Source organism: Nitrospira sp. (genome assembly GCA_037045225.1).
GTDB lineage: Bacteria > Nitrospirota > Nitrospiria > Nitrospirales > Nitrospiraceae > Nitrospira_A.
Genome location: JBAOHZ010000009.1, coordinates 1,211,104 through 1,326,446, shown reverse-complemented (window position 1 = coordinate 1,326,446; position 115,343 = coordinate 1,211,104). Strand labels below are relative to the sequence as shown.

Sequence of the window (115,343 nt, the reverse complement as noted above, 5' to 3'; positions counted from 1 at the left end):
TGCGCCGGCATAGAGCAGCAGCTTTTCAGTCAGTGTGGTTTTTCCGGCGTCCGGATGGGAAATGATGGCGAATGTGCGTCGTCGCGATACTTCGCGCCGCAGTTCATCGGCTGCGGAATTCTCAACCGGCAGAGACATGGTTTTTCTCGTCGTGGTTAGGAGGCTGCCAGCGGGGCAGGGATAAGGCCCCGCCTGGTGTCGCTGGATGGTACCGCTTCCTTTTATCAGTCGGAGCGGGGTGGGGGCAAGGAGGGGAAGTCGGGATGGGGGGCTAGGTGATCTCCTGTGCTCGCGCAACGCGCGGCCTGGGAAGGCCCTCGTTGGACGGCGCGCAGTAGGAGATCACCCAGCCCCCATCCCTAGGGAGAATGGAAACTGAGAAGATGGGGAACGCGCACGATCGGAATGTGCTCGTCCTATGCGCGCAGTGAGAGCCGCTCACCTCCCTCCCCTTGGATTTGAATGAACGAGGGGGCGTTGGACGCGCGCAGTTTGGGGACCACTAGGCTGCCCGCCCTGGGTGATGGGGGCCCAGAGGGAAGCCCAATGGGGTACTGGTCACGTTTTGCGAGACAGGGGGATCTCGACAAGGGAGCGCAAGGTTTGGCCGGCGAGTGCCTGTTCGATGGCCGTATCGCGTCGACATAGCATCTCCTGGACGCCGTCGTCCGTACCCAGCGAGATCGTCGCATCGGCGGCACGTCCTTTGTGGATGGCATCCAGGACCTCTTTGATGGAAACCAACTCGGGCGGCTTGGTGAGACTGATCCCTTCGGGCTTGGCCATGAGGCCGAGCAGTTCAGTGTCCACCAGATGCCGTACCTGTTCTGCCACGAGCGAGACGGGGAGGTGTAACTCGACGGCCAGGTCGTCTGTAGGCATCGGTCCCTCGCCCTTCAGATACTGTCGAGTCAGGACTACCAGCAGGCTCAGAGCCAACCGCTCCCGAAATGCCTGGGTGCCTTGCTGCCAGAGCAAACGCGACACATAGGCGGTGGGATATTGATGAAAAAACGAGAATTGCGCGCCGATCAGCACGATCAGCCATCCCACATAGAGCCAGAGCAAAAATAGAACCAGCACCGCAAAGCCGGAATAGATGGCGCTGTATTGGGCCGACTGAGCCACGAACATTGCGAATGCTTCTCCTGCAAGGCCCCATAAGACGGCTGCGGTGATCCCGCCGACCAGCGCGGAGTCGAATCGCACCTGTGTGTGGGGGATGAACTTATACAGAAAGGTGAAGAGTCCGCTCAAAATGACAAAGGGCAACAATTGGCCGGCCAGGAGCATCAGATACCCGAATGGTTGGATGTCCAACACACGCTGCACAAGGGTATTACTATGAACGGAGGCGAGCAGGCCGAACGCGGTCACCACCAGCAACGGACCGACCAGTACGGCGCTCAAATAATCGGCAAACTTCCGTCCCCACGATCGTCCTTCCCGTACCAGCCAAATGGCATTGAGCGCCTCCTCGATTTTGTCGATGAGCGAATAGGTCGTGTAGAACAGCCCCGCGACGCCGACGATGCCCAACACGCCAATCTTGAGGTTGTCCACAAAGCCGATGATCGTGCGCGTGATTTCCTGGCCGTTCGGGCCCAGCGGTTCCAGTGCCTGGGCCAGGACCGGTTCAATCTGCTGATGGACCCCGAAGGCTTTTAAGACCGAAAACATGACGGCAAGAAAGGGAACCAGGGAGAGGAGCGTGGTGTACACCAATCCGGTGGCCCGGGCATCAAGCAGTCGATGGCGAAATTCCAGTGCCACGGCGATCGCCAGCCGTAATGCATGAATGCCGATGCGCTGGAGCGTGGGCACAGACGCGGAATCAATGGTCCACAGGTCCTGCTTGAAGAACTGTGAGATGTGAGCCAGTTTCGTCATGGGGTATCAGGTACCTCGAGAAGCACACTGTACCGCGAATCACCGTGACTGTGCACCATTCACTGCCCAGGGACACTGCACAGGGATTAGTAACGTGTGCACCTGGTCGACTGGGTTGGGTCAATGCCACTGTGCCGCGCGGGCATTATGGCGGGACGCCCCCAATATCGTTTTACGATTTTCCCCGTGGACTCATCACTTATGCACAGGTGGCAATCCCATGGAGCCAGGGGCGTAGCTTGGCATATAATCTTGCTGCGCATCTCGCTGAGTAAGTAGAGTTTGCCGCCTGATGGTATTTTCATGGGGCCTATATGAATGTAGATGACATCATTAGTTATGGAGAACTGGTCGGCGCTGAGAAATTGATGCTTCAGAAGGGAATGAATTTTGGAGCGGGAAAGGACTATTCCATCTTACTCATGTCTCAACGCGCGAATGCTCCGTATCGAGATGTAGTTGATGAAGCTACAGGAATACTTGTGTATGAGGGCCATGATCAGCCACGGACAAAAGATTGTCCTAATCCCAAAGAGGTTGATCAACCGATCACAACACCAAAGGGGACTTGGACGGAAAATGGCCGATTCTTTAAGGCAGCCATGGATTTTCAGCGCGGGCTGAAAGAAAAGGCAGAGCTGGTGAAAGTATACGAAAAAATTGCCGTCGGGGTATGGTGCTACAAGGGTTTCTTTGAGCTGTTCGACGCACACTTTACGTTGCGGGAGGAAAAGAGAAAAGTGTTCCAGTTCTTCCTCAAGCCTGTCGAAAAGAAATCTTTTGGCCGAATCATGGAACTTCCACCCAAACGGCTGATTCCGACCCATGTGAAAGTTGAAGTCTGGAAACGAGATCAAGGTAAGTGTGTCCAATGTGGTTTCCAAAAGAATCTCCATTACGATCACGACATCCCCTATTCAAAGGGCGGAAGCAGCCTATCTGCGCAGAACGTTCGAATCCTGTGCGCCAAATGCAACCTTGAAAAATCTGACAAGATTATGAGTGTCTTGCCGTGGCTCTATGCATTAACAAGTTCCATTGTGGAGATTGGGCAGCATCCATAGTTTTGTGAGAGGCGTGCCTCGGACACAAGTAGAGCTGACTCCTGGGAGGCCGCAATTCGCTATTACCGATTTTGGGGGTGAATGTTTCTCTCAGGTCGGATATCGTTCGCAGTCGGTTGGTTGTTTCGGATCTTCAGGGGGTAGCCCATTCGTGCTATTTTCACCCTCCATGTTATACACCATCACATCATGACGACCTCCCATCCCCGCGATCCATTGCACGGCGTGACGCTGGAGACCATCGTGACCACCCTGGTCGAACGGCATGGGTGGGCGGAGCTCGGCCGTCGTCTGCCGGTGCGTTGTTTCCTCAACAATCCAAGCGTCAAATCGAGTCTCACGTTTCTGCGCAAGACGCCGTGGGCGCGCGAGCGGGTGGAGGGGATGTATATCGCGGAGTTGCCCTGACCTTGAGCGGTCCGCTTCCCGTGGCTGCAGAACCTGGTTGCTTCAATCCAAACGTCCCGCGAACAAGGACATCACATCCACATGGCTCCGAATGCGACGATTTTCAAGGCCGTCCTCCACATCGCCGATGTGGACCGTCACTATTACGAGGACCATACGGTCACCCTCGCGCAGCATCCGTCGGAAACCGACGAACGGATGATGGTGCGTCTGCTGGCGTTTGTCCTGCACGCGCATGAGGCGCTGCAGTTCGGCCGCGGGTTGAGTACTGACGATGAACCTGCGCTCTGGCGCAAGGATCTGACGGGGCTCATCGAACTCTGGATCGAGGTAGGTCTGCCGGATGACAAGGCGCTCCGCCAGGCCTGCGGCCGCGCCAAGCAGGTGTGCGTCTATACCTATGGTGGTCGTCAAGCAGACCAGTGGTGGAAGGAAAATCTGGCTGCGCTTGGTCGGTTGAAAAATCTTACCGTGATGAACCTCTCGCAGGAGGGCAGCCGGGCATTGGCCGGGCTTGCGCAACGCAACATGGATTTGCATTGCACCGTTCAGGATGGGCAGTTGTTGATCGGTGACGGGACAAATGCCGTGCAGATTGAGCTGACGACCTTACAAGAATCCTCACTCGCCATGAAGCGTGAATCGTGAAGCGTATCTCGTTGTGGACAAGAGCGTATGGCGCATGGCGTGGGGGAGTATAAGCGTATAGCTGATGATGGGAGGATGAGGTCTGGGGCCCTGGCTCCACGCTCTCAGCAATCCACCATTCGTTCTTCGCTTCCGGCTCCTGCTATGAGCTATACGCCATAGGCTCTTTTCTTCGAACGAACGACGAGTTGTGGAGCATGACGGCATGAAGGAAAAGAAACGCATCTCCACCGACGGTGAGCCGGTTCAGTGGAACAGTCCGTTTGCGGCGTTGAAGAATCTTGAACTGCCGCCGACTCAACCGCGAGACAAGGCCGACCAATCCACTCCGGTTCCGCCAAGCCACGCGAAGAATCGCGGGCGGGTGGACATTATTCGGCAGACGGCGCATCGGGGTGGCAAGACAGTGACGGTCGTGACAGGATTTACCGGCATCGGCCAGGCCGAGAAGGAACAATTGGCTAGGGAGATGCAGAAGGCCTGTGGTGTCGGGGGGACGGTGAAGGAAGGGCGGATCGAAATTCAAGGTGATCAGCGCGAGGAGGTGTCGCGCATTCTGAAGAACGCCGGATTCCGGCCTGTGTTTGCCGGAGGGTGAGATCCCATGGCTGAGCCGCTCAAAAATAGTTTCGGGGCCGATGTGCCGCGCACCATCGGGCGCATGATTGCCGCCGTCTTTCCGCGATTCGATCAGCAGGGGTTTGTCAGGTCGTCACTGGACGGGTATGACGCGCTGGAGTTGATGCCACGCGCGTGGAAAATCGCCCATCAACTTCGCCGGTTCTTGCCGGACGACTATGAGCAGGCCGTCGAGATTCTTCTGGCGTCGCTCGATCAGAAGCCGGAGCGAACGGTTGCCCAGGGGATGGGCGGGTTCCTATTTCTCCCGCACGTGTTCTTTGTGGCGGAATACGGGCTGGAGCATTTTGAACTGTCTATGCGGGCGCAATATGTGCTGACGCAACGCTTCACCGCCGAATTCAGCATCCGCCGTTATCTCGAACGGCACCAGGCGGCGACGTTGGCCCGTCTCACGGAATGGTCGGCTGATGCCAGTGAGGACGTGCGCCGCCTCGTCTCGGAAGGCACGCGTCCCCGGTTGCCTTGGGCGCCGCGTTTGCGCGCGTTTCAGGCTGATCCTCGTCCGGTGCTCGCGTTGCTGGAGCGGCTCAAGGATGACCCGTCGCTGTACGTCCGTCGAAGCGTGGCCAATAACCTGAACGACATCGGCAAGGACCATCCCGTCCTGCTGGTGGAGACAGCGACGCGATGGATGGAGAACGCGACGGAGGAGCGCCGGTGGATCATCCGGCATGCGTTACGTTCGGCGGTGAAGCGAGGTGAATCAGGGGCGCTTGGACTGTTGGGATTCGGAGAGGCCGCACGTGTGTCGGTGGAGAAGGTGCACATTGCCCCGCAGCGGCCCACCATCGGATCCTCTGTGGCCATTGCCTGTGAGATTGCCAATCGTGCGTCGCTGGCGCAACGCCTCTTGGTGGATTTGCGGGTGCACTACGTCAAGGCCAACGGCGCGCAACGGCCAAAGGTATTCAAGTTGAAGCAGCTTCAATTGGCGCCGCGAGAAACGGCTCAGGTGGGGAAGACATTACTCCTCGCCCAATTGACGACGAGAACGCATTATCCCGGGCAGCATGCGGTAGACGTGTTGATCAATGGCCAGGCCTATCGGCTGGGGACATTTGAGCTGACGGAACACTAGGAGGTCTGGTCGCGCTTACCCGCTCGCGTGTTTCCGCGGATCAATCACCTGCCCCGTCATCGTGCCTTCCACACTGGCGAGATAACTGTGCGCGACCGTGTCGGCAGGCAGGCCGATCGACGGGTCCATGCCTCTGGCGATGAGTGTTTCCGTGACCCAGGGCGGGCTGACGACATTCACGCGCAGGCTTCGCGGCAGGTCGATGGCGGCGGCGCGAACAAATCCTTCCAGTCCGGCGTTGGCCATGCTGATCGCGCAGCTGCCTTTTATGGGTTCCTGGCTGAGCACGCCGCTGGTGAGGGTGAAGGATCCGTGGTTCGTCACAAATGGTCGACCGATGCGCACCAGATTCGACTGGCCCATCAATTTATTCTTCAGGCCGACGAAGTAATCGTCATACGTCAGATCATCCAGGCTCGCAAATTTGGCGATGCCGGCAGTACTCACGACGGCATCGCAGGTTCCGACTGCTTTGAAGAGGCTAGTGATGGAGTCCGGCGAAGCCAGATCAACCTGGAACGCCCCCCGCTTGTGCCCGACTACCACCACATCGTGTCGTGTGGACAGTCGCTTCACGACGGCGGATCCGATGGTGCCCGTTCCTCCGATGACAATCACTCGCATGCCGAACCTCCCTTGTTCACCTGTCGGCAGTGTAGCCATGGCGTTGTGCGCGGTGCAAGCGCTGCCGTTCACTCGGGACTATCGATGATGTATTGCGCTCTGGCCGAGGGGTCTGTCGCGGGTTGAATGTGTCGGCAGGGAGGAATATCCGCCTGCAGCCGTCGTAAGAGCACGGTAATTTTCATGTTGGACGGCACCTCGCAGAGCCACACGTGCATACCCGATTCGAGATCGTCGAAATGCCGCTGGACGGCAAACCCCGGCTTCTCCATGAAATAGGCGGAGAGAAATCCGTTGATGGCTTGTACGGTCCAGGGATGGTCTTTGATGTATCGATAGGTAAGTCGAAGCTCTACGAGCTGATTAACCGGTTCTGCATCCATGTGGGCGTCGCTCCTTACGGGTGATGGGGAGGCACTCTAGCAACTTCCCGGGCCATTTGGAACATTGAGACTGGTCTGAGGATCTGTGTATGGTACGGCTTGGAGGATTTCACGTCATGTTGACTGCCTACAATCAGGTCCCTGTTCCTTCGTTCATGTACGGGACCGCATGGAAAAAAGAGGCGACGGCGCCGTTGGTACGGCAGGCCGTGTCTGCGGGGTTTACGGCGATCGATACCGCCAATCAGTTGATCCATTACCAGGAGGCATTGGTCGGAGAGGCATTGCTGGAATTGGCGAAGCAGGGCACCTCGCGCGAGCGGCTGTTTATACAAACCAAGTTCACGCCGGTGAACGGCCAAGACCATCGCACGCCCTATGATGCGCAGGCCGATCTGACGACGCAGGTGAAGCAATCGTTCGACAGCTCGCTGACGCATCTTCATACCGATTATCTTGACTCCTATGTCTTGCACGGCCCCTATGGTCGACGCGGGCTGAGCGATGCGGATTGGGAGGTCTGGGCCGCCATCGAGGCCTTGTACGATGCGGGGAAGACGAAGCTGATCGGCATCAGCAATGTGACGGCGGATCAGCTCACGTTGCTCTGCGCGCGGGCGACGCATAAGCCGATGGTGGTGCAGAATCGCTGTTATGCGGCGCTGGGGTGGGACCGGGATGTGCGGGCGATCTGCCGGACTCACGGCATCATCTACCAGGGGTTCTCGTTGCTGACTGCCAATCAGGGGTTGTTCACCGATCCCGAGGTGCGGGCCATGGCCGCCAAGTATGGTATGGGGCTCGCGCAACTGGTGTTTCGATTCGCCATGCAGATCGGCATGTTGCCGCTGACCGGCACGACCGATCGGCAACATATGCAGGAGGATCTGCGTTCCGACCAGTTCACGATCGCGCCCGACGATCTCCAGCGATTGGAAGTCATCGGGATATAACGGAGTGCCTGTAGCGGCGGCGATCAGCCCGGCTCACGCGATCGCCGCAGAAACGGTGTTGTGCAACGATGGAAGGCCTGCATCAACTCGAAGTTATCATCATCTTGTTCGCGGTGGTGCTCGCGCTGACGACCCTCGCGCAGAAGGTCCATATTCCGTATCCGATCTTTCTGGTGTTGGGTGGTCTGACGCTGGGACTGGTGCCAGGGTTGCCCGCAGTGACATTCCATCCGGACCTCGTGTTCCTGGTCTTCCTGCCGCCGATCTTGTGGTCCGCCGCGTATTTCACGTCGTGGCGCGAGTTTCGCCAGAATCTCCGGCCGATTTCGCTTCTGGCGGTGGGATTGGTCCTGGCGACTTCCGCCGGGGTTGCGTTCGCGGCCCACACTCTCTTGCCTGGTATTGGATGGGCGGAGGCCATTGCGTTGGGCGCGATCGTCTCGCCGCCCGATGCGGTGTCCGCGACAGCCATTGGGAAGCGGCTGAGGATCCCGCGCCGGATCGTGAGTATCCTGGAGGGCGAAAGCCTCGTCAACGATGCCACGGCGTTAGTATTGTATCGGGCGGCCGTGGGCGCCGCGATGAGCGGTTCGTTTGCGCTCGGACATACGCTGTTCGAGTTTGTCTTTGCCGGGCTGGCTGGAGTGGTCATCGGCATTGGTGTCGCCTGGATCGTCAGGTGGGCACTCTCCGCCACGGAAGACGGGTTTACGCAGATCGGCGTGACCCTGTTGGCGCCGTATATCGCCTGGGTGTGCGGGGAGTTGGTGCATGCCTCTGCCGTGTTGGCTTGTGTGGCAGGGGGACTGTATATTCGTCAGTCGTTCAGCGGCGCGGTCTCCCCGGCCACCAGATTGCAGGCGCGCGCGGTGTGGGATCTCCTGATCTTTATCTTGAATGGAGTTATTTTTATCCTGATCGGCCTGCAACTGGACACGCTTCGCGACTCCATGTCGCCGGGCCAGTTTGGGCCGGTGCTCATCGCCGGGGCCTGGGTGAGCGCGACTGTTATTCTGGTGCGACTCCTGTGGGTGCCCGTGGCCGCTCTCATTCCCAGATGGTTGAGCGCGACCTTGCGGGAGCGTGATCCGATGCCTTCATGGTCGAGCTTGTTCCTGGTTTCCTGGACCGGCATGCGCGGCATCGTGACCCTTGCGGCTGCGTTAGCGCTTCCGGTGGCAACCAGCGCTGGTGCGCCGTTTCCATTTCGCGCTGAGATTATTTTGATCAGCTTCACCGTGATTCTCGCGACCTTGGTTGTGCAGGGCCTCTCGTTGCCGCCGATCATTCGGTTGTTGCAGCTCAGAGAAGACGGTGGGCTGGAACAGGAAGAAGCGCTGGCACGGGCACATGCGGCGACTGCGGCCCTGAATCGACTGGATCAAGTAGTCACAGAAAACTGGGTGTCGCTGGAGCAGGTGGAGCACCTGCGGCTGCAATATCTCCAACGGCTGGAGCGTCTCACCAAAGCCACTTTGGCAGAGGAGCCGCCTTCCAATTCAACCAGCGAATCCGTCCAGCGGCTGCAATTTGAAACCTTAGCGGCCGAGCGCATGACCCTGATCGGGCTTCGGGACAACGGCACGATCAGCGACGAAGTCCTTCATCGCTTAGAGCATGAACTCGATGTGGCGGCGCTCCACCTGGGTGTCGGCGAGTGCCGAATCGGAAAAGTCCACGCGTGAGTGGTGCCCCATTCATCGCATTCCCGTCCGGTACTCTCCGCTGTCGGTGAATCGTAATATCCCGACAGCGGACGCTCCACGGCTTGACGCGTGGGCCTGCTGCGGGTAGGTTCGCACGATGTCGATTCGTCTTGCCCAGGCACAACCGGCTGATGCCCCGCTCGTAGCCGATTTGGTCGGCGAGTTGTTGCGGGAGATTATGACAGCCATCGGAATGAAGGCCTTCGAATTCTCTCAGGTCGAGACCGAGGCGCGGGCACGGCGCTGGCTGGTAGACGAGACCTATACGGTGTTGTTGGCGTATCACGACGAGCAGGTTGCTGGTTTGCTGACCCTGTCGGAAAGTCGTGCGCTTTACGCGGAAGGCGTATTCGGGATCATTCCGGAATTGTATGTGCGTCCGGCGTTCCGTTCTCGCAGGGTGGGCGCAACACTCCTGGCAGACGCAAAAAATCTGGCTCACACAAAACAATGGACTAGGCTGGAGGTCACGACGCCTCCGCTTCCGCAGTTCGACCGGGCCCTGGCGTTTTATGAACGACAGGGATTCAGTATTACCGGTGGACGGAAGATGAAACTGTTCCTGTGATCCGGCCCGTTGTTCAGGACGAACGAACCGGTTTCGGCATCGGTGCGGCGGCTGCTGACGCAGTTCGGTCTGCGTGCCTCGCGGGCACCAAACCGTTTCGCTCATCGACCGGTTTGCCGGATTGCGCGTTGCTGGCCATCAAGTGGCATCTGGAGCAGGGACGACCGTTCTGGCACTGGGTGGTGTTCGGGCGAGAGAACGACCGGTCGTACGTGGTAGATTCCACCCCGACATTGAAGGCTCCCCTTCGGACCGACTTCGGGCGTATGAGGCCGGTATGGTTTCTTTCTGTGACGATGAAGAGGTAACGGGTGAAGATCGCGATTATCGGTGGAGGACCGGCGGGACTCATGGCGGCGGAGGCGGCGCTGGCGGGAGGCGCGCAAGTCGATCTCTACGATGCCATGGCCTCGGTCGGCCGTAAATTTCTGTTGGCCGGAAAGGGCGGGCTGAACTTGACCCATTCCGATCCACCCGAGGTGTTTCTCTCGCGTTATGGAGAGCGGGCGGCCAAGGTCGCCCCCTGGCTCAATGCGTTCGGTCCGGACGCGCTTCGCGCATGGACAAAGGAGTTGGGTGTCGAGACGTTTGTGGGCTCCTCCGGGCGGATCTTTCCCGCCGATATGAAAGCTGCGCCGCTACTGCGAGCCTGGCTTCGCCGGCTGCGTCAGGCCGGATTGACCATTCATGTCAGACATCGCTGGTGCGGCTGGGATGCACAAAAATCCCTTTGCTTTGAGACGCCGCAGGGAACCCAGTCCGTGGAGGCGGATGCGGTTATTCTGGCGCTGGGCGGCGGCAGTTGGCCCAAGCTCGGTTCGGATGGCGCCTGGGTGCCCCTGCTTGCCGGGCGTGACGTCCCGATTGCGCCGTTACAGCCGGCCAACTGCGGGTTCGACGTGGGATGGACGGAACATTTTCGGAGTAAGTTCGCCGGGCATCCGGTCAAGACCGTGGGGGTAGTGGCGAAATCGCCGACCGGCGCGGTGATGCGTCGCATGGGGGAGTTTGTGATTACAGAGACCGGTGTGGAAGGCGGCGTCATTTATGCCGTGGCACCCTATCTGCGCGATGAGATTCAGGCTACCGGCCGGGGCACGCTCCGGCTGGACCTCGCGCCCGATCGTGAGCTGCCGCGCCTCATCAAGGATCTTTCTCAGCCGCGCGGCAAAAAGACGATGGCCACACATTTGCAGCGGCGGGCGCACATTGATGGAGTGAAATCTGGCCTGCTACGAGAGCTCGTGTCGAAGGAAGATTTTGCGGACCCGACACGCCTGGCCGCGGCGATCAAATCCTTGCAGCTCACGCTGGCTGCCTCGCGTCCCTTGGAGGAGGCGATCAGCACTGCCGGTGGCGTGGAGTTTAAGGCCCTCGACAAGCGGCTGATGGTGCGTGCTCTGCCGGGGTTGTTTTGCGCGGGAGAGATGTTGGATTGGGAAGCGCCGACGGGCGGGTATCTGCTCACGGCCTGTTTCGCCAGCGGGCGGACAGCCGGTGCCGGGGCGGTTGCCTGGTTCAAGGAGCGTGCAGGGCGTGCCAAGGCATAACTCGACAAGCGGCGAGGGCCTCGCCCTGGTGGTTCCGGGCATCGGCAATTCCGGACCTGGTCATTGGCAAACCTTGTGGGAGCAGCGGCACCCCGGATGGCAGCGCGTGCAGCAGCGTGACTGGGATCGTCCGGTGTGTGCGGAATGGCTACACGGGCTGGATGCCGCTATGGCTCGTCTCTCCGCACCCCCTGTGTTAATCGCCCATAGCATGGGCTGCCTGCTCGTCGCACACTGGGCTCAATGGGCCTCGCGTCCGGTGCGTGCCGCCTTGCTGGTGGCGGTGCCTGATCCGGATGGGCCCATGTTTCCACCGGCGGCACAAGGCTTCCAGCCGGTTCCAGCAGAACCACTTCGCTTTCCCAGTCTGGTGGTGGCGAGCAGCGACGATCCGTTCGGGTCCGTTGCCTATGCGCGGCGTTGCGCGGCCGATTGGGGGAGTGACTTTGTTGAAGCCGGTACAATCGGTCACATTAATGCCGACAGTGGGCTTGGTGACTGGCCTGCAGGGCTTGTGTTGTTGGAGCGGCTGCTCAAGTTGTAGCGCGTGGTTCGACGGGTGTTTTCGTATCTCGTGAAACGTGAAGCGTATCTCGTCAGGACGAGGTACGAGAGACGAGATACGGAGGCTCGGGACGCTTCAGCCCGCATGTCGCTAGAGCAGGATCTGTCGATATTCCGGCGAGGCGAGGGTTCCTGCCTGCAGGTCCCAGTCGACGAGGAAGATAGCGGACCGTTCTGACGACAATGAGAGGAGCCGCTGCCCACCCTGCGCCACTACGCTCTCGGCTTTTCTGAAATCGAGCGTGCGATCGGCCCCGGTGCGGTTGCACACGAAGAGGGGCAGGCCGGTGTCTGTTGTGCACCGTTCCCACTCGCCGTTCGGTCCATGCAGTCCCGGTGCCCAGGCCGCGGACGAGACCAGCACCTGTGCACCCTTGGCCTTCAAACTATTGGCAATTCCCGGTGAGAATGCGTCGGCGCAGATGAGCATCCCGACGTTTCCAAGCGGCGTCATCGGGAAGACCGTCGTCTCTGTGCCGGGAGTCGACCAGGCCTCGGACCCGACGCGCAGCGCGTTGATTTTGCGATGTGAGCCTGCCAGGCGCCCGTCGGGGGTGATGGCGAAGACCGAGTTGTAGAGTCGGTTGGATTGCGGGTCACGCTCGGGATGTGACAGGAAGATCGCGACGCGTTTCCTGGCGGCGAACAGGCGGACCGTCTCCATCCAGGGGTCGGGTTGCGGGGCGATCCAATCCGTGCCGAGTGTATCGGCGAAGGTATAGCCGCTGACCGCAAGTTCAGGCGTGATGATCCAGCCGGCTCCGAGACACGCGGCTCGCGTGATCGCGTGCGTGAGCAGGTGGCGATTCTTCGCCAGCGCGCCTGGTATCGGAGCCAGATGTAAAAACGCGATGCGTAGAGAGGGTTTGGCCATCGGTCACTATGCAAGGCATAACAAGGCGAAAATGTGCCTGATGGTTCTGATGAGGCCGGACTGTAGCATACAGAGTCGCTGAGATCGACTCAGCACGACCGGCTCATCTCCGCAGCTTGTACCTGCCGGGCTGGTTGCGTACAGTGAGCAGATGGATAACCGTAGGCAATGGGCCAACCCTCAGCCACTCCATCCATGAGGAAGATCACAGGCCTCATCGCGTCGGGTCTGTTCCTGGTGGCGCTGGTGCTCATCGGCAGCCTCCTGGTCTTGCCCTGGCTACTCAATCGTTCGGCGATTGGGGAGGCACTGCTTCAAGAGTTTCAACAGCGCACGGGCCATGAGTTGTCGGTCGAGGCCTGGCATGTCCGGCTCTTTCCCTCCATCGGAGTGGAATTGCTGCAGGCGCAGCTGCACGCACCCGGTTCCACCACGCCGTTGTTGAGTGCCGACCGCCTGGAGATTGCGCTTCAATGGCTGCCGTTGCTGGAAGGGCGGGTTGTCGGCAAGGATCTGGTGATCAATCGGCCGCGGGTGACTGTCAGCCGGGAGGCCAACGGAACCTGGTCTCTCGATGGCTCTGCGCGGACGACTTCTCAAGGTGATTCGGCCCAACTCGTTCCGTTTTTACAGGTTGTGCAAAATCTGCTGTTGCTTGATGGAGTGATCACGGTCAGCGATGAGGCAGGTCTCAGTCCCACGGTCCCTCTTCAAATCATGGTGGCCCGAGGCACTCTGTCGACTGAGGTGATGGGCCGCTACGCGAAGCTGCAGGTGTCCGGTGAGATGCCGCAGGAGCGGGATCGGGCGGCCTTCACCTTCGACGGCTCGCTGACGCAGAATCACGAGGGCGGCGGGACACAAGCGGAGGGGGATGTTCGATTCCACCACATCAATGTCCGGCATGCCATTTCAGCGTGGGCAGGTCCGGGAGCGATTGCCGACGGCTTAGTGGGATCTGCGCAACTCAACGCGCACCTGCGATTGATCATCAGTGGCAGCGGCTATGAGTTGACCGCAGACGACTGGAGAGCCGAGCTGTCTGACCTGTCGATGCAGGGGACCGCAACCGTGGCCGGACAGAGAGGGGATCGGCCGCGTTATTCGGCCACGCTGTCCGCCGCGCCCTTCATGTTGACGCGCTTGTTCAGTCAGCTCCCCTCCGGCTGGATTTCGCCTCAGGTTCGCGCCCGGCTCGGGGAGTACGGCATCGATGGGCTGGTGACGATGCAGCGGTTGTCTGTCTCCGGCGAAGTTGGATCCGGCGCGCGTCCGAGTCTGAGTGGAAGCATTGGTCTGCGTGATGGCCGCGTGACGCTCAATCCTCAGTATCCTGTCGTTGAAGCCCTTTCAGGCAGTCTCTCCTTCGATGACGCACAGGTTCGTGTCACGGCGCTTCGCGCCGCCTGGGGTCCGTTTCGACTGGCGGGCGATGATCTGCTCATCACGCAATGGCTCAGCGATCCGCATGTCGACGTCAAGATTTCCGGAACCGGGCCCCTGACAGGATTGGTCGACGTCGCACGGCGAATCGAGGACGCCCCGCTTCTGCGCGAGGTGTTTTCCCGGATGCAGGAGGCGACTGGTGATGTCGAGACGGTCGCCCATGTGGTCGGGACGCCGGGTGGAAAGAACGGACTTTCACTGGTCGACGTCGATGTCAGACTCCACCACGCCGGTTTTCGCACGACCGTGCTTCCGCTCGATGTCCGGGAGGTGGAGGCGCACATCCATGCGTCGCCGACTCTGGTGAGCATTGAACAGCTGGGGGGGCAGGTCGGTCCTGCCGCGCTGGATGCCCGAGGGAACTTGACCTGGAGGAAAGGCAAGGTCTATTCCGATGTGAACGTGACCATGACCGCTGACGCCGATCACGTCTGGTCATGGATGGCGGAGGCTGTCGATCTCGGTTCCAGATCGGAAGTGGAGGGGACCGTCAGCATGCAGGCCGCCGTGACCGGGATGGTCGAGGAACCGCGCTTCGCGGGAACAATTCAACTCCAGTCGGCCGGGCTGCGCATACCGAGGATCTTCACCAAGCCGCTGCACGCACCCGCTTCCATCGAGTTTGATGGTCGTTTGTCAGGCGGCAGTCTCTTGATGATCCGGCAAGTCGGTCTTGTCTTGCCCCCTGTGAGAATTGTCGGTGACGGAACCCTCACGTTCTCGGAGGGCATGGTCTTTACCGCGAACGTCTCGTCCGGCGCGATATCCTTGAAGGAATTGCCGGTCGGGATCGCACTTGGATCGCTGAGGGCAGGAACGTTCAGCGCGAAATTGCATATGGAGGGTAAGGTACGAGAACGGGCTTCATGGCGGACATCCGGAGAAGTTCGATTCGAGCGCGGCGCGATTATGCTGGAGGCCTTGCAGGATCCGATTCGAGAAGCCTTCGTGACCCTGCGGTTCGATCAAGACAAGATTCAAATCTCGCGCATGACGTTTCATGTGGGTGCGAGCGACCTCCGGATCTCGGGATCCATCGCGCAGTGGGCGGAATCGCCGAAGGTACGTCTGGTCATTGAATCATCTCAAATCGACGTAGCCTCCTTCATTCCATCCCGCCAGACATCGTCCGCACCCGGCACGGATGGGTCCGGCGGAAAATCCTGGTGGTCGAATGGCAGACTCGACATGTTTCTTTTTGCCGATCATGTCTACTACAAGAAGTTCTTAGTCACGGGTCTTTCCAGCCGGGTCGTCTGGGATCATGGTCTGTTGACGGTTGAGCGGATCAGCGGCGATACGACTGAGGGGCATGTCGGCGGCCAAGTCAAGGTTCGGGCGAACGGACGGCGGGTGGAGCAGATCAGAGGCACGTTTCGTGCGAACGGGATCCCGGTTGATCACGTCCTGTCTCTGGTCCAAGAAGAACCCACGATATCGGGCTGGCTCACGACGTCGGGCAAGCTACAGACAGAATTTGAGGGCACGGGCCTCGCGCTGGACTCCATCACCAGTCCTCAACCGATCCAGGTGCTAGTCGAGGATGGACGAGTGTCTCACATGCCAGTGATCTCCACCTTGCTGTCAGTCATGAATCTGCCGGCGGTGCTTCAGGGGCAGGTAGATCTCGAGAAGGACGGTTTCCCGCTCGACCGGCTCAAGGTGGTATTTTCCATCAGTCACGGTGTGATCCTTGCCAAAGAACTCTTGCTCGACAGTCCCATCTTGAAGATCAGTGGGACGGGTCGTTACGACATCGTGGCGGATCGATTTGACATGGTGCTGGCGACCAGCCCTCTCGGGTCTTATTCCGCGGCGCTGAAACGCATTCCATTATTCGGCCAGCTGCTGGCCGGGGATCGGCAGGGATTCGATACCGCCATCTTTGAGCTGAAGGGCTCGGCGAACAATCCGGAACTACGGTATTTGCCCATGGAGTCTCTGATGACGGGCATGAAAGGCACCGCTCAGTTAGCCTTCGATGTGCTGGTCAATGCCATTACCCTGCCGCAGAAAGCCTACTCGATGGTCGAAGAAGAGATCACGAGGGGAGGGGACGAGGAGTTCTAAGCGGACGGAATGGAGTTGGGGACGCTCACTGAGAGACGTCGGCGTGAATCTGGAGATTGTTCTTCACTCGTTTCACCCCTTTCACCTGTCGAGCCAATTCGGCCGCTCTCGCCTTCCGTTCGGCCTTTTGAACCGTTCCTGTTAGGGTGACAGTTCCACCGTCGGTGGCCACAAGGATATCGCCGAGACCGCCTAGATGATCTTCCGCGAGCGTTGCGGCCACATTTGCGGAAATCACAGAGTTGCTCGGGGAATCCGAGAGGGCTGTACTGGCGGACGACGAACAGCCGGCCGAGAAGCACGACACAAGCAGCAGCGGGAGGAGTCGGTGAAATCGGGGCATGAAGTTCTCGGAGGTCTGGTTACGAGTGCGGGATGCGCAGCGATTGTTGCACAGCCACAAGGCCATTTTCCATGCAAGAGTGTATGATTGCGCGCGGCGCGCCGCGACGGGCATCTTGCGGCGGCGAGCCGGTTGGCGTGATGTGAGGGGATATGGCAGTGGCATCGGTCGATCTCTGTATTGTCGGGGCCGGAGCAGCCGGACTGGCGGCCGGTATCTTTGCGGCCGAGAACAACCCGCACCTGACCATTGAATTGTTGGACGGCGCGAAGACCATCGGCGCCAAGATCCTGGTGTCCGGCGGCGGCCGGTGCAATGTCACCCATGATGTGGTGACGCCGGATGATTTTTTCGGCACCCGCCATCTCGTCCGCAATGTGCTTGCCGCCTTCTCCGTCGAGGATACGATCAAGTGGTTTGCCTCACTCGGTGTCCCGCTCAAACGCGAGGAGACCGGCAAACTGTTTCCGGTGACCGACAAGGCACGCACAGTGCTCGATGCGCTGCTCGCCCGTAATCGGGCGCTCGGGGCGGTGCTTCGCTCTGGTCAGCGAGTCACCGATATCGTCCGTTTGGACAGTGGCGCGGCGCTGGAGAAGACCGATTCTGCCCGGTTCGTGATTCGTCACCAAGAAGGCGAAACGCTCGCCCGGCGCGTCATCCTGGCCACAGGTGGGCGGTCGCTGCCACGCACGGGGAGTGATGGATCGGGCTACGGACTTGCGCGACGCTTGGGACATCAGGTGACGCCGACCGTTCCAGCATTGGTGGCCTTAGTCCTCGACGAGCACTGTTTTCACCAGGGACTGTCTGGACTCTCGCAGGAGGTCGAGCTCCACACGTTGGTGCAGGGGAGACCGGTCGATCGGCGGACCGGCAGTCTGCTATGGACCCATTTCGGGATCAGCGGGCCGGTGGTGATGGATGCCAGTCGCTTCTGGTGTGCGGGTCGCGAACGAGGTGAGGCGGTCGAACTCTACGGAAACTTTTGGCCTGGGCACACGACGGAACAGGCGCGTGAGTGGATTCTGCATCATGCGGCGAAGCATCCACGGCGGTCGCTGCTGAAGCTGTTGGTGGAGTTGATCCCCGAGCGATGCGCCGAAGCCCTGTGCCGTCATGTCGACGGTGATCCACAACAGGCCTGCGCGCAGGTCTCACGCACCACTCGTGATCGTCTCCTGTCGGCCCTCACCCGATTCCGGTTTCCTGTCGTGCGCGATCGTGGGTGGAATTTTGCCGAGGTCACGGCGGGTGGGATTCCGTTGGAGGAGGTCAACTTCCGCACGATGGAGTCGAAGCTTGTTCCCGGCTTGCATCTGGTCGGCGAGGTGCTCGACTGCGACGGGCGGATCGGTGGATTCAATTTTCAGTGGGCTTGGGCGACCGGCCGGCTGGCCGGTCGAGCGGCGGCCGTGTCTCTCGGCGCCGGCAGCAGCGAGGCGAGACGGAACGGCGAGCAGGGTGAGTAGTCAGCGGGCCAGTCGGACCGCTGCGACGTATCGCTTTCGCCCTCACTTGATTTCATAACCCACGCCAAAAATGAGGGACTCGTCGAGTTTCACCCGTCCAGGCGCCGGTTGCGTGTTCAACCGAATGTCGTATTCCACATTGAAGAACAGATTCTTGTAGACCGTGATCCGAACCCCCTGGTCGGCATTGATACGGAATGCGTTGCCGGCATTGATGTCGTAGAAGCCTTCATGACGGTGGAAGAGTTTTACACGGTCCGGCCACAGTGCGTGTTCCCAACGCAGGCTCCATCGGCCTGACGGAGTTTGCGTGTTCGGACTGTTGGTGAAGTGCTCGCTGACATAGGCCAGACCGAGGGAGAGGGCGAGGGTGGTCCTGGCGCTTTCGTAAAATTGATAGCCCAAGCCGCTACCGATCGTGGACCGGAGTTGGAGGTTCTGCAGCGTGTCTTTTTCAAGCATGCCGAAGGATTCGATGAAGATCTGCTTGCTCAGGAAATAGTCGTGTTTCACGCTGGCTAACGAGTTTCTGGCCGTCAGTTGATCGCCGGCTTGCCCATAATTGTATTTGCCCTCGAGTAACAGTCGTTGTCGGTATGCCTGGATCGTGAAGCGCGCGGCGCTGTTGAAAGCTTTGGTGTTGGTGTTGCCGGAGGTGTGGTTACCGCCGACGGTGATGGTTCCGGTCAGTCGGAGTGGTTCGACATTGATGGCGGAGATATCGGCTAGGGGCACAGAACCCTCCGGCCCCAGTTCCCGGGCTTCACGCTGAGTTTGGGTGCCGTAGAGAAAATCGCGAAGCTCATGATGGGACTCGCCCGGCACCAGGATCTTCAACGGACCGTCGGATTTCAGGCGCTCGATTTTCCCCCAATCGATTTTTATCTCACCCCCGTAGTCCGTCTGCAGGGTGAGGACTCGCTCCTCCATTTTGACGATGGTGCCGGTCAGCCGATCTCCATTCTGGAGGTGTACTTCGTCGGCCCAGGAGGGCAGAGCGAGACAGAGCCCGATGCAGAATGCTGTCCACGGCCACAGCAGGGAGCGACTGATGATAATGCGGTGCATGGGGGTGAATCAGTAGGCGGACGGGTACGTCACTCGTGGCGAGAGTCGGATGGCCCGCTGTCTATCAATGGTCCAACCCTACTGGAGAGGTTGGTGGACTTGCAAGAGATAGGAAGACAAAAGAGCAGCCAAGGCCGGCCTACGGATGTCAGGAAGACTGTTGTGGCGCGTCTCTCGCGAACATCCCGCAGCTGGTTCTACAACGAGTGACGAACGAGGAAGACGGCCCTTTTGCGCATCCTCCGGCCGATTCTAGCGTCAACAGGGCACGCGAGTCGCTTGCGACCGCTTGTGCAAACACCGAGTGTCTCCGCCGCCTGTTAGAGGGGACGGAACTGCTAGTGGCCTCCGATGGGAAGGAATGAGATGGCGATGGAAATCGTGATGAGCACAATGATGATCCATTCCAGCACCTCCATTCGTTGAGTCGTCGCTCGGTCCGTCATTTTCCCGTAGATGCTTTCAAGGGTCTGGAGCTTTCTGATGATGCTGGCATCCCAGGCCTCCAGGTGAAAACGCTGCGAGGCCAATCGATAGACCCGGGCCAGATATTGATCGCCGAGTAGCTTTAAGGTGTTCGCCACGCGTTCGAAGAGCACGGCGCTGTCGACCTGCAATTGCCCGATGTGGGTGAGCGCCGCCTCGTGCGAGCCTGGCAGCCATGATTTCAAGCCGGTCTTCCGTGTGAGCGCGTCATACCCCTGGTCGAGTGCCGTATCCAGTTGCTCATCCAGGGCCCGCATTTCGAGCAGCTCGACATTCACAAACTCCAGTACCGCTCGCACATCATCCATGTCCTGTCCGAAGACGAGGGCCGCATTCCAGTCGATCACGGCGGTGTCGTCCCGACTGAAAGAAATTCGACAGGAGGTCGCTTCATGGATTTCCTGGTCCGAGAGCCGCGTGCGTTCGCTGCGAAGCACATGCGCAAACAACGGATCGTAGGGAACGCCGAGGGCTTGAATGGCCGAGGGCGTGCAGCGCTCAATGGAAAAGATCAGGTAGTCCTCGACCTCCTTCGATGTGGAGGGCCGCTCGACGGCCGGAAGGATGTCGCGCACCAGCTGATCCAGGCGGTGGCGTGATTCCGCCAGCAGCGTTTCATTTTCATAGAGCGATTCGCTCAAGCTCAGTAGTCCTTCAAATGGACCATCGATCGGAATGCGGTACATGACGGTGACCGCGCCGAAGTCGTACAGCATCACCTCCACGGTTTTGCTCGACCGGTAGTTGCCGAATGTCAGGGAGACGGTCTCCTGTGTCAGTCGAAGCGGCGCCGGGCGATATTCAAAATAGTGCGGGGCTCGAGCTTTGTGGCGGATGCGTCCTCGTTCTTTGATGGCCGTCACGTGCCGTTCCGCTTCATCGAGATTAATGGCTAGTCCAATGTCGTAGGCGAACAGGGCATAACAGGTTCCCTGTTCGATCGAGAGCGGAGGCGCATCGAGGGGGGCCATGAGGATTCTCCCGGAGGATTCTTATAATGATGGTCGATGTGTGCGCAGACTGCAAGCGGGCTGCGAGGCCGGCCAGGCGGCGGCTTGTCAGGAGCCAGGTTGGACGATCGCGACCATCGTACAGGCAAGGGATTACGGGAGGGTAAGGAGATGATCAAGTTCTCGTAAATCATGCACCGGTCGGTTGTGTCGATCAGTCGGAACCAGATAGGAGTGAAAAGACATGGCCACGATCAGAGCCGTCATCTTCGATTTCGACGGGGTGTTGTTCGACACCGAGCCGCTGCATTTCGAGATGTTTCGACAGGTGCTTCGAATGGAAGGGGTGACCCTTGCTCCGGACCGTTACCAGGCGCGCTATGTAGGCTTGACGGATCAGGCTTGCTTCCGCGCCGTGTTGACCGATTCCGGTTGGTCTGTCGTATCGGCCGAGACTCTCGATCGACTCGTGGCGTGCAAAACTAATCTCATGCAAGCAGCGCTGCGCAAGGCGTTGCCTGTTCTCCCCGGCGTGAGGGAATTTGTCGGAGCCGTGAGGGAGACCTGCCGTACCGCCATTGCGTCCGGCGCGGTGCGAGAGGAAATTGCCTTGTGTTTGGAGCTGGCCGGGATGACGTCGATGTTCGAGCATATCTCAGCCGCACAGGATGTTCGTCATGGCAAACCTGCCCCAGCGCTGTATCTGCATGCGCTCGACGGGTTGAACCGGCGCTCGCCGCTGAGGGCTCACGAATGCGTGGCGTTCGAAGATACGCCGCATGGAATCGAGGCGGCCCGCAAGGCCGGGATCCGCTGCGTCGGAGTGGCGACGACGCTGCCTGAGAGTCGACTTGAACAGGCCGATCTCGTCGTTCCGTCGCTGGACACGTTGTCCTTGAGCCAGGTGCTCGCTCAGCTCCCTCGCTGAATAGCACGAATGTCTTCACGGCGACGACATTGTTACACAACATTTCTCTTGGAATGAGGCGCTCGTAACAGACCGGCGGTAGGCTCAGCTTGTATCAGCTACGGATGCTGCAGGTGATCACCGGGAGGTTTCGCATGAGCCGAACGATGACGATCTCCTCAAACTGCCCCCTCCGCCCGGCCGAGCCTCGCCATGTGATCGAAAAAGAGGCGGTACAATTCCTCGCCAGTCTCCCAACCCCGCCGTTCTCCCATGCTGACATCACGGCTGGTTCAGAGAGTGAATTGCAAGCGGCCGTGCTCGGCCTCTCGGAAGATGTCGACCTGGCGCGCACGATTCATAACTCCAATTATCTCCACAATATTCGAGAACGGACGGCGGCCGGGGAGAGTCCCAGGATCGTCATCAAGCAACTGCAGGAGTTCCTGACGTCGCCGGATGCAACCGTCTGGGAAAATTCGTGGGTGCGGTTTCCCCGGCGGCTGTTAAACCGGACTGCCGATCAACTCTTCGAGGGCGATCTTGCGGCCGACAAGCGAGAGGTCAAGGGGCCGCTGCGGACTGACGCCCACCGGTATCTGCTGATGGAACAGGGTGAGGAATGGGTTCGTCTTCCGATCAGTTACCTCTTGAAGCTCACGTTGGCCCAGGTGATCGAAGAGTTTGAACGGGATGCGCCGCCGCTTGCCAGTGAGGGGCGCCGCCTGTTGAATCATTTCCTGAACGACAACAGTTCGCCCGAAACCTTCTCCTTCTTTGTTGCTCCGATGGAGCGGGCGCAGGGGATGGGGAGCGGGATTGCGCGGGAGACGGCGATTCGGTTTCTGCTGACGCATCTGTTGGTGTTGTATGCCAATCGGCAATTCGGCTTGCAGGAGAGCGGACAACAGGTCCTGGTCTATGCGTCACCCCATCCGCCGTTGCGGCAGCGCCGTCTCAACGGACTGGTATCCGATGCGTTTTATCGCGAATTGTTCATGAACCCCTGCTTGTCGGGATGGGAGCGCGGCGAGGAGAAGTCTCAGTACATGGGGCTCTGCCACGAGGTGCTGTCGCGCAGCCAACTGAACGCCGTCGTCCGGTTGAAAGACGCGGGCATCATCACGCGGAACCTCGTTGTATTGCCGGTGACCTCCAACATCAGTCTTGCCAATAACGGTACGCATCTCAGTTTGGGGAGTCGCATCCTCACGCAGGCGCTGCAATCCGGCGGGAAGACGTTCTCGGCGGCGCATGAAAAAGTCGTGGGCGACTTAGTGGTCAAGATCGTGGAGCATTTTCTGCCGCTCTTTGCCGGCACGTACAGTGCCGCGCCCTACCGCATGAACTTTCGCGATTTTCATCCGGAAACGGCATTGGGATTCTTACCGCACGAACTGGACTTTGCGCATTTACGAATGTTGTGGCGCCGGTGGAAGAAGAAAGCGGGTCTTTCGATCTTCGGCCGCTCCATCACACCGGTCGGCCCGTTGTGGGTGGATCGCGCCCTGAGTGCGCTCTTTCAGTTACGCGGCGACTTTCTCCCCGATTTCAGGTTGCTCGACTACTTGGTGTCTCTGCTGTCGACCGATCGGAGTCCGGCTCTCGACGGGATCCAGGGAAACGACCTCCGGCTCAAGCGCGATCTCGGGCAACTCGGGGTGTTCGACGAACGCATGTCGCTCTACTTGTTTTATAAATTGCGCGCAGAGTCGGTGATGGGATTTTCAGGATTTGAGGGACGGCAGTACAGTCTCTTCTCGAATCATCTGGACGATTTTGCCGATGCGGCCAGCTTGCAGGCGCTGGTGACGGCGCTGGCCTTTCGATATATCGCCGACGGCGCGGTGACGCATGACGATATTCCTGACGATCCGTTCACGGAAAGTGAACGACGGCAGTGCATGTTCGCCTCGGCCATCGGCATCGGGACCGTGAATGTGCGCGAAGCCGGGCCGAATCGATTTCTGGCGCGCATCGTGGCCAGAACGCAGAAGACGAGAGTCAGTCGCCGGTATGCAGGGCATCTGCGGGTCCGCGTCGATGACTATCGTCTGGCACTGCTGCAGACGCTTGAAGAAGACGGGGCCGAATTAGTCGAGGAGTTTCAGCTGGCGGATCATCTGGGCCGCTTGCGTGAGCGACTGTTGGCACCGGAGCGCTACAGCGCCGCCGGAAAGTTGACTCGAGGGATTTTGGATTCTATCGGTGCGGACAATCCCATGCAATTGTCCGGCGAGGAGTTTGGGCAGGCGGCAGAGGGGTATTACCGCCGTCAGTTGCGCACCGCGTATGTTCGAGAGGCGCTCGGCTGTGTTCGAGAGGATTTGCAGCCGATCGACGGGGGCGGATCCGATGGCGACAGGCGGGATCGCGGGCTAGCGACGGCGGTGATCGGTCCCCGCTCAGCGGTGGAGGTCCTTGCGGAAGCTGAAGAGGCCTTAGTGTCCGAGACGGCGGATTGCACGACGCTCCGTCATTGCCTGGCCCTCTGTCTGCTCACGATCAGCCGGGGCGGGGCGTCGTCACGCCGGCAGGATGGCCGGTCGCTCGCCTCATGATCGCGCCGCATCAGTATATCGAACGCGAAACCAGCCTGATCAGGACCGAGCGGTTCTGCGGCGATCGGTGGCTCAATTGGGCCTACCGCGCACTCTGGGAGGATGCGGACTGGTTGATGAAGGCCTTGACCTCGCAACGCACGACGCAGGTGTTGGGCTTCTTCAACTACGACCGGCCGTTTACCGCGACCCGGGCGGCGGTGTCGAAGTGCGCCCGGGCGTTGGAGATCGACCTGTCGGAATGCCTGGACCCTTACGATCGGTTGAATACACGGCGACGTCTTTTTCAACGGCGGTTGCGGTACTGGCAGGTGCGGCCGATGGCCGACGATCCACGGGCCATCGTGTCTCCGGCCGATGCCCGATTGCTTCTTGGCTCCTTTGCAGACGACTCCTCGCTGTTTCTCAAAGGGAAATTTTTCGACTACGACGAACTGCTTGGCCGTGACCGATCCCGATGGCGGCGGTTGTTTCAGCAGGGGGACTGGGCGATCTTCCGGCTGACGCCTGACAAGTATCACTACAACCACAGTCCGGTGTCGGGGAGAGTGCTGGACTGCTACGAAATTTCCGGCCGCTACCATTCCTGCAATCCCGGACCGGTGGTGGTGGCGGCCACGCCGTACTCGAAGAACAAGCGTGTGGTGACGATTATCGACACGGAGGTGCCGGGTGGGTCTCGCGTGGGGGTGGTGGCCATGATCGAGATCGTGGCGCTGATGATCGGCCACATCGATCAATGCTACTCCGCCGTCGCGTATGACGATCCCAGGCCCGTTCAGATCGGGATGATGATCGAACGAGGGCGTCCGAAAAGTCTCTACCGTCCGGGTAGCTCAACCGACGTGCTGTTGTTTGAGCCAGGCCGGGTGGCCTTTTGTGACGACCTTGTCCGGAATCGGTTTCGTTCCGGTGTGCAGAGCCGGTTTTCTCAAGGGTTTGGCCGGACCCTCGTCGAGACGGATGTGCGGGTGCGTTCGACGATCGGGTGGAAGCGCGACGGAGCTCCAGATGACCGTCAATAATGCGGCTGCCATGCTGTTGACCCTGCTGTATGCGGGGCTGTTCTGGTGGGCCTTTCGGGTCTTGCCGCGCGAAGGATGGCAGTTCCTGGCGACGGTCCCTCGATCACGGCGTCCGGACGGCCAGTGGACGGGCCTTAATCTGACGTATTACGGAGCGTTCACAGCCAGTGCGGTGCTGATCGCGGTGGCGTTCGTCATCGTGCTTCTGGGGAGCGTCGCGGTGTCGTTGGAATCCATCCTCTGTCTGTCCGTGATCATGCTTGGCGCTTGCGTACCGGCGGCGAAAATCCTGGCTCGGGTCATCGAAGGCAAAGCCAATACCTTGACGATCGGCGGCGCGTCTATGTTCGGGTTGTTTCTGGCGCCCTGGATCGTGGCGGCGATGAATACCGTGTTTCACGCGATGGGGGGGGCGGTCATACCGCTGCCCGCCGTGTTGGCGACTGTCGCGATTGCGTATGCGTTCGGGGAGGGGACGGGGCGTCTGGCTTGTCTCAGCTTCGGCTGTTGTTATGGAGCGCCTCTGAATCAGAGTCATCCCTGGCTGTCCAAATTGTTTGCGCAGCATCATGCGATGTTTGTCGGCCCCACCAGGAAGGCCGCCTACGAACGCAACCTGGAGGCCGTCCCGCTGGTACCGATTCAAGCGATGACCGCCGCCGTGTCTGTCGCAGCGGGCATGGCCGGGCTCTGGCTGTTCTTCAGTGGCCGGATGGTGGCGGCATTCGTGGTGACGGTAGTGGTCACGCAGGTGTGGCGCATCGGATCGGAATATGTGCGCGCCGACTATCGGGGCGAGGGAACGGTATCGTGGTACCAACTGCTTTCGGTTGCCGGCATCGTGTACGTCGTGATACTGGCTGCCTGGCTGGCGGACGTGCCGCACGTTTCGCCGGATCTGCCGCGCGGGATCCGGCTTCTGTGGCAACCCGGTGTGATTCTGTGTTTGCAGGGTTTGTGGCTCGGCATCTTTGTGTTCACCGGCCGAAGTCGGGTCACGACGGCAACTCTGTCTCTGCATGTCGTGAAGGATCAGATTTGATCGGCCGACGACCATCTAGGTCTCGGTTGGCGTCCGTCATCGGTCTGACGTGCTGGATGTTGAATGTTTCCGCGTGGGCGGAGCATGAGTCTCTGCCGTCGGACTACCCGGCCTCGCTGGAGCGGGAGGTGGCTGTTCTGCAATCGCAGATCGCCACAAGCGGGGAAACGGTACAACGGTTGATCGCAGGCGCCGGCTTGTATCTCGATATTGCCGATGACTTGTTCGAGGACGCGCCACAGAAACGTCTCGCCTATGAATCGGCAGCGGAGATGGCGAAGCGTGCCTTGCAACTCGAAGAGCCGAACGCCCAGGCACATTTTCTCTACGCGGCGGCACTGGGAAGCGCGGAGCGAATAAAAGGCCTCGCCAATGCCGGCCTGGTGTTGGGCGAAATCAAAGAGCATGTCCGTCGGGCGATCGAACTTGATCCGGACCACGCGCAGGCGCTCCAAATGATGGGTGGCCTTTGTGCGGAGTTGCCTTGGCTGTTGGGGGGACGCGAGAAGGAAGCCGAGTCGTACCTGCGGCGCGCCATTGCGGCTGATGGCCGCTATACCAATGCCCATCTCATTCTAGCCCGACTCCTCATCAAGCAGGGCCGACCGGCGGAAGCGCGTACACATCTCGACGCGGTGCTCCATGTCGAACACCCGCATTATCCGTATGCCTGGCAACGCAGATTTCGGCCGGAAGCGGAACGATTACTTAAGACCCTATCCCCTTAGGATGTTACCTGAACGTTCCTGCCTGGGTTTCAGCGTGATCGAACAACGCTAATTTACATTCGCTTAAGGGTTTCCTGAGCCTTCTGTCTACCCTCGCGGGGTAGCATTCCCCCTCATGGAGGAGATCGATATGTCCTGCACGCGCTGTTCCGGATTGGTTGTGAGCGATCAATACACTGGCTTGGAAGGGGAACTGACCATTCGGCGCTGTATCAATTGTGGCGCAGTGAGGGAGTCACGAATGGATGTGCAGCGAACCTGGCCGCCGCCCATGAAACGTAGGGAACCCCGCCTCAGGTGCGCCAGCCGTCGTCAGAATATTGAGCTGTCTCATAAAGGAACCTGATCCTGCACCGATCCTCAGCTCCCCTCTCATGATCGGGCACGTGGGTTACCCGCGTGCCCGATCATGTGCGGCGGGCTTGTCGGATGGGACTGTGCGTGGGCCGGGCAGAGACGTATAGAGGGAGTGAGCCTTTGTTATGCTTGGCGCATTTGTCTTAGATGAGGGGCGGGTCATCCAGACCCGGATCGACAACAGGACAGACCTGACTCGAAAAGATTTGATTTGGGTGGATTTGGCCTATCCGAGCCAGCAAGAGCGCGAGCTGGTGCACTCCGTATTTCCGCTCGAACTTCCCGAAGACGAAGAATTGCAGGATTTGGAGGCCAGTGCGCGGTATTACCAGGATCAACATGGCGTGCACATTCGTTCGACGTTCGTCCAGACAGTCGAGGATACGGCGGCGATTGTCACGATGTCCTTCAGCCTGCATCAAGGACGATTGTTAACCGTCCACGATGACGACTTGAGCGTATTAACGCTGTTTCGAATGCAAGCCCGATCAGGGCGACGGATGGTCAGTGATGCAGGGGACATATTGCTCGGTTGTTATGAACTCGGCGTGGAGCGGGACGCGGATGTCTTGGAGCAGATTTATGGAGCCTTGGATGAAGTCGGAGCCGTGGTTCTCAGCAGGAAGGAACACATCACGTCTCGAGTCATGCGCGAGAACGTTGAACGGATTGCCGCGCAAGAGGATCTGAATTCGAAAGTGCGGCTGGATTTGATCGACAACAGGAGAGCCCTCTCCTTTTTACTGCGGAGTCGTGTGCTGTCACCTGAACAAACGCAACGAGTCAAAGGCGTCTTGCGCGACATCGACTCCTTGACCGGGCACACGGGATTTATTTTTGACAAGATAAATTTCTTGATGGATGCCTTATTAGGCATGATCAACCTGGAGCAAAACAAAATTATCAAGATTTTTTCCATCGCGGCGGTGGTCTTTCTTCCTCCTACCCTGGTCGCCAGTATCTATGGAATGAATTTTGAGAATATGCCGGAAATAAAATGGGTATGGGGCTATCCTGCGGCCATTTTCTTCATGCTGATCGCCGGTGCCGCCCCTTATGTGTATTTCAGAAAGAAAGGCTGGTTGGACTGACGCCGGGGGGCCACGTGATGCAAGGCCTGAGTAGAATGCACGCCGCCAACGTAACCAGCGTAAGGGATAGTCCACGCATTGACTGATGGTCAGTCGGAATACCACTGAAGCAAAGGGGGATGAAGATGAAAGTCGATAAGGCCGTTGCGACTCTGCCGACCCGCTCTGCCTCGAACTGCTTGCATCGTCGTGTGCTCGAAAATGTCAGTGATTCTCACGGCAACAAAGCCGATACCTTACGGTGCTGTGAATGTGGCGCCTTTGTGGTCGTTCACATGCAACATCCTGAGCTTTCATGACGGTTGGGTGCTAGGGACCGGATTTCTCCTCCGGCGACCAAGCCGGTCTTCTATCCCTGGAAAGTGTTTTCGTTGCTGCTTGTCTATGGAGAAAGCTCGCGACCCGTCGAGCCAGGTCATCGCGTTTCGTCAGAAATTGGATGACGAGGATGAGCATGCACGCCGATAATTTTATATGAGGGTGTCTTCGTGACCAGCAAGCGCCGTTCCGCGATAGAGCCGCCGAAGAGCCCGCTCGCCAGGAGGCTCGAGATGCTCTACTCAGAGATCCTGGACCGAGTGGGGATGGCCGACTCTGACTTCCGGTCATGCAATCCTGACAGCGCCTGCAGTCGTGACAATTTGCTCGCGTATCTCGCGCTACGCGACCAGGATGTGCAAGACCTGCAGTTTGAGCTCGCCGATCGCGGCCTCTCTTCTTTGGGACGCCTCGAAGGAAGTGTCATGGCTAGCTTGCAACACGTCATGGGTTATGTCGGGGCCATGCCGCCTGAGACAACCCTGTCCCTCCCGGACCTCAATCGGGCCTCCTCCCTCTTGGCACAGCGCAGCCGAGCGCTTCTCGGTCGCCCCCGTGCCGCCAGAAGAACCAGGATTATGGTGACTCTGGATGCCACCATCATTCACCAGGCAGATCTGCTTGACCGATTGTTGCTTGAAGGGATGGATATCGCTCGAATCAATTGTGCTCACGATACTGAGCTTGAATGGGAACAGATCATCAAATCGATCCGATCTGCCGAGGACCGGCTGACGCAGGGTGAGCGGAGCGTGGGGCGACGGTGTCGGATCTTGATGGATTTGGCGGGTCCTAAGGTGCGCACAGGATCGCTGGAGTACGAGACACGTCCGCTAAAATTGGCGGTTCCAAAGGACGCGGCAGGACGGCCCAGTCGACTGCTTGAAGGTCACCTCGATAGCGCGGCTCGGTACACGGAATGGGTTCAACGACCGGGAAAGAGCCTCCAGTTTGTGATCGCAATACAGGCGCCGGGCAATTTGGACGGATTGCGTGTTGGCGAACCACTCCAATTTAAAGACGCCAGAAACCGCCCTCGTACGCTCTACGTGCTGGAGCGCATCAGCCCGACGCACATCCGAGTCGGCCTCGAGCGAACGGCGTATCTGCAGGAAGGGATCCTCCTGCGAGGAGAGGAAGGCCTGAACTTCACCGTTGGTCCCGTGGCACCGCAGCCAGTGGATCTCCGGGTACAGGCGAGAGATCGACTGCACTTGTACCGCAATCCCGAACAACCGGGCCACCTTGCCCGTGACGGTATGCCGGCCGGCATCAGCTGTACTCTCCCGGAAGCGTTGCTATCCGTGAAGACTGGAGACCGCGTCTACATCGATGACGGCAAAATCGCAGCATCCGTCGTAGCCGTCCACGAGCAGTACGTGGCTTTAGAAATCACAGCCCCATGCGGTATCCCGGCGCGTATCAAGTCCGACAAGGGGTTGAACTTTCCGGATTCGTCGCTGAATTTGCCGGCACTCACGGCGCGGGACCGAAAGGACCTGCCATTTGTCGTCGCGCAAGCGAATGCGGTCGGCCTCTCATTCGTCCATCGTCCGGAGGATGTGTACGATCTTCGTGATGCCTTGAAAAAGCTGGGAGTCCCCGACATGGGTATCGTGCTCAAGGTGGAGACGCAAGAGGCGGTGCACCACTTAGCGCAGTTGCTGGTTGCGGGTTTGGAGTTGCCTAGCGTCGGTGTCATGATCGCGCGCGGCGACTTGGCAGTCGAGGTCGGTTTTGAGCGTCTTGCGCGTGTTCAGGAGGATATTCTCTGTCTTTGCGAGGCGGCGCACATCCCGGTGATATGGGCCACGCAAGTGCTCGAGACCTTGGCCAAGAGCGGCCTGCCTGCGCGAGCGGAAATCACAGATGCAGCCATGGGCCACCGGGCAGAGTGTGTCATGCTCAACAAGGGAGAACATGTGCTCGATGCCGTGAAAACTCTCGCCCACCTGCTGCAGGCAGAAGAGCCACACCATGTGAAAAAACGAGAAGTCTTCCGGGAGATCACTCCTCAATTTGGAATATTCACTGACCCAAGTGCGCAATCCTCATGAGCCGGTGATTCGAACCGACCATGGCCAGGAGTTGTGTGGGCGCGCCATGCTGGCAGGGGCTCACGCGCACACCGTGAATGGATCTGCACCGAACATGACTCATACGTGCAAATCGTAAAAAGCCGCAGCAACCGTCTGGCGTCCGACGTCAGACCGCACTGTGTCACTCAGAGCAAACATAAATGCCCCCTTCCGGCGAATCTTGTAGTCACAGAGAGGATATCAATGAAGAATTCGCAAGAGAACGATAAATCCAACCGCACTGGACGAAAAGTCGGAGTTACAAAATCATCCGGGAAAGAAGGTCAGGATCCGCCACGCAAGCCAAAGACAAACAGTCACAAGCGCCCCGCGCCTCCTGAGGAATCGACATCTTCTCTTCCAAAAGGAATGCTGACGCAAGAGGAATTCAGGCTGCGCGTCTCCCGAAAGGCCTTTGAGCTGTACGAAAGGCGTCGAGCGATTACTGCTGTGGAGGATTGGATAGAGGCTGAGCGCCTGGTAAGAATGCAATTATTGAGTGAAGGACAGGCGGAGGGGTCTGTCTAGATATCAGGGCGCACTTCGACCAGAGGGCAGAATGCCAGGCGCAACGCCTTTCCCGGCTCATCCTCGAGCGCCTCCGAGACATCGTCGATGTTTCCCCCCACCTCTTCCTCGTCATCCAACTCTGGTTGCGGCGGTTCAGCCTAGAAGTTCGCCGCCTTTGCCAGCCGCCGATATTACAGACGTCACCGGTTTTGGATCGGGAACGACCGCAGCCGTTGCAACAGACGCCTTGGCCTTGGGCATCCCAGGTTTGGTGCTCTTCATCTTGGGTTTTGGTGCGGGCTTCGGAACAGATTTGACCGCCGGTTTCGCCTTGGCGGGACGCTGGTCCTTCGCCGCCACCTTTTTCTTGGCTAGTTCCGGGGCCAGCTTCTTGACGGTCTTTCTTGCCGTGCCCGATCCGGGCGCAACCGCCGCTTTTTTCGCCACCACTACTTTCTTTGCCGCTTCGGCTTTCCTTGTATTCCTTACTTTGTTCGTCGCGACTTTTTTCGCCCGCCTGGTCTTCGCGACAACGTCTTTCTTTTTCACGCTCTGCGTGCCATGCATCAGCCCGTTGAGTTTTTGAATATCCTCCGCCAGTTGTTCAAGGCGCTTCTCTATGCGGTCTAACCGTTCTTTGGTTTTCTTTTTCATACAATTCCCTCCATGCATTGTGATGGGTACGTTTCGCTGTTCGTGCAATTTTTAATACGATGGTGAAACAAGGCGCTTGCCTTGGCTGCTCTTGTGTGTTGAATCGTTGATTTATGGCGGTCATGTCAGCGAACTTGGTGTCCCAACTTGAGTCTCGTCGAAGCCAGTTTTCGAAGGCAGATGTACACCAGTGGCTTGGTGAGGAGGGGCGGGGCGGCAAAAGTCACCGTACAGATTTTCTGGGACGGCTCAAGTGGAACTGTGAAGGCTTGCCCCATGGTTCGGTTAAACAACATCATCAGTTCGTCATACTCTGCGCGGGTGAGTGCCACCCTCTGTTGATGGAGACAATGCACGGTGGAGGGTTGAGCTTGGGGTCGCTGTGCCTGCGTGTCGTTTGGCTGGCGGTCGATGATTGGCCTTGAGGCCAGGATGTTGGCCATTAACGGTACGAGTATATCGGGGCACTGCATGAGAGATGATGTCGGAGGCGCCATTTAGCGGGGCATTCTGGCAGGACTCCGCCCCACAAGCAACTGAGTGCAGTCGAAACGGGATCCATCATGACATGACCGGACGGGGACTACAGTCTCCACCGCTCGAACGGTTATCGGCCTTCCGTGCGAGCCACCCCCACCTTCCAACCTGTGTCCTCCTTCTCGTAAAGGCTTTTTGAGTGCACCCAAACCTCGCCGTAACATGACGTGAGTAGACTCTCAACACCATCATCATACACGGAGTGCCAGATGGCTGAATTGATCGATTTTTCCCTCCACCTCCTGTTTGGAGGGTTTGTGTTTTTGGGCATCGTCTACCTCTTGCGCGTCGTGTTCTTCTTGTCCTCGCACGAGTAGCCGCTTGCTGCCGAAGGACATCCGACGGTCGGCGAAAGATAAGCGCAGATGACCGTTGTGGCCCACCCGATTCCCTACGTCAGGCTTGAAACCGTTCAAGAGGCTGCGGCCGCATGTCCAGGATCATGCATCGTCATTAGTGACGCCCTCCCGTCAGAAATTGAACAGCTCTGTAGACGCGCCTTCTCTATCAACGCATGACCGCGTCGCGCTCAGCGTGGAAATTTGACCTCACGATTTCGAGACGATTATGCCTTCGTGAAGAATGAGTTACAGATACCGGAGGCGCTCTGTGGCATCTCCATTGCTTTGACAGTGTGTTGTCCGGCGGCACTTGGATTGTCATCTGTATCGAATTGGAGGGCGAAATGGTCACGATGATCGGAGTGGTGACGATGACGGCGTTAGTATGGGTACTCGTTGAGAGCCTGGCACGAGAGTGCGATTCGGAAAGGCGGCGGGTGACAATGGGATCGGAGGGGCGCCCAACTGGTACCCATACCGATGTTCTTGAAACTGTCGAAGAAGCGGCATAACCAAAAGAACCTCCGGCAGTTGGCCTGTGGTGCGGTTGTATTTCATCCAACAGCGAGATCCGTCGGGGTACGCGTTCATTAAAAGCTTGAATGGCAAGTGTAGGAATGTCTCAATAAGCGCTGGATTCTGACAGTGCAGGAACTGCAGCTCGTGATTGAAGCCTGGCGACAGGAAAGCAGTTAAGCCCTGACGCTCAGAACCAGTAGGGTTGTGACACTCCAGGAGTTCATCAGCACCTATCAAATGGACCCATCTGGCAACGGAACAACTTCTTTGGCTGTGGTGTAAGAACCGGTCGCCAAACAGTGAACCTATTGCTGCGGCCAAGTCGCACTGGATTATCTATCCGTTCGACGTGGGATCACGGTTCACATGCACGACCTTGGCCGGCGGGAAACCGTTGAAGTACGTGCTGCTGGCGGCACAGTACGCGCCCATGTTCTCGGCGTAAACCAGTTCGCCCCGATCCAGGTCAGGGAGCTGCTCGGCCAGGCTGATGGTATCGAGGGCGTCGCAAGTAGGGCCAAAGACGGCGCAGATCTGCGTGGGGTCTTTCCTGAAGCTTTTCAAGCGGTACCGGCAGTGGTCGAAGATCACGCCGCTGTAGGTGTGGTAGACGCCGTCATCGAGATAGTAGCAGAGCTTGCCGCCACGGACAGCCTTGCCGATGATTTGTGCGACGGCGGTGGCAGCAGAGGCGACCAGGAAGCGCCCCGGCTCGGCCAGAATCTCAATTGGCTCGGGGAAAAGGCGGTCCAGTTCGGCATTGATTGTTTTGGCCAGGCTCTTGAAGGCAGGAACGGAGTCATCGTAGTGAGCAGGGAAACCGCCACCGATGTCGAGCAGCTTAAGATCGAAGCCGCGGTCTTTGGCCTCAGAGAAGATGCCGGCGGCCAGGTGCAAAGCCTGGATGTAGTTTTGCACGTTCGTGCATTGGCTGCCGACATGAAAACTCAGTCCCTCAACCTGGAGTTTGTTGTTGTGAGCAAAAGCGATCAGGTCCACGGCCTCGCCCGGCAAGGCGCCGAACTTGCTCGACAGCTCTACCATCGAGCCAGTGTTGGGCACGCCCAACCGTAACACGAGACCAGAGTGGGGGGCGTAGCGGGCGATCTTGAGCACCTCCTCGTGGTTGTCGTAGGTGATCAATGGTTTGTATTGATCCAACTGCGTGAGCGTCTCGACGGCTTTGATCGGATTGGCATAGATGATGCGATCCCAAATGAAGTCCTGCCGCTCCTGCGCCGGCAGGTGCTTGATCTTCTCGTGCACGATCAAGAACTCGGCCATGCTGGCGACGTCGAAGCTGGCCCCCACGTCGTAGAACGTCTGCACGATGGCCGGATCGCTGTTCGCCTTGACCGCATAATAGACCTGCACGCGCGGCAGGTGCTTACGGAACTGCTCGTAGTTCTCTCGCAGCACTTTATGGTCCACCACGACCAGCGGGGTGTTATGCATCTTGGCTAGTTGAAGCAGCGTCTTTTGGTCCACGGATCCCCCTTTAGTTTGCGATATCCTCTGACATCTGCGGCACAACATGTCTCAGATGGATCAATCTCGTACTGGCGGATTTAGTCGCCTTCCATAATCAGAAAATTTTTGAACTGCCAGGGGTCGGACCTGTCGAGTTCGGGCTGGTTGTAGCCGCGGAAGAAGTTGGAGTAGTGTTTCAGCGGGTTCCAGTCTGTGGGCGCGGAGATGAACTTCCCCAAGTAGGGCTTGCTGACTTTGAGCACATAGTCGTGGGGCAGGTTATCGGGCACGCACAACCCCCGGCGTGGGTTCTCAAGCATCCACAGGCAGGCAGCAACGACGGAGATGGCCACCTGCATGGTGGTGGCGTTCTGGTGCGGCACCAGACGACGCGCCTCTTCAATGTCGAGGTGGGAGCCGCACCACCATGATTGGTACGGGTGGCCCATCACCAGAACGCCCAGAATGTCAGCCCCGCTGATAATTTCGTCGGTCATAATACGGATACGCGGTTGCAGCCTGTAGTCGGCGCCCCGTAGCTCGTGGAGGGACGCGATAGCGCAATCGCAGGGGCAATAGGCGTAGTGGACCGTGGGTCGGTAGATGGCCTTGTCGCCTTCCCAAACGGTCAGCTTCTCGGTAATGCTGAACGCTTCTCCGTGGCGGACGACCATACCGATAATGTTGTGGTCCGGCGGCACCCAGCTCGCCACGAACGTGTTCATGCCCATCCGCGCCAGGCAGATCTGGCTCTTTGGCCCGTCTGGGTGTTCGTAGGCGAAGGGAGGCAGCTGTTTTTCATGGGTACCCCAGCCCATCTCGGCCGTGGTCGTCCCCTCTTCGCGAAAACCCTCGACGCTCCACGTATTGACGAACTCGTTCACCTGTTTTGGCTGATCAGTGATCTGCGTGTCGCGCTCGCTACAATGAATCACCTTGACGCCGAGCTGGTGGGCCAGGTGGTTGAACTCCTGCGCTTGGGCGTGGTGGGCGATCTTCTCCGCCTGTGTGTCGCTGAACTTCTTGTCCGCCAGAGCCTGCCGGGCGATGTCCAAAAGGGCCTGCTTGGTGAAATGGCTGATCAGACCCGGGTTCGCCCCGTGTTCGACCACCGCCGTCGGCCCCGGTTCGCTCCATTTGGCCATCATCTTCCGCAGATTCATGTGCCGCCAGTACAGTGTCCGCTCAGTCGGGTGCTTGTCGTCTGCCCCGCCGTAGGGGTCCCAGAGCTCCACCGATGTGTTGACATACAGCACGCCTCGGTCGTGGCACCACTGGACGATTTCACAGCAATCGATGTTCCATGCCAGGTCGATGATGAGGTCCCCCACCGAAGCGTGTTGGCCGAGTAGCGTGCCCAGATTCTCCGGCGTCACGCGATCCTTGACAAAGGTCACACCTTGCTTGATCCAAGGTTGCAAAGCCGCCTCGTTGGGCTCAAAGTCTACGATCGTTATGAGTTTGGGATTGACGCTGATGTGCTTCAGCAAAATCGGCAACGCGCATCGCGCGACAGCCCCAAAACCGACGAACAAGATGCGATTCGGAAATGCCAGCATCTGTGAACCTCCCCATCTCAGAATCTGTGGATATCGAGCACTGCGTCGGGTGCCAGCGATCATACGCTCCGACAATCATGGCCTCCCTGTTCAGGAGGGGACGTACTGTAGGGCAGTGAAGAAAATTTTTCCTTTCAATGGTGTTAATAAATGGAAAACTTATTCCTCTTTGACCGCTTCCTGGGGCGTTCAGACCACACGGCCATTCATGCCGATACCGCGCCGCGACGGCGACCCGTTACCGAGTCACGTCTATCTCCTAGTCTGGCTGGCTTCACGGTTGCAGCGCTCATTGCCATCTCTCTTCAGTGCCTCCAAGCTGCGGCAGTTTGTGGGGATTGATCTGGGCCGCGAGCCCGTATCCGATGAGACTACGATGTGCAAGTTTCGCCATCTGCCGGAAATCCACCAGCCGGGCGAACCTCTCTGTGCGCAGATCGGGGAGTATCTGGCGAAGCAGGGCCTGCAGGTGAGCCAAGGGACCATACCGCGGGCTGGCGAAATACCCACTGGCTGTTCATCAGCTGCGGATTGACGAATCTGCGCGTGGCTGGACAGCGCCGGTTGGCGTCGGTCTAGCGGGGGTGTGTGCGAACGAGGTGACGGGCGGCCAGATCGCGGGCGAATCCAGACCAAGACGCTCCCGAACCAGTGTAGTCCTTTCGGATAGCCCCTGTTGACCACCCTAGGAACTGATTGCCCGGCGCAAATGCGAATTCTAGGACCTTCCCTACGTGACTTGATGCCTGCACTGTTGTGCTGAGGATTTGGCTGGGGGCCTATGACGTGGCCGAAGGTTTGAGCCCTCTAGCGGGACAGGAGCGTTTCTATAGATGGAACTATCAACAGTTCAATGGAAGAGATCGGCATTCGACCGCAAGGAGTTCGACTGGCACAGTATCGCGAGGGACATAGCCGAAGAGTGCTCCTGCTTTGTATCCGATGTCGAAGAGATGCTGAACCAAGAAAGACATCAGATTGAGCAAGAGACAGAGAGCAAAGCCTTCATTCCAGTCTTGCCATCAAGCAGGGCCGCCTGGCGGCGGCCCCTGTCCATCTCGACGCCGTACTCCCTATCGAGCACCCGCATTATCCCTACGCCTGGAGGCGCAGATTCCGTCCCGAAGCGGAACGATTGCCCAAGGCGTTTCCCTCTCCCGATTGATGCCGAGCGGTCGGTTCGCATGATGGCCTCGTCGTCGAGTGAGGGGGCACAGTGCTTCAGGAACGGCAGCGCTGGCTATGTGAGATGTCGAAATATCCAAAACAGCGATCCGGACAGGACGATGGACGCCGGGAGGGTCATGACCCAGGCGAGTGCAAGATTCCGAACCGTCTGCCACTGCAAACCCGACCGATTGGCCGCCATGGTGCCTGCGACGCCGGAGGACAAGACTTGTGTTGTGCTGACAGGCAGGCCGAAGAAATCTGCTGCGCCGATGGTCGTCATGGCAACCAACTCTGCGCTGGCGCCCTGACCGTAGGACAGGTGCGTTTTTCCGATCTTTTCTCCGACGGTCACCACAATGCGTTTCCATCCGATCATGGTGCCCAGCCCCAGCGCGATAGCCACGGCAGCTTTGACCCATACAGGGATGTATTTGGTGGCATCATCCAGCATGGATTTATAGTGGAGCAACGTGTCCCTGTCCGATTTTGAAAAGGCCGGTTCGCGGCTTTTGTCCATCCAACGCAGAGATTCCCCCAGCAGGTACATGTCGTTGCGCACATTGGAGGTCTGTTCCGTCGGGATCTGGGCGACGGTGGCATAGGAGGCAATCTGTGTGCGAACAATGCCGCTTAACGCGCGAAGAGCCGGTAATGTGTCGGGGCGAATCTCGTGGGTGCGAAGGTACTCTGCGATGGTCCGCCGTGGGTCCGTCGGAGTGATGGTGGTTGTGCTGTGGCGCTGGAATACGGCTTCCGATTTGCTCGACGCTTCCACGAAGGTGGGTGTGTATGAAATGTCCACGGTGCGATTGAGCGCATAGACGGTCGGCACGGTCCCGATGAGGATCAACATGATAAGACCCATGCCCTTTTGCCCGTCATTGGACCCGTGGGCAAAGCTGACACCTGTGCAGGTGAAAATGAGCAGACTCCGTATCCATAGGGGTGGTGGTGTCTTGCCGCGCGGCGGTTTGTACAACTTCTCGACAGGGATGGCCTTCATGGCGAGCAAGAGGAGGAACGCGGCGGCAGAGAATCCGATCAGCGGGGAAAATAAGAGGGACTTGCCCACGTTGAGGGCCTGGGTCCAATCGACGCCGCTGGTATTCGTGCCGCCGGCCGCCATCAGCTGGTTGGTCAAACCAACGCCGATCACGGAGCCGATCAGAGCATGCGAACTGGAAGAAGGGAGCCCCAAATACCAGGTCCCCAGGTTCCAGAGAATGGCGGCGATCAGCAACGCAAACACCATGGCAAATCCCGCCCCGGCGCTCACCTGGAGAATCAGCTCGACCGGCAGCAGGGCGACGATTCCAAATGCGACAGCCCCGGATGCGAGCATGACGCCGATAAAATTCCAGATGCCGGACCAGGCCACGGCGAGATGCGGCGGCATAGAATGCGTATAGATGACGGTTGCGACGGCGTTCGCCGTGTCATGAAACCCGTTGACGAATTCAAAACCCAGCGCGATCAGGAGCGCAAATCCGAGTAGAACGAACGGCCAGGTCGAAGAGGTGCGAACGTCGGACAAGTCTGAGGTCAGCTCGCCGGCGACATAGATCCCGCCGATGGTGAGCAGAAGCAAGATGAGGAAAAGGCCGATTTGCGACGTTCCGCCTTCGAGGGTCGGCTCGAATGAATCGACGACGGCGGTTTCGACGGGGGGCGGTGTCATGCAGGAGTCCTTTCTGCGGAGAGCCGAGGCCGAACCATGAACGGACTGGGAGTCTGGCAGGGTATCGTTACATGTCGCTGCAAGCCGGATTAAGATCGGGTTAACTATGGGAGAGGGACCCTCGCCTCCAAGCAACGGTTTGTTTTATCATCCAGCGAGAGCGAACCGGGGGGGGACGATGAATAGATGGCAAATGGGGCGGTGTGTGTTGATCGGTGCGATTGTGATGGTCGTCTCGGGGGCCGGCTGCGGTAGTTCGGCAAAACTCATGTCCGGACTCAGCATCGAGGAATTGAAACCGGTACCCGGCATCCTGCCCAGTGCGAGGCTTGTGAAAGGCACCATCCACAGTTTCTCCGGCGATCGCGTGGAGGTTGAGACTGGGGAACCGGCTCCGCGCTACCTGTCGCTCGAAGCCGGCGGAGACGAGGCGCGTGGACTGCAGCCTGGAGGGGCCGTGGAGATCATGGTCAACGATCGTGATGAGATTGTGGCCTACCAGCGAACTGCGGATCAGCCGCCTACGAAAATTTTCCGTGGCTCGCTGGGGAGAGCGTTCAACCCTGAGAAGGAACGGGTGACGATTCGTCTCGATACGGGGCGGGATGTGGGGTTCTATGCGCGCACGGTCGCTATGGAAAAGTTGGCGGCCCTTGAGGTCGGCGAGACCGCCGATTTTGCCGTCGATCGAGCCTATCTGCTCGTCGATGTGTTTTCGCTAGGGAAGCCCCGTGAGCTGGCCCGTGGGTCCTCACCGCGCGCACCGCAATATCGTCTGGATGGGGCATTCGTGACCATTGGTGACGGGCACATGCGTCTGAGAATGAAGATCGATGACATTCAATCGTTTCCGGTGCGTTCGCTGCTGCAGCCGGCCATTGAGCAGTTAGCTCCCAATGAGTTGGTGTCGGTGTATCTCGATGCGCAGGGACAGGTCGTGGACATGGTCAGGAAGAGCGGGCACTGAGCGCCGTCAACGGCGCGTGGGAAGGTCGATGATTCGGGTAATCAACCAGTCATTGAGGCGATCCGGCAAGAGCAGTGCCAGATAGGCGCGGATGGCGGCATCCGAGCCAACGAGATAACGCGTTTTGGGCCACCTCGCGCGCAAAGCATGGGCCACAGCCGTAGCCACCACGCTGGCCGGTTGTGCCTGTTCCCCGGCCGCAGTGGCGGCTTCCTTCACCCGGGTGAAGCCTTGCTGGTACATACCTTTGAGGTCCTGACTCCAGGCTGCGTCCCAGGCATCGACTTCTCTTCTGGTCTTTCCCCAAATAGGTGTGGCAATCGCACCGGGTGCGATGAGTGCGACGCGGATGCCCCAGGGCTGGAGCTCCAGGCGCAAGGCATCGGTGATCGCTTCCAGGGCATGTTTCGATGCGGCATACGGGGCCATGAACGGCATGGAGGCTCGTCCGGCGATGGAGCCCATGTTGATGATGCGTCCTCGTCCCGCGCGGATCAACGGCAGAAACGTTTGGGTGACTGCGATCAGGCCGAACACATTCACCTCAAATTGCCGCCGCCAGGCTGCGAGGGGTAACAGTTCGATTGGGCCGGCAACGCCGATGCCCGCATTATTGACGAGGCCGACGAGACCACGGTCTCCCACCATGGCGGCGACGGTATGACTGGCTGCCGAAATCGAGGCCGGATCGGTGACATCGAGGCGAATCGGCATGAGGCGCGGTCCGGCTTGTTGCTGAAGCCGTTCCCCGTCGGCGGCCTGACGCACGCCCGCGAAGACGCGGTATCCCAGTTTGTCGAGTGCCAGTGCGCAAGCGGCCCCGATGCCGGTTGAGGCGCCGGTGATGACGACGGAGTCGGACTGAGGCGCCGGTGACCACCAATTCAACATCAGCAGGATCTTCCTCTCGGCTGGTCGCGTACCCTATCATAAATTACGGCGTGACCCTACTCCCGGTTTTATCCCGGAGAAGGGGGTTGGGGGCAGGTTTGATGCGGGTGTGAGTATTTGGTCTGGAGAATCGGGCGGGCGCGACGGGTAGATCGTTCGTTTAGGGCTCGTCGCGGAAAGGGGGAGACATGCGGAGAACAAGGTGGAGTCGTGGAGTCATCGTGTTGCTGCTGCTCGGTACGTTCGGCTGTGTCGATACGCAAATCGGTCGCTCGGACACTGCCGGTGTGTATGGGGCTGGTGAGGCCGTGACGGTTCAACCTCGGGAAATCGAGGAGGTGCTGTACAACCCCGGCATGGGCTTTGCCGATTTCCATTTTGGATTCGGGCACCCGCCGACCGCCGAGGAGTATCCGCACACAACCGTGGCTTATTTTCGTTGGCCGTGGGCAGAGCTGGAGCCAGCCGAAGGTCAGTACAACTTTGCCCTCGTCGACCGGGTGATCGAGCAGGCCAAGGCCAAGGGGGAGACACTCGCGATCCGCATCGTATCTGAGTACAAGACCGGCACGCCGCAGTGGCTGCTCGATAAGGGGATCAGGAGTGTGAAAGAGACGGACGGAATTTTCCCGGACTATAACCATCCCATTTTTCTCGACTACCATGAACGGCTCATCCGCGCGTTTGGGGAGCGCTATGGCCGATCAGTCGATATCGACCATGTGGACATCGGTTCCGTCGGATGCTGGGGTGAGTGGAATACGGCTTGTTGCGTCGGTGTGGAAGTGCAATGCAAAGAGTTCTATCCGACGGAGGCGAACCAGATTGCGATTACGGACTGGTACCTGAAGTATTTTGCCGGCACCCCATTGGTGATGCTCCACGGAGGACAACTGAAATATGCGGCATCGCGCGGGGCCGGGTGGCGAGCAGACTGTTTCGGTGACTACGGCTATTTCAGTCCTGACTGGAATCATATGGAACATGCCTACCTTCCGGTCCTCGAAGAGGCGGTCATTGCGAATGCCTGGAAACGTGGACCGGTGCAGATGGAGGTCTGCGGGTACATTCACGAGTGGTACGATCGTGGGTTTGATCTCGACCGTATTCTGGCTCAGGGGTTGGAGTGGCATGTCTCGGTGCTGAATGCGAAATCGAAGCCCGTGCCTGCCGCCTGGCGACCGCGGTTCAATGAATTTCTGAAACGGATCGGGTATCGCTTCGTCCTGCGCGAACTGACGCATACAGCGGAGAGTCATCCCGGCGGGCCGCTCGTCCTTCAGTCGCGTTGGGAGAATAAGGGGGTGGCGCCGATCTATCACGCCTGGCCGTTGGCCTATCGGCTACGATCGAGCTCGGATCAGGTCGTGGCGCAGTGGACCAGTTCCGTGGATCTGAAGCAATGGCTGCCGGGACCTTCGCCCCGGGTGGAAGATCGGGTGGTGGTGCCGGAGACCATTCCGGTCGGCTCGTATCACCTGGATGTGGCCATCCTCTCCGAGGATGCCCGTTCCGCCCATGTCGAGTTGGCCATTGAGGGGAAACGGACGGATCGGTGGTATGCGGTGTCACGCGTGGAGATTCGATAAGACTTCGATGTGTATTCAGGAAGGACGGTCGGTGTGGATGAGGCGAAGCAGGATTGTATGGCGGTCTATGAGCGCTTCTGGGGAGTGGTGTTATGCGACCATCGTCGGCTCGATCGGCTGAAGCTGGAGGATCGTATCCACCCGGTTTCCCTTCCCTCGGTACTCGATCCGGTCGAAGCTCAGTTTGTTGGCCATGGCGATTCCACGGCCATGGGTATCGGCGGCCCGTTCAGGGTCAAAATCTAAGTACTTTTGCCAATCAAACCCGTTGCCTTGATCGGTGATTTGTAACGAGATCAGGCCCGGCCGGCGGTAAAAATTCGCGGTGGCCACACGGGTGGAGTAGGGGGCCTCGTTCAAGCGGCGGGCGATTTCCTTCTCGAGGTTGTCTTCCTCGAGGAGGCGCGTTTTTTGCGCGTAGCCGATATTTAAGTTGCCATGTTCGACGGCATTCAAGGCCAGCTCGAGAATGCCGGTGACCACCCGGGTGGGATCAGGATAGGCATGCGCTATCAGCATGGCCAGATTTTTCGCTTCGTCCGGTGTCTTGAACGTGAAGACGCCCGAGTCCAGCAGGTGCATAGCCGTCGTCGTCCGGTGAAGATCCTGGCGCAATTCCAGGTAGTTGCTGTGATCTCGGATGGCCGCGTCGACGATGGCTTGCAGGGTTGCTTTGTCGAACGGCTTCCCCAAATAGTAATAGGCTCCGGCCTGTAAGGCTTCCTGTGTCTCCTGCGGTGTCGCCGCCGAGGTTTGCATGATGACGGGAACCTGGCTCAGGATGGAATGTTGTTTCATTCTGTGTAGGACTTCCATCCCATCCATCCCTGGCATGATGCGATCGAGGAGTATGGCGTGGAACCGATCCGGTGCTCGCTCCAGCATCTCCCAGGCTTCGACGCCGCTGTTCGTCGTGGTGCACACATATTTCTTCTCGTGTAGGAATTCGAGCAGGATATTGAGATTAAGTGGAGAATCATCCACGAGAAGTAGGTGTGCCTGCGAGGAGATCATGATATCTGGCACCTCCGATTGCCGTCCTGGCTGACGGGGGGCTGACGCATAGTTGTACGTCTTGCATCGGGACACAAGGCGCTGATACCCCTATCGGATGTTCACTGAAAATACTGAAGTGCGCAGGAATGAAGGATATGCCGAAAGACTCCACCGGAGGATATCCTCCGGTGGAGTCTTTCTGGGAGGGGGCTACTGCTTGACGATGTCCAGCAATTCCACTTCGAAAATCAAGGTGGCGCCTGGCTTGATGACCGGGGGTGATCCACGGTCCCCGTACGCGATTCCTGACGGGCAGACCAGCTTGCTCTTTCCGCCGACTTTAATCAGCTGCACGGCTTCAGTCCAACACTTGATGACCTGGTTCAGAGGAAACGTGGCGGGTTCGCCCCGCTTGACGGAGCTGTCGAACACGGTTCCATCGGTCAGGGTGCCGTGATAATGAACCTTCACCGTATCGGTGGCCTTCGGCGTGGCACCCTTGCCTTCCTTGATCGTCGTGATGATGGCGCCTGATTCCGTTTTCTTCGCGCCCGGCTCTGCCGCTGCCTTGGCGAGGAACCCCGCCCCGGCTTTTTTCTCAACCTCGGCCAGCGCGGTGGAGCGGACTTGCTGCAGCTGTTGAATCTTCGGGCCATACACCTGCAAGTCGACTTTGTGAGGGTGTTTTAAGACGCCATCGACCAGACCAGCTTTGACGAATTCCAGCTCGGATTCGTTTAAGGTGAATGGGCCGAGTGATTGGCTGATGGCCGCGCCGAGGGCATAGAGCGTTTTCTGCTCATCGTTGGCCGGTTCGGGGGCGGCCCAGGCGAGTGAGGACATGAGAAGCACCACTGCGGAGACGGCACCGGTCACATGACGCATAGACGATCCTTTCTGATGAAAAGCCTGACTACGCTCACCATATGCCAGGGAACCCACGCGGCTCAAGAAAATTCTTGGGTCGGCTGCTGAAAATGGCCGCCCGCTTCCTTCTCAGTCTGGATTCTCGGTGCAGCCTTGCCGGGAGGTGCGGTCAGGAGAGTGCGGCTCGCCCGTGCGGGCTCTCCAGATCCAATTGCGGTCCAATGGGCACGATGCGGGTGGGGTTGATGTCGTCATGGGTGACGTAATAGTGCCGCTTGATATGATCAAAATCGACGGTCTCCGCGATGCCTGGCACCTGGTAGAGGTCTCTCAGGTAGCCGGAGAGGTGGGGATAATCGACGATGCGCCGGAGATTGCATTTGAAATGCCCGTGGTAGACGGCATCGAACCGGAGCAAGGTGACAAACAACCGCCAATCGGATTCGACGAATTGCGCGCCGAAGAGGTAGCGCCGGTCACGAAGCCTGGTGTCGAGTTCATCCAGAGCGCTGAAGAGCGACCGCGCCGCCTGTTCGTAGACCTGTTGGGAGGTCGCAAATCCGGCTCGGTACACACCGTCGTTCACTCGCTCGTATAAGAAGTCGTTCATCGCATCGATTTGAGTACGGAGGGCTTCCGGGTACAGGTTCAGCGGGTTGGTACTGAAGCGATTGAACTCGTCGTTGAAGATGCGCATGAGGTCATCGTCGGAGTTGTTCACGATACGGTGTGTCACCCTGTCCCACAACACCGGAACCGTGACGCGCCTGCGATAGTGGGGGTCGGTGGCACGATAGGCTTCGCTGAGAAAGTGAAATCCGTTGGTGGTATCGAGGGAGTGGCCGGGGCCGTTGCGAAAGGCCCACCCCTGTTCGTCGCGGATGGGATCGACGACCGTCATGCCGATGACGTGAGTGAGTCCCTTCAGTGCGCGAACGATGATCGTCCGGTGCGCCCAGGGACAGGCGAGAGAGACATAGAGATGATACCGCCCCGCTGCTGCCGGGTAGCCGGAGCGGCTATCCTCGGTGACCCAATGCCGAAACGCATCGGTTTGCCGTTTGAATTCACCGGTGTCGGTCTGTTCGTTTGGAAACTGGGGTTGTCCCGCCATTGAGCTGTTCTCCTGAGGAGTTTCACCATAGGCAGAACGCACGTGTGTCGTCAATGGGTTCGGGGGTGTGGCGGGCTGCGGTCGTAGCCGACGAACGAGGGTCGATTGTGCGGCGGGGTGCGATGAGGGGCGGCAAGATCCCATCCGACGGAAAAGAGCACGAGCAGCCCGGCGGCGGGGTCTGCTTCGTGCGGGCCGTGGTTTCCCGGGGCGGTAAGGGTTCGTTGGCGATGAGCCCGTCGCCCAGGACTCGGGTATCCAGGTCCAACGTGCCACCGATTCCCAAGTTGAAACTGTAGTGGTCCTGTCGATGTGGGCGGTATCCCCTCGCAATCCACTCGACTATAGAAGCTGGCTTCGTGCAGAGCCGTATTCCCAGCCCGCTCCGTAGCCTCACCCCGCGCCTGCTGGTTCAGCAGCAGCGTGACGACTGGGGAGCGACGTACTGTCTCAGCCAGGGTCAGGAGAGGTGGCGGCGACCCTGCCTGCTAATGTCGATGCCATCGTCCGTAATAAGGCCGATAATATCGTGACCCCCAGCCGAAGGGCCGACCGTAGAACGGAGACCCATAGAGCCAGGGACGTCCGAGGTAGAGGCCAAACCCTACTGATGGGTATCCGTAGAGCAAGCCGGGTGAAATGTAGTTGTAGGTGGCCGCCGAAGAGGATTGCTCGGCCATCTGGCGTTGCAGGTCGGCGGTCGTGGCATTCTGTCGATCCGCCTGCTCTTTCAGCTGTCCGACGGCGCGTTGCTGGACACGGACATCCGCCTCCAGTTGTGAAATTTTGTCTCGTTGAATATCGATAAACGCCTGCAGGCATCGGGTATGTGCGTCACCCGTATAGCCTGAACATTCCCAGGGGCCGGACGAGTCGGCGGCATAAGCAGGAAGGGCAAGGAGAACTGCGCTGAGCCCGAGTGTGATTGAGGTGGCCCAGTGCCGAGGGGATCTGAAGAGATTGGTCATACGGCGTACCATAACCCTCCTCTCAGGCTAGCTATTGATAGCGTAGCATGGCTTCACCGGCGAAGACTAGGTGGCTCCCGAAAAAGGTCGCCAATCGCACACTCGCATCGTTTGTACACATCCTGCAGATGATTCCGGCGCAGACAGCATACGTGAACTGATCGCGCCGATCACTCCCCTCCAAACCCGAGTTTCCCCATGCGTGCTCGCGTGGGCGTTCATGTGACGAAACGAGCTTCTGCACCATCGGTTGACAGCGGGCGTCCATTCACACGCGACTTGGCTGCGATGGTGTGTGTGCCCGTCGAAGAATCGTCCGGGATATAGTGCTCGCGCGTGCGACGAGTCCGGGGACGTGGGCCGTTCCGTCCTGGCTAGGCCGGCACTTTGTGCAGCGGCTTGTGCCTGGAGAGTTGGCACGAGGGGGTAAAGGGGTTGCAGCGCAGTCGATGGATCTTGATCGTCCGAAGTTTCTCTGCGCTCGCCGTGATTCTCGGCTCGGGAGGCCGCTCGCCGTTCACGAGTACCGGAAACGACGCGAGCGTCGTCAGGACGCAGATCGAAAGGACTGCTATCACCCAGGCGAAGTAAAGAGAGTAGCGCATGGCCTATACGTACCATAGTGAGATGGGAAGTCAATGAAACGATCGTTCTGTGACACATGTTTTCGTTGCGTGAGATTCGGTGCCACCGAGATTCCGGAAGATTCCGTAGTCGGTTTCAGCAGTTGCTATCGTGTCGGTATTGACGGACACTAGGCGCACGGCCTGCGGATTCCGCCGGCCCTTACAATTCCCGCAAGGAGGACTCCCCATGAATAGGATGTCGATTCCCACCGCGACCATAGTGTTGGCTCTGTTCGGTCTTGTCTCCATCGGCTGGGCTGGTGAGATGAAGGCGAAGATGGAAGAGATGAAGGGCGATGCGAAGGCGAAGGTCGAGGAAGTGAAGGGCGAGGCGAAAGCCGCCGTCGAAGAAGCCAAGGGCAATAAAGTTCAGGCTGGAGTGGAGCGCGCCAAGGGCAAGGGGAACGCAGCCATGGAGAAGGCCAAGGGCAAGGTCAATGAATTGAAAGCGAAGACGGAATAGTGCCGTTCTGCTGATGCGCGCGACCGGCCTGCGCGTGTGGATGACACATGCGCGGGCGGTCCCGCAACCGCGATCCTGCGGTGCTCCCTCTGGCATTGCGCAGACGCTGCTTCGCCGGTACAATCTGCCCCGCTCCTCACCCGCCGATGGGTGCGGCCTCACCGACGCGTGAACAGTCTCATGCTGCTATCCTTCGTGATTCTCTACCTTGCCTGCTCGGTCGGGATCGGGCTCTACGCGGCGACCCGCGTGCATAATGCCAAAGACTTCGCCGTCGCCGGGCGCTGTTTGCCGCTTCCCATCGTGACCGCGACGGTATTCGCAACCTGGTTCGGCGCCGAGACGGTGCTCGGCATCTCCGCCACATTTGTCAAAGACGGGCTGCGCGCCGTGGTGGCCGATCCGTTCGGATCGAGTCTTTGTTTGATTCTTGCCGGATTGTTGTTCGCCCGCCGGCTGTATCGGCTCAACCTGCTTACCATCGGAGACTTCTATCGGCTGCGGTACAACCGCACGGTCGAAGTGCTCTGTACCCTCTGTATCGTCGCGTCGTATCTCGGGTGGGTCTCGGCCCAGATCAAGGCCATGGGGCTGGTCTTCAACGTCGTGACGGATGGAGCCGTGAGCCAGCCGGTCGGTATGGTGCTGGGAGCGGTCATTGTCCTGACCTACACCGTGTTCGGGGGCATGTTCTCAGTGGCGATTCTGGATTTTGTGCAGATTACCATCATCATGGGGGGCATGCTCTACATCGGTTCGGTGATCAGCGGGTTAGCCGGCGGGGTGGAACGGGTGGTCACGCATGCGGCCATGGCGGGCAAACTGGACTTTTTTCCGCCGGCGCGGATGGATGCGTGGATTCCGTTCCTCGGCGCGTGGGTCACGATGATGTTCGGCTCGATTCCGCAGCAGGATGTGTTTCAGCGCATCACCTCGGCGCGGGATGAGCGCACGGCGGTGCGGGGATCGGTGCTGGGTGGGACGCTGTATTTCTTTTTCGCCTTCGTGCCGATGTTTCTCGCCTACTCGGCCACATTGGTCGATCCGGCGCAGGTGGCGCAGCTGCTTGAACGGGATTCCCAGCTCATTCTTCCGACCCTGATTGTGCAGCACACGCCGATCGCCGCGCAGATCGTGTTTTTCGGCGCGTTGTTGTCCGCCATCATGAGCTGTTCGTCTGCCACGCTGCTCGCGCCGTCGGTTGCGTTCAGCGAAAATATCGTCAAGGGCTGGATGCCCACGATCAGCGATCAGGGCTTGTTGCGGGTGATGCGAACCGTCCTCGTCGGGTTTGCGGCCACGGTGCTGCTGTTTGCGCTCAATTCAGAGGCCAGTATTTTTAAGATGGTCGAAAGTGCCTACAAGGTCACGCTGGTGGCGGCTTTCGTGCCGCTGTTGGCCGGTTTGTACTGGCCAAGGGCTACCACGCAGGGCGCGATATTGGCGATCATTGCCGGACTCGGGACCTGGTGTGGATCAGAGCTGACCGTGACGCTCGATCAGATCTGGCCGCCGCAGCTGCTGGGGGTCCTGGTTGCTGCTGTGGGGATGGTGGCCGGGTCGTTGCTGCCTCAATGGATCGAGCATCCGGCTGGATTAGAAGCGTCTGCGGGGCCGTAGCCCTCTTTCGTAGCCGTCGATCCTCTGCGTCGGTCTCGGCCCGAAAAAATCCTCAATGTCTTTCGGCGAGTCTGCGTCCGATTTTTCAGGATCTGCGGCCTCGCATTCTGCCGGGTGGTGCAAGCGCAACGCTGCGCATGCGTTGATGGGCGTGTTTTGCACAACCATCGAGTGTTCCCGTGTCCAGCTAGGCCGGCGAGACGGACTGGAGGATCTCGCGCACCACGCGGATCAAGTCCTCGGGCGAGAAGGGCTTCTGCAGAAATGTGGTCTGGCCTTGTGCTTCATCCCCTGTGACGGGTGGATTGTCGCTGTACCCGGACATGTAGAGGACTTTCAAATCGGCAAAGTGGCTTCGGAGGCGCATGGCCAATTCTTTGCCGTTCATGCCGGGCATCACGAGATCCGTCAGCAGCAGGTCGATGTGTAGGGCGTTTCGGCGGATGAGATCCAGGGCCTGAAACCCGTCCTCTGCCTCATGCACGGTGTAGCCATGCGTACGCAGAATGTGCTGCGTCAGCAGGCGCACCGCCGGCTCGTCTTCCACGAGCAGAATGATTTCTGTTCCCGTTTTGTGGTCCGGCTCCGCCTCAACCGGCGGAAGGGAGGTGTGCGGGGGGACGACTTCCGGTAGAAATACGGTCATGGTGGTGCCCTGGCCCACCGCGCTCTCCACGGTGATGGTTCCGCCGCTCTGGTGCACGATTCCATAGACCGTGGAGAGGCCGAGACCGGTTCCACGGCCCGGCGGTTTGGTTGTGAAAAATGGCTCGAAGATCTTGGCCTTGGTCGCCGGGTCGATGCCGGTTCCCGTATCGTGCACCCGCAGACGCACATAGGTACGGGCGGTACGCGTATCATGATCCGGCCCCCAGACTTCTTCCCGGGAGACCTGGCGGGTATCGATGGTCAGGGTGCCTCCATGCGGCATGGCGTCACGGGCATTCACGGCCAGGTTGAGCAAGACCTGTTCGAGTTGGACGGCGTCGGCCTTGACCCAGAGCGGCTGCGGGTCAAGTTGGAGGACGATCGTAATGTGTTCGCCGATCAGACTCTTGAGCAAGGTCATGAGATCACGAATAACCCGGTGAAGATCCAGCGAGACCGGGTGCAGCATTTGCTTCCGGCTGAACGCCAGTAACTGTCCTGTGAGGGCGGCACAGCGTTCCCCGGCGCCCTGAATCTCCTGTACGAAATAGCGGGCCGCTGAATTCTGATTCAGTTCCTGGAGCAGCACCGCGCTATAGCCGAGTATCACGGTCATGACGTTATTGAAGTCGTGCGCCACGCCCCCGGCCAATCGCCCGACGGCTTCCATCTTTTGCGCCTGCCGCAACTGATCTTCCAGTTCTCGGGCTTCCGTAATGTCTTCGGTGATCCCGCTCAGACTGTCGACTTCCCCCGTAGCGGTGCGGTGGACGACCATCCGGTCATGAATCCATCGGACCTGTCCGTCCGGCCGCACGATCCGATACAGCAGCTGCAGATCGCGTCCGGTCGGATTGGCAATTTCGGCATCGTAGACGTCGCGGACCACTTGCTGGTGGTCCGGGTGGATCAAGTCTCGCCAGAGCTTCGGGTTTTCGTAGAATCGCGAGGCCGGCAATCCCCAGATCCGTTCAAAGGCCGGATTGACGTACACCACCTGGGACGGATTCGCCTGTGCAAACCAGACGCCCTGGTTCAGGTTGTCGGTGAGATAATTGAACCGCTTTTCGCTCGACAGGCGTGCGCCTTCTGTTCGGCGGTGTTCTCGGACCTCCTCCTGCAGCCGCGCGTTGGCCTGTGCCAGGTCGGCCGTGCGTTCGGTGATGCGTTGTTCCAGGTCGCTCTGGGCGGTGCGTAGGTGATCCTCAATGACGCGGCGCTCGTGAATTTCTTTGGTGATGTCCCGATTCAGTTGTTCTACTGCTTCCGTGCGGGCGGTCAGCGACCGTGCGAGGGCGACCTTCTCTATCTGTAAGCGCATCGAGGAGAGTAAGGCGCGGTTGAAATTCCAGGCCGAGTGAATGGTGGCGAGAAAAAACAGGATGGCCATCCATCCCATGATGGTATGGAATTCGTGTCCGCTGAGAAACAGGTGAGCGAGGATCGGAACGCTCAAGGGGAAGACATACCAGAGGAACAGGGGGAAAGAGACCGAGAGGACGGATACGGCCCCTGCCGCCATGCCTCCGATGACGAATAGATGGATGAGCTCATAGGCGAGCGGGAATTCTGGCGTGAGAAAGTAGACGCTGCCGCCCCATCCGAATCCCGCCAAACTGGTCGTGACCAGCATCCAGCGATACCAGTCGGCACTGTTCCACGATGCCGGACTCGTGCGCCGGTAGTTGAAGATCAAGAGCGACCGCACTCCCGCGATCATCCACAGACTCATGACCCACAGGAGCAGGGGCGTGTGTGGCGCGACGGACCATTCTACCGCTGCCAGAATGGCCGCGTTCGCAGCGCTTGCCAACACGCCGGTCGGCATGTTGCGGTAGAGCACTTGAATTTGTTGCGCGTGGAGAGTCGGGGCCGGGTCGCTGTGGGACGGGCGATCCATATGAAGGTCTCGCTCAAACGCAGGGGGACTCTACCCAGGGCATCAGCGGCAGGGGCCTGATGCGCAGGTGTCTCGTAAGTTGGCGTACTCTAGCATGAATGATCGAAGGGTGTTCATCAAAAATTAACGCGGAGATTGATGGAGCCGACATGCAATGTCGTGTGATACGTACCGTTGACGGTGGGATTCACGTTCCCGGCCACGGTTCTGCTTTCGTACAGAATGGCCTGGTAGGCCAGATCGATTCCGAGGCCTTTGGGGATGAGGGCTTTGTCCGATCCCCCGCAGGGGATGACTCCGAGAAACTTGCCGTGCCCTCGACACATGAATCCGATGCCCGTGGACACGGCATGGTTGTCGCCATCGGGGATGGCGGGGTTAAAGGTCTGGTCGGGTATCGCCTTCTGAGAATGCCAGTAGCCGGCGCGCAACGCGATGTCCCAATCGGGAAGCGGCGCGGGGTTCAGCCATTTGTATTCCGTGCCGATCATCACGGTATACCCGCTGGTCCAGTTGGCGGGTGTGGCGATGGCGAGTCCGTTTGAGAGGGTCGTGTCCAGATTGCGAACCGATTTCCAGCCGGTGTAGTCCACATCCAACTCCAGTTTCCATTCCCGCTCTTTGTCTCGGACGGGCCAGAGGGCGATGCCGCCGGTGAGGACTTGTGGCACGACAAACGTCGTACGGGCATCGGCAACACGGGAGCCGCCGGCGAGCAATTGTCCGTCCAGATGCAGGGTGGCCTGGCTCCGATAGATCAGGCCGATATTGACGAGCGGCCGCCCGTCTTCATTGCGCAGGGGGGTGTAGAGCAGGCTGGCGTTGAAGCCTGCGGCGGTGTCGTTTCCGTTCAATTCCATGCCGGTCCCGGCCGGGATGCCGAGGCCCCCGGGCCAGCGAAATTGGCGCTCGACCTGCCCTTCTCCGAAGGCGCCAGAAAACGTGTAGATGTCCGCTCCCAACCCGATTGCCAGATCCGGTAACGGTCGAAAGGCGATGGAGGGGCGAATATCGATCAATTCGAACGCGGCTTTGGTGGTCGCCGTGGAAAATGGGCCACTGTCCGACCAACGGGTCAGGGTCCCGAACGGGTTGAAGACGGCGAGGCCGACGGCGGTGCTCTCGGAGGAGCCGATGCCGAGGTCTTTGAGATTGGCCGTTATGTACAGGTTCGATGGAGGCGGAACCGCCACACTGCCGCGAAGGTCGCCGTTCGCCTGGGTGCCTGCGCCGTTTTGGAACGAGAAGCCGCCAGCGATGAGGGTGGTGCCGGCCGAGAGCTGAACCCCACGGAGTTGGGTCATGCCGGCCGGGTTGTAGTACCCGGCGGAGGCATCGTCGGCCTGAGCCGTAAATGCCGACGCCTGGCCGGTGGCTGAAGCGCTGTGATCGTAGATGCGAAAACTTCCCGCCCGCGCGGAGGGGACGACACAAACGAGGGCGACGATCAGGGCGCACCAGGCCATGGGCATGTGCGCGTACGGGGCACCCGTTCGATTCCGGCGGCGCCGCCACCGGTTTTCTTCGAGGTGCGGCGGAGGGGTTGCGAGACGGAAGGTCTGGTGTGACCCATTAGCATCAAGCAGGTGTAGAATATTCACCGTCAATGTCCTCGTGCGGATGAGTCTGTCAGTGATTCCAATATTCTGTCCGGAAATGCGTCGGGCGCGAGAGGCCAATTATGGGTGCGTCGCGTAGCGCCGATGCGTATTCTGGACGTTTTAATAGGTACAACATCTTAGAGACTTGAATTCTGGCGCTCATCTAAGGGAACGCACAGGGCTTTGTCAAGCGCGGGTGTGGGAACGCGTCAGGTAGCGGGGCGCACGCATGTGATTTCGTTCGCTGGATCGCGTATGCTCTGCAGATGGGGATAGGCCGGTGATGTTCGTCAGACGCTGGGTCGTGCGGGGGCTTCTGGTATTGGCCGGCGTCGTGCTCCTTGCCGCAGGAAGTGCGTTGGCCTATGGGCTCTACCTTTCGGCCAGTCTGGCCTTGCCGACGGGCGATGAGCATCCCCCCCGCCTGATCTACGGCGCCCCGTTTCTGTTGAAGCCGGATCTGGATATTACCTCCGCTCATCTGATCGAACGCCTCCACCAACTCGGGTATCACGCGGTTGAGACGGCCGTCCGTACGCCGGGCGAGTATCGTGTCAGCGCTGCCGAGATCGATATCTACTTGCACGAGTTTGCCGATCTTCACCTCCGGCCGGTGCCGGCCCGTCTCGTGCTCGATCAGGGGCGGGTCACCAAGGTGCTGTCGATTCAGGGGGGCGACGAGTTATTTCCCGCCTATCTGGAGCCACAATTGATCAGCGGGTTGCGCGGCGCCTCGCGGCAAGTTCGGGAATGGGTGTCGTATGACGACCTGTCGGCGCGGTTTCTCGACGTGTTGCTGGCGATCGAAGATCGGCGATTCTTCAGCCATCCGGGCATCGATCCCATTGCCGTCGGCCGCGCGGTCTGGACGAACGTGACCCGAGGGACGGTGATTCAGGGCGGCAGTACGATCACGCAGCAGTTGGCCAAGAATCTGTTTTATTCCCCGCAACGTACATTCGGGCGGAAGCTCAAGGAATCGATCGCCGCGCTGGTCCTGGAGGTGAAATACCCCAAACAAGCGATCCTCGAAAGTTACGCGAATGAGATTTATCTCGGGCAGGTCGGGTCGGTATCGATTTACGGAGTCGGGGAGGCCGCGCACCGGTATTTCGGCAAACGCGTCGATGCCTTGAGTGTGGAGGAGACCGCGCTGCTGGTCGGCATGGTCAAGGGGCCAAATACTTATTCACCCCTGAGAAATCCGGCACTGGCCAAGCAGCGTCGCGATGTCGTCCTGGGCCGGTTGCACGAACAGGGGCTCGTGAGCGACGACGCGTGGGAGCAGGCGGTGATGATGCCGGTTCGAGTGATGCCGCCGCAGGACACGTTGGCCGATGCGCCGTTTTTTGTCGACCATCTCTTAAGGCAGGTCGAAGAGACGACCGGTGCGCCGCTTCCCGATGGCGTCAGGGCCTATACGACGCTGGACCCTGTGTTGCAACGTCTGGCCACTCAGACGCTGGAGCGTGAACTGGGCAAGCTGGAAACGGCCTATCCGGCGTTGATAGGCCACAGCAACGCGGTACAAGCCGCACTGGTGGCGCTTGATCCCGCAACCGGCGGGATTCTTGCGATGGTGGGGAGTCGTGACTATCGCGCCAGCCAGTTCAACCGGGCCGTGCAGGCGAAGCGTCAGCCCGGCTCGTTGTTTAAGCCGTTGGTGTATCTTGCGGCATTGGAAGCCCGTCACGAATTGACCGGTGGGCAACCGATCACGCCAGCCACCTCGATCGTCGACGAACCGGTGACGTTTGAGTCAGGTACGGGTGTATGGGCTCCGCAGAACTACGACCATCGGTTCCACGGCACGGTGTCGCTACGGACGGCGGTCGAACAATCGCTGAATATTCCCGCCGTGAAGATCGCGCAGGCTGTGGGGACGAAGCGGATTCTTCAGATGGCGCAAAAGCTGGGGATTCGTAGCCCCTTGGCCGACAATTTGTCCATCGCCTTGGGGACCTCCGGCGTCTCGCTGTTGGAGATTACCTCGGCTTACGGGGCCTTGGCACAGGCGGGGCTCTCTGTGGCTCCCACGGCGCTGCAGGCCGTGATGACTCCGGAAGGGGATCCTGCCTGGCATCATACGCCCGTCCGGCGTCAAGCGGTGTCCCCGCAAGCGGCCTATGTCATGACGTCATTGCTCAAGGGCGTCGTCGAGCGGGGGACTGCGGCCAAGGCGAAGGCGATGGGCTTGCGCGGCATCGTGGCGGGGAAGACAGGGACGACGGATGGGTATCGCGATGCCTGGTTCGTCGGCTATACGCCGGATGTGGTGGTGGGCGTGTGGGTGGGGTTCGATGACGAAGAGGCGTTGCATTTGACCGGGGCCCAGGCTGCGTTACCGATGTGGGTAGAGTTCGTGCGTCGGATTCTCCCGGCCACTTCGCGTGACTTTGTGATGCCGCCCGCCGTGGTGACGCGCGACATCGATCCCCAGTCGACTCAGTTGGCCACCTCGAAATGCCCGCAGCGGTCGATGGAAGTGTTTATCGAAGGTACGGAACCCTCGGTCTACTGTGAACTCCACGGCAGCGGATTCTGGGAACGGGTCAAGCGCAGTTTTGGTTTTTCCTAGGTGCGCTCAAAAAGCTGGTGTAGGCTCGGCTCATGTTGGGATGGTTCTCCAGTTCATCGGACCCTACCAGGGACAAGGAGCGCGCGATGATGAAGAAGTCCGGCTTTGTGGAAAGCGATAATATTACCCTGTTGGCCAAAGGGGTCTTGCTCAGAGGCGAGATGCGGGTCGAAGGGACGGTGCGTATCGATGGGCGTTTGGAAGGCGATCTGCACACCACGGGGACCGTCGTCATCGGCGAAGACGGTGTCGTGCAGGGGACGATCACGGCCGGGACCGTCATCAGCAGCGGGAAGATCAAGGCGACGGTGCGTGCGACGGAACGGCTCCAACTGTTGAAAACCGGCATCCTGCTCGGTGAAGTTCATGCTTCGGCCTTCTCCATGGAAGACGGCGCGAAGTTTCAGGGAGTGTCGGATATGGGTGTCACCGCCTGGGGTGATGAAGCCCAGAAGCTTCCCGGCAATGTGCGAGACATTTCCTCGCAGCGCCCCAAGGCTGTCGCCATGCTCGGCGAAAACGCCTGACCGCTCACGTTCCCAGCCTGAAGCCGCGCACCCTGTGTGCGCCCACTGGTCTCGTAGGAGCCCCTCCCAGCCTGGCGGTAGTGTTCTGCTCGGGCACGATGATCGTCGGACCGATGCGTGACATCCCGGGCAGGTTCTGCTATCAACGGTGGCAACGCGTTCACTCTCCACGACTATGAATCGACAACAGATTTTTGCGGTCTGCTTTTTTGGCGTTCTGCTCGCACTGTTCTATCAGATGGGGCTGATGTTTCGCCCGTTCGTGTTTCCCGTCCTCTGGGCAGTGATTCTGGCGCATCTCTGTTTCCCGCTACACATCCGGCTCTCCGCCTGGCTCGGAGGGCGGGAATCGCCTTCAGCTGTGCTCCTGACATTGGCTGCGTTGGCGCTGGTGGTGGTGCCCCTGGTTGTCTTGAGCGTGATGTTGGTCAAGGAAGCCGGATCGGCGGAACGCGCGGTGCGTGAATGGATTGCGTCCGGCGGTGTCCAACAGTTACCCGATCGCCTGTCCGGACTGCCGGGAGGCAGTGTGGCGAGAGAGTGGCTGGAACGGATCTCGGGACGGGAAAGTGACATCGAACAATTTGTGCTGTCGAGTGCCAAGACCTTCAGTAAGTTCATCGTGGGTGAGTTGAGCGATCTCGTGCGGGACATCTTTATGCTGGTCGCCGACTTTCTCGTCATGATGTTTACGCTGTTTTTCTTCTTTAAAGACGGCCGACAGTGGCTGGCGTCGTTATATGCGCTGATTCCGCTGGAAGCCTCGCACAAGGACAAGATTCTGGCTCGCTTGGATCAGACCATTCGTGCCGTGGTGAAAGGGATTGTGCTGACTGCGATCGCCCAGGGCCTCCTGGCCGGAGCAGCCTACGCGGTGCTGGGCGTACCGTTTCCGATGGTATTGATGGCGCTGACGATTCTCCTGGCTCCACTTCCGTTTGGCGGCACGGCGCTCATCTGGGGGCCGGTGGCCTTGTACTTCCTGTGGGTCGGTGCGGTGGGCAAGGGGCTCGTGATGCTGGCCTGGGGGATCGGGGTCGTGTCCACGATCGATCAGATCCTCAAGCCGCTGTTCATCGGGCAGGGGGCACAAATCCCCGTATTGCCGCTGACCTTCAGTGTGCTGGGCGGGCTGGCGGTCTATGGAATCCTCGGATTGTTTCTGGGGCCGATCCTGGTTGGACTGTTCTTGACCGCCTTGCAGATCTACCGAGACGAATATCAGCAGCACCTTCCTGTCCCGCCTGCCGCATCGTAATCAGCTGCTGACTCGCCATCTCTATCAGTCGAGGGGAATGGTGATCGTCATGCCTCCCATCACATCGTTCAACGTGAAGTCGTGCTTGGGGCTTAACGGGTGGCTGTTGTGACACTTCACACAGGCGTCTGAGATGGCCCGATCGGAATAGATGGCTTGAAAGTACTGTTTGCGTCCACTCGCCACGATGCCAGTAAACGGACGATCGGGGGTCTGCGAAAAACTTTCCAGGGCCCGACGTTCTAGGTCGGTGGCCGGAGCATTCCGTTGGTAGATGGGCCAGAGGCTGATGAGTCGGTACCGAATCCCTCGTCCGGACTCCGCGACGAGTTTGCCCGAATGCTGAAGGAATTGAGCGGGAAGCGGCAGGGCATTTTCGTTTTCCCAATGCTCCACGGCGGACACGATACCCTTGGCCTGCATCCGGTTGACGACCTGATTCGTATAGATCGTCCGGTCGGCATCTAGGACCGCGTGCACGAAGTCCGCCACTTTTTCCGGGGGAATACCCGCGGGCGGCGCGACATCCTTCGCCTGCAACGAATAGGTCGAGGCACAGGCCAGGGCCAGTGCGAGCCACAACGGCCGCGCCCGAATGAGAGTTAGGATGAGACGCATGGCTCCTCCTTCCGTACCCCGGCCTTGTCCGCCGGCAGGGTGATGACACAGGTTGTGCCCTGGCCCTCCGAACTCGCCAGCCGAATCTCGCCGCCGAATTTCTTGATCAGCCGCTGCGCGACGGTGAGTCCCAGTCCCGATCCTTCGCCCTGTCCCTTGGTGGTATAGAAGGGATCGAAGACTTTGCCGAGATGTTGCTTGGGAATGCCGGGCCCGTTGTCCCGGATTGTGATTGTGATCAGTTCGCCCTGTTCCTCTGTGGTTAACCAGAGGTCGCCCCGCCCGTTCATGGCTTGAATGGCATTGGTGAGGACGTTGAGAAACGCCAGTCGAAGCTGGTCGGGAAGCGCCGTCACAGGCGACACCGCCACGTAATGTTTCTGGACGTTGAGGCCCAGGCATTCGTGGGAGGTTTGTGCAATGGCCAACGCCTGCTCTAATTGGGCGGTCACATCCACCGGCACGCGTTGGCTCTTCGATTCGCGGGTCGCGACTCCGGTGAAGTCCCGAATAATGGCTGCCATCTTCCGGCCATGGCCGACGATGTCTTGCGCATAACCCTTGGCGCGGGCCAGATCTTCTTCTTCCTGGATCGCCTCCCCAAGGCCGAGAATGCCGAATAACGGGTTATTCAGTTCGTGGCCGATGCCGGCAGTCAATATATCGAGGCTGCCGGACTTTTCGGCTTGGATCAACTGGTCCTGCAGCCGACTCTCATCGGTGGTATCGCGCAGTACGAGTCCGAATCGCTTGCCCGCTCCGCTCCGGCCTTCCAGCGGGAACCATTCGTAGTGATACAGGTGTGACCCGAGCCGCAATTCGCGCCGGCCTGAGGAGGCTTGGTTGCGTGTCTGATTGAGAGGATCGCGCGCTTCTTTGACGGCGGGATCTTGATCGGGGCGAGCGAGCGCCGTCACGCCATGTTCTTCAACGAGCCGCAGGTCCCGCCGTAACGCTTGGAGATGCTCGTCGTCCAGGGGAAGCACATCGAAGAGCGGGCGGCCTGACCAGGTCTGCTCCTGGGTATGGAAGGCTTCGTGAGAGGCTCGATTCATATACTGGATGAGGCCTTGCTGATCGATCATGATGATCGGCGTTGGCACTGCGTCGAGCACCTGATCCGTGGACTTTTGAAGGTATTGCACTTCCTGCGTCTTTTCTTCCACCTGGGTATTTAATCCGGCGAAGGCGGCTTCGAGTTGCGTGTTCATACGGTTGAATTCGACCGCCAGCTCTTCCAGCTCATCTCCCGTGTGGATCTGGATCGGCTCCTGCAGTTCTCCTCGTCCGATGAGGCGTGCGGCTTCCTGTAGGCGCCTGACCGGCGTCACGATCCGGCTGGCGGCGAAATAGCCCAGTGTGGCGAGCAGGCCGAGCGCGATTCCGGCGAGAACCATCATCCACATCATGAGATGCCGGATCGGTGCGAACAGCTCGTCGGAGGATTGCCAGACAAAGGTGTGCCAGGCGCCGTTTTCGAGCGAGCCGTTTGTGGCACGGCTGGTCTCGGGAAGGGGCGCGAACCCTATGATGGCGGTGCCTTGGCCGCCGTGCCCGTCGCTGTCGGCAGTGACCCATCCCGGTTGGCGTACCGTCACTTGGGGAATCAACGATGCGCTTGAAAGCTGAACGCCGGTCGGCAGGATCGGGCAGCTGAGGACCATGCCTCTGCTATCGATGAGCATCACATGGCCGGTTTTTCCGAACCGAATGGGATGAGTCGAAGGAGAGAAGAACTCCTTAGCATCGATGACGCGGTGGAGCACGCCCACCACTTCGTACCGGAGGCTATCCATGATCGGGAGGGAAATGCTGAAGACATAGGCATTGGCCTGTTCGTCGAAATGGAGATCCTCGATGTAGAGCTGGCCGACTCCCTTATTGAAGGTGCCTTTCCACCAGGCACGGTCGGCATGGGAGAAATTGGGCTTGGTCGTCAGCGCCGCAAACAGGTTGCCCTGCACATCCGTGATGAACAGCATCTTGGTGGCGGCGCGTACAACCTGCGGCAGGAGCTGGTCTGGTTCGCTCTGCGAGCCGGCATAAAAACCCTGCAAGAGGAGGGCGGTGGAATTTCCCGTCATCGCTTTGACGGCGGCCGGGTCCCGTGCCGCCCAGTGCGCCCGTTGCTGGATGAGAGCAGGAAGTGCAGCGTCCTTGCCGGAGGCGTGGAGCGTATCGCGTCGGTGTTCCAGCGCGCGCACGATATCCGGGTGGCCCGCGATGCGAGAGGTTCTGGCCACTTCCTCTGCCACGAGGAGGTCCAATTTGCGGGCGGCCTCCGTGGCCAGCGCCTGGAAGCTTTCCCCGCTGACGACCTGGATTTCTTTCGAGCCTTGCAGGAAGGCCATGGTGAGGCCGAGCAGGAGCGGGACCACGCCGACCATCAGCATCGATACGATGAGCTTGCGTTTCAGTCCCCACCCAAGGGCGTTTGAGAGAGGGCGCGATGTGGTCGTCATAGGGGCGCGCATGATATGGTCGGCTGAACCTGTGGAAATTCGATCCGGAAGGTCGTGCCGACGCCCACCTCGCTTTCGACGCAAATGTGACCTTCCATTTTCGAGATCACCGACATCACATTGTACAATCCCAACCCCGTGCCTTTCCCGGGGGGCTTGGTGGTGTAGAGCGGCTCAAAGATTTTCGAGAAGGCTTCCTTAGGAATGCCGCATCCGGTATCGCTGACTGAGGCGCTGACCCGTCCATCCGGTTCGACGGTGGTGTGAATCGTCAATGTGCCGTGATCGATGATGGCTTGGACTGCATTCGTGATTAAATTGACGAAGACGTGCAGCAGTTCGTCTGGGTTCCCCATCACGCTGGCTTCTTCCGTATAGCGTTTGACAACGGTCACGTCCTGGAGCGTCACCGCGTAACGGGCGATTCGCAGCGCTTCGTCCAGCTTGGTATTGAGGTTGACCATGACCTCTTCCCCGGAACCGTTGCGTCTCGCGTACCGGGTCAGGTCGCGACAGATAGCGCTGGTGCGTTTAACGGCCTCGGTGATGTCGCGTGCTTGTTCGTGGACGACCGCGAGGTCCTGCTCCTCTTCCAAATTTTCCGCGAGTCCTAGAATCAGCTGTAGCGGATTATTGATGTCGTGCGCGATGCCGGCTGCGAAGGAGCCCAGCCCGGCCAGTTTGTCGGCTTGGAACAATTCAGCTTCCAATTTCGACTGGTGTTGAACGAGTTTCCAGAGCAGTCTGGTGGCGGCTCCGCCGAGGACCTCGGAGCCGGGACGCTTCATGGTGTGGATGAGCGGTTCCATGGACGGATCGCCGGTCACATCCATGATGAGATTGACGCCATGGTTTTGAATGAGGTCTTGCACCCGTTCCGCGACCAGCACATTGAGGTCTCGAGCCCGCTTGAGTCCCGGAGCGGCCGGATCCTTATCTGCAATGCCGACGATTTCCACCTCCGGGATTTGGTGGATGAGATCCAGCAGCGCGATCCCGCCTTTTCCGGCGCCGATGATGGCAATTCTCGTCGCACAGAGTGTCATAGCCGCATCCCGTGGTGTATTGCGAGGTCCGGTCCGATGGCGAGCCTCACCCACTCGCACCTTGCCGTCGGGGAGGTCTGGGATGCCTCCCCGACGTGGAGGGTGTGTCGCCGCTTGTCGACATGGGTGGTCACTAGAGTTGGGCCAGTTCACGCTGCTCCATGGCCCTGGCCACGGCCGTGCGTAGCTTTTCTCCCTCGACCGGTTTCACGAGGTAGTCGACGACGCCGCTCCGTAAGAACGAGGTCGCCATATCGGTGTCGGGAAAGCCGGTCAGGACAATGATTGGCACCCGCGGCCATTCCTGCTGGAAGTAGGCAATGGCCTCAACCCCGTTAATCTTCGGCATGCGGATGTCGCAGATGAGGACGTCCAGCAGCAGCCGGTTTTCTCCGGTGTTGATGGCTTCAATGGCCTTTTCCCCGTTTTCTGCCTCGATCACTTCATAGCCGGCTTTCTGCAAGGTCATTCGGACGACTTTGCGAATGTCCGGCTCATCGTCGACGACGAGCACCCGACCGTTGCAGGCGGACTCACTCATGAAGAACCCCGATTTAAATTCTCCCATGATCCCCTCCTTGATGGTTCTGCCGATGGTTGATGCCATGTGCCGTGCTTGCTGTTCAGTAACAGCAACACACATGCCACTGGGGCAGCGTGGGAGAGAGCCGTGATTTCAATAGCTTAGAAAAGGTGAGCGGGGAGCAATTCCGGTCTGGTGGTTGGGAACCACCAGACCGGGTGAAATGCACCACCGGCTCGTCGATCAGATTTGGAATTGAACGGTTCAGCAGGCCGTGGCTGTGGAGTGGACCGGTCGAGACCGGCTCCTAAAAAGAGGCGCTACTTAGACGGGGTGTTGCCGAAGAAATGTAAGTCCTTCTCGCCCCGGAGATGTGCAGGCGTCACGACATATTCGCCGCCCAGGGCCGGGCTCCAGATTTTTTCAGCGGTCACTTTGTCTCCGCCGGTGAAGATAAACCCCATTCCTCCGGCGACCGCGCCGAGTACGGCGACGGCCATTTTGATGCCGCCATACGGTAGTGTCAGGAAGTAACTTCCCAAACCTTGCATGGCTTCCGACCCGGAGCCTGCGGCTGCGGCTGTTTGCACGGACAGGGTCGACTGGCATCCAAGGACAAGCAGTACGACGCACAGAGTGATCCGTGACAGGCGACGGGGGCGACGTGAATGTGACTGGACCATGGGTCTTCTCCTTTCATCCTGGGTGAATGCGAGGTCCGGATGGATTGACGCAATAGCGCAGTGTAGCGGGCTGTCCCTCAAATATCCATGCGTTCGACACGCAGGTTGTCCTGCTCAGCGATGAAATGTCCGTGGTTCAGATTGCCTTCGGCTTCCCGTATGCGTTATTCTCTGACAGATGATTACCGCCGAAGCTGTGACCGCATTCATTCGTCAGGTGTTTCCTGATGCTGCCGTGACCGTGATCGATAAAACCGGTACGCAGGACCATTTGATTGTACGAGTGACCTCCGGCGGCTTTCTCGGCAAGAATCTTCTGGACCGACATCGGATGGTCTACCAGGCTTTAGCCGTTCCGATGAAAGACGGGCGTATTCATGCCTTGGAGATTACAGCCAAGACACCGGAAGAAGTGAACACATAGTCAGTGAACACATAGTAGAGGAGGGACAGATGGCTGACCCGATCGAAGAAGAAATTCAACAAGAAATCAAAGCGAACAAGATTCTGATCTACGGCAAGGGCACGAAGACCATGCCGATGTGCGGGTTTACGAGGGAGACCATGCACTTTTTCGAAAAGTACGGCTATCCCTACGAGCTCATCGACGTGTTGTCCCAACCCGCCAAGCGCGAGGCGTTGACCAAATTGACGAACTGGCCGACTCTGCCGAAGGTGTTCATCGACGGGCAGTTTTATGGCGATACGGATATCCTCGACCCCATGGAAGCCAAGGGCGAAGTGGTGCCGCTGCTAAAGAAGGCCTTCGGAGCTGAATAGCGGCGCTGAGCCGTCCACCGCCATCCATAAGGTAGTTCATCCAGTGGCTACCTCTTCTGTGCATTGTCTTGTCCGACTGCGTCTTTGCCGATAGAATCCCTCCTGCGACTATGGGTCAGCATGTCCAACAAAAAAGCCCCTTGTGTGTCGATCTTGATGGCACGCTCATCAAGACCGATCTGCTGTGGGAATCGCTGCTGGCGCTGCTGAAGCAGAGTCCGTTCTCGATCTTTCAGCTGCCCTTTTGGTTGTTGAAAGGCAAAGCCGCTTTCAAGCATGAGATTGCCCGCCGGGTGACGCTTGATGCCAGCACATTGCCCTACGATCAGGCGCTGGTGGAGTTCCTTGCCAACGAACGCCGGTCCGGTCGAGAGCTGGTGTTGGCGACTGCCAGTCATGAGAGTTTTGCCCGTGCCGTGGCGGCTCATCTCGAGTTATTCGGTGAGAGGGTGTTCGGTAGTGGTGCTTCGACCAACCTCAAAGGTGCCCGCAAGGTCGCTCTCCTGGTCGAACGGTATGGCGTCCGCCGCTTTGCCTATGCCGGAAACTCGACTGCCGATTTGCCGGTGTGGGCCGAGGCCGACGAGGCGATCGTGGTGAATGCCTCTGCCGGATTGGTACGCCGTGCGCAAGCACTGACTCCGGTCAGTCGAGTGTTCAGCAAGTCGGTGAATTGGCCGAAGCAGGTGGCCAAGGCTTTACGCGTGCATCAGTGGGCGAAGAATGTGCTGGTGTTCATACCGGTCGTCGCTTCGCATCAAATCACCAATAGAACCCTGTTGCTGCAGGCGACCATCGCCTTCCTGTCGTTCAGTCTCTCCGCATCAGCCGTCTATATCATCAATGATTGTCTCGACCTGGCTTCTGATCGCCGTCACCCTAGGAAGAAAGATCGCCCGTTCGCGTCCGGCAATCTCTCGATTCCGTTCGGGCTCCTATTGGCTGCTGGGTGTCTGGTCGGAGGGATTGGCCTGGCGTTCGCACTGCCCTCGTCATTTTTGCTCGTACTGGCGGGCTATTTAGTTCTGACAACCGGCTATTCGTTCTACCTCAAGCAGTTCGTGCTGCTGGATGTGATTGTATTGGCCCAACTCTACACCGTGCGGGTGTATGGCGGCGGGGCCGCGACGGGAGTCGCTCCCTCCCATTGGTTGCTGACGTTTTCGTTGTTTCTCTTCCTAAGCCTTGCCCTGGTCAAACGGTTTACAGAATTGCGGCTCACGAGTCAGAGTGCGGGCAAGGAGCTGCACGGCCGAGGGTATTGGGTGACGGATTTGGAGCACGTGTCGAGTATCGGGACGGCGAGTGGATTAATTGCGGTATTGGTGCTGGCGCTCTACATTAGCAGCAAAGAGGTGCTGTTGCTGTATACGCATGCGGAAGTCCTCTGGCTGGTCTGTCCGGTCATGCTGTACTGGATTAGTCGAATCTGGATGTTGGCCTATCGAAATTGCATGGACGACGACCCGGTCGTGTTTGCGGTCAAGGATTCAAAAAGTTACCTCATGGCGGCGATCATCGGCGCGATTCTTTTCTTCGCCAAGTAGATTGCCTGTGTCAGATGCCCCATCCGCCGCTGAGGTGCAGGTTCGCACCGTTGACGTAGCGCGCTTCTTCGCTGAGTAAGTACCGCACCGCTGCGACCGCATCCCCCACGCTCCCGACATACCCGGCGGGAATTCGTTTCACCACACCAGCCAGCTCTTCAGGGGGCGCACTGCCTGAGTCGATGAATCCCGGGGAGATGGCGTTGACGGTAATGCCGTAAGGCGCGAGCAATTTCGCCAGTGTCCTGGTGAGAATCAACACCCCGGCTTTAGCGATATAATGCCCCGTGACCTCCGGTTGGGCCACCATCTGGTCCGCATTGGCCATGCTGAAGTTGATGATGCGTCCCTGCTTCCGTGCCTTCATTCCTGGCGCGACCGCCTGCCCAAGATAGAAAATCGGGTGGAGGTTTCCATCGAACATGTCACGCCAGCCCTCGGGCGTCTCGTCGAAGAGATTCACGCGATGATAGGGGCCTGCGCCATTGATCAGCGCGTCGATGTGACCCCACTGCGCTTCGACCTGCGCGATCAAACCCTTGGCAGCGTTCGGATCTGATACGTCGCATTGCACCGCCAAGGCTTGCCCGCCGCGCGCCCGGATGGCCGCGCTCGTTTCCTCCGCGGCAGTGTTGCTGGTGCGGTAGCAGATAGCCACGGACCACTGTTGGGCGGCGAGGTCCAGCGCGATGGCGCGCCCGATTCCCTTGGCGCCGCCGGTGATGAGAGCGACGTGAGTCGACATGGGTACTCCGTTAAGGGTGACGAGTTCGAAGGCGTTTCGCGAGCAACTCCAGCGAACCGGCCGTTCGCATGGAAAACACCCGCTCTTGCTTAGGACGTTTCTTGTCCGCTGCGCATTCGTCGATCAAGGCCTGGAGATCGTCGAGGGTGTCCACGTCGCTCCAGACGGGGAGCAGGGCGCTTTTCAATCCCGCCGCCGTGGCTTTCTCTTGGGTGAGCGCCAGGACCTGGTTCGTCGACCAGGGAATGTCTTTAAATAGATCTGGGTGAGGCGCCGTCATGCCGATGAGGTAATATCCGCCGTCTGTTGCCGGGCCGAGGATCAGATCATGCCGGGTGAGCGACTGCACGGCATCACGATAATGGGTGAGTGGCAGAGACGGTACGTCGGTACCTACCACGACAATATACCGATATCCACGAGCAAACAGCGCGGCGAATGCCTGCGCCATTCTGGCGCCGAGGTCGCCGCCCTGTTGATCAAGAAGCGTGACCCCGTGGCGTGCTTCCATGATCTTGAAAAAGACATGGGAGCTTGAGGGCGCACAGGCCAGAAAACGATCGACCGGCAGTTTGAACTTATGTGCCGCTGCCTTGGTGCGTTCCAACGTATCGAGCACGAAACTGCCGTGTAGTGTGGCGGCTTCGTCTTCTGTCAGGCCAGGACTCAGGCGTGTTTTGACCTCTCCCGGGATGGGGGCTTTGGCAAAAATCACCAGGGCGGTTGATGCGGGTTGTTTGCGGTCGGGCGGGGGAGCGCTCATGGGTTCATCTCACAATGCTGTAAAAATGTTGCAACCGATACGGGCTGATTCCGATCCAGTACAGGAAGCGGAGGGTCCACATCAACAGAATTGTGCGGAGGGGGCCGTTCTGCTCCCAGCGACGGAACGCCGTGACGACCTGATCCGGTAGTGGGACGAGCCGTCCAGCTCGTTTGAGGCGGCGTGAGAACTCGACGTCTTCCATTAGCGGGATCTCTGCAAACCGACCAACTTGCTCGAAGATGTTTCGTTGGACGAAGAGCGCCTGGTCGCCGGTGGCAATGCCGCTCCAGCGCGAACGCAGATTCATCATGTGTCCAACGAGCCGGGCGATCCAGCGAGGGGAATCAAAGCGGACGTCGAAGCGTCCGCCGACGCAGGTCGTGTCGGCCAGGGCGCTCGAGATGGCCTGACGGGCGTTCGCTGGGAGCCGGGTATCGGCGTGGAGAAAGAGTAGGACCTCGCACTGGGTCCCGGCGGCCCCGGTGTTGAGCTGCCGTGCACGGCCCCGGGACGCTGTGAGGAGTCGCATGGGAGCAGCGGTCGACGAACCGTCGACGTACGAATCGACGATCGCACAGGTCTCGTCGGCACTGCCGCCATCGACAATGATCACTTCGTCGAATCCCAGCGTGGCCGTGTGGGCGAGCGTCTGGTCGATCCAGCGAGCTTCGTTGAGGACCGGAATGATGACGGCAATGGTCATCGGAGCTGACGACGCGCGCCCGGGCGCACGTCGTTGAGGGGCGGTCACGCCGCCGGCTTGGGGTCCTTAAACATGAAAAACATGACGACTGCGACGGTGGACCAGAACACAACCTGCTTGTGCCAGAACAGGACTTCTCCATAGTGGAAAAATGCCAAACTCAGGAGGACGGACCCCGCCATCAAGGAATATCGAATGGTCGGATTTTCGACCACTGCATTGGCCCACACGGCGATACCGCTGAAATAGATCAGCAGCGGAACGACGTTGATTTCAAACCCTCCGCTGATGGAGAGGAACACGTCGAGAAAGCCGATGAACATCAAGGCTGTGCCGACCATCATCCCGACGACGTGGGTTTGGCGGTCGAGGTTGCTTTCGTCATCTGGGCGGTGCAACGGGGGCCTGGCCGGATGAGTAGAAGAATCTGGAAGGTCGCTGGGTGGTGCCATGGTCAGGCCTTAAAATGTTTGCTAAGGGTGAGGGCTTGCCGTTGGTATGACGAGCCGAGTGCCGTTCCGTATACCTGGGTTGGCACCGTGAGCATTCGATCATACACTACTTTAAAGAAGGTTTGCCCGTCATGAATGAGGAAGGGCACATCGTGCGGGCGGACCTCCAGGACGACCTGGGTGCCTCGCATCTTGCCGTCTCCATATCCGAAGCCGGGGTCGAAGAAGCCGGCATAGTGCGTGCGCAGCTCACCGCAGGCCGCTTCATAAGCCACCATCTCAGCCGCATAGCCCGGCGGCACCCGAATACGCTCCTTAGATGCCAGGATATAAAACTCCTCCGGTTCTAGGAGCAGACTGTCCTGCCGGTGCCGTTTCAAGGGTTCCCAGAAGTCCAGGGCCGCATAATGTCCGACTTTGGCCAGATCGATGACATGGCTGTTCTTTTTGGCCCGGTAGCCGATGACTGCATCTTCCCGCGCGCTTCCGGTGAGGTCGATGCGCAAAAAGAGGCCGCGTTCCGTGCGGAATTCCTTCTGCGGGAGCGGCTTGGGGGAGGAGGCATTACGAAACAGCAGTGGATCGGTCCCGTGTAGTTTCTGCAGGGCGGTATCGGATACCGTGGCATCACCGCGCACGAAACGAATCTGATTCAGGGAGTCACCGGTACGCACTTTGATGGCAAAGGAGCGCGGTACCACTTCCAGATAGAGTGGGCCACGATAGCCGGCCCGGATTTCATCAAAGCCGGCATTCAGATCGGTCACAACGCGGGTGAAGACATCCAGACGTCCGGTGGTGCTTTTGGGATTGGCGCGTGCACGGAGTGTGTTCGGCAGGTCGAGTTGTTCCAGAAGCGGGACCAGGTATACGTGACCTTTTTCGAGAATCGCGCCCTGCGTGAGGTCCATCTCGTACATCACGAGATCGGACTGATAAAAATCGAGCACATTGAGGCGGCTGCTGATAGCCGACAACTCCGGCAGGAAGCTGCTGATCAGCCGGTAGGCTTTCTTTCCCAGCCGCAAGTCCAGGCTGGCCGGCTGGATCTGCCGGTCCTCGATCGGATGGTTAGCGGTGACGGCTCCACGAGCGATGAGTTGGGTGATGTGCTGGTACGGCAGAATCCCCCTTGAAGCAGCGGCCCGGCTCACAGGTGCGCACCCCCCCCGTCGCAGCCATTCCCTGACGTGTTCCAGGAAGGATGGGCACCGACCATCGGTAGTTCACGTCCTGATGCGGATCCTGGCTGAGGGTAGTGGAAGGTCCTGTTTTCGTAATTTCTCAATACGGCGCTGTCTTCATCCAGGTTGACCAGGTAGTCTGCCGGCAGCAGTGGAATTTTGCCTCCGCCGCCGGGCGCATCGATCACGAAGTGGGGAACGCCCATGCCGCTGGTGTGGCCTTGCAGCGACTTGATGATCTTCAGGCCGGTTTCCACCGACGTCCGGAAATGATTCGTTCCCTTCGTCAGGTCGGCTTGGTACAGGTAATAGGGCTTCACGCGTGCCAGCAACAATTGATGCATCAGACGTTTCATGATCTCGGGGTCGTCGTTGACTCCCTTCAGTAACACAGTCTGTGCGCCGAGGGGAATCCCGGCATCGGCCAGCATCCCGCAGGCGCGTTTCACTTCCGGGGTCAGCTCGTCCGGGTGGTTGAAATGCAGGTTCATATAAAACGGGTGATATTTCTTGATGATGTCGCAAAGCTTCGGGGTGATGCGTTCCGGCAGGCTACCCGGTACGCGCGTGCCGATCCGGATCAGTTCCAAATGCGGAATGGTCCGGAGGGATTTGAGGATCCGTTCCAGCAGATGATCCGGCAACAGGAGCGGGTCGCCTCCAGACAAAATCACATCCCGCACTTCCTGATGTTCGCGCAGATAGGCGATCGCCCGGTCCAGTTCCCCTTTTTTCAGGAAGCCAGGTTTGCCGACCAGCCGTTTGCGTGTGCAGAACCGGCAATAAATCGGGCACTGATTCGTGACCATCAAGAGGACGCGGTCGGGGTACCGGTGAACCAGGTGGGGTACGGGACTCATCAGGTCTTCTTCGAGCGGATCGTCTTCGGCATCGGCATCGGCCATTTCCGCGCGATCGGGCACGACTTGTTTCCAGATCGCATCGCCCTTTTCCTTGATGGTGGCCAGCACGGTCGGCGTAATCCGCATGGGGTAGTCCCCCACGATGTCCTCAATTTCCTTCGGGTCGACACCGAGCCGATCGGCCAAATCTTTCGGTTTGACCACGCTCTGAGCCAGAATACGTCTCCAGTCTTCCACGCCTCTATCCTTTCGCTGATACTGGTCTAGCAGGATGCGGAAATAGTCCGCCAGCGGCGTTCTCGCATCGCTTCGCGGCTCACCGTACCGCCACGGGGCACGCGCCTGTCTTGCAGGCTCGGAGTGGGCGGGTACGAGTGAACGATTCGCCCCGGGACTCTGGGCGCTCACCGGCTCGCGCCCGTCCGCAGACGTCACGCGCATGACGCTTCGCGTCGCAGATCTCGACGCGGCCTTGCGGGATGGCCTGTGTGCGCATCCTGCGGGTGATTCTGATATCGACCGGCTGTCCGGAGTTGATCATACCGTATTGCACAACAATCGAGTGTTTCTGCAGCCTGCTCCTGGGGCGAGCCATGCAAGACGGTGCCTGCCCGCGAGATCGGGGGCTGTCTGCGATCGACGCTCGCGCTGCAGCTTCGAACGAGGTCCTCACGGGCGTGCCTTGTCGTACTGCGTGTGTAGATGCGCGAGAATGTCGTGGGTTTCCGTCAGAACGGTGTCGCCGTCTTTCAGGACCGGAACATAATATTGGCCCGACACCTCGAACACTTGTTTGCGCATCGGACGAATATCCGGAACTACCACGTCTTCGTAGGAGAGCTTCAATTCGTCCAGACGATCTCGAACGATCGCACAATCCGGACACCATGTCACATGATACAGGGTCAGGGCCATGAGTACCTATGGGGAAAAAGGTTGAGTAGGCATCTGCAAAGAAACCGATTGTGCTGCAGCGGTCATCAAGTCACCGTCATCAGGGGATGTGTGGCGCGAGGGCACAGGGTGCCATGATCGCATCGACCATCCCATGGATGATTTTCTTGTTGGCCGGGCAGAGGGTCGCGAGAATCCCGCCGAGTTCGGCCTTATCGCCGACGACGAAATAGTAGGGGGACAAGCGGACTCTCCCGGACATCGGCACCACTGTGTCGCTTCGCTCATCGAAATATGACTGCTCGAACAGACGACCCTTGTGGAATTCCTGCAGCACATAGGGCGTCGTCGGGAACGCGTGGAGCGCTTGCTCCAATGCCGCGGCCCATTCGACCTGTGGCAGATCGTGCCCGATGAACACGCCCCGGCTGCCCCAGGCCAGCTCAGAAAATCCCGACGGTTTGAGCACCAACTGGCGTTCCTTTTGGGTGGTCTGGGCTAAGCGCCGGAAGTCGGATACTGCGCGCCCACTGATCGTGAGATGCGGGATGACCGCGGAAGGAGGCACCGGTTGTGGGTCGAGGATCCAGGTTCTCGGCAGCGCGCGTCGCAAGTTAATGGCGGTTTCCGGCCTCAAAGTCTGCTCCCAGAACGGAGCCAGTTCCGGATGATGAAACAGGCCGAACGCGAGCTTTTCTTCAAGTGCGGGTTTGAAGGGCGGTGTGACCGTGACCTGTCCCTTCTTGGCCGCGTACATCACGAGTTCTGCCTTGGGGATGTTCTTCAAGTCGAACAGTTCGAAAAAACGGTAGAGCAACCCGATCGGCCGTGGTCCGGTTTCTTCCTGGAGGAACAGACCGTCTTCCGTGAAATGAATCGCTCGAGGCTCGACGCAGAAAGCCTGGTACCCGATCTCGCGCAATCGTTGGGCCATCCATTCCATCTCTGCCCGGTATTCCTTGGCTTCATCGGAGACGACAATCGCCAGGCACCCGTCCTGGTCGCCTTGCTGGGCGCGCAGCATGGCGGCGAATCCTTGCAACATCCCGTCACGCCCCGCGATCAGCGGAGACCGTTCAGGCGGGAGCCCAGGGGCCTGCTGCGCGCTGGTGAGCTGATCATCATAGGCGCGGGTCAAACACCCAGTCAGGCCGATCCCGCCCGGTACCGAATCGAGCTCTGTAATCACCATGCCGTCGGTGGTTGGAATGACATCGGGCCGGATGATGCCGGGAATGAGGTTGCGGAAACGGTTCATACGGCTAAAGGTGATCAGCGATTCAGGCTTGCCCTGATCGAGATAGGACGCCACCCAGGCCGGTTGGGTTCCGCGCGTGCTGTCCTGATACAGCCGGTTCAGGGCACGGTAGAAGGAGAGGAGGTCCTGCCCGAGGTGTTGAAAAAATGTGAGGTCCGAAGAGGACAGCGGAAAGGGCGTCGGCGTCAGGCGGAACCGTGGCCCTGGAATTGAGGCGCCGCTTGTTGCCACACCGTCGCCGGTTTCGGCCGTGCCGTAGACTCCGGCACGAACGAGCGCATCACGGATTACGAGACAACGTCGGCGGGCTTCGTCGGAGTTCAATGGCTCACGTGAATGTTGTGCCAGTGCCAATGCAATATCCTCGATACTCGCAGCGCAGTCGCATGCCTCGCACTCGCGTTTGGATTCGAGGTGAGCAAATCGTACCATGGCCTCTCGCATCGGTACAAGTCAGCGAGTTCCCGGAGGGGCTTGACGGGGGACCGTTGAACCTGCCGAGTAGTAGGACGCGCCGGTCGTTAGTGCTACAATGCGGTCACAGCTCATGACGAGTCCATTCGTGCCAATTCCCCCGATGAATCCTTCGCGGCTTGTGGGCGATGCGCTCCTGCAGATCGTGCCGAGTTCCGCCTGTTTCCGTTGCGATGTGTGTTGCCGGTTTCCGGAGCGGGACAGTTTCCTGCGCCCCTTCTTTACGGCCGACGAAATCAGCACCGCGACCGCGGCTGGTCTTGCCCCGGAATTGTTCTCAAGCCTGGATGGGAGCCAAATCGATCTGGTGCCGAATCCGGCGGCGGAGGGGTATGTCTGTCCGGCGTTCGACACCGCAACCTCACGCTGTCGCATCTATGAGGTTCGCCCGCTTGATTGCCGACTTTACCCGTTTGCGCTGATGTGGGATGCCGCGCATGAGCAGGTGGTGTTGGGATGGGATACGAAGTGTCCCTATATGGGAGAGCAGTCTTCACCGCTCGTGGATCAGGCTGCCGACGACATGGCCCGCTGGATCGAGCAGGATGCCCGTGTGGAGACGCTTGTGCGGTATCCCAGACTCATCGGGCGGTTTCAGGACGATGTGATTGTGCTGCGGCCGCTCACTCGTTTGACCGAACGGATGCAGCAGGGGCGGATGCGGGTGCGCACGCAGGCCCTCACGCTCGAGGATCGGGCGCGTATGGAAGCCGCACTTGCCGTCAGCGCCGGATACCAGGGAACCCCTCTCGCAGCAGCCTCTTTCGCCTACCATTATATTTGGCGGCATCGCTTGACCTATTCCTGGGCCAATCTACACGACCATCTGTGCCTGTTTGCCGAATGTCCCGATGGGGTGTTCATGGTCCTCCCGCCGTTGGGGGTCGGACCCCTTGCGCAGCCGCTGGCCGAGGCGTTTCGTTTCATGCGGGAACGAAACGGCAGTTCGACGGTGACACGGGTCGAGAATGTGTCGGAAGCCTGTGTCGAGGAGATTCGCGCCCTGGGCTACCGTGTGACGCCCAAAGACCCCGACTATCTCTATGCCGTATCGGATCTGGCCGACCTGTCCGGTGAGTCGTTTAAATCCCCGCGTGCCGCGTGTAATCGGTTTGTGCGGGAATGGGGCGGAGTGCTGGAGCCCTATGACCCGCGGGACGCCACGGCCTGTGTCAGTCTCTTTCACGAATGGTGCGAGCAAAAGCATCGGGCCGGTGCGGATGACTGGGCCAGCGCGCTGTTGCAGGATGCCGCCGGTGCGCAGGAGACGGCGTTGGTTGCCGCGGCGGAACTCGGGTTGACCGGCGCGGTGGTTCGTGTAGCGGGCCGTATTCGGGCCTATACCATGGGAGTGAAGCTTAACCGCTCGGTATTTTCTATATTGCTGGAAATCGCTGATCGGGATATTGTGGGGCTGGGGCCGTTTATATTTCGTGAATTCTGTCGCCAAGCACGCGCCAAAGAGGCATGTTGGGTCAATACGATGGATGATTCCGGTCTGCCGAGTCTGGCTCAGTCCAAGAACTGGTATCGTCCCGTGCGATTGTTACCGAACTCTGTTGTGACGGAGTCCTGACTATGGCCGCCTCGCTTCCAGCCGCTTCTTTACGCCGGTCCTATCCCTGGCTGCCCGTGTTGATCGTCGGCATGACGATCGTGGCATTCGTCATCGGTGTCGTCATGCTGCGCTCGATCGAAGTGCGAATGGTTGAGGCCATGGGAGAAAACCTCACCCTGGCCTCCGCTGAAATTTCGGACAAACTCGACCGGTTGTTATTCGAACGTCACGGTGACGTTCGAATGATGGCGCGTACGTTTGGCGAACGCTCCTTCGATAAAAAATACGTCAACGAATATCTGCAATGGGTGAAAGAAACCTATGCGCCGGTCTACCTCTGGCTCGGTGTGACGGACGCCCATGGGCGTATGGTTGCAGCCACGGATTCTTCCGTGATCGGCCAGGACTACAGTCGGAGCGGCTGGTTTGATCGGGTGCGGCAAACCGGAACCGTTCGAGTCGATGAAGTCGAAGTGCACGAGTCAAACAGCAAGATTGAGTCGGTGGCGTTTACGGCGCCCATCATGAGTGTCAGTGGGCAGTTTCTCGGTGCGGTGACGACTCGCATCGGATTGCCGATGCTGGAGGAGGTGCTCATCGAAACCGTGCGCGAAATTCAACAAACCGATGGTATTGCCGGTCCCTTCGAGTATCAGTTTCTGACGAAGGCCGGGATCGTGTTTGTGGATTCGGCCGCTGCCGAGGGCGAGCGGGTAAATCTCAAAGAAGCTGGTCTGCCCTCGGTGCAGTTGAGCCGGTCCGGCAAAGCGGGGTACGTCGAGGAAACGCATGCTCGTCGGCATGTGCCCGTGGTGACGGGGTATGCTCAAACCAACGGGTATAGCGACTATACTGGGCTGCAGTGGACGATCTTGCTGCGGATGGATCGCGACGTCATTCTGTTGCCCATTCGAGCCATGATGTGGAAGCTCGGTATGGCCGGTGTCGTCGTCTGGATTCCCATGGTGGGGCTGTTACTGTGGGCAACCGGGCGATTGCGGGAGCAGCATCGGCAGGCGCAGCAGGAAAGTGAATGGGCGCGTGCGGCGGAGGCCGCATTGCTGCAGAGTCAGGAACGGAATCGAGTCATTGTGGATTCCGCGCTGGATGCCGTGATTTCCATGGATGCGGGCGGGATCATTACTGATTGGAATGCCCAGGCGATCAATATTTTCGGATGGGAGCGGGAGGAAGCTCTGGGGCGCCGGGTGTCCGAGACGGTCATTCCTGCTCGGGATCGGGAGGCGCATGAACGCGGTCTGCGCCATTTCCTGGATACCGGACAGGGCGCACTCCTCAATCGACGGATCGAGATGATGGGATCTCACCGCGACGGTCATGAGTTTCCTGTCGAAATCACCATTTCTCCCGCCCGGTTGGGCGATGCCTATATCTTCAGCGCGTTCATTCGGGATATTACGGCCCGGAAACGTACCGAGCGTCAACTCGCGTCGCAGTACGCGGTCACACGCGTCTTGGCGGAATCACGAACGCTGGAAGAAGCGGGACCGAAGATCCTGCAGGCCATCTGCGAAAGTCTCGAATGGGAATTAGGGATCTTCTGGCGGTTGGATCGGCAGGCGAGTGCGTTGCGCTGCCTGGATGTCTGGCAGTCCCCCGGGTTGAATGCCGAAGAATTTGTGGTGGCCACCTGGCAGTCTACCTTCCAGCTCGGCAGCGGACTCCCTGGGCGAATTTGGGAGGCCGGGCAGCCGACCTGGATTAAGGACGTCGTGTATGAGACCAATTTCCTCCGCGGCGATGCCGCAGCGCGTGTGGGACTGCATGGCGCATTCGGATTTCCGGTTCGCGTCGGCACAGAGGTAGAGGGCGTCATCGAGTTGTTCCGGCGAGAGATCAAAGAGCCGGACGAGCAGCTGTTAAAGATGGTGGCGGATGTTGGACTGAAGATCGGCCAGTTCGGCGAGCGCGCGCGGGCGGAGGATGCGCTGCGGCGCACGGAAGGGCAGCTCCAGCAGTCACAAAAGATGGAGGCTGTCGGGCGGTTGGCCGGCGGCGTGGCGCACGACTTCAATAACATGCTGACGGTGATTCGCGGGTATAGCGAACTGGTGTTGAGCCGCCTGGCACCGACGGATGGGTTCCGGAAGGAACTGGAAGAGGTCAAGAAGGCTGCCGATCGTGCCTCCGGTCTCACCGGACAGTTGCTGGCGTTCAGCCGCCGGCAGTTCGTTGCGCCGAAAGTGCTGGATTTGAATGCCGTGATCCATAATATGGAAGGCATGTTGCGCCGATTGCTGGGCGAGGATATCGTCGAGCTCTGTACCGTGTTGGATCCTGGGCTCGGGCAGCTGAAGGCGGATCCCGGTCAGGTGGAGCAGGTCATTATGAACCTGGCTGTGAATGCCCGCGATGCCATGCCGAACGGGGGCCGTCTCACGGTAGAAACCGGCAATGTGCAGTTCGGCCAACGTAAGAACCGCCCGCCGATGGGCGCCGAGCCCGGTTCCTATATCATGTTGATCGTGCGCGATACCGGGCATGGCATGGACGAAGATACGCAGTCGCATGTCTTTGAACCGTTTTTTACGACCAAAGAAAAGGGCAAGGGTACCGGGCTTGGTCTTTCGACGGTCTACGGGATCGTCAAGCAAAGTGGTGGCTGTATCGAGGTCGAGAGTAATCCGGGGCGCGGGGCGACGTTTAAGATTTATTTCCCGCGTGTGGAGTCCGTCACGGCGGAGGTCGAATCCGCCTCGGCCGGGGGAGATTCGGTCAGAGGCCGCGAGACGGTGTTGTTGGTGGAGGATGAGCCGGGTGTGCGGCGGTTGGTCAATGAAACTTTGCGCTTGCACGGGTATACGGTCCTGGAGGCGCGGCATGGCATTGAGGCATTGCTCACCGGCGCCAAACATGCCGGCCCGATCCATTTGCTGCTGACCGATGTGGTGATGCCGCAGATGAGCGGGCCGGAAGTCGCCGAAAAACTCGCGACGGTTCGTCCCGAGGTGAAGGTGCTGTATATGTCCGGGTATCCGGATCACCCGGCCTTTTCCAAGGGCGGCATCGATACCGAACATTCCTTCCTGCAAAAGCCCTTCACGCCTACGACGCTGGCGCAAAAGGTTCGCGAAGTGCTCGATGGATCGAAAGTTGCCTGACCGTGACGACGCAAGCGCGTGTGGTGACTTCTGTCTTCAGCCGGCCGCTTGAACTTCTCGCTCGTTTCCGTTTATCGTGGCGCACCATCCACGTGATTCCATTCAAGGTAGGAGTGTCGGAATGAGCGAAGGGCGAACGTCTTCGGCGCCAAAAGGGCAGGAACAAGAGATTGACCGGTATCGAATCGCGCGCGAGCCGTTTTATGCCGAGGTACGGGGCGAGGTCGGGCTCTTCACCATCGCCGCTCAGAGTCGCATGCCGGTGATGCTGAAGGGGCCGACGGGGTGCGGAAAGACGCGCTTCGTCCAGCACATGGCCTACCGATTGGGCCGCCCGCTGATTACCGTGGCGTGCCACGAAGATCTTACGGCATCGGACCTCGTCGGACGATATCTGTTGAAGGGGCAGGAGACGGTCTGGATGGATGGCCCGTTAACCCTCGGCGTCAAGCAGGGGGCCATTGTCTATCTGGACGAGATCGTCGAAGCCAGGAAAGACACCACTGTCATTATCCATCCCTTGAGCGATGACCGGCGCCTGCTGCCCATCGAGAAGAAGGGGCAGGTTATCGAGGCGGTCGATGACTTCATGTTGGTGATTTCCTATAACCCCGGTTATCAAAGTATTCTGAAAGATCTCAAACAGAGCACCAAGCAGCGGTTTATGGCGATCGAGTTCGACTACCCGTCGCCCGAGGTCGAGAGTCGGGTGGTGTCGCAGGAAGCCGGCGTGAGCCTTGAGATCGCGCAGCGCCTCGTCAAGGTTGCGGAGAAGGTTCGCAATCTCAAGAATCACGGGTTAGAAGAAGGCGTGAGCACCAGACTGCTGATTTATGCGGCGACCTTGATCAAGCAGGGCGTGCCAGCCGATCGTGCCTGTGATGTCGCCATCGCCCGTCCGATTACCGATGATCCGGACATGCTGCGCAGCATCGTCGAAGTCGTGAAGGCGATATTTTGACGCACCCGCCTCCCGCGACGCGCTGAAACTCTGCCTCCAGGAACCCTGGTGACCAGCCGCCACTCCATGCGAGAGAACCAAACCCCTGAGCGGGAACAGGCCGTTCGCAGCACATCCGAAGGCGTCACCATTTCGATCCATGTCCAGCCAAAAGCTTCTCGCACTGAATGCGCAGGTCTCCATGGGCAGGCCGTGAAAATTCGCGTGGCGGCGCCGCCCTCCGACGGCGCGGCCAACGAGGAGTTGTGCCGATTTCTTGCCCGCTGTTGTGGCGTGCCGGCGAGTGCGATTCGGCTCTTGTCCGGAGCGGGGAGCCGACAGAAGCGCGTATTGGTGAAGGGGCGTTCCGTCGAACAAGTGCGCCAACAGCTCGGCCTTGAATAGTGCGTCGGCGGAGTCTGGGGCTCTGTGCTCGTGGATCAGCACCGGGGGGTGAAGGGATGCAGGAGGATCGGATGGCTGAGGTTGGTATAGGCGTGCGCGGGTTCCGATTCTGTGCCGTGCTGGTTTCCGTGAGTCTCATCAGCCTGGCGGCCTGTGCCGGCCCAGAGCCTATTCTGAAATCCAATACGCGCGTACAACTGTATGGCAAAGACCAGGCGGAACGCGAGGTGGCCGTGTGTGCTGAGAAAGCGGAACGCGCCGGTCTGCAGCATGGGACGAATTGGAGCGGGAATGCGGGCGTTGGTGCCACGTTGGGGGTGATCGGCGGGGCGGTTGTCGGAGCCTCCACCGGTTTGATCGGGGGGCCTGCAGGTGTCGCCATCGGGGCGGCGGCAGGTGGCGCGGTCGGGGGGGTGTTGGGGTTTCTTGCTGGAACCTACAAACCACTGCAGCCGCAGCCTGACTACGCCGCCTTCGTTGAACGTTGTCTCAAAGAAAAAGGGTATGAGCCGATCGGCTGGCAATGAAGCAGTCTCTGTTGCGTCGACCGTGCAGGGGCGAGGTCGATCAAAACGTGAAACAGCCGGAATAGTCGGCCATCAGGCACTGCACACGAATCGAAATCCGCTCCAGCCGATCACGATTCTGCGGCGTCGGCTCTGAACGGTCGGCATCTCGCAGCCATTCCGCATCCTGCCTCAGCTTATGTAATGACCACCGCGACGTGCCCGGTATCCGTGTCTCGTCTTGTATTGCCTGGTTCACGATTTTACGGAACGACGCGACTTCATCGGCCCACTCCATCCGATCAGCTTGAAATCCGTACGGCGCCTGATCCTGATCGATCAGAGCGGTCAGGTGTCGCAGCCATTCGACGGTGGCGGCCATGCGGTCGTAATGCAGGGTGCTGGCGACGTCCCCGGCCGTGTGGTACCGCGGGGTGCGTCCGGCGGAGAGAAACAGAAACGGCAGCTCATGGTTGCGGAAGACGTCGTAGTCGCTGAAGGCTTTGTGGCCGATCTCGGGGATTTCTTCGACCAGGTGCATCCCCACGGGGAAGACCGTGAGTGATGGAACAACGGCTTGTTTGACACGTTGGTACAATAAGGGGCTTTTTTCCGCGCCGGCGGCAAAGATCGCATCCTTGATCGGGGTCCACTGTACGCCACCCATGAGGTCCATGATGACGACGGCGTGGAGCGTCTCGGCTTGGCCTATTTCCGCCGGTAGATGATGAAATAAAAACTGCGACCCCATCACAGCCTTCCCGAAATACGGAGATTCCTCGCTGTTGAAGGCCACGAACAGGATGCCGTGGCCGGAGGGGTTGGTCATGTGTCGTGCCGTTTCAATGAGAATGGCGACGGAGGAGGCATTGTCGTCCGCACCGAGGAAGGGATAGCCTAAATGATCGTAATGGGCACCGATGACAATCCAACGCGCGGCGGTGCCGGCCGTCGGCGGGATGACGCCGAGAACGTTGTCGCCAATCGTGGCCGAGATGGTCTGCCGGTAGCCGCCGAGCGACGGCAGTGGTTGGAGTCCGACGGCTCGAAACTGTTCCTCGATATAGTGGGCGGCCTGGCGATTTCCGGGTGAGCCCGGCTGCCGACCCGCCAGCTCAGGGCTTGCGAGAAAGGACACATGTTGTTGGAGGCGTTGGCCCAAAGCCGAGGGACTTGGCAGGCTCCGTGGGTCGATGGCCTCCATGGTGCGCAGGCATCCGGTTGAGGAGAGGCCGAGCAGGAGGGACAGGACTGAGAGGGCAAGGGTAACCGCTCGGTTCCGGCCAGAAGGCATACGCGTGTTCACGGTTGCGGGGCGGAGTCTGGGGCGGTCGGTGAAGCGACGTCCTTCGGCGCCATCGGCAGGGCCTTGTGCCGGAGTGCCCGGCCTTTTTCAGGAGTCGGATCGGTGATCAGGCCATAACACTGGCGGCCTTCGTGGTCCTCCGGCAGATATTCGGTGATCGGCATGCCGTCTTCACGGACGAACAGCAGGCAATGGCAATACTTGTAGATTTGCATTTCGTCGCAGGCGCACATCCAGCGTCGCAGCTTGGCTTCGGCCTGTTTGTCGGGGTAGAAGTTGCAGGGGCATAACGGTTTGCCCAATTCATCGACATGGGCGGCGAGGCCGAGAACCACCGCCTTGGTGACGGCTTCATTCGGATGCATGGCGGTCCCGCTCTTCTCAGCGAAGCCCTTTACATACTTCCACATCTTGTCGAGGCTTTCTTGACTCGGTTCAGCCATCCTATCCCCCGTGTTACAACCGTCCGGTGAATCGTTGTCTGTGTGCGATGGGTGCCTGCCCACCGCGAGGACACAGTTTACAAGCGAAATTGTGTCCTTTACAATCCACAACCTCCCCCAAAACGGACTCTGAAACTATGGCGTCTGGGCGCTCTTTTGAACAACTGTGTGATCTGCTGTCCGAACAACTCGGGCCTGACGGGGCTGCCGCCGCGGTGAAGGCCATTGCCGACTCGGCGACTAGGCCTGACACAATAGAGGGTCTCCTGGTGTTGTTGGACGAGCTGACGGAAGAGGCCCCGAAAGCGGCCAAGGCCGCGATTGAGGCATTGACCGAGATGCAGCGGCGGGGCCTGCTGGCGGATGTGCTGCCCTGGGTCGATCTTGGCGTCGCGATCGCGGCAGATTCCGGCGCGTTGGCGTTGAGATTTTTTAAGGAGAGTCCGCTGTTGCTCGGTCTCCTTGAGCCGTCACGCAGACCGGTCGTGTTGGCCGCCGGGTTGGAGCTTGCAGATCGCCAGGCCAATGTGGCGGTGGAATTTATCCGGATTGCACCGGAAGCGGTCGGTGTTTTATCTCCGGCCGATTGGCCCGTGTGGATGGAACTGGCCTGTGAACTGACGGAAACGGACTTTGCCTTGGCGGTGGAATATATCCGGCAGATTCCCTCGATTGCTCGTGTCTTGTCCCTCGACGCCGTTCGTGCCTGGGTGCGGTTCGGCATGAAGCTCATCGTCGAGAACAGTCTCGGCAAACCGGATTACCTGGGTGTCCTGGAATTCTTCAGAACGAGTCCGGCCATTTTGGAAGATATTCCCGAGCCGTTGCACCGCAATCAGGTGATCGGCATCGGAGCGCAGATGGCCGAGCGTACACCGGCAGCGGGTATTGCGGTATTGGCCGAGGCGCCTGCGATTCTCCGGCGTCTTCCTGCGGATGAATGGCGAACGCAGGTCCTTCGGTACGGACTGCTGGTCGCCGAGCGTGACGCTGACACGGGGCTGGCCTATCTTCGACGCTGCCCTGAATTGATCGCCTTGATCGGATCCGGTGAGGGCGCGCAGGAAAAGTTCCAGTCTTGGTTTGCCTCCGGTATGGAAGTGCTGGAGTACAGTCCGGAGGGGGGGCGGGCGTACTTCGCCATGGAAACGGAGAAGGCCTTGGGCGCCGTCTCTCAGGCCCTGAGCGGTGTGCCGCTGCGGCAGATCGCCCGTCGCGTCAAGTTATTCGCGCAGGCGCTCTGTGGTCGCGATCTGCGCATTCACGATCTGCCGGACTCTCTCGAATCGACCCAACCGATGGCTCGCGCCACCGTGAGTGAAGACGGTCAGAGTATCGGGCTGCCGTCGATCATCAGGCGGTATCCGACCTATGAGGAAAACGTACGTCTCTATATGGTAATGGCGGCGCATGAGGCCGGGCATTTGGAGTTCGGCACATTTGAGTTGCCTCTTGTCAGGCTGCAGGACCTGGTTGACGAACTTGCCCAGCGGTATGGGCGTCCCGTGCCGAAAGAAGTCCGGAGTTTGGGAGATGTGTTTGCTCGGTATCCTCAACCCGGTCTGATTCGCGATCTGTGGGCCCTCCTGGAGGATGCACGAGTCGAGTATCTGTTGCGCGCCGAATATCCCGGATTGAGCCGCGACCTGGCAGCGGTCGCGAAAGATGCCGTCAACATCCGGACGCTCGCGCATGGCATGACAGTCCGCGAATTGGTCGTCGATCAACTCCTGCTCTTTTCCACCGGGGACGCCGGATCGCTCATTGTCCCCGAGTCAGTTGAGAAGGAAGTCGAGCAACTCTGGGCGCTCGGCCGGACCATCTTTCATCCCCGAGCCACCGCCGAGGAGGCGGTGCGCCTGGCCGACCGTCTCTATATGCGGATGGACGAGTTGTTAGCCATTCGGCGGGAGGCCATTCCCAGCCACGACGAAGCGGACGCTCCGGAACAATCTATCCCGGCGCCTAAGTCCTCGGAGGATATGTCCGATACGTACCGGCCAATGGACAATTGGGACTACCGCGGCGCGATGGACCCGAACCTGGTGCGGGACCGAACGGAATCGTCTCCCGAGCAGAGTGCGGCATCCGGCCAGGGTGACAGCGAAGGGGGCGCGGGTCTGGCTGGTGATTCCGGCGGGTCGTCAGGCGCGGGCACTGCGCGCTCGCAGCAGATGTCGCAAGATGTCCTTGTCCCCGGCCGCCGACAGCCCTCGCTCGTGGAGGAGGTGCTGGCGGTTGAAGGTGAGGGGAGCCGGCCCGATGACGAGAAGGTCGGAGCGGTCAAGGCGGTTCGTTATCGTGAATGGGATGCCGCCATTCAGGATTACCGAATGAATTGGTGCCGCGTGATTGAACGTGAGGCGGTTGAAGGGACATCGGATTTTGTGGAGGAGACCCTCGCGGCCCAACGGGGAGCAGTCAGGCTGCTGCGCCGCTATTTCGAGAGTCTGCGCCCACCCGGTCTCCGGCGCATTCCCGGTCAGTTGGACGGCGAAGACCTGGATATGGATGCCGTGATCGGTCGAATGGCTGATTTGTCGGCGGGCATCGAGCCATCGGAGCGGATTTATGTGCGGCGTGAAAAACGGGAACGTGAGGTCGCCGCTGCATTTCTGGTGGATCTCAGCGGCTCGACCAGTCGCCAAGTCGAGCAGGGGCGGCGGATTATCGATATTGAAAAGCAGGGGCTCGTGCTCCTGTGTGAAGCGCTGACGGCGATCGGCGATCAATTTGCCGTGTATGGCTATTCAGGGCAGGGGCGGAATCAGGTGGATTTTGTCGTCGTGAAGGGATTCGACGAGTTGGTGACCGGGCGTGCTGGGGCCAAGCTGGGGGGGATTGTGCCCCTGCAGCAGAATCGCGACGGCGCCGCCATCCGGCACGCGACGAGCAAGTTGCTCGCCCGTCAGGCGAAGACGCGGATTCTGGTCGTCATCAGCGACGGTCGCCCATTGGACGACGGCTATAAGGATGACTATTCCCTAGAAGATACTCGCATGGCGCTGCGGGAAGCCCGCGCCAGCGGTGTTGAGCCGGTCTGCATTACGATCGACAAGCAGGCAGACCCATATGTGCGTCGCATGTATGGGGATGTGCGGTATGTCGTGATTGATCGGGTGGAGGGGTTGCCGGAGAAGCTCCCGAGGATTTACCATCGGCTGACGGCCTGAATGGTCGTACACGAGGCCTTTGCAGCATTGGAGCATACCAACGATGATTGAGCAGCCCACGCGACCGACGGTGCCACCGTGGCTTTACAAGTTATTTACCGGCCATCAATACCCCTATGTGCGGCGACAGGCCAAGTTTGCGAATCGCGACACCAAGCCGGGAGAGGAACGGCCGGAACCGACGCGAGAGGAGATCGACGCCAAGTTTTGGGAAATTTATCCGCGTTGTACCGCGAAGATATTGCAGGAAGTGAAAGCCGGCATGATCGTGGTATTTCACGAACTGGGTGAGTATCCTGCCGGTGGGTACCAGGGACTGGTGGAGGCGCCGGAGGATTTTCTCGCGGCACACTACGGGAAGAAGAAGATTAAAGTGAATTTTTATGACGGCGATAATTTTGTCTGCACGATCAATTTCAAGGTCGGCGGCTGGACGGGTCACGAACACGCGTGAAGGGTAAACAGTGAGTGTAAGGGAGCCCTTGCACTTGACGCTTCACGTTTCACGCTTCACGAGGTGGGATGATGGGACGACCAAAGATTACGGTAGTGGGTGCGGGGAATGTCGGCGGGACGGTCGCGCAGCGGCTGGCGGAGAAGAATGCCTACGATGTCGTGCTGGTCGACATTGTACCGGGCATCCCACAGGGGAAGGCCTTGGATATTACTCAGGCCGGGCCGGTGTGTGGGTACAGTACCCGCGTCGTCGGTACGAATGGGTATGACGAGACCGCCGGGTCCTCTATTGCCGTGATCACGTCGGGAATTCCCAGGAAGCCGGGCATGAGTCGGGATGAGCTCCTGGCGACGAATGCCAAAATCGTGAAGACGGTGGTGCGGGAACTGGTCTCGCGTTCGCCGAATATCATCCTGATTCTGGTGACGAATCCGCTGGATGCCATGGTGCATGTGGCGCGACAGGTCAGTGGCCTGCCGAAATCGCGGGTGCTCGGGATGGCGGGTGTTCTGGACACGGCGCGTTTGCGGTCGTTCGTTGCCGAGGAATTGCACGTGCCGGGCACGGATGTGCAGGCGATGGTGTTGGGTGGGCACGGGGATACGATGGTGCCGCTGGTCCGGCAAACGACGGTGGCCGGCAAGCCGATTACGGACCGGTTGGCTCCGGAACGGCTGGCAGCCTTGATTAAGCGCACGCAGGACGGCGGGGCCGAAATCGTGGGCCTGCTCAAGACCGGCAGCGCGTTTTATGCGCCGTCCGCCTCTGCCGTGGACATGGTCGAGGCAATCATGAACGACCAGAAGCGCGTCCTGCCCTGCGCCATGCTCTGTGAGGGAGAATACGGACTGAAGGATGTCATCGTCGGGGTCCCCGTCACGTTGGGACGTAATGGAGGTGAATCCATCGTTGAGTATGATCTGACCACTGAGGAACGCACTGCATTACAGGCATCTGCGGACGCTGTGCGGGACCTCTGTGGGGTCGTCGATCGCCTGCTGACTGCGTAACAGGCCGATTTTGAAGGATGTGTGACGCAGGTTGCTTGACAAGGCTCAATGGCCTGCAGTAGAGAACGTGGTTGGCAGTAAACCGTTACAGTTGGGGGGCGTATGAAATTCTTGGAGGATCCGTATCAGACATTGGGCGCAGGATTAGCGCTTTCTGTCGGATTGATAGTCGTCTATCTGGGTATGGCTGGAGTGGGCGCTGGTGAGGCCGATTGGTTCGGTCTGATCGTGCGCTGGATCCATTTCCTGGCCGGTATCACCTGGATCGGGCTGTTGTACTTTTTTAACCTGATCAATGCCGGCTTTCTCAAGAGCCTGGATGGGCCGACGAAGAACATCGTCATTCCCAAGTTGATGCCGGCCGCGCTGAATTGGTTCCGCCATGGCGCGACGGTGACCGTCCTCGCGGGGGTCGTGCTCTACGGCTACCTCTATTCAAAAGGTGGAACGGGGGCGCTTGCACTGGGAATCGGCGGTCTTCTGGGTATCATCATGATGGGGAACGTGCATGGGATCATCTGGCCCAATCAGAAGAAGATCATTGCAGCGGCGGCCGCCGCTGCCCAAGGGACGCCTGCTCCGCCGGAGATGGCTCAGTGGGGCAAAACGGCCTTGATTGCGTCGCGCATCAACTTCCTGCTGTCTATTCCCATGTTGTTCTTCATGGGGGCGGGGAGCCATTTGAAGTAACTAGGCTGGTCAGCAGAATCATGGGGATTGGTCGTTCGAGAAGGATGGCCAGTCCCCTTTTTCTTGCGCTGGTCGGCGCCAGGAACCGTGATCGAATGTCGGCGAGTCTTTGGACTGATTCCTTGTAGGTCTATCAGCCCTAACTGATTGAGATTCAGGCCTAATCAGGCGAACTTGGCTTGACGGCCCCCGGAGAGCAGCCGTATAGTACATTCCTGCTAACCTGGGGGTGCTACCCCCGAAAGGGAACAACGTGACCCTACCTCAACCAAGGGTATTGCAGAAGTTTGAAGGCGCTCCCTGGGAAATCGATCCCTACCTCAAAACCGGTGGGTATGAAGCCTGGCGGAAGTGTCTGAAAGAGCTGACCCCTAACGACATCGTCGGCGAAATTAAGAAGGCTGGGTTGCGTGGGCGTGGCGGCGCCGGCTTTCCGACTGGAATCAAGTGGGACAAGGTGCTCAACCACCGGGTGCAGGAGCGCTACTTCGTGTGCAACGCCGGTGAACACGAACCGGGGACCTTTAAAGACCGCCACCTCCTTAAGCATATCCCGCATCAACTGATCGAGGGCTGTCTGATTGCCTCGCGAACGGTGAATGCCAAAGCGTCGTACATTTACGTCAACCACGAATATGCGGAAGAAGAGGCGAATCTGCGGAAAGCCATCGCCCAAGCCCGCGAGCGTGGTCTATTGGGGAAGAACATCCTCGGGACAGGCGTGGATCTCGACCTCGAAGTTTATTCTGGTCATGGTAGTTATGTGGCCGGTGAAGAGACGGCCATGTTGGAATCGATGCAGGGACGTCCGGCCATGCCGCGTCAAAAGCCGCCGTTCTATCCCACCGATTTCGGGTTGTACGGGAAGCCGACTCTGGTGAACAACGTTGAGACGCTGTGTAACATTCCCCAGATTCTTAAGAATGGCGCCGCGTGGTTTACTCAGGTGGGGACGGAGAAGTGTCCCGGAACCATGCTTTTCTCGCTCAGCGGATCAGTGAATCGGCCCGGCGTGTATGAAATGCCGATGGGGGTCACGATCAGAGACCTCATCGAGACGTGCGGCGGAGGTGTCCCCAATGGACGCAAGATCAAGGCCGTATTTCCGGGCGGGCCTGCGTTCTCCATGGTCACGGCGGATCAACTCGATCTACCGATGGATTTTGATTCGCTGAAAAAAGCCGGCACTGGCCTCGGTTCCGCCGGGACAATTGTCATCGATGATGCTACCTGCATGGTGGCAGCGACCCTCAAGTATTCGAATTTCTTCAAGGGTGAAAGTTGCGGCCAATGCCCTCCGTGCCGGATGGGCACGATCAATCTGGCGACATTGATGGACAAGATTGAGCGCGGAGAGGGGAGCCAGAAGGACCTCGAATCATTGCTGCAGCTGTGCGGATTTGTGAAGGGCACGGGGTATTGCACCCTTATTACCGGTGCCGCCGTCCTGGTTCAAAGCAGTCTTCGATTGTTCCAGCATGAATTCGAAGAGCATATTCGTCTGCAACGCTGTCCCTTTCAGCCGGCCCGGACTGGGGCCGGTGCGAACGCCTAGAGGAACTACCGGATGCCGCGTGTGAGTTTTCTTCATCCCCAGGGCCGGAGCGGTGAGGTGGAGTCAAATCTGACTCTCTTGGAAGCGGCCAAAACACTTGGGTTTGAACTCAATCACGATTGCGGCGGAAATGCGTCCTGCACCACGTGCCGCGTGGAAGTGCAGACGGGTGGCGACAATCTGTCGGAGATTGACTTCGACGAACAAGACCTGTTGGATCGTGAAGCCTTGTCGGAGCCGTGGCATCGGCTCGGTTGTCAGGCAAGGGTGTTAGGGGATGTGGTGGTGCGTGTGCCGGAAACTAAGTGGGTGCAACCCACATCAGCCTCATCAGGCGAAGTTGAGAAAAGAGGGGCAGGACTTCCGTAAGCTTCAGTGAGATGGTAAAGTAATGAAACGTGCTGAACCGGTAGACCAGAAGGAGGACCAACGATGGTGACGATTACGCAATTGGCCGAGCAGAAGATAAAAGAACTCATGACCGAGGAAAAAGATGTGGTCGGTCTGCGGATTTATGTTCGCGGCGGAGGATGCCACGGGTATCAGTACGGCATGGCCTTCGAATCCAAAATGGCCGACGATGATACGGTCATTGAAAAAGGTGACGTGAAGGTCATCATGGACTCGCAAAGCGCACCGCTGCTCCAGGGCGCGGAAGTCGATTATGTCGACAGCTTGCAGGGATCCGGTTTCTCGATCAAGAACCCGCAAGCCAAGACGACCTGCGGATGCGGCAGTTCTTTCAGTGCATAAGACCTTTCCGGTTGTGATGCAACCGGGACGTTGAGTGAAGTAACAGGCCGGGAGTGGCTCCCCATCTAGTGGGAAGTCCTCCCGGCTTGTTCGTTCTATCAATCTTGGTGGAGTGTGGTTCCAATGTCTCAGGCGACGATCACGCGGCGCTATCGGTTCTGTGCCGCGCATCGACTGCATACGGATCAGCTGTCGGCCGAGGACAATCGGGTGACGTTCGGCAAGTGTAACAATCCGAACGGGCATGGGCACAATTATGTGGTATTCGTGTCCGTCCGGGGCGATATCCACCCGGTGTCGCACCAGGTGGTTGACGTGCCACAGCTCGATGCGGTTGTCGCGCAGACTGTGGTGGAGCGTTTCGATCATCAGGATTTAAATCTGGATCCGGAGTTCTCAACCCAGACCACGACCGGAGAGAATCTGGTGTTGCTGATTTGGGACCTGCTGGTGGACAAGCTTCCTGCGGGTCGATTGGTGAAGGTCGGTGTGATTGAAACGCGTGATAACTACTTCGAGTATTCCGGCTCTGCGGAGGGCAGGCAGAGAGAAGAGGGAGTGAGGCATGGCTAAAGTGGTTTCTGGGTCTCGCGCCAGACGATCGCGTGTCGCTGCGACGCCGACCGACCAAGACCCGATCGAAGGGCTGATGACGAACCTCTTGCTGGAATTGGGAGAGGACCCTGACCGCAACGGCCTCCTCAATACACCGAAGCGGGTCGCGAAGGCCATGCGATTTATGACTCAGGGCTATCGACAGGATATCGATCATTTGCTCAATGGGGCTCTGTTCCCGATTGAGTATGATGAAATGGTGATTGTGAAGGATATTGATTTCTTCAGCATGTGCGAACATCACCTGCTGCCGTTTTTCGGGAAGTGTCACGTGGGATATCTGCCCAACAAAAAAGTCGTGGGGTTGAGCAAAATTCCGCGGGTTGTGGATGCGTTCAGTCGTCGATTGCAGGTGCAGGAACGGCTGACGCTTCAGATTGCGGAGACGCTGAAAAAAAAGCTCAATGCGCATGGGGTGGCGGTCGTGATGGAAGCACGCCATCTGTGCATGATGATGCGGGGCGTCGAAAAACAAAACACGGTCGCCGTGAGCAGTTCCATGTTGGGCGTGTTCCGCACCCAGCAGCAGACCCGCGAAGAGTTCTTGAAGTTGATTCGTGGCAGCAGTGTGCGAGACGGAAACTAATCGCTCGCCGCCCGTAGCTCCTCGACGAAGTTCCTCACCAGATCGTTAAACACATCAGGTTGCTCAAGATTGCTCAAGTGCCCGGCGGCAGGGATCACGGCCAGCCGGGCACCGGGGATTTCCGTCGTCATCACGTGCGCGTCGGCGAGGGGTGTTGTGTGGTCTTCCTGGCCGACGACCACGAGGGTTGGACAGGTGAGGGTACGGAGGTGGGCAACCGAATCAGGTCGATCCGCCATGGCCATCAGATCGACGAGGACGCCGCTGACCGGAGTCTGTCGGATCGTCTGTCGAACGTATTCAGCCAGTTGCGGGTTCTGTCGCAGGGATGTGGCTCCAAGTAGTTTCGGGAGCATGATATCCGCCACAGCGTCGGTTCCCTGTTTGTAGGCTGTTTGTGCCAGATTGAGACGCCCCGTGCGCCCTTCCGGGCTATCCGCCTGTGCGCGAGTATCCGCCAGCACCAATCCCATCATGCGGTTCCCGTATGTTCGGGAGAAGGCTAAGCTGACATAGCCTCCCATCGATAACCCTACGAGAACCGCTTGCGGAATGGCGAGGTGGTCGAGGAGCGCGCAGACATCATCAGCATAGTGATCGAGCGAAAAATTCCACAGCGGAGCATCCGATTCACCGTGTCCGCGCAGATCGACGGCGATGGTCCTGAATTGCCGGGACAGCGCGGTCACCTGCGGTGACCACATTGAGCGATTGAGCGGGAAGGCATGGAGGAGGACGAGAGGAAGTCCTGCCCCGTGGTCATCGTAGGCCAATCGAATTCCATTGGTGTCGAAAAACATCCGTAGGTCCTTTGTGAAAGTCAGAAAGTCCGATGGCTGGGTGGTACCATTGCCGCGCGTGGGAATCAAGGGGATGGTCGCTTGGTGAGCTGGCCATGGTTTGCCATGGTTCCATCACGACGGATAGAATGTAGAGCAATACGGAAAGAGAGCACGACGATGCCCCTTCATGATTCCACAGGCGATCTTTTCGCGCCGGCTCAGGCGGCGGCCCGTCCGGGGAAGGTGCCGCTGGCCGAGCGCATGCGTCCCCGAAGCTTTGACGATCTCGTCGGGCAGGATGAGGTGGTGGGGCCTGGACGCCCGCTCCGAACGGCCATTGAGCGGGATCAACTCGCCTCGGTTATTTTCTGGGGACCGCCGGGTTGCGGGAAAACCACGTTAGCCGGGCTGGTTGCGCAGCACACTCAATCCCAGTTCGTGCCGTTTTCAGCTGTCACCGGCGGGATTCCCGAGTTGCGTGAGATTATTAAGGCTGCGGAGCATCGACGGGCAATGGGTCGGGCGACCACGCTGTTTGTCGACGAAATTCACCGGTTCAATAAAGCTCAGCAGGACGCCTTTTTGCCGCATGTCGAACGGGGGACGGTGGTGCTCATCGGCGCGACCACAGAAAATCCTTCTTTCGAATTAATCGCGCCCTTGCTCTCTCGCTCCATCGTCGTGGTGCTGAAGCCGCTGGCAGAGGAGTCGCTCGGTTCTATCCTGGACCGTGCAGTGGCCGATACGGAGCGGGGGCTCGGATCGCTTCGGATCACGTTGCTCCCTGCTGCTCGTGAGCGATTGATTGCCTTCGGCAACGGGGATGCGAGAAGTCTGTTGACGACGTTGGAGTTTGTCGCCGGCCAGGCGCCTGTCGGGCCGGATGGATCGCGGACCATCGATGAACAGGTGTTGGAGTCTGCGCTGCTCAAAAAGGCGCTTCGTTACGACAAGTCGGGCGAGGAGCATTACAACTTGGTGTCGGCGTATATCAAGAGTCTGCGCGACTCCGATCCGGACGGCGCCCTCTATTGGCTGGCGCGTATGTTGGAAGGCGGGGAAAATCCGAGATTCATCGCCCGACGGATGGTCATTTTTGCGTCAGAGGATATCGGCAACGCCGATCCGATGGCCCTGGTGATGGCCAATGCGGTGGCGCAGGCGGTGGAATTCGTGGGGCTACCAGAGGCTCAGATCAACTTGGCGCACGGGACGACGTATCTTGCCTCCAGGCCCAAGGATAATGCCTCCTATGTGGGCCTGCAGGAGGCGGTGCGGGATGCGCGCCAACATGGCAATCTCGGGGTGCCGTTGCATCTGCGCAACGCCGTGACATCACTGATGAAAGACATCGGCTACGGGAAGGGGTATCGGTATGTGCATGACGATCCGGCGGCCAAGACCGATCAGAATCACCTTCCGGATCCGCTTCGCGGGACGCGCTATTACCGCCCCAGAACCTCGTGATTTGGTGAAGAAAGGGGCTGGACAAAACTGGACAGATGGTTATACTTAGAGCTGAGGATATCATGGCACGTCAATTGAGTTCAGCGGAGAGTGTGAGCGAACGCCGGAAGTACATTCGGGCGACGCTCGTCGGGTCGGCCCTGGTGTCGCCGCAAAGCGGCGCCAAGGGTTTTACGGCAGTGCTGAACAATGTCAACAAGATCGGTGCCGGCCTTCATTCCAAAGGGACCCTGCCCATCGGGGCAAAGATTACGGTGTCGCTGGCGTTCTTGGACCCGGATCGCGTGGAGCAACAAGAGAAGTTGAATGCCACGGTGGCCTGGGCCAAACCGTGGGAAAAGGGGATGTTGCTGGGGGTGGTGTGGGATGACCTGGTGACGAAAGAGAAGAACCGCTGGTTATACTACTATCTGGAAGAGACGCTGAAGTCGACCGATTAACCGATTGCCGTCAGTTTGTTCCGCACGTCCTGCAATTCATCGGACAACGATTCCCAGCGCGCCGTGAGTCGCTCCAGTTCCTTTTTCCATCCTTCCTGCTCGCGCTGCAATTCGCTCCATCGGTCGTGTTCTTGGTAGAGGGCCGGGTCGGCCAGTTCCAGCTCACGCGCTTTCACTTTGGTTTCCATCGAGGCGATCTCGGACTCTGCACGCGATACCTGCTTTTCAAGACGCGCCTGTGATTTGCTCAGATCCCGTCGTTCCCCACCCTGAGATTTCTGCTGCACCTGCGAAGCCATGGCCTTCGTGGGGCCGTCTGATTTGCCTGCTTGGGCGGCGGCGAGTTCTGCGCTGGATTCCTTGATCGATTCGAACTCCTGCGCTTTCTTCCACAAGAAGTACTCATAATCGCCGAGATAATTCTTCGCCTGGCCTTCATCCACTTCAACGATCAGCGTCGCGACACGGGTCAGAAACGTCGGATCGTGGGAGATGAAAATGATCGTCCCCGGAAAGTCCGTCAGGGCGTCGGTCAGCATGTCCACGGAAGCCGGGTCCAGGTGATTGGTCGGTTCGTCGAGCAGCAGGGTGTTCGCCGGCTCCACCAGCATACGGGCGAGGGCCACGCGATTGCGCTCGCCGCCGCTGAGGGCTTTGATCGGCTTTTTCTGGTCATCACCGGAGAACAAGAAGGCGCCGGCAATGCCGCGCAAAAAGTTGGTTTCGGCCTGCGCGGAGACCTCGGCCAGTGATTCCAGGATCGTGTCGTCCGGATCCAAAGACTCCGCCTGGTGTTGGGCAAAATAGTGAAGCGTGACGCCGTGCCCGACCTGACGCGTGCCCTTTTCAAACGGCAGCACGCCCGCCAATATTTTCAGTAGGGTGCTTTTCCCGGCGCCATTCTCACCTACCAGCGCGATCCGTTGGCCCCGTTCCACGGTGAAGTCCAGCGAACGGTAAATGATCTTTTCGCCATAACTCTTCGCGACGCCGTTGAGTTCCAGCACATGCCGCCCACTGGCCGACGGAAGAGGAAATTTAAAGCGCACGCGTTTGGTATCGCGTTGCCGCTCAATCAACTTCACCTTATCCAGTTGCTTGATGCGCGACTGCACCTGCTTGGCTTTATTGGCCTGATAGCGAAAACGATCGATGAAGTTCTGGACGCGAGCCACTTCTTTGCTTTGCCGGTTGGCGGCGGACTCGATCTGGGCGTCACGGGCCGCTCGGAGTTCCTGGAACTTCGTATAGTTGCCGCGGTATTCCTGAATGGTGCGATCGCGGAGTTCCCAGATATGCGTGGCGATGCCGTCGAGGAACTTGGTGTCGTGCGAGATGACGAGCAGTGTGAGATTGGAGTCGAGAAGAAACCGTTCGAACCAGCGTTGGGTCGGCTTGTCCAGGTGGTTGGTCGGCTCGTCGAGCATCAGCACGTCGGGGTTCGACAGCAGCAGGTGCGCGAGGGCCACACGCATACGGTATCCGCCGGAGAGATTTTCAATCGGCCGCAAAAAATCGGTCTCCGAAAAACCCAGGCCGGCGAGGATTCGTTCGGCTTCGTGTTCCGGATACAGATCGCGGTGCGTGGCATCCAACACGGTTTTTCCGACGATGGTTTCGAGTTCCTGCGGGAGGTAGCCGACACGCAGTCGCGGGCGCTTGCGGATGGTGCCTTTATCGGGAGATTCCTCGCCTAGAATCATCCGGAAGAGCGTGGTCTTGCCCGCGCCGTTGGGGCCCACGAGGCCGACACGGGCGCCGGGACGCAAGTGCGCCGTGGCGCCTTCGAGCAGAACTTTAGTGGCAAATTGTTTATGGACAGATTCAAGCTGGAGCATGGATCAGTACGACTCGGTGTAAGGGGTGAAACGTTCGGTGAGGTACCCGCTGCGGAGTGTCAGCGCCGGTGTGTCTATCGGCGGACGGCTCAGAGTATGACGTGTAGAGTTCGGATATCCCCGCACACATTCGAAGCGTTGGTCGGACAAGCTGTATTTGGTGGAGCTGGCCGGGATTGAACCGGCGACCTCGTGAATGCCATTCACGCGCGCTCCCAACTGCGCCACAGCCCCACGCAAGCTTGTATGTACATGTGCACAGGCACGGGAAAACGTCACAACGTGCAGACGTAACTCTGCAATCTAGCATGGGTGGTTTTTGTCAGTCAAGAAAAGGTGTGAGAAGGTGGGGAGCCCATGCGCCTTCTTGCTCGCAGATCGCGCACGATCAGAATGTGCTCGCTCGATGCGCGCAGTGAAAGCCACATGGGATTCCGCCTAGGGGGCGAGAGCAGTGAAGGCAAGAAGGGTGCAGAGGGCGGAGGGGGCCACACCTATGGGAGAGCTATAGAAGACGCCCCGTTGGCCGCGCGGAAATAGCGGGGTGGCGGCGTTGTCCTGAGAAGCTTCCTGAAAACCTTGCTTGACAAACCGTGAAGCGAATCCTACCATGATGCCCTTCCGGCTCTGATCAGTACGAGGTCAGGGCTTTTTTTTCGAGTTCAGCAAGGGCAGAAGGAGCAGAGGCAGCGAACAATGGCGAATCTCGTCATCATCGGCTCCCAATGGGGCGACGAAGGTAAAGGGAAGATTGTCGACATCCTCGCGAAGGATGCCGATATGGTCGTGCGGTATCAGGGTGGATCCAACGCCGGCCATACGGTCATCAATAAGCGGGATACGTTTATTTTCCATCTCATCCCCTCCGGCATCCTCTATCGCGGCACCCGCTGCCTGATCGGCAATGGCGTCGTGGTCGATCCCGGGGCGTTGATAGAAGAAATGGATCATCTGCAGGGGCAGGGCGTGAAGATCGGAAAGAACTTTGCGGTCAGCGACCGGGCCCATCTCATCCTGCCGTATCACAAGGCCATCGATAAAGCGTCTGAACAGTCGAAGGGGGTTCGTCGGATCGGCACCACGGGGCGCGGAATCGGGCCCTCGTATGGCGACAAAATGGCGCGGATCGGCATTCGCATGGGCGATTTGCTGAATCCCCCGCTGTTTAAGCAGAAGCTGGAAGAGAATCTCGTCGATATCAATTGGCTGCTCGAGCAGCTGCACAAAGTCGACTGTTTTGAATTGGAAAAGGTCTACCAGCAGTACATGGGGTATGCCGACCGTTTGAAGAGCTACATCATTGATACGGCGTTGGTCGTGAATAAAGCCGTCGATGCCGGCAAGACCGTGTTATTCGAAGGCGCCCAGGGTACGCACTTAGACGTCGATTTCGGCACCTATCCCTATGTCACCTCGTCGAGTTCATCGGCCGGCGGCGCCTGCACCGGAACCGGAGTGGGGCCGACAAAAATCGATGCCGTGATGGGCATCACCAAGGCCTATACCACCCGTGTCGGCAGCGGGCCGTTCCCGACCGAATTGACCGACGAAGTGGGCGGCTGGCTGCAGGAGCGTGGAAAAGAATTTGGCGCCACCACCGGGCGGGCTCGCCGCTGCGGCTGGTTCGATAGTGTGGTGGTCCGTCATGCCACGCGCGTGAACGGACTCTCCTCGTTGGCTGTGACGAAACTGGATGTATTGGACGGCTGCAAAGAACTAAAAGTCTGTACGGGCTATCGGGTGAACGGGAAAATCCACCGAGAGATGCCGTCGGACCTGCTGGCGTTGACGAATTGTGAGCCGGTGTATGAGCGGGTACGTGGCTGGAGTGCTCCCACCACCGGCGTCACGACCTACAAGAACTTGCCCGCGGAAGCGAAGCGGTACCTCACCAGGATCGAGGAACTGGTTGAGTGCCGGATCGATATGATCTCCACCGGCTCTCGGCGCGATGAAACCATCATCCTTAACAATCCGCTCAAGGCGAGTCGCCGTGTGCGTCCGCAACGTTCGCGGTAGAGGACTGATTGTCCGTGGAACGCAGCACTCGCCGTAGCGAACCATCACGTGTCAGTGGTATGATCCCCCTCCGTCACGCCCCACGCGCGACGATGTGCCGTCATTGTGTTTGGGAGAGTCGGTAGCTCAGCTGGTAGAGCATCGCCCTTTTAAGGCGAGGGTCCTGGGTTCGAATCCCAGCCGACTCACCATACAAATCAATAGTTTCTGCAGTTCCACCCACCCCCGCCTTAGTCTCATAGGACAATCCATAGGACAACGGATAGGATTTTTCGAGTCCTTCCACGGCTAATCTCAGCTTTCGATCCCACTCCGGACCGCCATGGGAATAGTTCGCCGTCATGCCGGGCATGCGATGGCCAAGGAGCGCTTGCCGGACTTCGTAATCCACGCCGATGCGCTGGAGGCGGGTTGCAAACGTATGCCGAAGGTCGTGAAAGTGTAGATCGTGAATCCCGACTCTGCGACAGGTTTCACTCCAGTATTCCTTAAACGCTCGCTGGTGAGTCCAACGGCGGAAGACCCGGCCATCGGCAAGAGACGGGATCTCAGCGCTTAAGGCAAGCATCGCCGTGCGATTGAGAGGTACTTCTTGCGGGGTTCCCTTGATCCGGCTTGCGGCTGGCGGGAGACACAACCAATATCCATCCTCTCGCTTCTTGACCCACGAGCGTTCGATCTCCAGAATTTTCCCTTCTCGCAGGCCAACCGAGACGGCTACCTGAATAATCCGCCAGAGTTCTTGTCGGCATTCGAGCTTAGTGGGATCGTTCTCTCGCATCTTGCTGACGAGAGACAGCTCCTCTGGTTCTGCGATTCTGGTCCGTTTTTCCGCATCAGGCAGTTCGACATGCTTCAGCGGGTTTCTGTCCAATTTCTCGTAACGCACGGCGACATTGAGAATCCGGTTAAGGACTTGCCATTCACGACGGACGGTGCCGGCCGTCGCTCCTTCGTCCAGCCGAGCCTTCACAAACCGGAGCCCATCCTCCGGTTTGAGCGAAGATAGCGGCTGATGTCCAAAGCGATGATTGCAGGATAAGTCGTTTCTGACGCAGGCATGGCAGGACAGGATGTGGTTTTCGAGAATGCCCTCAGGTCGCGTGCGATCGATACGTTTCTTGACTTCGAAGGCCTGCCAATACAGCGGGAGGACATCGCGGAGAGTCATCAGCGAACGCGGCTTCTCGACCTCTTGCGTTTGAATTTTGTGAATGAGCTCGATGGCGCACTGCTGTGCTTGATCAGGTGAGAGGTCATAGCCCAGCAAGGGGCGATACCGCTGACCCTTCCACCGAAAATAGAGGTCAAAGGCGATTCCTTTGGCCGTGCGTCGCTTGGTAATCGTATACGCCATGGTCATCCCCGATATTTTGGATTCCGATGGTAAACAGTGGCGTGGGCGCTGTCCAGTGGGAAAACCGGCTCGGGAGACGCCGCCGACAGAGCTTCCCCGTCACCACTTTTCAACCACGCGATCAACTCGTCTTTAAGAAATCTGACTTCCCGTGATCCTGGCATGCGATGTCTCGGAATATCCTTCCGCTGATACAGCGTGGATTTTGACACGCGCAGGTAAATTGCCGCTTCGGCCAGGGTCATGATTTCCAACGTCGTGCTGACTTGCTGTTCCTGATTCATTCTTTTCCCGCTCTCACTGAAACGCCTCTGTGTCGTCCGGCTTGGGTCGAAGACTGAGCCCCCATCGGGTGCAGCCCGTGGCCGGGGAGCAGCGGGACAGGCCTTCCCGGTCCCCTCCGTCCCGGTCTCCGCCCCTCCAGGCCGCCCGCTGCGAGAGCCCCGTGCCGCCTCCTTCGTTACGCCCCACCCTTGGTTGGTGAAGGGTGGGGCTAGAACATAATTCAGAAGGAGGCGGACATGTCCGTTGACAGTACTCTCGGTTCCTCGAACGGTGGGCGGCCACTGAGTCCGGTTCGGAAATACGGTGTCCATCGGTATCGCGTCACGCTGGTCCGTGAGGGCCGTGCCCTTCCGGCTGCGGAATCGGTCCACACATCGGAAGGCGCGGCGGCCATTCTCCGGCCCTTGTTCGCCGGATTGGACCGAGAGCAATTTCTGATCTGTGGGCTGGATGCGAAGAATGGTCTGATCGGCATCAATGTCGTGTCCACTGGTTCGCTGAATCTCACCATCGTCCATCCGCGTGAGGTCTTCAAGCCGCTCATCCTCATGAATGCCTGTGCTTGGCTCTGTGCCCACAATCACCCCTCTGGGGATATCACACCGAGCCCCGAAGATCGCGTCTTGACCAAACGGCTGCGCGAAGCTGGCGAACTGTTCGGCATCACCCTCCTCGACCATCTGATTCTCACCGAGGAACGCTACTACAGCTTTTCTGACCAAGGCTGGCCCGGTGCTTAGCGGAGCAACCGCAACACCCAGGCAGCTCCCGCCGCCACGAGGGCGAGTCCAATCGCGGCCGTGCCCCAGGCGACGAGATCGACAGCCAGCGCATTGCCGATGGTTTGAATTTGTGACGCCGTCATGCTGCCTCCTCGTTGTCATCGCTCTCAGCCTGTTCATTCTTTGGATGAAAAAAGGAGGCAGGCTGCTGCCAGCCTGCCTCGATGGGCTATCCCTCAGCCCACAATCGCGCGCACGCGCTTAAAGGCGTAGATCGCCAACGCCACGCCAATCAAGGCCGTGGCCCACAAGAGCAGATCGGCCCGCACCGTGGCCACATCCGCCGACACCGGAAACAACTGCGCAAACGACAGGTCCGGGACACCCACGGCGAACACGAACGCCATGAGCAGACCCCCGAGTCCTTTGACCCAACCCCATCCCTTCATACGGCACCTCCTTGTGCTATCTGGTGGTTCCGTCCACCCACGCCGCCGGAACACTCGCCGACGGTCGAGCGCCTCAGTGACTTTGAGGCAGAATCAGTTTAATGATCAGGCCCACGGCAAAACCGCCAAGCCAGAAAATCGCCGTGAAGTAGGTCATCGCCTCAATCGCCGGCAGGTCCATAGAACACTCCTTCGCCGATGAGCCGCATCGAGCCATCCTCATAGACTTCCGACACGGACACTCCATACCGACCGGTAATCTGGGCGGCCGTCAGGATCTCGCCGCTGTCCAAGAGATACCGCCAGCCTTGACGATCCTTGCTCATTCCTGCGCCGCCAAGGATACGAACGGGTCGCTTAGGAATTTGCGGGCTCGCTGCCGATGGGACAGACGCACCAAACGGAGTGAGGAGACTGCCCGACGCCGGCACGGATGGAGGCGGAGGGAAGCTCGAAGCGCCACTCACGCCAATTGCCGCCATTCCTTTGGTGCTGCTCAGTGACGACCAGGGCCGCCAGACCATGAGACCGATCGCGAACAGTCCCGCCGCAATACCGATGGCCACCCGTGCCGACTTGAAGACCGTATGGCTGCGTTTCTCTTCCCGAATCGCCGCCGACGCATAACTCGAATAGTAGGCATAGATCGCCGGTGAGTAGGTCCCGACAAAGGCCCGGATCACGTCGTGGTCTTCCGGGTTCCCGCGCACCTTGCCCTGATATTTTTTCGACATGCCGACGAACGCCAGTTTGCGAAACTTCACCGTCGCTTCAATCAATCGCGTGACACCTTGGGACATCTGCCGGAAATCCTGGCTCATGAGCAGAATATCCACGCCGTAATGGCGATGGGTTTCCAGCCAACGCAGGAGCCCCGGTTCGACCTTCTGCATGGACCGAAAGACGGTCTGCGCTTCGTCGATAATGACGGCTGATCCCGGCTCGACATGTTGGAAGGCTTGCAGCACCTCGACAGAGTCCTTCCAGATCGTGATCTGCTGTTCGAGGGTTTGGAGGTCGATGCCGGTGAACAGAGACAACCGATCCAGGTAAATCCCATCCACCGCGATATAGAGTCGTCGGCCTTGTTTGACCCAGGGCAGAACCTTCTCGCAGATCGCGTGATAGGACTTGCCCGAGCCTGGCACCCCTTCATACAGTTCAATCATCGAAGACTCCTGAGGTACACCCAGATCCACAAGGCTAAGATCACCGTCCAGGCATAGGCCCAGCCCATCACCAACTGGTTCATGAGCCCCACCGGACGAATGGGATCGTCTGTAAAATGAACCGCGTACCCATCGCGCTCGCCAGGATGGCCAGCGCTTGACTCATGCCCGTTGCGCCCAGCACCCACGCATATTGATCGGGAATCACCGGCAGGGTGAGGCCTGCTGTGCCAATGGTGGCGAGCGTGCTGTCCGCCACGGAGAGCAACGCATCCCAGATCCCCAGACCCCAATCGGTGAGCGAGAAGAAGAACTCCTCCAGCCAGCAATAGATCAAAGTCAGAATGGCCGTCATGTGGTGGTCTGGCCTCCTACAAAGATGATGCGGTAGGCGGCAATCGAAGCCGTGGCAATGACGAGCGTTCGCAGCACGGTGAAGAACCAGGCCCACTGATTAAAATCCACCTGCTGGTTGCCAAAGAAGGCCGAAGGCAGCGCAATGACCGGCAAGGTCGAGGGCCAAGTCAAAGACTTCAGGAGATTCAACGTCCCAAGCAGGCCACTCGTGCCCCAGATGGTCTGATGGGCCTGCAGGACCGTGCCGAAGGTCCTGTTCTCATGTGAGCCGACGGCACACGACGTGGTCGCCTGTGTTTCTTCCTGCTGCGTCGTGGACCCGTCGGGATTCTGCGTGGTGGTCGTCGTCGTAGTCGTCGTCTGCTGTTGCGTGGTCTGCTGGGGCGTACTGGCCGGTGGCGGCACATTATCCACCACCACGATATCCCCGGCTGGGACGGGCTTCGGCTTCACCGTTGTTGGCATCTCGCTCGGACTGACCGGTTGTGAGATCGTGTTGTCTGCCGGCTGCGTGCTCCCAGTCGTCCCGACCGGATTCGTGTGGGCGTCGATGGATTTCGGATCACTCGCCGGCAGGCCGGTCAGGTAGTTGGCCACCTGCTGCTGCGTGGGAGCGCCCAACGCATCCTGAGTCGGCGCCGTCGACCCTGGGGTGTCCTTGCGATGACAGACATAGAGACTCTGACCTCCTACTGCCGGACCATTGACGAACACGTTGCCGGGAAAATAGACGGCGGTGGCGACGCCCTGGAAGGGTCCCACCGCCCAATCATGGAAATAGGCAAAGTCCGAACTACAGAGCGGCACATCGATGGCACTGAATTGAATGCTGGCAAAGGGATAGGCCGCATTCGCAGCGGTGCTGGTGCCCAGACCGGGAAAGGTTTGGATGCCCGCATTCGTGGTCGTCACCTGCCAGCCGCCTGGCGTGGAGGCAGCGCTCTTCACGGCCGAGAGGTCGCTCTGTGAGTAATACATCTGCGCCAATACCAGGCCCGCACTGACACCCAGAGCCGCCCACCCCACCGGGCCGGCCACCATGCGAACCGCCATCGAGGCGGCCGAGGGTGCGAGGGCAGCGGTCGCCACGTGAGAGGCCAGGGCCGAGCGTTGTGCCGCCAGATAGGCAATGCGTTCAGCCTGAGCGACGACCCGCGCATACTGCGTGGTTGTCTGCCCTAAAGATTCGCCCGGTGCCAGACAAAAGGAGAGCAGGAGTCCCCAGATGAGCGTCAGATAGCTGGTGAGTGAGAGCAGCTTCATAACCGTCCGACTCCGAGACCGGTGAGGAAGGCCAGCAACAGGACCGCGACGAGAATAATCGTGAGATCCACCGGCCTTCCTCCCGCTGCCGTTACTTCAGCACGTCCAATCCAGTGAGATCGAAAAACGTGCGCCCCGTCTGTTCGAATTTCCGTACTTCGATCGACACCTTGGCCTGCTTGCCCTCGGCTTGCTTACAGACCTCAATGAGTGACATCTGATCCTCCGGAATGCCCAACCGCAGCACCCCCGGATCTTTGCCCTTCACGTAGAGATCCACCGATCGAAAGATCTTGCCCTCTTTGCTCCGTCGCTCCACATAGCCCTGCACGGCCCCCTCTGCTTTGACTTGCATCGTGACACCCTCCTGATTGTGAACAGACCCTCGGATCAGCGCGGCGCCTGACCCACACGCTCCGGCCCGCAAGCCGGATTCTCGGTAGCCATTGAAATTCGCATCGACAGCGACGACAGAAGAGAAAGAACCGCCCCTTCCGAAACTCCCCCCAGGCTCCAGGAGCCTGGCAATCTGGATCCGGACAGGCGCGGAGATACACAAAGTCATGTCCGGGGTTTGAGATGCAGCACATAGGGCGTCACCACCTTCTTGCGTTGCGTCAACAGGGCATAGTGTTTTTGGTTCCATCGTTTCGTGCCCGCATAAATCATTTCCAACAGAAACTGATCCCCGCGACAGGCCACGATCACGGCGAGCATGGGGCTCAGGGCGTTGGCGAACCAGGCGACGACATCATCCAGCCGTTGCTGCATCCGTTCGACCACCAGCCGGCAGCGCCTGAAGCCTTCGGTCAAGGCTTCCCACCAGCTCACCAAGGGCGCCCGATACTTTTCATACGATTCGGCCTCTCGCGTCGTTTCTCGAAAATCCACATAGGAGCGGAGCACCCCGACTAAGAAGGCCCGCCAGTCTTCGGCATCCAGTGTCAGTAACGCCTTGGCACAGGCCTGAGCCCGGTCCTGTTTGAATTCCATTTCCCACCGGACACCGTAGGAGGCCGCGTCTTCCCGCCCCCGACTTTGCAGTTCCAACCGCTTGTCATAGACCCGCAACATGCTTTGGCTTTCGCGACTCCCGAAATAGAGCGTCTCGCCCGTCCGGATGCCCTGGCGATGATTGGAGGCTTGGATCACCTTGAACTGTTTGGACCGGCTCACGAGCTGTCCGGCCTCCACGGCTTGTCGAACGGTATCGACTGCGACCGTGGCCTCCCGGTCATCCAGGGCCACATCAATGCGGGTGACATGGCCTTTTTGAGCGAAGATCCAGGCGAGGATCGTCTTCAGCTTAGTTTCGTCCCACTGGGAGACGATCCCCGCCGACAGATCCACATGCACTTCTTTTGGACTGCGAGGGGCACCCGTCCCCAATTTGCCGACGCCCGTCTTGCCCTGGGTCATGAGCTGGGCGACGGGATAGCCGCGAAAGCCGCTCTCACTCTGGAACCAGTCACCACCAATCAGCGTAATCACGTCCTTCACATCAGCCTTCGGGAGCGTGAAGGCGAGCCAATCGATGGTCTGCGTGAATCCTCCTGGAACGCTCATTTCTTCCCCCTTGGCTTCTGTGCGATAGACGCCCCCGTCTTACCAAGTCGGGGGCGGGTCGGCTGCGCGCGCCGTCGGCTTCCGCCGTCGGTCGCGCTGCGCTGGCCCTGCTTCTGTGTGGTGAAAGGAGACGGTCCCTGCCCGTTGCCCCGCATCGCGGCTTTCACTCGGTCGAGGTCGAAGCGCACAAACCGGCAGATGCGCTCCACCGGAATCTGACCCTTCCGGTAGGCCCGGCGGATGGACTTCACGCTGACTTGAAGTTCGAGGGCGAGTTCATCGATCGTCAACCATGTTTTCTTCATCGCGTCTCCTCTTTGGTTCAGCGCACGACGTATGAGCGGACCATACGCATCGGCGCGGAGTGGTGAAAGAGCCCGTTCGTGGACACTGGGGGACAGTAGGGGACACTGGGGGACAGGAGTTTCAGGCGAGCACGTACTGCGATTCGAAGGAACTCACGACGTATCAGGCAGCGATCCCATCATGGATATTCCGACAGTTGTCAGCGCGATGCTCGTGAGAGCCGCGCCAGATTTAGCAAAACAACGTGGCGATCAATGTAGTGCAGAACACGGAGCATGGAGCGATCTCTTCTCAATCATCAGGATCAACTACGTAGATGGACAATTCGATGGCACGTTTTTGCTAAAACGTCATGATAGGGCCGAAAAATACTGACTAGAGCCGAATGGCCTTAGCGAGAGCCTGTGTCACGTATCTGTCCGATGTCTGGATCGGAGCAGGAAGGGTCTGTTGCAAACAGAATGCGTGAAGCAGCACATCGGAACACGAACGAACGAATAGCAACCAACCATGGTGGAGACCGTTACACTGAAGTGAGGCCAAAAACGTCCCCAAAGAAGTCAAAAACGATACGCTAGAGACCATACGCGCGAGACAGATTTTCTTATGGAACGAGAGTTAGGTTCGGAAGATCCACGCTGGCGCAGAGATGGTCACGCTCCTTCTTTGTAGGTATTCCTGCGATGCCATCCTGACTGAGCGTGTTGGAGGTGTCGCAACCGTATCGTCCTCTTTCGGAAGGATCGTGATGTGATCACACCGCACGACTGGTCCAACGGCATCCTGCCAAAAGAGATGGGGGAAAGTCTTCTCTCACTTTTTCGAACACCTCCCTCCCGCAGCAGGGGTCCTGTTTCGGAGCCGTGGATACATCTGAATGTCTGCTTCAATGTGCGACAGTCTCCGTTTTATTGCCACGGCCATCTGGCAGTATTGCATCGAATAAGTTTTTCCCCTACAAGTATGCTCGTCGTGTCTCTACGTAGTCATATACGGAGGAGTCTGCGATGCTTGAAATGTTGGTGGCGCTGTATCGAGATGGTCGCTCCGTTCCAGCAGCTCCCTCTTTGAGCCAAGGCTCCGCCGTTTTTCTCCAGAAGCTTTCCTCTCAGAATCGTTCAATCGGTTCTATCGCAAGCCAGACATCAGCGACGTGGCCGTCGGCAGTGGACTTAGAGGCTCACGTGAAGCCCCCGTCCCACTCATTGGTCCGCGCGCCGTGGGAGGGCGTTCGATTCCTCCTCGTAGTGCTCACATTCGCCCTTCTCACGACCACCGCTGTCGACGCACAGGCAGACGAATCACCGCGCAGCACCCCGAATCCCGCAATACCAGTCCTAGGCGAAATCCAGGCCGCACCATCGTCTCCCTCAGAAGTCATGCCTTTGAACGACCAGAACCAGTCATCCGACAAGCCTTCCCTGACTGGCTCTGTGCTCTCCGCTGAAACGGGCAAACCGTTGAATGGAGCCCGTGTGACACTGGCAGACCAAGAAGCCAAGACCGATGCCAAGGGACGCTTTGTCTTTTCGAAGCCGCCGGTTGGCCATCAACTGGTACGAGTCGACCTCGCGTCGCTCGACTCGTATCGGACGCGCCAGAAAGACGGTTCCCCAGGTGGGCTCCTGCATGTCGATCCGGTGTTAGTAGACATTTCTCCCACAGCCGCCACGGAGCTGCTGGATCCCATCTGGGTCGTCCAGACAGATCCGGCTCTCGCTCCACTCACACCCGGGAAGAAGAGTGTCGTTCAGCCTCGTCACCTTCCGGGCGTCACGCTGGACATTCCTGAGGGCGCCACGATTCGGGGCGGAGATGGACGGCCTCGTACACAGGTCTCCATCACCGCCGTGCCGCCGGATCGGGTCCCTCGTCTCCCTGCACGTGCGGCGCCTCGTACGGTGTATCTGGTCAGCTTCGAGAGTCCCGGGGGAGGGTTCTCCAACACGCCGATTCCCTTCCTGGCGCCGAATGAATCCATGGAAGACCCCGGCACCCGCATGGAACTGTGGTACTACGAGAAGTCGCCCGCTCCCGATCCCGCCTCGCATCAGTGGAAACGAGCCGGGTACGGTAGGGTCAGTGATGACGGACGAATAATTGTTCCGGACCCAGGTGTCGGCCAACCGACGTTCTGTTATGTCTATTGGACGGCGGAAAATGTCGCCATCAGCCCACTCTGTCCGGCAGATGGTCAGTCGTGTTCGACGGCTGACCCCGTGGACGTGACCACAGGCGCCTTCACCATGCAGAAGACGGACATGGTGCTTCCGGGCCGCTTACCTGTGGTGATCAATCGAACCTATCGAAGCCAAGCAGGAGGAATTGGCCCGTTCGGCGAGGGGGGCAGTTTCAACTACCACATTCAGCTGGCCGTGGTCGGGGCGGCGCTCCGTCTCCAAATGCCCGATTTCAGCCGCTATCTGTTCTCGCAAGATCCAGATACGAAATATCGAAATGCCATGTACCCGATGTTCAAGGGTGCGGAGATCACGAAGTTTCCCAATAGCACGGCGGAGCTCAGGTGGAAAGATGGCATGGTCTACGCCTTTAATGCGGCCGGTTGGCTGGTTGAACAACGCGATCGCTACAACAATCGCATTCAGATCATTCGCGATGCCGCCAATCGGGTCACAGAAATTCGAGAACCGTCCGGCCGTGCCTTGACCTTTACGTACACCCAGGTCATCCGAGGGCATGTGTCTCCGCCATTCGATGTCATCTCGACCATTACAGACCCATTGGGCCGCACGGTGGCTTACGTGTATTACGTCGGCTCGAATGGACGCCTGTCGCGGGTGGTCGATATCGGCGGCGGAGTGACAACCTATACCTATGGCGAATACACGCAGGCCTACTACTGGAATGAAGGCATGCTCTCCATTACCGATGCTCGCGGTATTACCTACTTGCGCAATGAATATGATTTGAATGGCCGGGTGGCCAAACAGATACTCGCCAACGGCGGTGCCTATACGTTTGCCTATACATTGGCCGGTCAAACGGTGACGCAAACCAATGTCACCGATCCTAGAGGGAACGTCACCATCCATCGTATAAATGCGTCGCAATACGTGACGCAGGTCGAGCGACCGGGATCCGCGATCACCAATTACGAGCGAGACATCGGTACCAACACACTCACGGCGGTCGTCGACCCGCTGTCCAGACGGACTGAATTCACCTACGACAGCATGGGGAACGTGCTCACCATCAAGGATTCGGAGAACAACACCACGACGTTTACCTATGAATCGACGTACAACCGGCTTGCGACCATTACGGATGCGCTCAGCCCCGCCAATGTGACGACGTTTGCCTATAATGACTCGGCACGGACCACGACGATCACCGACCCCGAGGCCAAACAAACCGTCATTCAGTACAGTACCGTCGGACAGCCGACGACTATCACAGATCCCTTAACCCACGTCACCAGCTTCGCCTACGATACACAAGGCAATTTGACCACGACGACGGATGCGCTCTCCAATGTGACCACTCGACTCTACGATGCCGTGTCCCGACTTATTCTCCTTATCGATCCCAGAGGCCAACACAGTCGCTTCAGCTATGACAATCTGAACCGGGTGACGAAAATCCAGGATGGCATTGGAGGGCTCACCAGTTTGAGCTATGACAACAACGGCAATGTGCTCACCGTGACGGATGCCAAGAATCAGACGACCACCTACACGTACGATGAGATGGACCGGCTCACGGTGCGAAAGGATGCCCTGAACAGGCAGGAGACCTATCAGTATGACCGGCTGGGAAACCTGACTCAGTTCAAGGATCGAAAAAATCAGACGAGCACGTTCGTCTATGACGCGTTGAACCGCCGAACCGGCGCGACCTATCCCGGCGCCACGGCAACCTTCGGTTACGATGCGATCAATCGCCTCACGAGCGTCAGCGATTCGATCGGCGGCACGATCAACTGGACTTACGACACGGTGAGCAGCGGCCATCATCCGCGCGTACAAGAGACCACCGCACCCGGTACCGTAACCGTCGAGTACAATGAGATTGGACGACGGCTCAAACTCAGTGCAACAGGACAGCCGGAGACCAGCTACACCTATGATAAGAATTCTCGCCTGAAGACCGTCACTCAGGGGTCACAGACCGTGACCCTGACGTACGACAATGCAGGGCGAAGAACGTCCCTGACCTATCCGAATGGGGTCGTAACCAGCTACGGCTACGACAATGCCAATCGGCTACTCACGATTGGACATGTGAAGGCGCCGACGACGATTGAGGCGCTCACGTATACGTACGACAAGGGTGGAAACCGGATCACGCAATTACGACAGAATGCTGCGGCGTCGAATCTGCCAACGGCGATAGCTGCGGCCAATGTCGCCTATGATGCGGCAAACGAACTCACACGTTGGAACAGCGCCACGACGAATCTGACGTACGATGCAAATGGGAACCTCACGACCCAGACGCAAGCCGGAGTGACGACGACCTATACGTGGGATGTCAGAAACAGACTGACCGGAATCAGTCGGACCGGACTCACGGCGAGCTTCGCGTACGACGGGTTGGGACGCCGGAAGAGCAAGACCATCAACGGCACGACGACCGGATTCTGGTACGACGGCAGCGACATCTATGCCGAACTCACGGGGGCCACGCCCTCAGCGACCTACATTCGTGGACTGAGTATCGACGAGCCCTACATTCGCAAAAGCGCCAGTGATGAGTTTTATGAAACAGATGCGTTAGGAAGCTCGCTCGTGTTGACCAACTCAGCCGGGACAGCTCAGACCACGTACACGTATGAGCCTTTCGGGAACACGACCCAGACCGGGACCGCTAGCTCCAATGCATTTCAGTACACCGGACGAGAGAATGATGGCACGGGGCTCTTGTACTATCGAGCCCGATATTACAGTCCGAGGATACAGCGATTCATGGGAGAAGATCCATTTTCTGGCAATTACCTTATTCCGGAAAGTTTGAATCGGTATGCATATAGTCTGAACGATCCTGTTTCTTACGCAGATCCATCTGGACTAATTTCCCCTCAAGCTGTTGCTGCTTTAGGGGGAGCTTTATTCGGCGGCATCGGTGCTGCAAGTGGTGCCATCGCCCAAGGTATAACTCCTGGGTCTAATCCGCTCGCCTTTGCCGTGGTCACGGGAGTAGGAGTGTTGGGTGGAGCTGCCCAGGGATTTATTCTCAGTCTTGGTCCATTAGCTCCACCTTCTGCAGTTCTCGGTTCACATATTGCCGGCATTAACAATCTTGTTGCGCAGTGGATAACGGGAAGAAAAACGCTCAATTTTGGATCAGCGGTTGGCGCATTTATTGGAGGTGGTATTGGCGCTGCTTATAGAACAGCTGCTCAAGTGGCAATCCGTACTGGCCTTGGGGATGCTCTTTCAGCACCGATCGCAAATGCATTAGGTTCTGGATTAGGAAGTGCCGGCGCAGTCGGCTTACCACTCATACTGTCTACTATCGGCGGCCAAATAGGAACGCCGTAGAATTGAAGCCATCCAAACCAAAATATGAAAGCTATTTATATCTCGCTCTTGCCATTTCATCCATTACCCTCGGACCTGGATTAATGGTGTTTCGTGCCGATGAGGCTTCGTTCTGGGAGAAATGGATATATGTCACACTTTTTATACCTTTAGGTCTTTTCGTGATGCGGTTGAATTACACACGAGAGGAAACACAAGCGTTGGCGAATGACGATCAGGAAGTCCGAAAAAGTCTCATCGTCAGAATCAGGGCTAAGTACTTAAAGTATTTATGGTTCTACATCCCAATCGCACTCGGCTATGCCGGACTTTGTATGTGGGTATTGGGGAGAGGCGGATTTTGAGCAAATGGTTCGCCTTTCGCTGTTACTTGTGCGTCTGTGAAATGAGGCTGCGTTGAACTGGTATGAGCCTGAGGAAATTGACCTTGATCGCGATGCGATCAACCGCCTCACCGGCGTCAACGATTCGGTCGGCGGCACGATCAACTGGACTTACGACACGGTGAGCAGCGGCCATCATCCGCGCGTACAAGAGACCACCGCACCCGGTACCGTAACTGTCGAGTACGATGAGATTGGACGACGGCTCAAACTCAGTACAACAGGACAGCCAGAGACCAGCTACACCTATGATAAGAATTCTCGCCTGAAGACCGTCACTCAGGGTTCACAGACCGTGACCCTGGCGTACGACAATGCAGGGCGAAGAACGTCTCTGACTTATCCGAATGGGGTCGTAACCAGCTACGGGTACGACAATGCCAATCGGCTACTCACGATTGGACATGTGAAGACGCCGACGACGATTGAAGCGCTTACGTACACCTATGACAAGGGTGGAAACCGGATCACGCAGGTGCGACAGAATGCCGCGGCATCAAATCTGCCAACGGCCGTGGCCGCTGCCAACATTGCCTATGATGTTGCGAATGAGCTGACGCGTTGGAATAGTGCCACGACGAATCTGACGTATGACGGCAATGGCAATCTAGCGACCGAGACGCAAGCCGGAGTGACGACGACCTATACGTGGGATACCAGAAACAGACTGACCGGAATGAGTCGGACTGGACTCACGGCGAGCTTCGCGTACGACGGGTTGGGACGCCGGAAGAGCAAGACCATCAACGGCACGACGACCGGATTCTGGTACGACGGGGTGGACATCCTGGCCGAGCTTTCTGGCAGTACGCCAACCGCTACATACATCCGAAGCCTCAGCATTGATGAGCCATTCATTCGGAGACATGCAGCGGGCGATGAGTTCTATCAGACGGATGCATTGGGAAGCTCAGTGGTACTTACAGACATTAACGGTGCGACACAGACCGCATACACCTTTGAGCCAAATGGTGCGACGACGATCACGGGAATTTCAACAAACCCATTCCAATATACCGGGCGTGAGAGTGATGCGACCAGCCTTTACTATTTCAGGGCGCGATACTATGACCCTAAAGTTCATCGATTCTTAGGCGAAGACCCTATTGGATTTTCAGCTGGCGATGTAAACCTGTACGCCTACGTCGGCAATAGCCCTATTAACTATAGTGATGTCCGTGGTCTTTGCATGGATCCGGGAGGTTCTGGTCTGCGGTACTGCGTTGATGCCTATATTCCAGACAAAGATGTTTTGGTCTTCGGGTATGGCGATAATCGCGGGCCTGACTCCGCTGGCGGAACTTTCCGGACGCGCCAGCTCCTCGGCAGTGATGCGAAAGTAAAAAATGCTGCGGGCATTTCGAAAAGCAAGTTTGGGGTCAGTCTACCGGGTGAACTGGGTAGCTGCTCAGCCCGTGTTAGCCATGTACCCCTTGGTGGACGAAAGATCAAGTTTGAGTGCGAAGCCATCAACGGATTCCATATTCCACCATGGCCACTTAAATACCACTTTGCAATCTTTGAAAAATCAGACGGTTCTGCCAGTGTCACCTCGGCTGCTGGTACCACTTTCCCGAATTACGAAATCTGGCAGTACGGAGGGCCAAACGGTCCTACTCAAGTCTACGATTATCGCACTCCTGGCTGGGTCGGAGATCTAGGGAACGGCCCACAGCCCTTACCGGTTCCGGGGCGATGATAAGGGCAAGATGATGAAGCGATCGTTGACCTTCTATTTAGTGATTGTAGTTGCAGCGATGCTGATCCTTGTCGGGTTATTGGCATTGCCTGGTGGTGTTGGATTGCCGGTGAAGTGGGAACTTCCGCCGGGATACAAGGGGTGGGTGACCCTGCGTTATTTGGATGCATCTTGTCAGGTTATTGAACGGCAGGGTTTTTTTCTTGTGATTAAAGTGTCTGGGGAAGGAATCGCCTGCACCTCTGAGTTTCTTGAGCGCAGATGGCGCCACAACATTTTTGAGTATGTGAATGCTGACGGCAGTGTCATGAAGGCCGAGGCCTCGTGGGGAGATAGTGAATATCGTCCTGGTGGTGGACTACTGGACAGATGGTTCATTGGAACGCAATTAGAGTTTGAGCAGAATGGATCGGCTCTTCCTCCGACCCCGATGGAGTGGAGTAATCAAAATGCGGGTGGGACCCATCCTCAAAATGGGAAGCTCAAGGCAAAAAAATAGAGGTCACCAACGTTTTTGACCCATAACCCCCACGGACAACGAACTTATTTTCTCTTGCAGGGACTAGAGCGGCCGAGAGTGGTAATAATTGGTTTTACCCAGTCAAGGTGAGGAGGTTCGGCTCAAAACGTGAGGAGAAATTGTGATGCTACGAGTCTCACTTAAGCGAGAAATCTTGGGCTTGTTAATTCAAATTGGTCTCGCAACTTCCGTCTTATCATTAAGTTACGCAGATCAAGCCCAGTATCTGTACGACGACCAGGGTCGTCTCACCAGCGTGACCGATAGCACGGGCGCACTCGCTGTCTACAATTACGATGCAGTTGGCAATCTCCTGTCCATCGATCGCTTTACGCCGCCAGGAAGCGGCATCGGGATCTATCTCACTGCGCCTAACAAGGGCTCCGCCACTACGTTGGTTGTCATCCAAGGCTACGGTTTTAGCGCCACCCCCGCCAACAACACCGTTAAGTTTAACGGTATCGCCACCACCGTCACCGCAGCCACTCCCAACCGATTAACGGTGACTGTACCGGCAAGCGCCACCACGGGGTCGGTGTCTGTCACCACCACGGCCGGCACGGCCAATAGCCCGCAGCCCTTTACGGTGCTCGGGGCCCCTACCATCACCAGCATTACACCAACCAAGATGGGACAAGGCATGAAGGTGCCGGCAACCGTGACTGGGACTGGTCTGTTACAGGCTACCAGCGTGACATTCTCCCATGCGGGCATCACCGGCAGTTTACAGGCCGGAGCGACTGACACCAGCCTGTCACTCGCCCTCGCGGTCGCTGCAACCGTCCCACCGGGGACCTATACCTTCACCGTCACAACGCCGTTAGGAACGGTCGCGAGCGGGGCGACGACGGTGGCGGTTAGCACGCCCATATGGGGATTTGTTCAAACGAGGTTTCCGGTGAGTGTGTGGCGACCCAATAGTGTCCTCTCTGGCTCGCGAGCTGCCGTATCCTCCCCGGTGAGCCCATTTATATCACCCTCAAACCTATCGCCGTCCGGTCCCACGAGCACCGTGGCCCCGTCGGCCAGCGAATACTACTTGCTGTCGCCGATGGCTCCATCCGGTTCCACCAGCACGGTGGCTCCGCCGGTCAGCGAAATGCTTCCGTAGCAGTCGGCCCATATCATGTAAGGAGGTCGTCCATGACCATGGTACGTGTCATTGCTCTTTTGGGGTGCGGGCTTGTCGGTTTGTTCTGGAGCGAATTGCCGGTGTTTGCCCAGGCGTTTACAAGCGGTAGTACGGGGAGTCTGGGAGCATTCTCTCCGGCCACGAACACCGTCGTGACTCTGCCCGCGGACGGCATCCTTAATTACACCACGGTCACGATTCCAGTCGGAGTGACGGTGACCTTTCAGCCGAATGCCGCCAACACGCCAGTAATAATGCTGGCAACGGGAAACGTGCTGATCGCGGGCGTGGTGAATCTTGATGGAGTGGCAGGAACGGGCTATGGCGTAAATGTGCCGCCAGGTGGTGCGGGCGGACCTGGAGGGTTTCGCGGCGGACAGGGCGGTGCCAAAGGAGCCATTAACAATGCACCGTCTGGGGGGCAGGGACCTGGTGGTGGCGCCACCTCAGCTTCGTATGGCGGCGGCGGATTCTATGGCGCGCCAACCAGCTTTGTTAGTCTCGTACCACTGTTCGGCGGGTCAGGAGGCGGAGGGTACCCAGGAACTACCGGCCAAGCCGGGATTGCTGGAGGGGGTGGGGGTGGAGCTATCGTCATCGGTTCGTCGACTAAGATCACCCTCACTGGGACGATCTTTGCCCGAGGAGGCGATGGGGGGCCCACCGGAATTATTTACGCAGGCGGCGGGAGTGGCGGAGCTATACGTCTGGTCTCACCTGAAATCGCCGGAAACGGAACGATCAATGTGCTCTACGGCCAAGGGGGCAATCCCCAACCGGGTCTGGGACGTGCGCGGCTCGAGGCCTTTCGTATGAACTTCACAGGAAACATCTATCCTTCGAATTCGATCTTTACCGTGACGACCACCTGTGGTCCGATTACGAGTAACAGTGTGCCGGCATTATCAAATTTGCCTACCCTGCGAATTAGTGCGATTGCCGGTGTGAGCACGCCTTCGACGACTGGCGGCACCTATTCGACAGCGGACGTCACGCTTCCAGGGGGTACAACCAATCCCGTGAGCGTCACCGTGACGGGAACGAACCTCCCCGTAGGCTCCACCTTCACACTCAAACACATCCCACAGTTTGCCGCTGCCGCTGCTCCGCTGACTGCTGCATCGACCGGGACATTTGCCACGTCAACGGCCACATTCAGCGTGACGCTTCCAGTGGGGCAGGTGAGTGTCTTAAATGCATGGAGCGATTTCACGTTGCCATAGAGTAGGAGGGGGGCTATGAGCGCACTTGTACGATGGAGAGCGATAATTCCTCCTCTCAGCCTGTTGCTCTGCTTGCCGACTCTGACAGCCTGGGGGCAGGCATTTAATAGTGGCAGCACCGGAAGTCTAGGAGCCTTGGCTCCCGCAACCAGCACAACGGTGGTGCTGCCTGCTGACGGCATTCTGAATTACACCACCGTCACCATTCCCGCCGGGGTGACGGTGACCTTTCAACGGAACGCGACGAATACCCCCGTGACGCTCCTGGCTCAAGGTGCGGTGACAGTTGCCGGGGCCATTCGCGTCAACGGAGATGCCGCGCTGGCCGGCCCTACTAGCGGAAATGTCGGCGTCACCCCCGGCCAAGTAGGTGGCCCCGGAGGATTTCGTGGCGGGGATGGGGGGATCCGTGGACTGTCTCCCTCGAATGGCACCGGAGGGTTAGGCACAGGGGGAGGCGATCCTGGTTTGTTTCCGGCGATCTCCACTCGAGACGGATCGTACGGCGCCGCGTATTTTGTCAATTTACAGCCAATCTATGGAGGATCGGGGGGTGGGGGTGGTGTGGCGACCACCGCACAAAATGGGCCATCAGGAGCGGGTGGCGGCGGTGCCCTGGTGATCGCGTCGACGACTCAGATTCTCATTCAATCAACCGGTGTGATTTCAGCCAATGGGGGCGACGGTATATCAGGGAGTCAAGTCACCTGTGGCTTGTCGGCGGGTGGAGCCGGTAGCGGAGGCGCCATCCGACTGGTTGCCCCACAAGTGACCAACCAGGGCGTTCTGCAAGCTCGAGGCGG

105 protein-coding genes and 2 tRNA genes (2 of these 107 only partly in view) are annotated in these 115,343 nt (G+C 58.8%); 60 read left to right on the top strand and 47 right to left on the bottom strand.

Annotated elements, in window-relative coordinates; all coding sequences use genetic code 11:
• Positions 1 to 138 carry the 5' end (the start) of a peptide chain release factor 3 gene (locus V9G17_06810; GenBank protein ID MEI2752297.1) on the bottom strand. It extends 1,488 nt beyond the left edge of the window, so 138 of the gene's 1,626 nt are visible here — the first part of the coding sequence; its start codon is at positions 136 to 138; its stop codon lies off the left edge, out of view.
• Positions 139 to 558: 420 nt separating this feature from the next.
• Positions 559 to 1,890: a YhjD/YihY/BrkB family envelope integrity protein gene (locus tag V9G17_06805; GenBank protein ID MEI2752296.1), complete on the bottom strand. Its 1,332-nt coding sequence runs from the start codon at positions 1,888 to 1,890 to the stop codon at positions 559 to 561.
• 314 nt (positions 1,891 to 2,204) lie between these two features.
• Here V9G17_06805 and V9G17_06800 point away from each other — a divergent pair, with 314 nt between their 5' ends.
• The 5 genes from V9G17_06800 to V9G17_06780 all read left to right on the top strand — a co-directional run bounded on the left by V9G17_06800 (position 2,205) and on the right by V9G17_06780 (position 5,730).
• Positions 2,205 to 2,954, top strand: a complete 750-nt coding sequence (locus tag V9G17_06800) for an HNH endonuclease (GenBank protein MEI2752295.1) — start codon at positions 2,205 to 2,207, stop codon at positions 2,952 to 2,954.
• A 189-nt stretch (positions 2,955 to 3,143) separates the two neighbouring features.
• Entirely contained in the window at positions 3,144 to 3,362 is a 219-nt protein-coding gene (locus V9G17_06795) for a VF530 family protein (GenBank protein ID MEI2752294.1), read from the top strand.
• Between the two features lie 81 nt (positions 3,363 to 3,443).
• Positions 3,444 to 4,010, top strand: coding sequence for a YaeQ family protein (locus V9G17_06790; protein ID MEI2752293.1), 567 nt, complete (start codon positions 3,444 to 3,446; stop codon positions 4,008 to 4,010).
• A gap of 205 nt (positions 4,011 to 4,215) precedes the next feature.
• Positions 4,216 to 4,608 carry a translation initiation factor gene (locus tag V9G17_06785; GenBank protein MEI2752292.1) on the top strand — a complete coding sequence of 131 codons (393 nt, stop codon included), beginning with the start codon at positions 4,216 to 4,218 and terminating at the stop codon, positions 4,606 to 4,608.
• 6 nt (positions 4,609 to 4,614) lie between these two features.
• Positions 4,615 to 5,730: a DNA alkylation repair protein gene (locus V9G17_06780; GenBank protein MEI2752291.1), complete on the top strand. Its 1,116-nt coding sequence runs from the start codon at positions 4,615 to 4,617 to the stop codon at positions 5,728 to 5,730.
• A gap of 15 nt (positions 5,731 to 5,745) precedes the next feature.
• Here V9G17_06780 and V9G17_06775 read toward each other — a convergent pair whose 3' ends face one another.
• Both V9G17_06775 and V9G17_06770 read right to left on the bottom strand, forming a co-directional pair.
• On the bottom strand, positions 5,746 to 6,354 hold the full coding sequence (locus V9G17_06775; GenBank protein ID MEI2752290.1) for a short chain dehydrogenase: 609 nt from the start codon (positions 6,352 to 6,354) through the stop codon (positions 5,746 to 5,748).
• Positions 6,355 to 6,422: 68 nt separating this feature from the next.
• On the bottom strand, positions 6,423 to 6,737 hold the full coding sequence (locus tag V9G17_06770) for a hypothetical protein (GenBank protein MEI2752289.1): 315 nt from the start codon (positions 6,735 to 6,737) through the stop codon (positions 6,423 to 6,425).
• A gap of 89 nt (positions 6,738 to 6,826) precedes the next feature.
• Here V9G17_06770 and V9G17_06765 point away from each other — a divergent pair, with 89 nt between their 5' ends.
• The 6 genes from V9G17_06765 (at position 6,827) to V9G17_06740 (ending at position 12,058) form a co-directional block, all read left to right on the top strand.
• Positions 6,827 to 7,690, top strand: coding sequence for an aldo/keto reductase (locus V9G17_06765; protein MEI2752288.1), 864 nt, complete (start codon positions 6,827 to 6,829; stop codon positions 7,688 to 7,690).
• 68 nt (positions 7,691 to 7,758) lie between these two features.
• Positions 7,759 to 9,375, top strand: coding sequence for a Na+/H+ antiporter (locus tag V9G17_06760; protein ID MEI2752287.1), 1,617 nt, complete (start codon positions 7,759 to 7,761; stop codon positions 9,373 to 9,375).
• 118 nt (positions 9,376 to 9,493) lie between these two features.
• Positions 9,494 to 9,964 (top strand): GNAT family N-acetyltransferase, encoded by a 471-nt coding sequence (locus V9G17_06755; protein ID MEI2752286.1) that lies wholly within the window; start codon positions 9,494 to 9,496, stop codon positions 9,962 to 9,964.
• Positions 9,961 to 10,272, top strand: coding sequence for a hypothetical protein (locus tag V9G17_06750; GenBank protein MEI2752285.1), 312 nt, complete (start codon positions 9,961 to 9,963; stop codon positions 10,270 to 10,272). Before V9G17_06755 ends, V9G17_06750 begins: the two co-directional genes overlap by 4 nt.
• A 3-nt stretch (positions 10,273 to 10,275) precedes the next feature.
• Positions 10,276 to 11,514 carry a TIGR03862 family flavoprotein gene (locus tag V9G17_06745; GenBank protein ID MEI2752284.1) on the top strand — a complete coding sequence of 413 codons (1,239 nt, stop codon included), beginning with the start codon at positions 10,276 to 10,278 and terminating at the stop codon, positions 11,512 to 11,514.
• Complete coding sequence (locus V9G17_06740) at positions 11,501 to 12,058, top strand: alpha/beta fold hydrolase (protein ID MEI2752283.1); 558 nt, start codon at positions 11,501 to 11,503, stop codon at positions 12,056 to 12,058. Before V9G17_06745 ends, V9G17_06740 begins: the two co-directional genes overlap by 14 nt.
• 111 nt (positions 12,059 to 12,169) lie before the next feature.
• Here V9G17_06740 and V9G17_06735 read toward each other — a convergent pair whose 3' ends face one another.
• Positions 12,170 to 12,952 (bottom strand): carbon-nitrogen hydrolase family protein, encoded by a 783-nt coding sequence (locus V9G17_06735; protein MEI2752282.1) that lies wholly within the window; start codon positions 12,950 to 12,952, stop codon positions 12,170 to 12,172.
• A 195-nt stretch (positions 12,953 to 13,147) separates the two neighbouring features.
• Here V9G17_06735 and V9G17_06730 point away from each other — a divergent pair, with 195 nt between their 5' ends.
• Positions 13,148 to 16,468 (top strand): AsmA-like C-terminal domain-containing protein, encoded by a 3,321-nt coding sequence (locus V9G17_06730; protein ID MEI2752281.1) that lies wholly within the window; start codon positions 13,148 to 13,150, stop codon positions 16,466 to 16,468.
• A gap of 25 nt (positions 16,469 to 16,493) precedes the next feature.
• Here the strand turns inward: V9G17_06730 and V9G17_06725 are convergent, their stop codons facing one another.
• On the bottom strand, positions 16,494 to 16,706 hold the full coding sequence (locus V9G17_06725) for a BON domain-containing protein (protein ID MEI2752280.1): 213 nt from the start codon (positions 16,704 to 16,706) through the stop codon (positions 16,494 to 16,496).
• A gap of 257 nt (positions 16,707 to 16,963) precedes the next feature.
• On the opposite strand from V9G17_06725, the gene V9G17_06720 reads away from it, so the two are divergent.
• Entirely contained in the window at positions 16,964 to 18,283 is a 1,320-nt protein-coding gene (locus tag V9G17_06720; protein ID MEI2752279.1) for an NAD(P)/FAD-dependent oxidoreductase, read from the top strand.
• A gap of 42 nt (positions 18,284 to 18,325) precedes the next feature.
• Here V9G17_06720 and V9G17_06715 read toward each other — a convergent pair whose 3' ends face one another.
• Together V9G17_06715 and V9G17_06710 are read right to left on the bottom strand one after the other, a co-directional pair.
• Positions 18,326 to 19,351: a DUF481 domain-containing protein gene (locus V9G17_06715; protein ID MEI2752278.1), complete on the bottom strand. Its 1,026-nt coding sequence runs from the start codon at positions 19,349 to 19,351 to the stop codon at positions 18,326 to 18,328.
• Positions 19,352 to 19,689: 338 nt separating this feature from the next.
• The gene (locus V9G17_06710) at positions 19,690 to 20,808 is read right to left on the bottom strand and encodes a hypothetical protein (GenBank protein MEI2752277.1); all 1,119 of its coding nucleotides are present in this window, start codon (positions 20,806 to 20,808) and stop codon (positions 19,690 to 19,692) included.
• Between the two features lie 223 nt (positions 20,809 to 21,031).
• Between V9G17_06710 and V9G17_06705 the strand changes: the two genes are divergently transcribed.
• The 8 genes from V9G17_06705 (at position 21,032) to V9G17_06670 (ending at position 31,422) form a co-directional block, all read left to right on the top strand.
• On the top strand, positions 21,032 to 21,715 hold the full coding sequence (locus V9G17_06705) for an HAD family phosphatase (GenBank protein ID MEI2752276.1): 684 nt from the start codon (positions 21,032 to 21,034) through the stop codon (positions 21,713 to 21,715).
• Positions 21,716 to 21,849: 134 nt separating this feature from the next.
• Positions 21,850 to 24,255 (top strand): hypothetical protein, encoded by a 2,406-nt coding sequence (locus V9G17_06700; protein MEI2752275.1) that lies wholly within the window; start codon positions 21,850 to 21,852, stop codon positions 24,253 to 24,255.
• Positions 24,252 to 25,280 (top strand): phosphatidylserine decarboxylase, encoded by a 1,029-nt coding sequence (locus V9G17_06695; protein ID MEI2752274.1) that lies wholly within the window; start codon positions 24,252 to 24,254, stop codon positions 25,278 to 25,280. Before V9G17_06700 ends, V9G17_06695 begins: the two co-directional genes overlap by 4 nt.
• The gene (locus V9G17_06690; protein ID MEI2752273.1) at positions 25,267 to 26,322 is read left to right on the top strand and encodes a prolipoprotein diacylglyceryl transferase family protein; all 1,056 of its coding nucleotides are present in this window, start codon (positions 25,267 to 25,269) and stop codon (positions 26,320 to 26,322) included. Before V9G17_06695 ends, V9G17_06690 begins: the two co-directional genes overlap by 14 nt.
• Positions 26,319 to 27,050 (top strand): tetratricopeptide repeat protein, encoded by a 732-nt coding sequence (locus V9G17_06685; protein ID MEI2752272.1) that lies wholly within the window; start codon positions 26,319 to 26,321, stop codon positions 27,048 to 27,050. The genes V9G17_06690 and V9G17_06685 overlap by 4 nt, the downstream gene beginning before the upstream one ends.
• Positions 27,051 to 27,532: 482 nt before the next feature.
• A complete protein-coding gene (gene corA, locus V9G17_06680) occupies positions 27,533 to 28,498 on the top strand; it encodes a magnesium/cobalt transporter CorA (GenBank protein ID MEI2752271.1) in 966 nt (321 codons plus the stop codon).
• 488 nt (positions 28,499 to 28,986) lie between these two features.
• Positions 28,987 to 30,873 carry a pyruvate kinase gene (locus V9G17_06675; protein MEI2752270.1) on the top strand — a complete coding sequence of 629 codons (1,887 nt, stop codon included), beginning with the start codon at positions 28,987 to 28,989 and terminating at the stop codon, positions 30,871 to 30,873.
• 225 nt (positions 30,874 to 31,098) lie between these two features.
• A complete protein-coding gene (locus V9G17_06670; GenBank protein MEI2752269.1) occupies positions 31,099 to 31,422 on the top strand; it encodes a hypothetical protein in 324 nt (107 codons plus the stop codon).
• Between the two features lie 135 nt (positions 31,423 to 31,557).
• Here the strand turns inward: V9G17_06670 and V9G17_06665 are convergent, their stop codons facing one another.
• The 3 genes from V9G17_06665 to V9G17_06655 all read right to left on the bottom strand — a co-directional run bounded on the left by V9G17_06665 (position 31,558) and on the right by V9G17_06655 (position 36,484).
• Positions 31,558 to 32,058: a hypothetical protein gene (locus V9G17_06665; GenBank protein ID MEI2752268.1), complete on the bottom strand. Its 501-nt coding sequence runs from the start codon at positions 32,056 to 32,058 to the stop codon at positions 31,558 to 31,560.
• Positions 32,059 to 33,791: 1,733 nt separating this feature from the next.
• Positions 33,792 to 34,943: a type III PLP-dependent enzyme gene (locus V9G17_06660; protein MEI2752267.1), complete on the bottom strand. Its 1,152-nt coding sequence runs from the start codon at positions 34,941 to 34,943 to the stop codon at positions 33,792 to 33,794.
• A gap of 80 nt (positions 34,944 to 35,023) precedes the next feature.
• Entirely contained in the window at positions 35,024 to 36,484 is a 1,461-nt protein-coding gene (locus V9G17_06655) for a saccharopine dehydrogenase C-terminal domain-containing protein (protein MEI2752266.1), read from the bottom strand.
• 115 nt (positions 36,485 to 36,599) lie between these two features.
• Here V9G17_06655 and V9G17_06650 point away from each other — a divergent pair, with 115 nt between their 5' ends.
• Positions 36,600 to 37,019, top strand: a complete 420-nt coding sequence (locus tag V9G17_06650; GenBank protein ID MEI2752265.1) for a hypothetical protein — start codon at positions 36,600 to 36,602, stop codon at positions 37,017 to 37,019.
• A gap of 705 nt (positions 37,020 to 37,724) precedes the next feature.
• Here V9G17_06650 and V9G17_06645 read toward each other — a convergent pair.
• Complete coding sequence (locus tag V9G17_06645; protein ID MEI2752264.1) at positions 37,725 to 39,332, bottom strand: inorganic phosphate transporter; 1,608 nt, start codon at positions 39,330 to 39,332, stop codon at positions 37,725 to 37,727.
• A 178-nt stretch (positions 39,333 to 39,510) separates the two neighbouring features.
• Here V9G17_06645 and V9G17_06640 point away from each other — a divergent pair, with 178 nt between their 5' ends.
• Entirely contained in the window at positions 39,511 to 40,299 is a 789-nt protein-coding gene (locus V9G17_06640; protein ID MEI2752263.1) for a hypothetical protein, read from the top strand.
• Positions 40,300 to 40,305: 6 nt separating this feature from the next.
• Here the strand turns inward: V9G17_06640 and V9G17_06635 are convergent, their stop codons facing one another.
• Positions 40,306 to 41,190, bottom strand: a complete 885-nt coding sequence (locus V9G17_06635; GenBank protein MEI2752262.1) for an SDR family oxidoreductase — start codon at positions 41,188 to 41,190, stop codon at positions 40,306 to 40,308.
• Between the two features lie 188 nt (positions 41,191 to 41,378).
• Between V9G17_06635 and V9G17_06630 the strand changes: the two genes are divergently transcribed.
• Positions 41,379 to 42,779: a DUF4832 domain-containing protein gene (locus tag V9G17_06630; GenBank protein MEI2752261.1), complete on the top strand. Its 1,401-nt coding sequence runs from the start codon at positions 41,379 to 41,381 to the stop codon at positions 42,777 to 42,779.
• 90 nt (positions 42,780 to 42,869) lie between these two features.
• On the opposite strand, the gene V9G17_06625 is transcribed toward V9G17_06630, so the two are convergent.
• The 5 genes from V9G17_06625 to V9G17_06605 all read right to left on the bottom strand — a co-directional run bounded on the left by V9G17_06625 (position 42,870) and on the right by V9G17_06605 (position 47,329).
• Positions 42,870 to 43,793 carry a response regulator gene (locus V9G17_06625; protein MEI2752260.1) on the bottom strand — a complete coding sequence of 308 codons (924 nt, stop codon included), beginning with the start codon at positions 43,791 to 43,793 and terminating at the stop codon, positions 42,870 to 42,872.
• A 192-nt stretch (positions 43,794 to 43,985) separates the two neighbouring features.
• Positions 43,986 to 44,660 (bottom strand): FKBP-type peptidyl-prolyl cis-trans isomerase, encoded by a 675-nt coding sequence (locus V9G17_06620; protein ID MEI2752259.1) that lies wholly within the window; start codon positions 44,658 to 44,660, stop codon positions 43,986 to 43,988.
• 151 nt (positions 44,661 to 44,811) lie between these two features.
• Entirely contained in the window at positions 44,812 to 45,756 is a 945-nt protein-coding gene (locus V9G17_06615; protein MEI2752258.1) for a glutathione S-transferase family protein, read from the bottom strand.
• A 488-nt stretch (positions 45,757 to 46,244) separates the two neighbouring features.
• The gene (locus tag V9G17_06610) at positions 46,245 to 46,736 is read right to left on the bottom strand and encodes a hypothetical protein (GenBank protein MEI2752257.1); all 492 of its coding nucleotides are present in this window, start codon (positions 46,734 to 46,736) and stop codon (positions 46,245 to 46,247) included.
• Positions 46,737 to 47,098: 362 nt separating this feature from the next.
• On the bottom strand, positions 47,099 to 47,329 hold the full coding sequence (locus V9G17_06605; GenBank protein MEI2752256.1) for a hypothetical protein: 231 nt from the start codon (positions 47,327 to 47,329) through the stop codon (positions 47,099 to 47,101).
• A 208-nt stretch (positions 47,330 to 47,537) separates the two neighbouring features.
• Between V9G17_06605 and V9G17_06600 the strand changes: the two genes are divergently transcribed.
• Together V9G17_06600 and V9G17_06595 are read left to right on the top strand one after the other, a co-directional pair.
• Positions 47,538 to 47,813, top strand: a complete 276-nt coding sequence (locus tag V9G17_06600) for a hypothetical protein (GenBank protein ID MEI2752255.1) — start codon at positions 47,538 to 47,540, stop codon at positions 47,811 to 47,813.
• 180 nt (positions 47,814 to 47,993) lie between these two features.
• The gene (locus tag V9G17_06595; protein ID MEI2752254.1) at positions 47,994 to 49,433 is read left to right on the top strand and encodes a sodium:solute symporter family protein; all 1,440 of its coding nucleotides are present in this window, start codon (positions 47,994 to 47,996) and stop codon (positions 49,431 to 49,433) included.
• 187 nt (positions 49,434 to 49,620) lie between these two features.
• On the opposite strand, the gene V9G17_06590 is transcribed toward V9G17_06595, so the two are convergent.
• Positions 49,621 to 51,981: an ATP-binding protein gene (locus tag V9G17_06590; protein MEI2752253.1), complete on the bottom strand. Its 2,361-nt coding sequence runs from the start codon at positions 51,979 to 51,981 to the stop codon at positions 49,621 to 49,623.
• A 116-nt stretch (positions 51,982 to 52,097) separates the two neighbouring features.
• Positions 52,098 to 53,582: an outer membrane protein transport protein gene (locus tag V9G17_06585; GenBank protein ID MEI2752252.1), complete on the bottom strand. Its 1,485-nt coding sequence runs from the start codon at positions 53,580 to 53,582 to the stop codon at positions 52,098 to 52,100.
• Between the two features lie 283 nt (positions 53,583 to 53,865).
• Between V9G17_06585 and V9G17_06580 the strand changes: the two genes are divergently transcribed.
• The 3 genes from V9G17_06580 to V9G17_06570 all read left to right on the top strand — a co-directional run bounded on the left by V9G17_06580 (position 53,866) and on the right by V9G17_06570 (position 57,945).
• A complete protein-coding gene (locus V9G17_06580) occupies positions 53,866 to 56,160 on the top strand; it encodes a PBP1A family penicillin-binding protein (protein ID MEI2752251.1) in 2,295 nt (764 codons plus the stop codon).
• Between the two features lie 86 nt (positions 56,161 to 56,246).
• Positions 56,247 to 56,687 (top strand): polymer-forming cytoskeletal protein, encoded by a 441-nt coding sequence (locus V9G17_06575; GenBank protein ID MEI2752250.1) that lies wholly within the window; start codon positions 56,247 to 56,249, stop codon positions 56,685 to 56,687.
• Positions 56,688 to 56,862: 175 nt separating this feature from the next.
• A complete protein-coding gene (locus V9G17_06570) occupies positions 56,863 to 57,945 on the top strand; it encodes an AI-2E family transporter (protein ID MEI2752249.1) in 1,083 nt (360 codons plus the stop codon).
• Positions 57,946 to 57,969: 24 nt separating this feature from the next.
• Here V9G17_06570 and V9G17_06565 read toward each other — a convergent pair whose 3' ends face one another.
• The 5 genes from V9G17_06565 to V9G17_06545 all read right to left on the bottom strand — a co-directional run bounded on the left by V9G17_06565 (position 57,970) and on the right by V9G17_06545 (position 63,277).
• Positions 57,970 to 58,563 carry a DUF3365 domain-containing protein gene (locus V9G17_06565; protein MEI2752248.1) on the bottom strand — a complete coding sequence of 198 codons (594 nt, stop codon included), beginning with the start codon at positions 58,561 to 58,563 and terminating at the stop codon, positions 57,970 to 57,972.
• A complete protein-coding gene (locus V9G17_06560; GenBank protein MEI2752247.1) occupies positions 58,548 to 61,025 on the bottom strand; it encodes an ATP-binding protein in 2,478 nt (825 codons plus the stop codon). Before V9G17_06560 ends, V9G17_06565 begins: the two co-directional genes overlap by 16 nt.
• Positions 61,022 to 62,071 (bottom strand): ATP-binding protein, encoded by a 1,050-nt coding sequence (locus tag V9G17_06555; GenBank protein MEI2752246.1) that lies wholly within the window; start codon positions 62,069 to 62,071, stop codon positions 61,022 to 61,024. The genes V9G17_06560 and V9G17_06555 overlap by 4 nt, the downstream gene beginning before the upstream one ends.
• Positions 62,072 to 62,204: 133 nt before the next feature.
• Entirely contained in the window at positions 62,205 to 62,639 is a 435-nt protein-coding gene (locus tag V9G17_06550) for a response regulator (GenBank protein MEI2752245.1), read from the bottom strand.
• A 275-nt stretch (positions 62,640 to 62,914) separates the two neighbouring features.
• The gene (locus V9G17_06545; protein MEI2752244.1) at positions 62,915 to 63,277 is read right to left on the bottom strand and encodes a hypothetical protein; all 363 of its coding nucleotides are present in this window, start codon (positions 63,275 to 63,277) and stop codon (positions 62,915 to 62,917) included.
• Between the two features lie 196 nt (positions 63,278 to 63,473).
• On the opposite strand from V9G17_06545, the gene V9G17_06540 reads away from it, so the two are divergent.
• The 3 genes from V9G17_06540 (at position 63,474) to V9G17_06530 (ending at position 65,604) form a co-directional block, all read left to right on the top strand.
• A complete protein-coding gene (locus V9G17_06540; protein ID MEI2752243.1) occupies positions 63,474 to 63,701 on the top strand; it encodes a BolA family protein in 228 nt (75 codons plus the stop codon).
• A gap of 29 nt (positions 63,702 to 63,730) precedes the next feature.
• A complete protein-coding gene (locus V9G17_06535) occupies positions 63,731 to 64,057 on the top strand; it encodes a glutaredoxin domain-containing protein (protein ID MEI2752242.1) in 327 nt (108 codons plus the stop codon).
• A 110-nt stretch (positions 64,058 to 64,167) separates the two neighbouring features.
• Complete coding sequence (locus V9G17_06530) at positions 64,168 to 65,604, top strand: UbiA family prenyltransferase (GenBank protein ID MEI2752241.1); 1,437 nt, start codon at positions 64,168 to 64,170, stop codon at positions 65,602 to 65,604.
• 10 nt (positions 65,605 to 65,614) lie between these two features.
• Here V9G17_06530 and V9G17_06525 read toward each other — a convergent pair whose 3' ends face one another.
• From V9G17_06525 to V9G17_06490, 8 genes are all read right to left on the bottom strand, one after another.
• Positions 65,615 to 66,349, bottom strand: a complete 735-nt coding sequence (locus tag V9G17_06525) for an SDR family oxidoreductase (GenBank protein ID MEI2752240.1) — start codon at positions 66,347 to 66,349, stop codon at positions 65,615 to 65,617.
• Between the two features lie 10 nt (positions 66,350 to 66,359).
• Complete coding sequence (locus tag V9G17_06520) at positions 66,360 to 67,112, bottom strand: TIGR04282 family arsenosugar biosynthesis glycosyltransferase (protein MEI2752239.1); 753 nt, start codon at positions 67,110 to 67,112, stop codon at positions 66,360 to 66,362.
• Positions 67,113 to 67,116: 4 nt separating this feature from the next.
• The gene (locus tag V9G17_06515) at positions 67,117 to 67,866 is read right to left on the bottom strand and encodes a TIGR04283 family arsenosugar biosynthesis glycosyltransferase (protein ID MEI2752238.1); all 750 of its coding nucleotides are present in this window, start codon (positions 67,864 to 67,866) and stop codon (positions 67,117 to 67,119) included.
• Positions 67,863 to 68,270: a hypothetical protein gene (locus V9G17_06510; GenBank protein MEI2752237.1), complete on the bottom strand. Its 408-nt coding sequence runs from the start codon at positions 68,268 to 68,270 to the stop codon at positions 67,863 to 67,865. Before V9G17_06510 ends, V9G17_06515 begins: the two co-directional genes overlap by 4 nt.
• Positions 68,271 to 68,272: 2 nt before the next feature.
• Positions 68,273 to 69,424 (bottom strand): 2'-deoxycytidine 5'-triphosphate deaminase, encoded by a 1,152-nt coding sequence (locus tag V9G17_06505; protein MEI2752236.1) that lies wholly within the window; start codon positions 69,422 to 69,424, stop codon positions 68,273 to 68,275.
• Positions 69,421 to 70,554, bottom strand: a complete 1,134-nt coding sequence (locus V9G17_06500) for a KamA family radical SAM protein (protein ID MEI2752235.1) — start codon at positions 70,552 to 70,554, stop codon at positions 69,421 to 69,423. The genes V9G17_06505 and V9G17_06500 overlap by 4 nt, the downstream gene beginning before the upstream one ends.
• A gap of 432 nt (positions 70,555 to 70,986) precedes the next feature.
• Complete coding sequence (locus V9G17_06495; protein ID MEI2752234.1) at positions 70,987 to 71,232, bottom strand: glutathione S-transferase N-terminal domain-containing protein; 246 nt, start codon at positions 71,230 to 71,232, stop codon at positions 70,987 to 70,989.
• Between the two features lie 79 nt (positions 71,233 to 71,311).
• A complete protein-coding gene (locus tag V9G17_06490; GenBank protein MEI2752233.1) occupies positions 71,312 to 72,823 on the bottom strand; it encodes a hypothetical protein in 1,512 nt (503 codons plus the stop codon).
• Between the two features lie 208 nt (positions 72,824 to 73,031).
• Between V9G17_06490 and V9G17_06485 the strand changes: the two genes are divergently transcribed.
• From V9G17_06485 to V9G17_06465, 5 genes are all read left to right on the top strand, one after another.
• Positions 73,032 to 74,519 carry a phosphatidylglycerol lysyltransferase domain-containing protein gene (locus V9G17_06485; GenBank protein MEI2752232.1) on the top strand — a complete coding sequence of 496 codons (1,488 nt, stop codon included), beginning with the start codon at positions 73,032 to 73,034 and terminating at the stop codon, positions 74,517 to 74,519.
• A gap of 2 nt (positions 74,520 to 74,521) precedes the next feature.
• A complete protein-coding gene (locus V9G17_06480; protein MEI2752231.1) occupies positions 74,522 to 77,623 on the top strand; it encodes a PAS domain S-box protein in 3,102 nt (1,033 codons plus the stop codon).
• A 121-nt stretch (positions 77,624 to 77,744) separates the two neighbouring features.
• Positions 77,745 to 78,584: a CbbQ/NirQ/NorQ/GpvN family protein gene (locus V9G17_06475; GenBank protein ID MEI2752230.1), complete on the top strand. Its 840-nt coding sequence runs from the start codon at positions 77,745 to 77,747 to the stop codon at positions 78,582 to 78,584.
• A 48-nt stretch (positions 78,585 to 78,632) separates the two neighbouring features.
• Positions 78,633 to 78,968 carry a DUF167 domain-containing protein gene (locus V9G17_06470; GenBank protein ID MEI2752229.1) on the top strand — a complete coding sequence of 112 codons (336 nt, stop codon included), beginning with the start codon at positions 78,633 to 78,635 and terminating at the stop codon, positions 78,966 to 78,968.
• Positions 78,969 to 79,039: 71 nt separating this feature from the next.
• The gene (locus V9G17_06465; GenBank protein ID MEI2752228.1) at positions 79,040 to 79,495 is read left to right on the top strand and encodes a hypothetical protein; all 456 of its coding nucleotides are present in this window, start codon (positions 79,040 to 79,042) and stop codon (positions 79,493 to 79,495) included.
• Positions 79,496 to 79,535: 40 nt separating this feature from the next.
• Here V9G17_06465 and V9G17_06460 read toward each other — a convergent pair whose 3' ends face one another.
• Positions 79,536 to 80,768, bottom strand: a complete 1,233-nt coding sequence (locus V9G17_06460) for a M28 family peptidase (protein MEI2752227.1) — start codon at positions 80,766 to 80,768, stop codon at positions 79,536 to 79,538.
• An 8-nt stretch (positions 80,769 to 80,776) separates the two neighbouring features.
• Positions 80,777 to 81,223, bottom strand: coding sequence for a ferredoxin-thioredoxin reductase catalytic domain-containing protein (locus tag V9G17_06455; GenBank protein ID MEI2752226.1), 447 nt, complete (start codon positions 81,221 to 81,223; stop codon positions 80,777 to 80,779).
• Between the two features lie 137 nt (positions 81,224 to 81,360).
• Here V9G17_06455 and V9G17_06450 point away from each other — a divergent pair, with 137 nt between their 5' ends.
• The 9 genes from V9G17_06450 to folE all read left to right on the top strand — a co-directional run bounded on the left by V9G17_06450 (position 81,361) and on the right by folE (position 90,062).
• Entirely contained in the window at positions 81,361 to 84,396 is a 3,036-nt protein-coding gene (locus V9G17_06450; GenBank protein ID MEI2752225.1) for a VWA domain-containing protein, read from the top strand.
• Positions 84,397 to 84,439: 43 nt separating this feature from the next.
• Positions 84,440 to 84,850 carry a hypothetical protein gene (locus V9G17_06445; GenBank protein ID MEI2752224.1) on the top strand — a complete coding sequence of 137 codons (411 nt, stop codon included), beginning with the start codon at positions 84,440 to 84,442 and terminating at the stop codon, positions 84,848 to 84,850.
• A 68-nt stretch (positions 84,851 to 84,918) separates the two neighbouring features.
• Positions 84,919 to 85,863 carry a malate dehydrogenase gene (gene mdh / locus V9G17_06440; protein MEI2752223.1) on the top strand — a complete coding sequence of 315 codons (945 nt, stop codon included), beginning with the start codon at positions 84,919 to 84,921 and terminating at the stop codon, positions 85,861 to 85,863.
• A 102-nt stretch (positions 85,864 to 85,965) separates the two neighbouring features.
• Positions 85,966 to 86,553 carry a urate hydroxylase PuuD gene (locus V9G17_06435; GenBank protein ID MEI2752222.1) on the top strand — a complete coding sequence of 196 codons (588 nt, stop codon included), beginning with the start codon at positions 85,966 to 85,968 and terminating at the stop codon, positions 86,551 to 86,553.
• Positions 86,554 to 86,806: 253 nt separating this feature from the next.
• Positions 86,807 to 88,108, top strand: a complete 1,302-nt coding sequence (gene nuoF / locus V9G17_06430; protein MEI2752221.1) for an NADH-quinone oxidoreductase subunit NuoF — start codon at positions 86,807 to 86,809, stop codon at positions 88,106 to 88,108.
• Positions 88,109 to 88,120: 12 nt separating this feature from the next.
• Positions 88,121 to 88,477 (top strand): 2Fe-2S iron-sulfur cluster-binding protein, encoded by a 357-nt coding sequence (locus tag V9G17_06425; GenBank protein ID MEI2752220.1) that lies wholly within the window; start codon positions 88,121 to 88,123, stop codon positions 88,475 to 88,477.
• Positions 88,478 to 88,540: 63 nt separating this feature from the next.
• Positions 88,541 to 88,861 carry an iron-sulfur cluster insertion protein ErpA gene (gene erpA, locus V9G17_06420; protein ID MEI2752219.1) on the top strand — a complete coding sequence of 107 codons (321 nt, stop codon included), beginning with the start codon at positions 88,541 to 88,543 and terminating at the stop codon, positions 88,859 to 88,861.
• A gap of 123 nt (positions 88,862 to 88,984) precedes the next feature.
• Positions 88,985 to 89,434 carry a 6-carboxytetrahydropterin synthase gene (locus V9G17_06415; protein ID MEI2752218.1) on the top strand — a complete coding sequence of 150 codons (450 nt, stop codon included), beginning with the start codon at positions 88,985 to 88,987 and terminating at the stop codon, positions 89,432 to 89,434.
• Complete coding sequence (gene folE / locus V9G17_06410; GenBank protein ID MEI2752217.1) at positions 89,427 to 90,062, top strand: GTP cyclohydrolase I FolE; 636 nt, start codon at positions 89,427 to 89,429, stop codon at positions 90,060 to 90,062. The genes V9G17_06415 and folE overlap by 8 nt, the downstream gene beginning before the upstream one ends.
• Here the strand turns inward: folE and V9G17_06405 are convergent.
• Positions 90,059 to 90,862 carry an alpha/beta fold hydrolase gene (locus V9G17_06405; protein MEI2752216.1) on the bottom strand — a complete coding sequence of 268 codons (804 nt, stop codon included), beginning with the start codon at positions 90,860 to 90,862 and terminating at the stop codon, positions 90,059 to 90,061. The two genes, folE and V9G17_06405, sit on opposite strands and share 4 nt — an antisense overlap.
• Positions 90,863 to 91,021: 159 nt before the next feature.
• Here V9G17_06405 and V9G17_06400 point away from each other — a divergent pair, with 159 nt between their 5' ends.
• Together V9G17_06400 and V9G17_06395 are read left to right on the top strand one after the other, a co-directional pair.
• Entirely contained in the window at positions 91,022 to 92,311 is a 1,290-nt protein-coding gene (locus tag V9G17_06400; protein MEI2752215.1) for a replication-associated recombination protein A, read from the top strand.
• Between the two features lie 62 nt (positions 92,312 to 92,373).
• Positions 92,374 to 92,751 (top strand): PilZ domain-containing protein, encoded by a 378-nt coding sequence (locus V9G17_06395; GenBank protein ID MEI2752214.1) that lies wholly within the window; start codon positions 92,374 to 92,376, stop codon positions 92,749 to 92,751.
• Here V9G17_06395 and V9G17_06390 read toward each other — a convergent pair.
• Entirely contained in the window at positions 92,748 to 94,589 is a 1,842-nt protein-coding gene (locus tag V9G17_06390; protein MEI2752213.1) for an ABC-F family ATP-binding cassette domain-containing protein, read from the bottom strand. The genes V9G17_06395 and V9G17_06390 overlap by 4 nt on opposite strands.
• A gap of 158 nt (positions 94,590 to 94,747) precedes the next feature.
• Positions 94,748 to 94,823 (bottom strand) — tRNA-Ala (locus tag V9G17_06385).
• Positions 94,824 to 95,285: 462 nt separating this feature from the next.
• On the opposite strand from V9G17_06385, the gene V9G17_06380 reads away from it, so the two are divergent.
• From V9G17_06380 to V9G17_06370, 3 genes are all read left to right on the top strand, one after another.
• Positions 95,286 to 96,608, top strand: coding sequence for an adenylosuccinate synthase (locus V9G17_06380; protein MEI2752212.1), 1,323 nt, complete (start codon positions 95,286 to 95,288; stop codon positions 96,606 to 96,608).
• Between the two features lie 115 nt (positions 96,609 to 96,723).
• Positions 96,724 to 96,799, top strand: a tRNA-Lys gene (locus V9G17_06375).
• 131 nt (positions 96,800 to 96,930) lie between these two features.
• Complete coding sequence (locus V9G17_06370; GenBank protein ID MEI2752211.1) at positions 96,931 to 97,053, top strand: hypothetical protein; 123 nt, start codon at positions 96,931 to 96,933, stop codon at positions 97,051 to 97,053.
• Positions 97,054 to 97,967: 914 nt separating this feature from the next.
• On the opposite strand, the gene V9G17_06365 is transcribed toward V9G17_06370, so the two are convergent.
• Positions 97,968 to 98,249, bottom strand: coding sequence for a helix-turn-helix domain-containing protein (locus tag V9G17_06365; protein ID MEI2752210.1), 282 nt, complete (start codon positions 98,247 to 98,249; stop codon positions 97,968 to 97,970).
• Between the two features lie 237 nt (positions 98,250 to 98,486).
• Here V9G17_06365 and V9G17_06360 point away from each other — a divergent pair, with 237 nt between their 5' ends.
• A complete protein-coding gene (locus V9G17_06360; GenBank protein MEI2752209.1) occupies positions 98,487 to 98,990 on the top strand; it encodes a JAB domain-containing protein in 504 nt (167 codons plus the stop codon).
• Here the strand turns inward: V9G17_06360 and V9G17_06355 are convergent.
• The 8 genes from V9G17_06355 to V9G17_06320 all read right to left on the bottom strand — a co-directional run bounded on the left by V9G17_06355 (position 98,987) and on the right by V9G17_06320 (position 104,081).
• Positions 98,987 to 99,115, bottom strand: a complete 129-nt coding sequence (locus V9G17_06355; GenBank protein MEI2752208.1) for a hypothetical protein — start codon at positions 99,113 to 99,115, stop codon at positions 98,987 to 98,989. The genes V9G17_06360 and V9G17_06355 overlap by 4 nt on opposite strands.
• Positions 99,116 to 99,208: 93 nt before the next feature.
• Complete coding sequence (locus V9G17_06350; protein MEI2752207.1) at positions 99,209 to 99,421, bottom strand: hypothetical protein; 213 nt, start codon at positions 99,419 to 99,421, stop codon at positions 99,209 to 99,211.
• A gap of 161 nt (positions 99,422 to 99,582) precedes the next feature.
• Complete coding sequence (locus V9G17_06345) at positions 99,583 to 100,590, bottom strand: zonular occludens toxin domain-containing protein (protein MEI2752206.1); 1,008 nt, start codon at positions 100,588 to 100,590, stop codon at positions 99,583 to 99,585.
• Positions 100,591 to 100,669: 79 nt separating this feature from the next.
• Entirely contained in the window at positions 100,670 to 100,945 is a 276-nt protein-coding gene (locus V9G17_06340; GenBank protein MEI2752205.1) for a DUF2523 family protein, read from the bottom strand.
• Positions 100,942 to 102,210 carry a hypothetical protein gene (locus tag V9G17_06335; protein ID MEI2752204.1) on the bottom strand — a complete coding sequence of 423 codons (1,269 nt, stop codon included), beginning with the start codon at positions 102,208 to 102,210 and terminating at the stop codon, positions 100,942 to 100,944. The genes V9G17_06340 and V9G17_06335 overlap by 4 nt, the downstream gene beginning before the upstream one ends.
• A 91-nt stretch (positions 102,211 to 102,301) precedes the next feature.
• The gene (locus tag V9G17_06330; GenBank protein ID MEI2752203.1) at positions 102,302 to 102,565 is read right to left on the bottom strand and encodes a hypothetical protein; all 264 of its coding nucleotides are present in this window, start codon (positions 102,563 to 102,565) and stop codon (positions 102,302 to 102,304) included.
• Between the two features lie 206 nt (positions 102,566 to 102,771).
• Positions 102,772 to 103,776: a replication initiation factor domain-containing protein gene (locus tag V9G17_06325; protein MEI2752202.1), complete on the bottom strand. Its 1,005-nt coding sequence runs from the start codon at positions 103,774 to 103,776 to the stop codon at positions 102,772 to 102,774.
• Positions 103,773 to 104,081 carry a helix-turn-helix domain-containing protein gene (locus tag V9G17_06320; protein MEI2752201.1) on the bottom strand — a complete coding sequence of 103 codons (309 nt, stop codon included), beginning with the start codon at positions 104,079 to 104,081 and terminating at the stop codon, positions 103,773 to 103,775. The genes V9G17_06325 and V9G17_06320 overlap by 4 nt, the downstream gene beginning before the upstream one ends.
• A gap of 181 nt (positions 104,082 to 104,262) precedes the next feature.
• Here V9G17_06320 and V9G17_06315 point away from each other — a divergent pair, with 181 nt between their 5' ends.
• From V9G17_06315 to V9G17_06280, 8 genes are all read left to right on the top strand, one after another.
• The gene (locus tag V9G17_06315; GenBank protein ID MEI2752200.1) at positions 104,263 to 104,457 is read left to right on the top strand and encodes a hypothetical protein; all 195 of its coding nucleotides are present in this window, start codon (positions 104,263 to 104,265) and stop codon (positions 104,455 to 104,457) included.
• 632 nt (positions 104,458 to 105,089) lie between these two features.
• Entirely contained in the window at positions 105,090 to 109,583 is a 4,494-nt protein-coding gene (locus tag V9G17_06310) for an RHS repeat-associated core domain-containing protein (GenBank protein MEI2752199.1), read from the top strand.
• 2 nt (positions 109,584 to 109,585) lie between these two features.
• Complete coding sequence (locus tag V9G17_06305; protein ID MEI2752198.1) at positions 109,586 to 109,927, top strand: hypothetical protein; 342 nt, start codon at positions 109,586 to 109,588, stop codon at positions 109,925 to 109,927.
• A 52-nt stretch (positions 109,928 to 109,979) separates the two neighbouring features.
• Entirely contained in the window at positions 109,980 to 111,665 is a 1,686-nt protein-coding gene (locus V9G17_06300; protein MEI2752197.1) for an RHS repeat-associated core domain-containing protein, read from the top strand.
• Between the two features lie 10 nt (positions 111,666 to 111,675).
• On the top strand, positions 111,676 to 112,164 hold the full coding sequence (locus V9G17_06295) for a hypothetical protein (protein ID MEI2752196.1): 489 nt from the start codon (positions 111,676 to 111,678) through the stop codon (positions 112,162 to 112,164).
• Between the two features lie 145 nt (positions 112,165 to 112,309).
• The gene (locus tag V9G17_06290; GenBank protein MEI2752195.1) at positions 112,310 to 113,296 is read left to right on the top strand and encodes an RHS repeat domain-containing protein; all 987 of its coding nucleotides are present in this window, start codon (positions 112,310 to 112,312) and stop codon (positions 113,294 to 113,296) included.
• A gap of 32 nt (positions 113,297 to 113,328) precedes the next feature.
• Entirely contained in the window at positions 113,329 to 114,540 is a 1,212-nt protein-coding gene (locus V9G17_06285) for a hypothetical protein (protein MEI2752194.1), read from the top strand.
• 15 nt (positions 114,541 to 114,555) lie between these two features.
• Positions 114,556 to 115,343, top strand: the 5' portion of a protein-coding gene (locus V9G17_06280; protein MEI2752193.1) for a hypothetical protein. Its footprint extends 643 nt past the window's final position; 788 of the gene's 1,431 nt are visible here — the first part of the coding sequence; it begins with the start codon at positions 114,556 to 114,558; its stop codon lies off the right edge, out of view.

Excerpts from the sequence above, each read along its gene's own strand:
- V9G17_06805 (MEI2752296.1), bottom strand. The coding sequence starts at position 1,890 with ATGACGAAACTGGCTCACATCTCACAGTTCTTCAAGCAGGACCTGTGG.
- V9G17_06800 (MEI2752295.1), top strand. The coding sequence starts at position 2,205 with ATGAATGTAGATGACATCATTAGTTATGGAGAACTGGTCGGCGCTGAG.
- V9G17_06795 (MEI2752294.1), top strand. The coding sequence starts at position 3,144 with ATGACGACCTCCCATCCCCGCGATCCATTGCACGGCGTGACGCTGGAG.
- V9G17_06790 (MEI2752293.1), top strand. The coding sequence starts at position 3,444 with ATGGCTCCGAATGCGACGATTTTCAAGGCCGTCCTCCACATCGCCGAT.
- V9G17_06785 (MEI2752292.1), top strand. The coding sequence starts at position 4,216 with ATGAAGGAAAAGAAACGCATCTCCACCGACGGTGAGCCGGTTCAGTGG.
- V9G17_06780 (MEI2752291.1), top strand. The coding sequence starts at position 4,615 with ATGGCTGAGCCGCTCAAAAATAGTTTCGGGGCCGATGTGCCGCGCACC.
- V9G17_06775 (MEI2752290.1), bottom strand. The coding sequence starts at position 6,354 with ATGCGAGTGATTGTCATCGGAGGAACGGGCACCATCGGATCCGCCGTC.
- V9G17_06770 (MEI2752289.1), bottom strand. The coding sequence starts at position 6,737 with ATGGATGCAGAACCGGTTAATCAGCTCGTAGAGCTTCGACTTACCTAT.
- V9G17_06765 (MEI2752288.1), top strand. The coding sequence starts at position 6,827 with ATGGTACGGCTTGGAGGATTTCACGTCATGTTGACTGCCTACAATCAG.
- V9G17_06760 (MEI2752287.1), top strand. The coding sequence starts at position 7,759 with ATGGAAGGCCTGCATCAACTCGAAGTTATCATCATCTTGTTCGCGGTG.
- V9G17_06755 (MEI2752286.1), top strand. The coding sequence starts at position 9,494 with ATGTCGATTCGTCTTGCCCAGGCACAACCGGCTGATGCCCCGCTCGTA.
- V9G17_06735 (MEI2752282.1), bottom strand. The coding sequence starts at position 12,952 with ATGGCCAAACCCTCTCTACGCATCGCGTTTTTACATCTGGCTCCGATA.
- V9G17_06730 (MEI2752281.1), top strand. The coding sequence starts at position 13,148 with ATGAGGAAGATCACAGGCCTCATCGCGTCGGGTCTGTTCCTGGTGGCG.
- V9G17_06720 (MEI2752279.1), top strand. The coding sequence starts at position 16,964 with ATGGCAGTGGCATCGGTCGATCTCTGTATTGTCGGGGCCGGAGCAGCC.
- V9G17_06715 (MEI2752278.1), bottom strand. The coding sequence starts at position 19,351 with ATGCACCGCATTATCATCAGTCGCTCCCTGCTGTGGCCGTGGACAGCA.
- V9G17_06710 (MEI2752277.1), bottom strand. The coding sequence starts at position 20,808 with ATGGCCCCCCTCGATGCGCCTCCGCTCTCGATCGAACAGGGAACCTGT.
- V9G17_06705 (MEI2752276.1), top strand. The coding sequence starts at position 21,032 with ATGGCCACGATCAGAGCCGTCATCTTCGATTTCGACGGGGTGTTGTTC.
- V9G17_06700 (MEI2752275.1), top strand. The coding sequence starts at position 21,850 with ATGAGCCGAACGATGACGATCTCCTCAAACTGCCCCCTCCGCCCGGCC.
- V9G17_06695 (MEI2752274.1), top strand. The coding sequence starts at position 24,252 with ATGATCGCGCCGCATCAGTATATCGAACGCGAAACCAGCCTGATCAGG.
- V9G17_06690 (MEI2752273.1), top strand. The coding sequence starts at position 25,267 with ATGACCGTCAATAATGCGGCTGCCATGCTGTTGACCCTGCTGTATGCG.
- corA (MEI2752271.1), top strand. The coding sequence starts at position 27,533 with ATGCTTGGCGCATTTGTCTTAGATGAGGGGCGGGTCATCCAGACCCGG.
- V9G17_06670 (MEI2752269.1), top strand. The coding sequence starts at position 31,099 with ATGAAGAATTCGCAAGAGAACGATAAATCCAACCGCACTGGACGAAAA.
- V9G17_06665 (MEI2752268.1), bottom strand. The coding sequence starts at position 32,058 with ATGAAAAAGAAAACCAAAGAACGGTTAGACCGCATAGAGAAGCGCCTT.
- V9G17_06655 (MEI2752266.1), bottom strand. The coding sequence starts at position 36,484 with ATGCTGGCATTTCCGAATCGCATCTTGTTCGTCGGTTTTGGGGCTGTC.
- V9G17_06645 (MEI2752264.1), bottom strand. The coding sequence starts at position 39,332 with ATGACACCGCCCCCCGTCGAAACCGCCGTCGTCGATTCATTCGAGCCG.
- V9G17_06640 (MEI2752263.1), top strand. The coding sequence starts at position 39,511 with ATGAATAGATGGCAAATGGGGCGGTGTGTGTTGATCGGTGCGATTGTG.
- V9G17_06635 (MEI2752262.1), bottom strand. The coding sequence starts at position 41,190 with ATGTTGAATTGGTGGTCACCGGCGCCTCAGTCCGACTCCGTCGTCATC.
- V9G17_06630 (MEI2752261.1), top strand. The coding sequence starts at position 41,379 with ATGCGGAGAACAAGGTGGAGTCGTGGAGTCATCGTGTTGCTGCTGCTC.
- V9G17_06625 (MEI2752260.1), bottom strand. The coding sequence starts at position 43,793 with ATGATCTCCTCGCAGGCACACCTACTTCTCGTGGATGATTCTCCACTT.
- V9G17_06620 (MEI2752259.1), bottom strand. The coding sequence starts at position 44,660 with ATGCGTCATGTGACCGGTGCCGTCTCCGCAGTGGTGCTTCTCATGTCC.
- V9G17_06615 (MEI2752258.1), bottom strand. The coding sequence starts at position 45,756 with ATGGCGGGACAACCCCAGTTTCCAAACGAACAGACCGACACCGGTGAA.
- V9G17_06610 (MEI2752257.1), bottom strand. The coding sequence starts at position 46,736 with ATGGTACGCCGTATGACCAATCTCTTCAGATCCCCTCGGCACTGGGCC.
- V9G17_06605 (MEI2752256.1), bottom strand. The coding sequence starts at position 47,329 with ATGCGCTACTCTCTTTACTTCGCCTGGGTGATAGCAGTCCTTTCGATC.
- V9G17_06600 (MEI2752255.1), top strand. The coding sequence starts at position 47,538 with ATGAATAGGATGTCGATTCCCACCGCGACCATAGTGTTGGCTCTGTTC.
- V9G17_06595 (MEI2752254.1), top strand. The coding sequence starts at position 47,994 with ATGCTGCTATCCTTCGTGATTCTCTACCTTGCCTGCTCGGTCGGGATC.
- V9G17_06590 (MEI2752253.1), bottom strand. The coding sequence starts at position 51,981 with ATGGATCGCCCGTCCCACAGCGACCCGGCCCCGACTCTCCACGCGCAA.
- V9G17_06580 (MEI2752251.1), top strand. The coding sequence starts at position 53,866 with ATGTTCGTCAGACGCTGGGTCGTGCGGGGGCTTCTGGTATTGGCCGGC.
- V9G17_06575 (MEI2752250.1), top strand. The coding sequence starts at position 56,247 with ATGATGAAGAAGTCCGGCTTTGTGGAAAGCGATAATATTACCCTGTTG.
- V9G17_06570 (MEI2752249.1), top strand. The coding sequence starts at position 56,863 with ATGAATCGACAACAGATTTTTGCGGTCTGCTTTTTTGGCGTTCTGCTC.
- V9G17_06565 (MEI2752248.1), bottom strand. The coding sequence starts at position 58,563 with ATGCGTCTCATCCTAACTCTCATTCGGGCGCGGCCGTTGTGGCTCGCA.
- V9G17_06560 (MEI2752247.1), bottom strand. The coding sequence starts at position 61,025 with ATGACGACCACATCGCGCCCTCTCTCAAACGCCCTTGGGTGGGGACTG.
- V9G17_06555 (MEI2752246.1), bottom strand. The coding sequence starts at position 62,071 with ATGACACTCTGTGCGACGAGAATTGCCATCATCGGCGCCGGAAAAGGC.
- V9G17_06550 (MEI2752245.1), bottom strand. The coding sequence starts at position 62,639 with ATGGGAGAATTTAAATCGGGGTTCTTCATGAGTGAGTCCGCCTGCAAC.
- V9G17_06545 (MEI2752244.1), bottom strand. The coding sequence starts at position 63,277 with ATGGTCCAGTCACATTCACGTCGCCCCCGTCGCCTGTCACGGATCACT.
- V9G17_06535 (MEI2752242.1), top strand. The coding sequence starts at position 63,731 with ATGGCTGACCCGATCGAAGAAGAAATTCAACAAGAAATCAAAGCGAAC.
- V9G17_06530 (MEI2752241.1), top strand. The coding sequence starts at position 64,168 with ATGGGTCAGCATGTCCAACAAAAAAGCCCCTTGTGTGTCGATCTTGAT.
- V9G17_06525 (MEI2752240.1), bottom strand. The coding sequence starts at position 66,349 with ATGTCGACTCACGTCGCTCTCATCACCGGCGGCGCCAAGGGAATCGGG.
- V9G17_06520 (MEI2752239.1), bottom strand. The coding sequence starts at position 67,112 with ATGAGCGCTCCCCCGCCCGACCGCAAACAACCCGCATCAACCGCCCTG.
- V9G17_06510 (MEI2752237.1), bottom strand. The coding sequence starts at position 68,270 with ATGGCACCACCCAGCGACCTTCCAGATTCTTCTACTCATCCGGCCAGG.
- V9G17_06495 (MEI2752234.1), bottom strand. The coding sequence starts at position 71,232 with ATGGCCCTGACCCTGTATCATGTGACATGGTGTCCGGATTGTGCGATC.
- V9G17_06480 (MEI2752231.1), top strand. The coding sequence starts at position 74,522 with ATGGCCGCCTCGCTTCCAGCCGCTTCTTTACGCCGGTCCTATCCCTGG.
- V9G17_06475 (MEI2752230.1), top strand. The coding sequence starts at position 77,745 with ATGAGCGAAGGGCGAACGTCTTCGGCGCCAAAAGGGCAGGAACAAGAG.
- V9G17_06465 (MEI2752228.1), top strand. The coding sequence starts at position 79,040 with ATGGCTGAGGTTGGTATAGGCGTGCGCGGGTTCCGATTCTGTGCCGTG.
- V9G17_06460 (MEI2752227.1), bottom strand. The coding sequence starts at position 80,768 with ATGCCTTCTGGCCGGAACCGAGCGGTTACCCTTGCCCTCTCAGTCCTG.
- V9G17_06455 (MEI2752226.1), bottom strand. The coding sequence starts at position 81,223 with ATGGCTGAACCGAGTCAAGAAAGCCTCGACAAGATGTGGAAGTATGTA.
- V9G17_06450 (MEI2752225.1), top strand. The coding sequence starts at position 81,361 with ATGGCGTCTGGGCGCTCTTTTGAACAACTGTGTGATCTGCTGTCCGAA.
- V9G17_06445 (MEI2752224.1), top strand. The coding sequence starts at position 84,440 with ATGATTGAGCAGCCCACGCGACCGACGGTGCCACCGTGGCTTTACAAG.
- mdh (MEI2752223.1), top strand. The coding sequence starts at position 84,919 with ATGATGGGACGACCAAAGATTACGGTAGTGGGTGCGGGGAATGTCGGC.
- V9G17_06435 (MEI2752222.1), top strand. The coding sequence starts at position 85,966 with ATGAAATTCTTGGAGGATCCGTATCAGACATTGGGCGCAGGATTAGCG.
- V9G17_06425 (MEI2752220.1), top strand. The coding sequence starts at position 88,121 with ATGCCGCGTGTGAGTTTTCTTCATCCCCAGGGCCGGAGCGGTGAGGTG.
- erpA (MEI2752219.1), top strand. The coding sequence starts at position 88,541 with ATGGTGACGATTACGCAATTGGCCGAGCAGAAGATAAAAGAACTCATG.
- V9G17_06415 (MEI2752218.1), top strand. The coding sequence starts at position 88,985 with ATGTCTCAGGCGACGATCACGCGGCGCTATCGGTTCTGTGCCGCGCAT.
- folE (MEI2752217.1), top strand. The coding sequence starts at position 89,427 with ATGGCTAAAGTGGTTTCTGGGTCTCGCGCCAGACGATCGCGTGTCGCT.
- V9G17_06405 (MEI2752216.1), bottom strand. The coding sequence starts at position 90,862 with ATGTTTTTCGACACCAATGGAATTCGATTGGCCTACGATGACCACGGG.
- V9G17_06400 (MEI2752215.1), top strand. The coding sequence starts at position 91,022 with ATGCCCCTTCATGATTCCACAGGCGATCTTTTCGCGCCGGCTCAGGCG.
- V9G17_06395 (MEI2752214.1), top strand. The coding sequence starts at position 92,374 with ATGGCACGTCAATTGAGTTCAGCGGAGAGTGTGAGCGAACGCCGGAAG.
- V9G17_06390 (MEI2752213.1), bottom strand. The coding sequence starts at position 94,589 with ATGCTCCAGCTTGAATCTGTCCATAAACAATTTGCCACTAAAGTTCTG.
- V9G17_06380 (MEI2752212.1), top strand. The coding sequence starts at position 95,286 with ATGGCGAATCTCGTCATCATCGGCTCCCAATGGGGCGACGAAGGTAAA.
- V9G17_06370 (MEI2752211.1), top strand. The coding sequence starts at position 96,931 with ATGGGAATAGTTCGCCGTCATGCCGGGCATGCGATGGCCAAGGAGCGC.
- V9G17_06365 (MEI2752210.1), bottom strand. The coding sequence starts at position 98,249 with ATGAATCAGGAACAGCAAGTCAGCACGACGTTGGAAATCATGACCCTG.
- V9G17_06360 (MEI2752209.1), top strand. The coding sequence starts at position 98,487 with ATGTCCGTTGACAGTACTCTCGGTTCCTCGAACGGTGGGCGGCCACTG.
- V9G17_06355 (MEI2752208.1), bottom strand. The coding sequence starts at position 99,115 with ATGACGGCGTCACAAATTCAAACCATCGGCAATGCGCTGGCTGTCGAT.
- V9G17_06350 (MEI2752207.1), bottom strand. The coding sequence starts at position 99,421 with ATGAAGGGATGGGGTTGGGTCAAAGGACTCGGGGGTCTGCTCATGGCG.
- V9G17_06345 (MEI2752206.1), bottom strand. The coding sequence starts at position 100,590 with ATGATTGAACTGTATGAAGGGGTGCCAGGCTCGGGCAAGTCCTATCAC.
- V9G17_06340 (MEI2752205.1), bottom strand. The coding sequence starts at position 100,945 with ATGACGGCCATTCTGACTTTGATCTATTGCTGGCTGGAGGAGTTCTTC.
- V9G17_06335 (MEI2752204.1), bottom strand. The coding sequence starts at position 102,210 with ATGAAGCTGCTCTCACTCACCAGCTATCTGACGCTCATCTGGGGACTC.
- V9G17_06330 (MEI2752203.1), bottom strand. The coding sequence starts at position 102,565 with ATGCAAGTCAAAGCAGAGGGGGCCGTGCAGGGCTATGTGGAGCGACGG.
- V9G17_06325 (MEI2752202.1), bottom strand. The coding sequence starts at position 103,776 with ATGAGCGTTCCAGGAGGATTCACGCAGACCATCGATTGGCTCGCCTTC.
- V9G17_06320 (MEI2752201.1), bottom strand. The coding sequence starts at position 104,081 with ATGAAGAAAACATGGTTGACGATCGATGAACTCGCCCTCGAACTTCAA.
- V9G17_06315 (MEI2752200.1), top strand. The coding sequence starts at position 104,263 with ATGGATATTCCGACAGTTGTCAGCGCGATGCTCGTGAGAGCCGCGCCA.
- V9G17_06310 (MEI2752199.1), top strand. The coding sequence starts at position 105,090 with ATGCTTGAAATGTTGGTGGCGCTGTATCGAGATGGTCGCTCCGTTCCA.
- V9G17_06295 (MEI2752196.1), top strand. The coding sequence starts at position 111,676 with ATGATGAAGCGATCGTTGACCTTCTATTTAGTGATTGTAGTTGCAGCG.
- V9G17_06290 (MEI2752195.1), top strand. The coding sequence starts at position 112,310 with ATGCTACGAGTCTCACTTAAGCGAGAAATCTTGGGCTTGTTAATTCAA.
- V9G17_06285 (MEI2752194.1), top strand. The coding sequence starts at position 113,329 with ATGACCATGGTACGTGTCATTGCTCTTTTGGGGTGCGGGCTTGTCGGT.